General features: G+C 73.5%; 101 protein-coding genes, 4 tRNA genes and 1 pseudogene (2 of these 106 only partly in view). 42 read left to right on the top strand and 64 right to left on the bottom strand.

Translation table 11 applies throughout. From position 1 onward, the window contains the following. Positions 1–477: the 5' end (the start) of a M6 family metalloprotease domain-containing protein gene (locus VM636_RS19610; RefSeq protein ID WP_051821183.1), read on the bottom strand. The gene continues 729 nt to the left of window position 1, outside the view; the window shows 477 of its 1,206 coding nt (coding positions 1–477); it begins with the start codon at positions 475–477; the stop codon falls past the left edge of the window. A 450-nt stretch (positions 478–927) separates the two neighbouring features. Between VM636_RS19610 and VM636_RS19605 the strand changes: the two genes are divergently transcribed. Continuing rightward, on the top strand, positions 928–2,784 hold the full coding sequence (locus VM636_RS19605) for an EAL domain-containing protein (protein WP_338485238.1): 1,857 nt from the start codon (positions 928–930) through the stop codon (positions 2,782–2,784). On the opposite strand, the gene VM636_RS19600 is transcribed toward VM636_RS19605, so the two are convergent. Together VM636_RS19600 and VM636_RS19595 are read right to left on the bottom strand one after the other, a co-directional pair. After that, positions 2,760–3,860: an LLM class flavin-dependent oxidoreductase gene (locus tag VM636_RS19600; RefSeq protein ID WP_053913960.1), complete on the bottom strand. Its 1,101-nt coding sequence runs from the start codon at positions 3,858–3,860 to the stop codon at positions 2,760–2,762. The genes VM636_RS19605 and VM636_RS19600 overlap by 25 nt on opposite strands. 746 nt (positions 3,861–4,606) lie before the next feature. Next, a complete protein-coding gene (locus tag VM636_RS19595; protein WP_338485237.1) occupies positions 4,607–5,338 on the bottom strand; it encodes a decarboxylase in 732 nt (243 codons plus the stop codon). Between the two features lie 534 nt (positions 5,339–5,872). Here VM636_RS19595 and VM636_RS19590 point away from each other — a divergent pair. From VM636_RS19590 to VM636_RS19560, 7 genes are all read left to right on the top strand, one after another. After that, positions 5,873–7,312 carry an amidase gene (locus VM636_RS19590; RefSeq protein WP_338485236.1) on the top strand — a complete coding sequence of 480 codons (1,440 nt, stop codon included), beginning with the start codon at positions 5,873–5,875 and terminating at the stop codon, positions 7,310–7,312. Between the two features lie 440 nt (positions 7,313–7,752). Then, positions 7,753–8,673 (top strand): ectoine/hydroxyectoine ABC transporter substrate-binding protein EhuB, encoded by a 921-nt coding sequence (gene ehuB / locus VM636_RS19585; RefSeq protein WP_078855697.1) that lies wholly within the window; start codon positions 7,753–7,755, stop codon positions 8,671–8,673. Continuing rightward, complete coding sequence (gene ehuC, locus VM636_RS19580) at positions 8,670–9,374, top strand: ectoine/hydroxyectoine ABC transporter permease subunit EhuC (RefSeq protein WP_030418371.1); 705 nt, start codon at positions 8,670–8,672, stop codon at positions 9,372–9,374. The genes ehuB and ehuC overlap by 4 nt, the downstream gene beginning before the upstream one ends. Beyond that, positions 9,371–10,021 carry an ectoine/hydroxyectoine ABC transporter permease subunit EhuD gene (gene ehuD, locus VM636_RS19575; protein WP_030418372.1) on the top strand — a complete coding sequence of 217 codons (651 nt, stop codon included), beginning with the start codon at positions 9,371–9,373 and terminating at the stop codon, positions 10,019–10,021. The genes ehuC and ehuD overlap by 4 nt, the downstream gene beginning before the upstream one ends. Further along, entirely contained in the window at positions 10,011–10,796 is a 786-nt protein-coding gene (gene ehuA / locus VM636_RS19570) for an ectoine/hydroxyectoine ABC transporter ATP-binding protein EhuA (RefSeq protein WP_030418373.1), read from the top strand. Before ehuD ends, ehuA begins: the two co-directional genes overlap by 11 nt. A 198-nt stretch (positions 10,797–10,994) precedes the next feature. Further along, complete coding sequence (locus tag VM636_RS19565; protein ID WP_338485235.1) at positions 10,995–11,840, top strand: IclR family transcriptional regulator C-terminal domain-containing protein; 846 nt, start codon at positions 10,995–10,997, stop codon at positions 11,838–11,840. Between the two features lie 43 nt (positions 11,841–11,883). Further along, a tRNA-Lys gene (locus VM636_RS19560) sits at positions 11,884–11,957 on the top strand. 52 nt (positions 11,958–12,009) lie between these two features. Here VM636_RS19560 and VM636_RS19555 read toward each other — a convergent pair. The 3 genes from VM636_RS19555 to VM636_RS19545 all read right to left on the bottom strand — a co-directional run bounded on the left by VM636_RS19555 (position 12,010) and on the right by VM636_RS19545 (position 15,337). Beyond that, a complete protein-coding gene (locus tag VM636_RS19555) occupies positions 12,010–12,615 on the bottom strand; it encodes a lytic polysaccharide monooxygenase (RefSeq protein ID WP_030418377.1) in 606 nt (201 codons plus the stop codon). A gap of 219 nt (positions 12,616–12,834) precedes the next feature. Next, a complete protein-coding gene (locus VM636_RS19550; protein ID WP_338485234.1) occupies positions 12,835–13,995 on the bottom strand; it encodes an SPFH domain-containing protein in 1,161 nt (386 codons plus the stop codon). A 73-nt stretch (positions 13,996–14,068) separates the two neighbouring features. Next, the gene (locus tag VM636_RS19545) at positions 14,069–15,337 is read right to left on the bottom strand and encodes a peptidoglycan-binding protein (RefSeq protein ID WP_030418379.1); all 1,269 of its coding nucleotides are present in this window, start codon (positions 15,335–15,337) and stop codon (positions 14,069–14,071) included. 205 nt (positions 15,338–15,542) lie between these two features. On the opposite strand from VM636_RS19545, the gene VM636_RS19540 reads away from it, so the two are divergent. From VM636_RS19540 to VM636_RS19530, 3 genes are all read left to right on the top strand, one after another. After that, a tRNA-Lys gene (locus VM636_RS19540) sits at positions 15,543–15,616 on the top strand. A gap of 338 nt (positions 15,617–15,954) precedes the next feature. Beyond that, the gene (locus VM636_RS19535) at positions 15,955–17,916 is read left to right on the top strand and encodes a cellulose synthase catalytic subunit (RefSeq protein WP_030418380.1); all 1,962 of its coding nucleotides are present in this window, start codon (positions 15,955–15,957) and stop codon (positions 17,914–17,916) included. Beyond that, positions 17,913–19,850: a kelch motif-containing protein gene (locus tag VM636_RS19530; RefSeq protein ID WP_030418381.1), complete on the top strand. Its 1,938-nt coding sequence runs from the start codon at positions 17,913–17,915 to the stop codon at positions 19,848–19,850. Before VM636_RS19535 ends, VM636_RS19530 begins: the two co-directional genes overlap by 4 nt. 224 nt (positions 19,851–20,074) lie before the next feature. On the opposite strand, the gene VM636_RS19525 is transcribed toward VM636_RS19530, so the two are convergent. From VM636_RS19525 to VM636_RS19500, 6 genes are all read right to left on the bottom strand, one after another. Then, on the bottom strand, positions 20,075–21,109 hold the full coding sequence (locus tag VM636_RS19525; RefSeq protein ID WP_053913955.1) for a glycoside hydrolase family 6 protein: 1,035 nt from the start codon (positions 21,107–21,109) through the stop codon (positions 20,075–20,077). A gap of 74 nt (positions 21,110–21,183) precedes the next feature. Then, positions 21,184–21,906, bottom strand: coding sequence for a class F sortase (locus VM636_RS19520; RefSeq protein ID WP_051821177.1), 723 nt, complete (start codon positions 21,904–21,906; stop codon positions 21,184–21,186). Further along, complete coding sequence (locus VM636_RS19515) at positions 21,903–22,454, bottom strand: hypothetical protein (protein ID WP_030418384.1); 552 nt, start codon at positions 22,452–22,454, stop codon at positions 21,903–21,905. Before VM636_RS19515 ends, VM636_RS19520 begins: the two co-directional genes overlap by 4 nt. A 119-nt stretch (positions 22,455–22,573) precedes the next feature. Next, the gene (locus VM636_RS19510; protein WP_030418385.1) at positions 22,574–23,353 is read right to left on the bottom strand and encodes an HAD-IIA family hydrolase; all 780 of its coding nucleotides are present in this window, start codon (positions 23,351–23,353) and stop codon (positions 22,574–22,576) included. Positions 23,354–23,584: 231 nt separating this feature from the next. Further along, positions 23,585–24,400, bottom strand: a complete 816-nt coding sequence (locus tag VM636_RS19505; RefSeq protein WP_338485233.1) for a hypothetical protein — start codon at positions 24,398–24,400, stop codon at positions 23,585–23,587. Between the two features lie 518 nt (positions 24,401–24,918). Next, positions 24,919–26,115 (bottom strand): ROK family transcriptional regulator, encoded by a 1,197-nt coding sequence (locus tag VM636_RS19500; RefSeq protein WP_338486411.1) that lies wholly within the window; start codon positions 26,113–26,115, stop codon positions 24,919–24,921. Positions 26,116–26,521: 406 nt separating this feature from the next. Between VM636_RS19500 and VM636_RS19495 the strand changes: the two genes are divergently transcribed. The 3 genes from VM636_RS19495 (at position 26,522) to VM636_RS19485 (ending at position 29,061) form a co-directional block, all read left to right on the top strand. Further along, complete coding sequence (locus tag VM636_RS19495) at positions 26,522–27,601, top strand: Gfo/Idh/MocA family oxidoreductase (RefSeq protein ID WP_338485232.1); 1,080 nt, start codon at positions 26,522–26,524, stop codon at positions 27,599–27,601. Beyond that, complete coding sequence (locus tag VM636_RS19490; RefSeq protein ID WP_030418389.1) at positions 27,598–28,077, top strand: heme-degrading domain-containing protein; 480 nt, start codon at positions 27,598–27,600, stop codon at positions 28,075–28,077. The genes VM636_RS19495 and VM636_RS19490 overlap by 4 nt, the downstream gene beginning before the upstream one ends. 111 nt (positions 28,078–28,188) lie before the next feature. Continuing rightward, positions 28,189–29,061 carry an LLM class F420-dependent oxidoreductase gene (locus VM636_RS19485; RefSeq protein ID WP_338485231.1) on the top strand — a complete coding sequence of 291 codons (873 nt, stop codon included), beginning with the start codon at positions 28,189–28,191 and terminating at the stop codon, positions 29,059–29,061. Positions 29,062–29,190: 129 nt separating this feature from the next. Here VM636_RS19485 and VM636_RS19480 read toward each other — a convergent pair whose 3' ends face one another. The 3 genes from VM636_RS19480 to VM636_RS19470 form a co-directional block, all read right to left on the bottom strand. Then, positions 29,191–30,048 carry a fumarylacetoacetate hydrolase family protein gene (locus tag VM636_RS19480; protein WP_338485230.1) on the bottom strand — a complete coding sequence of 286 codons (858 nt, stop codon included), beginning with the start codon at positions 30,046–30,048 and terminating at the stop codon, positions 29,191–29,193. Between the two features lie 207 nt (positions 30,049–30,255). After that, positions 30,256–30,966: a YidC/Oxa1 family membrane protein insertase gene (locus VM636_RS19475; RefSeq protein WP_338485229.1), complete on the bottom strand. Its 711-nt coding sequence runs from the start codon at positions 30,964–30,966 to the stop codon at positions 30,256–30,258. Between the two features lie 101 nt (positions 30,967–31,067). After that, the gene (locus VM636_RS19470) at positions 31,068–31,379 is read right to left on the bottom strand and encodes a DUF6412 domain-containing protein (protein ID WP_030418393.1); all 312 of its coding nucleotides are present in this window, start codon (positions 31,377–31,379) and stop codon (positions 31,068–31,070) included. A gap of 218 nt (positions 31,380–31,597) precedes the next feature. Between VM636_RS19470 and VM636_RS19465 the strand changes: the two genes are divergently transcribed. The 5 genes from VM636_RS19465 to VM636_RS19445 all read left to right on the top strand — a co-directional run bounded on the left by VM636_RS19465 (position 31,598) and on the right by VM636_RS19445 (position 37,369). Next, positions 31,598–32,614 (top strand): hypothetical protein, encoded by a 1,017-nt coding sequence (locus tag VM636_RS19465; protein WP_338485228.1) that lies wholly within the window; start codon positions 31,598–31,600, stop codon positions 32,612–32,614. Between the two features lie 52 nt (positions 32,615–32,666). Further along, complete coding sequence (locus VM636_RS19460; protein WP_199825495.1) at positions 32,667–33,140, top strand: very short patch repair endonuclease; 474 nt, start codon at positions 32,667–32,669, stop codon at positions 33,138–33,140. Positions 33,141–33,318: 178 nt separating this feature from the next. Next, entirely contained in the window at positions 33,319–35,433 is a 2,115-nt protein-coding gene (locus VM636_RS19455) for a helix-turn-helix transcriptional regulator (protein WP_053913952.1), read from the top strand. Next, positions 35,430–36,407: a hypothetical protein gene (locus VM636_RS19450; protein ID WP_053913951.1), complete on the top strand. Its 978-nt coding sequence runs from the start codon at positions 35,430–35,432 to the stop codon at positions 36,405–36,407. Before VM636_RS19455 ends, VM636_RS19450 begins: the two co-directional genes overlap by 4 nt. Next, entirely contained in the window at positions 36,407–37,369 is a 963-nt protein-coding gene (locus VM636_RS19445; protein ID WP_037857346.1) for a DUF6339 family protein, read from the top strand. Before VM636_RS19450 ends, VM636_RS19445 begins: the two co-directional genes overlap by 1 nt. Positions 37,370–37,382: 13 nt before the next feature. Here the strand turns inward: VM636_RS19445 and VM636_RS19440 are convergent, their stop codons facing one another. The 5 genes from VM636_RS19440 to VM636_RS19420 all read right to left on the bottom strand — a co-directional run bounded on the left by VM636_RS19440 (position 37,383) and on the right by VM636_RS19420 (position 45,369). Further along, positions 37,383–38,609 carry a DNA cytosine methyltransferase gene (locus VM636_RS19440; RefSeq protein WP_107091376.1) on the bottom strand — a complete coding sequence of 409 codons (1,227 nt, stop codon included), beginning with the start codon at positions 38,607–38,609 and terminating at the stop codon, positions 37,383–37,385. Between the two features lie 70 nt (positions 38,610–38,679). Next, complete coding sequence (locus tag VM636_RS19435; RefSeq protein WP_338485227.1) at positions 38,680–39,717, bottom strand: DNA cytosine methyltransferase; 1,038 nt, start codon at positions 39,715–39,717, stop codon at positions 38,680–38,682. A gap of 73 nt (positions 39,718–39,790) precedes the next feature. Next, positions 39,791–42,763, bottom strand: coding sequence for a Z1 domain-containing protein (locus tag VM636_RS19430; RefSeq protein WP_338485226.1), 2,973 nt, complete (start codon positions 42,761–42,763; stop codon positions 39,791–39,793). A 45-nt stretch (positions 42,764–42,808) separates the two neighbouring features. Further along, entirely contained in the window at positions 42,809–43,840 is a 1,032-nt protein-coding gene (locus VM636_RS19425) for a PD-(D/E)XK motif protein (protein WP_158786371.1), read from the bottom strand. Next, positions 43,840–45,369 (bottom strand): ATP-binding protein, encoded by a 1,530-nt coding sequence (locus VM636_RS19420; protein ID WP_030418403.1) that lies wholly within the window; start codon positions 45,367–45,369, stop codon positions 43,840–43,842. The genes VM636_RS19425 and VM636_RS19420 overlap by 1 nt, the downstream gene beginning before the upstream one ends. A 151-nt stretch (positions 45,370–45,520) precedes the next feature. Between VM636_RS19420 and VM636_RS19415 the strand changes: the two genes are divergently transcribed. Beyond that, positions 45,521–46,183 carry an HAD family hydrolase gene (locus VM636_RS19415; RefSeq protein WP_338485225.1) on the top strand — a complete coding sequence of 221 codons (663 nt, stop codon included), beginning with the start codon at positions 45,521–45,523 and terminating at the stop codon, positions 46,181–46,183. A 436-nt stretch (positions 46,184–46,619) separates the two neighbouring features. Here VM636_RS19415 and VM636_RS19410 read toward each other — a convergent pair whose 3' ends face one another. From VM636_RS19410 to VM636_RS19395, 4 genes and pseudogenes are all read right to left on the bottom strand, one after another. After that, positions 46,620–47,090: a carboxymuconolactone decarboxylase family protein gene (locus tag VM636_RS19410; protein ID WP_030418405.1), complete on the bottom strand. Its 471-nt coding sequence runs from the start codon at positions 47,088–47,090 to the stop codon at positions 46,620–46,622. A 144-nt stretch (positions 47,091–47,234) separates the two neighbouring features. Next, positions 47,235–47,444 (bottom strand): annotated as a pseudogene (locus VM636_RS19405) (hypothetical protein); the annotation flags it as partial. Positions 47,445–47,644: 200 nt separating this feature from the next. Further along, positions 47,645–48,019, bottom strand: coding sequence for a VOC family protein (locus tag VM636_RS19400; protein WP_338485224.1), 375 nt, complete (start codon positions 48,017–48,019; stop codon positions 47,645–47,647). A gap of 256 nt (positions 48,020–48,275) precedes the next feature. Continuing rightward, positions 48,276–49,538, bottom strand: a complete 1,263-nt coding sequence (locus tag VM636_RS19395; RefSeq protein ID WP_030418407.1) for a DUF445 domain-containing protein — start codon at positions 49,536–49,538, stop codon at positions 48,276–48,278. Between the two features lie 456 nt (positions 49,539–49,994). Between VM636_RS19395 and VM636_RS19390 the strand changes: the two genes are divergently transcribed. Then, entirely contained in the window at positions 49,995–51,362 is a 1,368-nt protein-coding gene (locus tag VM636_RS19390; protein ID WP_030418408.1) for an SGNH/GDSL hydrolase family protein, read from the top strand. 173 nt (positions 51,363–51,535) lie between these two features. Here VM636_RS19390 and VM636_RS19385 read toward each other — a convergent pair whose 3' ends face one another. The 4 genes from VM636_RS19385 to VM636_RS19370 form a co-directional block, all read right to left on the bottom strand. Then, positions 51,536–52,324, bottom strand: coding sequence for a DUF1707 domain-containing protein (locus VM636_RS19385; protein ID WP_030418409.1), 789 nt, complete (start codon positions 52,322–52,324; stop codon positions 51,536–51,538). 33 nt (positions 52,325–52,357) lie between these two features. Beyond that, positions 52,358–53,416, bottom strand: a complete 1,059-nt coding sequence (locus tag VM636_RS19380; protein ID WP_234340434.1) for an ABC transporter ATP-binding protein — start codon at positions 53,414–53,416, stop codon at positions 52,358–52,360. Positions 53,417–53,418: 2 nt separating this feature from the next. Beyond that, positions 53,419–54,210, bottom strand: coding sequence for an ABC transporter permease (locus VM636_RS19375; RefSeq protein WP_030418411.1), 792 nt, complete (start codon positions 54,208–54,210; stop codon positions 53,419–53,421). A gap of 145 nt (positions 54,211–54,355) precedes the next feature. After that, complete coding sequence (locus VM636_RS19370; RefSeq protein ID WP_338485223.1) at positions 54,356–55,162, bottom strand: ABC-2 family transporter protein; 807 nt, start codon at positions 55,160–55,162, stop codon at positions 54,356–54,358. Positions 55,163–55,961: 799 nt separating this feature from the next. Here VM636_RS19370 and VM636_RS19365 point away from each other — a divergent pair. Further along, a complete protein-coding gene (locus VM636_RS19365) occupies positions 55,962–58,700 on the top strand; it encodes a transglycosylase domain-containing protein (protein WP_338486408.1) in 2,739 nt (912 codons plus the stop codon). 92 nt (positions 58,701–58,792) lie between these two features. On the opposite strand, the gene VM636_RS19360 is transcribed toward VM636_RS19365, so the two are convergent. Both VM636_RS19360 and VM636_RS19355 read right to left on the bottom strand, forming a co-directional pair. Further along, positions 58,793–59,149, bottom strand: a complete 357-nt coding sequence (locus VM636_RS19360; RefSeq protein WP_030418414.1) for a co-chaperone GroES — start codon at positions 59,147–59,149, stop codon at positions 58,793–58,795. Between the two features lie 65 nt (positions 59,150–59,214). Next, the gene (locus VM636_RS19355) at positions 59,215–59,547 is read right to left on the bottom strand and encodes a DUF3618 domain-containing protein (protein ID WP_030418415.1); all 333 of its coding nucleotides are present in this window, start codon (positions 59,545–59,547) and stop codon (positions 59,215–59,217) included. A 138-nt stretch (positions 59,548–59,685) separates the two neighbouring features. Here VM636_RS19355 and bcp point away from each other — a divergent pair, with 138 nt between their 5' ends. Both bcp and VM636_RS19345 read left to right on the top strand, forming a co-directional pair. Beyond that, entirely contained in the window at positions 59,686–60,153 is a 468-nt protein-coding gene (gene bcp / locus VM636_RS19350; RefSeq protein WP_338485222.1) for a thioredoxin-dependent thiol peroxidase, read from the top strand. A 42-nt stretch (positions 60,154–60,195) separates the two neighbouring features. Continuing rightward, positions 60,196–60,282: transfer RNA gene (locus VM636_RS19345), tRNA-Leu, on the top strand. Positions 60,283–60,289: 7 nt separating this feature from the next. Here VM636_RS19345 and rdgB read toward each other — a convergent pair. The 4 genes from rdgB to VM636_RS19325 all read right to left on the bottom strand — a co-directional run bounded on the left by rdgB (position 60,290) and on the right by VM636_RS19325 (position 62,656). Then, the gene (gene rdgB, locus VM636_RS19340; RefSeq protein WP_338485221.1) at positions 60,290–60,892 is read right to left on the bottom strand and encodes an RdgB/HAM1 family non-canonical purine NTP pyrophosphatase; all 603 of its coding nucleotides are present in this window, start codon (positions 60,890–60,892) and stop codon (positions 60,290–60,292) included. A gap of 138 nt (positions 60,893–61,030) precedes the next feature. Continuing rightward, entirely contained in the window at positions 61,031–61,435 is a 405-nt protein-coding gene (locus tag VM636_RS19335) for a hypothetical protein (RefSeq protein ID WP_030418418.1), read from the bottom strand. Positions 61,436–61,609: 174 nt separating this feature from the next. Then, positions 61,610–62,347 carry a ribonuclease PH gene (gene rph / locus VM636_RS19330; protein ID WP_030418419.1) on the bottom strand — a complete coding sequence of 246 codons (738 nt, stop codon included), beginning with the start codon at positions 62,345–62,347 and terminating at the stop codon, positions 61,610–61,612. A 75-nt stretch (positions 62,348–62,422) separates the two neighbouring features. Then, positions 62,423–62,656 (bottom strand): PTS glucose/sucrose transporter subunit IIB, encoded by a 234-nt coding sequence (locus VM636_RS19325; protein WP_030418420.1) that lies wholly within the window; start codon positions 62,654–62,656, stop codon positions 62,423–62,425. Positions 62,657–63,218: 562 nt separating this feature from the next. Here VM636_RS19325 and VM636_RS19320 point away from each other — a divergent pair. After that, positions 63,219–64,484 carry a PTS transporter subunit EIIC gene (locus tag VM636_RS19320; protein WP_030418421.1) on the top strand — a complete coding sequence of 422 codons (1,266 nt, stop codon included), beginning with the start codon at positions 63,219–63,221 and terminating at the stop codon, positions 64,482–64,484. Positions 64,485–64,588: 104 nt separating this feature from the next. Here VM636_RS19320 and VM636_RS19315 read toward each other — a convergent pair whose 3' ends face one another. Then, positions 64,589–65,341, bottom strand: a complete 753-nt coding sequence (locus tag VM636_RS19315) for an MBL fold metallo-hydrolase (RefSeq protein ID WP_030418422.1) — start codon at positions 65,339–65,341, stop codon at positions 64,589–64,591. A gap of 206 nt (positions 65,342–65,547) precedes the next feature. On the opposite strand from VM636_RS19315, the gene VM636_RS19310 reads away from it, so the two are divergent. Next, complete coding sequence (locus tag VM636_RS19310; RefSeq protein ID WP_053913944.1) at positions 65,548–66,012, top strand: type II toxin-antitoxin system PemK/MazF family toxin; 465 nt, start codon at positions 65,548–65,550, stop codon at positions 66,010–66,012. 63 nt (positions 66,013–66,075) lie between these two features. Here VM636_RS19310 and VM636_RS19305 read toward each other — a convergent pair whose 3' ends face one another. The 7 genes from VM636_RS19305 to clpS form a co-directional block, all read right to left on the bottom strand. Further along, a complete protein-coding gene (locus tag VM636_RS19305; protein WP_030418424.1) occupies positions 66,076–67,026 on the bottom strand; it encodes a cysteine synthase in 951 nt (316 codons plus the stop codon). A 5-nt stretch (positions 67,027–67,031) separates the two neighbouring features. Continuing rightward, entirely contained in the window at positions 67,032–67,310 is a 279-nt protein-coding gene (locus VM636_RS19300; protein WP_030418425.1) for a MoaD/ThiS family protein, read from the bottom strand. 125 nt (positions 67,311–67,435) lie between these two features. Next, positions 67,436–67,531, bottom strand: a complete 96-nt coding sequence (locus VM636_RS19295; protein ID WP_324616640.1) for a putative leader peptide — start codon at positions 67,529–67,531, stop codon at positions 67,436–67,438. Between the two features lie 125 nt (positions 67,532–67,656). Next, positions 67,657–68,079, bottom strand: a complete 423-nt coding sequence (locus VM636_RS19290) for a M67 family metallopeptidase (RefSeq protein WP_030418426.1) — start codon at positions 68,077–68,079, stop codon at positions 67,657–67,659. A gap of 144 nt (positions 68,080–68,223) precedes the next feature. After that, on the bottom strand, positions 68,224–69,651 hold the full coding sequence (locus VM636_RS19285) for an amino acid permease (protein WP_030418427.1): 1,428 nt from the start codon (positions 69,649–69,651) through the stop codon (positions 68,224–68,226). A 338-nt stretch (positions 69,652–69,989) separates the two neighbouring features. After that, complete coding sequence (locus VM636_RS19280) at positions 69,990–70,598, bottom strand: DUF2017 domain-containing protein (protein WP_338485218.1); 609 nt, start codon at positions 70,596–70,598, stop codon at positions 69,990–69,992. Between the two features lie 41 nt (positions 70,599–70,639). Further along, the gene (gene clpS / locus VM636_RS19275; RefSeq protein WP_030418429.1) at positions 70,640–70,957 is read right to left on the bottom strand and encodes an ATP-dependent Clp protease adapter ClpS; all 318 of its coding nucleotides are present in this window, start codon (positions 70,955–70,957) and stop codon (positions 70,640–70,642) included. 175 nt (positions 70,958–71,132) lie between these two features. Here clpS and VM636_RS19270 point away from each other — a divergent pair, with 175 nt between their 5' ends. After that, positions 71,133–72,479, top strand: coding sequence for a nicotinate phosphoribosyltransferase (locus VM636_RS19270; RefSeq protein ID WP_030418430.1), 1,347 nt, complete (start codon positions 71,133–71,135; stop codon positions 72,477–72,479). Between the two features lie 79 nt (positions 72,480–72,558). Then, positions 72,559–73,146, top strand: a complete 588-nt coding sequence (locus tag VM636_RS19265) for a nicotinamidase (protein ID WP_030418431.1) — start codon at positions 72,559–72,561, stop codon at positions 73,144–73,146. A 187-nt stretch (positions 73,147–73,333) separates the two neighbouring features. Here VM636_RS19265 and VM636_RS19260 read toward each other — a convergent pair whose 3' ends face one another. Together VM636_RS19260 and VM636_RS19255 are read right to left on the bottom strand one after the other, a co-directional pair. After that, positions 73,334–73,675, bottom strand: coding sequence for a hypothetical protein (locus VM636_RS19260; protein ID WP_030418432.1), 342 nt, complete (start codon positions 73,673–73,675; stop codon positions 73,334–73,336). Between the two features lie 133 nt (positions 73,676–73,808). Continuing rightward, entirely contained in the window at positions 73,809–76,178 is a 2,370-nt protein-coding gene (locus VM636_RS19255; RefSeq protein ID WP_338485217.1) for an immune inhibitor A domain-containing protein, read from the bottom strand. A gap of 404 nt (positions 76,179–76,582) precedes the next feature. On the opposite strand from VM636_RS19255, the gene VM636_RS19250 reads away from it, so the two are divergent. Further along, positions 76,583–76,861, top strand: coding sequence for a hypothetical protein (locus tag VM636_RS19250; RefSeq protein WP_199809330.1), 279 nt, complete (start codon positions 76,583–76,585; stop codon positions 76,859–76,861). Positions 76,862–76,921: 60 nt separating this feature from the next. On the opposite strand, the gene VM636_RS19245 is transcribed toward VM636_RS19250, so the two are convergent. Further along, positions 76,922–77,671, bottom strand: a complete 750-nt coding sequence (locus VM636_RS19245; protein WP_053913941.1) for an RDD family protein — start codon at positions 77,669–77,671, stop codon at positions 76,922–76,924. A gap of 302 nt (positions 77,672–77,973) precedes the next feature. Here VM636_RS19245 and VM636_RS19240 point away from each other — a divergent pair, with 302 nt between their 5' ends. After that, the gene (locus VM636_RS19240; RefSeq protein WP_338485215.1) at positions 77,974–78,981 is read left to right on the top strand and encodes a hypothetical protein; all 1,008 of its coding nucleotides are present in this window, start codon (positions 77,974–77,976) and stop codon (positions 78,979–78,981) included. 118 nt (positions 78,982–79,099) lie between these two features. Here VM636_RS19240 and VM636_RS19235 read toward each other — a convergent pair whose 3' ends face one another. After that, positions 79,100–80,692 (bottom strand): RDD family protein, encoded by a 1,593-nt coding sequence (locus tag VM636_RS19235; protein WP_338485213.1) that lies wholly within the window; start codon positions 80,690–80,692, stop codon positions 79,100–79,102. Between the two features lie 284 nt (positions 80,693–80,976). Between VM636_RS19235 and VM636_RS19230 the strand changes: the two genes are divergently transcribed. Further along, positions 80,977–81,390 carry an SsgA family sporulation/cell division regulator gene (locus VM636_RS19230; protein WP_030418438.1) on the top strand — a complete coding sequence of 138 codons (414 nt, stop codon included), beginning with the start codon at positions 80,977–80,979 and terminating at the stop codon, positions 81,388–81,390. A 28-nt stretch (positions 81,391–81,418) separates the two neighbouring features. Here the strand turns inward: VM636_RS19230 and VM636_RS19225 are convergent, their stop codons facing one another. Further along, entirely contained in the window at positions 81,419–82,831 is a 1,413-nt protein-coding gene (locus VM636_RS19225) for an FAD-linked oxidase C-terminal domain-containing protein (RefSeq protein WP_030418439.1), read from the bottom strand. Between the two features lie 92 nt (positions 82,832–82,923). Here VM636_RS19225 and VM636_RS19220 point away from each other — a divergent pair, with 92 nt between their 5' ends. After that, positions 82,924–84,348 (top strand): tetratricopeptide repeat protein, encoded by a 1,425-nt coding sequence (locus tag VM636_RS19220; RefSeq protein ID WP_030418440.1) that lies wholly within the window; start codon positions 82,924–82,926, stop codon positions 84,346–84,348. An 80-nt stretch (positions 84,349–84,428) separates the two neighbouring features. Here the strand turns inward: VM636_RS19220 and hppD are convergent, their stop codons facing one another. Beyond that, the gene (hppD, locus tag VM636_RS19215; RefSeq protein ID WP_030418441.1) at positions 84,429–85,574 is read right to left on the bottom strand and encodes a 4-hydroxyphenylpyruvate dioxygenase; all 1,146 of its coding nucleotides are present in this window, start codon (positions 85,572–85,574) and stop codon (positions 84,429–84,431) included. A gap of 122 nt (positions 85,575–85,696) precedes the next feature. Here hppD and VM636_RS19210 point away from each other — a divergent pair, with 122 nt between their 5' ends. From VM636_RS19210 to VM636_RS19190, 5 genes are read left to right on the top strand one after another with little or no spacing between them, the layout of a single operon-like run. Further along, a complete protein-coding gene (locus VM636_RS19210; RefSeq protein WP_030418442.1) occupies positions 85,697–86,179 on the top strand; it encodes an Lrp/AsnC family transcriptional regulator in 483 nt (160 codons plus the stop codon). A gap of 48 nt (positions 86,180–86,227) precedes the next feature. Beyond that, on the top strand, positions 86,228–86,875 hold the full coding sequence (locus VM636_RS19205) for an ABC transporter permease (protein WP_030418443.1): 648 nt from the start codon (positions 86,228–86,230) through the stop codon (positions 86,873–86,875). Then, a complete protein-coding gene (locus VM636_RS19200; RefSeq protein ID WP_030418444.1) occupies positions 86,868–88,127 on the top strand; it encodes a betaine/proline/choline family ABC transporter ATP-binding protein in 1,260 nt (419 codons plus the stop codon). Before VM636_RS19205 ends, VM636_RS19200 begins: the two co-directional genes overlap by 8 nt. Beyond that, positions 88,124–89,008 carry an ABC transporter permease gene (locus VM636_RS19195; RefSeq protein WP_338485212.1) on the top strand — a complete coding sequence of 295 codons (885 nt, stop codon included), beginning with the start codon at positions 88,124–88,126 and terminating at the stop codon, positions 89,006–89,008. The genes VM636_RS19200 and VM636_RS19195 overlap by 4 nt, the downstream gene beginning before the upstream one ends. Next, on the top strand, positions 89,005–89,970 hold the full coding sequence (locus VM636_RS19190; RefSeq protein WP_030418446.1) for a glycine betaine ABC transporter substrate-binding protein: 966 nt from the start codon (positions 89,005–89,007) through the stop codon (positions 89,968–89,970). The genes VM636_RS19195 and VM636_RS19190 overlap by 4 nt, the downstream gene beginning before the upstream one ends. 29 nt (positions 89,971–89,999) lie before the next feature. Here VM636_RS19190 and VM636_RS19185 read toward each other — a convergent pair whose 3' ends face one another. The 4 genes from VM636_RS19185 to VM636_RS19170 form a co-directional block, all read right to left on the bottom strand. Continuing rightward, positions 90,000–90,791, bottom strand: a complete 792-nt coding sequence (locus VM636_RS19185; protein ID WP_030418447.1) for a S16 family serine protease — start codon at positions 90,789–90,791, stop codon at positions 90,000–90,002. 51 nt (positions 90,792–90,842) lie between these two features. Then, complete coding sequence (locus tag VM636_RS19180; RefSeq protein ID WP_030418448.1) at positions 90,843–91,493, bottom strand: helix-turn-helix domain-containing protein; 651 nt, start codon at positions 91,491–91,493, stop codon at positions 90,843–90,845. A gap of 303 nt (positions 91,494–91,796) precedes the next feature. After that, complete coding sequence (locus VM636_RS19175; protein ID WP_338485211.1) at positions 91,797–93,593, bottom strand: DEAD/DEAH box helicase; 1,797 nt, start codon at positions 93,591–93,593, stop codon at positions 91,797–91,799. Between the two features lie 142 nt (positions 93,594–93,735). Beyond that, complete coding sequence (locus VM636_RS19170) at positions 93,736–95,265, bottom strand: MFS transporter (protein WP_338485210.1); 1,530 nt, start codon at positions 95,263–95,265, stop codon at positions 93,736–93,738. A 197-nt stretch (positions 95,266–95,462) separates the two neighbouring features. Between VM636_RS19170 and VM636_RS19165 the strand changes: the two genes are divergently transcribed. Further along, a tRNA-Cys gene (locus tag VM636_RS19165) sits at positions 95,463–95,534 on the top strand. A 248-nt stretch (positions 95,535–95,782) separates the two neighbouring features. Here the strand turns inward: VM636_RS19165 and VM636_RS19160 are convergent. Both VM636_RS19160 and VM636_RS19155 read right to left on the bottom strand, forming a co-directional pair. Then, a complete protein-coding gene (locus VM636_RS19160; RefSeq protein ID WP_199825494.1) occupies positions 95,783–96,508 on the bottom strand; it encodes a 5-formyltetrahydrofolate cyclo-ligase in 726 nt (241 codons plus the stop codon). 17 nt (positions 96,509–96,525) lie between these two features. After that, on the bottom strand, positions 96,526–97,692 hold the full coding sequence (locus tag VM636_RS19155) for a helix-turn-helix transcriptional regulator (protein ID WP_053913935.1): 1,167 nt from the start codon (positions 97,690–97,692) through the stop codon (positions 96,526–96,528). Between the two features lie 225 nt (positions 97,693–97,917). On the opposite strand from VM636_RS19155, the gene VM636_RS19150 reads away from it, so the two are divergent. From VM636_RS19150 to VM636_RS19140, 3 genes are read left to right on the top strand one after another with little or no spacing between them, the layout of a single operon-like run. Beyond that, the gene (locus VM636_RS19150) at positions 97,918–98,241 is read left to right on the top strand and encodes a hypothetical protein (protein WP_338485209.1); all 324 of its coding nucleotides are present in this window, start codon (positions 97,918–97,920) and stop codon (positions 98,239–98,241) included. Further along, on the top strand, positions 98,238–98,609 hold the full coding sequence (locus tag VM636_RS19145; protein WP_053913933.1) for a hypothetical protein: 372 nt from the start codon (positions 98,238–98,240) through the stop codon (positions 98,607–98,609). The genes VM636_RS19150 and VM636_RS19145 overlap by 4 nt, the downstream gene beginning before the upstream one ends. Continuing rightward, a complete protein-coding gene (locus VM636_RS19140) occupies positions 98,606–99,187 on the top strand; it encodes an ATP-binding protein (protein ID WP_234340433.1) in 582 nt (193 codons plus the stop codon). Before VM636_RS19145 ends, VM636_RS19140 begins: the two co-directional genes overlap by 4 nt. Here the strand turns inward: VM636_RS19140 and VM636_RS19135 are convergent. The 10 genes from VM636_RS19135 to VM636_RS19090 all read right to left on the bottom strand — a co-directional run bounded on the left by VM636_RS19135 (position 99,147) and on the right by VM636_RS19090 (position 111,866). After that, entirely contained in the window at positions 99,147–100,178 is a 1,032-nt protein-coding gene (locus VM636_RS19135) for an SUKH-4 family immunity protein (protein WP_338485208.1), read from the bottom strand. The two genes, VM636_RS19140 and VM636_RS19135, sit on opposite strands and share 41 nt — an antisense overlap. 92 nt (positions 100,179–100,270) lie before the next feature. Beyond that, positions 100,271–102,574 carry a molybdopterin cofactor-binding domain-containing protein gene (locus VM636_RS19130; RefSeq protein WP_030418452.1) on the bottom strand — a complete coding sequence of 768 codons (2,304 nt, stop codon included), beginning with the start codon at positions 102,572–102,574 and terminating at the stop codon, positions 100,271–100,273. Beyond that, positions 102,571–104,823 carry a 2Fe-2S iron-sulfur cluster-binding protein gene (locus VM636_RS19125; RefSeq protein WP_338485207.1) on the bottom strand — a complete coding sequence of 751 codons (2,253 nt, stop codon included), beginning with the start codon at positions 104,821–104,823 and terminating at the stop codon, positions 102,571–102,573. Before VM636_RS19125 ends, VM636_RS19130 begins: the two co-directional genes overlap by 4 nt. Then, positions 104,820–105,713, bottom strand: a complete 894-nt coding sequence (locus tag VM636_RS19120; protein ID WP_030418454.1) for an FAD binding domain-containing protein — start codon at positions 105,711–105,713, stop codon at positions 104,820–104,822. The genes VM636_RS19125 and VM636_RS19120 overlap by 4 nt, the downstream gene beginning before the upstream one ends. A 274-nt stretch (positions 105,714–105,987) precedes the next feature. Next, positions 105,988–107,595: a beta-N-acetylhexosaminidase gene (locus VM636_RS19115; RefSeq protein ID WP_051821186.1), complete on the bottom strand. Its 1,608-nt coding sequence runs from the start codon at positions 107,593–107,595 to the stop codon at positions 105,988–105,990. A 31-nt stretch (positions 107,596–107,626) separates the two neighbouring features. Then, a complete protein-coding gene (locus tag VM636_RS19110) occupies positions 107,627–108,472 on the bottom strand; it encodes a carbohydrate ABC transporter permease (protein WP_030418456.1) in 846 nt (281 codons plus the stop codon). Continuing rightward, positions 108,469–109,431 carry a sugar ABC transporter permease gene (locus tag VM636_RS19105; protein ID WP_030418457.1) on the bottom strand — a complete coding sequence of 321 codons (963 nt, stop codon included), beginning with the start codon at positions 109,429–109,431 and terminating at the stop codon, positions 108,469–108,471. Before VM636_RS19105 ends, VM636_RS19110 begins: the two co-directional genes overlap by 4 nt. After that, a complete protein-coding gene (locus VM636_RS19100) occupies positions 109,428–110,738 on the bottom strand; it encodes an extracellular solute-binding protein (RefSeq protein WP_053913928.1) in 1,311 nt (436 codons plus the stop codon). Before VM636_RS19100 ends, VM636_RS19105 begins: the two co-directional genes overlap by 4 nt. Before the next feature lie 223 nt (positions 110,739–110,961). Then, entirely contained in the window at positions 110,962–111,249 is a 288-nt protein-coding gene (locus VM636_RS19095) for a DUF3039 domain-containing protein (RefSeq protein ID WP_030418459.1), read from the bottom strand. A gap of 44 nt (positions 111,250–111,293) precedes the next feature. After that, on the bottom strand, positions 111,294–111,866 hold the full coding sequence (locus tag VM636_RS19090) for a YqgE/AlgH family protein (protein ID WP_030418460.1): 573 nt from the start codon (positions 111,864–111,866) through the stop codon (positions 111,294–111,296). A gap of 229 nt (positions 111,867–112,095) precedes the next feature. Between VM636_RS19090 and murA the strand changes: the two genes are divergently transcribed. Beyond that, positions 112,096–112,236, top strand: the beginning of a protein-coding gene (gene murA / locus VM636_RS19085) for a UDP-N-acetylglucosamine 1-carboxyvinyltransferase (protein WP_030418461.1). It continues 1,206 nt past the right edge of the window; 141 of the gene's 1,347 nt are visible here — the first part of the coding sequence; the start codon lies at positions 112,096–112,098; its stop codon lies off the right edge, out of view.

The raw sequence follows: 112,236 nt of genomic DNA, 5'->3' as shown, positions 1-112,236 counted from the left end.
GGAGTCGACGCCGGGCGCGTCCGGGTCGGCGACGAGGTAGACGACGTCGTAGCGGGAGAAGTCGACGTGCGGATCGGCGGCGGCCAGCGCGTCGCGCAGGTAGGCGGCCCGGTGCGCCGGGTCCCAGTCGCGCTTCAGCTCGTAGGACACGGAGGTGCGCGGCATGGGCACCCACCGGCGCAGGGGGTGCGGGCGCAGGGTGAACTTGCCGTACGAGGCGCGCTGGAAGAAGCGGGTGGTGGCCGGGAAGTGGTCGGCGGCCAGCTCGTCCGGGGAGGTCTTCGGGCGGGCGTCCGGGAAGGACAGGAACACCATCACCGCGTCCAGTTCGCGCACCGGCCGCGGGTAGGCCGCGTTCCAGGTGTCCAGGCCCTCCGAGTGGTGGGCGGCGGTGCGGGGCAGCGCGCAGGGGTCCGGCGAGAACGGTTCGGCGACCGAGGGGGCGGTGACCAGGGAGGTCGCGGCGAGGGCGGACATCGTGGTGCACAGCGCGGCCGGGCCGAGCAGCCGGGGCCGCCCGGCCCGCTCCCCCGGACAGCCGGCGCCGGGCCTTCCGAGGGACCGGCGGGGCAGTCGCCTCAGGGGGAACGGGCGCGGCACGGGGACCTCCGGGGCGGTTCACGGGATACCGCACCCAGCTTGTGCCGGTTCGCCGGGGTGCGCCTCGTTCACCTGCACCGGACGAGTGAGCATCCCCACACTCGCCGCCGCGCCCGGCGTACGACCCCCGCGCACTCACGGAACGTCACAACCGATCGGGGGCGTGAACAACCTGGCCAGGTGTGAGCAGAAACGATCCGCTCCCTGGGGCGGCGGGCCCTGTACCCGGTACGGCGGCTGGAAGGGCCCGGAGTCAGCCTCTATGATCGGCACACTTACCTGCACAGAAAGAGACGGACCGGTATCGAGGCACTGCGGGAGCGAGCGGTGAGCGGAACCTCCGAAGGGCCGGCGCCCGCGGCAGACCCCGGCCGGCCGGCCGTCACGGACCGTGGTCCCGGACCGGCCACGACCCCGGCCCATCCGGCCTACCGTTCGGCGTTCGGCGCGGCGCCGCTCGCCATGGCCGTGGTCGACGCCCAGGGGCTGGTCGTCAGCGCCAACGACACCCTGGGCACCCTGCTCGGCACCGACCCGGCCGAGCTGACCGGCAGCGTGGCCGCCGACCTCGTCGACCTCGCCGCGGACGCCAGCACCTGGCACGCCTACCGCGAGGTGCTCCAGGGCAGGCAGCCCCGGATGCGCTGCACCCGGCACCTCAAGCGGGCCGACGGCCACACCCTGTGGGCGCAGGTCACCGTGGCGCCGCTGGCCCCGGACGCGCCCGGCCTGCTGCTGTCCGTCGCGGACGTCAGCGTCCGGCGTGAACTCCAGGCGCGGCTGCGTCACTTGCAGATGCACGACCCGGTGACCCGGCTGCCCAACCGCGCCCTGTTCTTCGACCGGCTGACGGCCGCGCTCGACGCCGACGCCCACGAGCACGGCGGCACCGGCCGGATCGGCCTGTGCTACCTGGACCTGGACGGCTTCAAGGCCGTCAACGACACCCTCGGCCACCGGGTCGGCGACCGGCTGCTGGCCGCCGTCGCCGAACGGCTGACGCGTTGCGCGGAGAACGCGGGCCCCGCCGCACGGGCCGGCACCCCGCTCGTGGCGCGGCTCGGCGGCGACGAGTTCGCGCTGCTGGTGGAGGACTCCACCGGCACCGACCAGCTCGCGGACCTCGCCGAGTCGGTGCTGGCCGCGCTCCAGGAGCCGTTCGAGCTGTGCGACCGGCGACTGTCGGTCACCGCCTCGGCGGGCGTCGTCGAACGCCACACCGCCGGGACCACGCCGACCGCGCTGATGCAGGCCGCCGACACCACCCTGTACTGGGCCAAGGCCGACGGGCGGGCCCGCTGGACCCTCTTCGACCCCGAGCGCAACGCCAGCCGCATGACCCGTCAGGCCCTCGCCGCCACCCTCCGGCCGGCCATCGACCGGGGCGAGTTCGCGCTGGAGTACCAGCCGCTGGTGGGCATGGCGGACGGCCGGGTGCGGGGTGTCGAGGCGCTGATCCGCTGGAACCACCCGCAGTTCGGGGTCCTCGCGCCGAATCGGTTCATCGCACTGGCGGAGGAGGACGGTTCGATCGTGCCGCTCGGCCGGTGGATCCTGCGCACGGCCTGCCGCCAGGCCCGCCGCTGGCAGCTCGACCACCCCGACGAGCCTCCGGTCTTCGTCAGCGTCAACGTGGCGGTCCGCCAGGTCTGGGACTCCGATCTGGTCGCGGACGTGGCGCGGACGCTGGAGGAGACCGGGCTCGCCCCGCACCTGCTGCAACTGGAGCTGACCGAGTCCGCGGTGATGGGCTCGGCCGGGCGCCCGCTCCAGGTCCTGCGGGCCCTCAGCGACATGGGCGTGCACATCGCCATCGACGACTTCGGCACCGGCTACTCGAACCTCGCCTACCTGAGCCGGCTGCCGGTGTCGGTGCTGAAGCTGGACGGCTCCTTCGTCCGCGGCTTCCAGTACGCGGGCCAGGAGCCGCCGGCCGGCGCGGCGGCGGCGAACCCGGCCGACGAGGTCATCGTCGAGGCGATGGTGCAACTCGCCCACCGGCTCGGGCTCACCGTCACCGCCGAGTGCGTGGAGACCTCGGACCAGGCCGACCGGCTGCGCCGCATCGGCTGCGACACCGGGCAGGGCTGGCTCTACTCGCGGCCGGTCGCACCGGACCGCATCCCGGCCCTGCTCGGCGCGGCGGGCGCCCTCGGGATTCAGGCCCGCGCGGGCAAACCGTAGGCGTCCGCGACCAGTTCGTAGGAGCGCAGCCGCACCTCGGGGCTGTGGGCGTTGGCGGTGAGCATCAACTCGTCGGCGCCGGTGCGCTGCTGGAGGTCGTCGAGGCCGGCGCGGACCGCGTCGGGGGTGCCGTGGATCACGTCGGCGTTCCAGGAGTCGACGAACTCCCGCTCCATCGGCGAGAAGTCGTACGCCTCGGCCTCCTCCGGCGTGGGCACGAGGCCGGGCCGGCCGGTGCGCAGCCGCACCATGTTGAGCGCGGCGGCCAGCACCTGGCGGCGGGCCTCCCGCTCGTCGTCGGCCGCGAGCGCGGAGACGCCGATGAGGGCGTAGGGGGCGTCGAGGACCTCGCTGGGCCGGAAGGTCTCCCGGTACAGGTCGAGCGCGGGGATGGTGTTGCGGGCGGAGAAGTGGTGCGCGAAGGCGAAGGGCAGGCCGAGTTCGGCGGCGAGCCGGGCGCTGAAGCCGGAGGAGCCCAGCAGCCAGATCGGCGGCCGGTGCGGGGACTGCACCCCGCCGGGCGAGGTGCCCTGGACCGGGCCCGGCACCGCGTGGATGCGGGCGTAGGGGTGGCCGTCGGGGAAGTCGTCGTCCAGGAACCGGGTCAGCTCGGCGAGTTGGCGCGGGAACTCGTCGGCGCCCTCGTGGAGCCGGTCGCTGCGGCGCAGGGCCGCGGCGGTGGCGCCGTCGGTGCCCGGGGCCCGGCCGAGGCCGAGGTCGACGCGGCCCGGCGCCATCGCCTCCAGCGTCCCGAACTGCTCGGCGATCACCAGCGGGGCGTGGTTGGGCAGCATGACGCCGCCCGAGCCGAGCCGGACGCGGTCGGTGTGGGCGGCGAGGTGGGCGAGGATCACGGCCGGGGAGGACGAGGCGACGCCGGGCATGGAGTGGTGCTCGGCGACCCAGTACCGGTGGTACCCGCGGGCCTCGGCGAGCCGGGCGATGTCCACGCTGGTGCGCAGCGCGTCCGTGGCGGTGCGGCCGGCTCCGACGGTCACCAGGTCCAGCACGGAGAGGGGGACGGGCGCGGTGCCGTGGGCGGTGCCCCGGATCTCCTCTGCGGCGTCTGCGGCCATGGTGCGGTGCCTCCTGGGTCGGGCTCGGGTCGGGCGTGCCGACGGCTCTCGGGCCGCGCCGGCCACCTCGGGTCCGCGGCGCGTGCCGGTGCGCGCGGGGGAAGTACCGCGCTCGGGTGCCAACCGGGTCCGGACACCGGTTATTCCGGCACCCCCGGGCCGCGAGACGGCAGGGGGCACCTCGCGGAGGGCGCGGGCGGGCGCGGACGAGGCGCCTACGGCGGGGCCGCCCTCCGCCCCCGCCCAGGGGACGGGACCGCGCCCGACTCGGCGCCGGTGGCGAGGACGGCGCCGTTCCGGTGGTGGCGCGGACGGGGGCGTCCGCCCGCGCCGCGGGCGGTGCCGCCGTTCCGGGAGGCGTAGCCGGTGGGGGCGGCGGCCGACGCCTCGGGCATCGACGGCACCCTGCCGGTGGCGGCGGCCAGGGTGGCCGGCGCGGCCTGGAGTCGCCGTGGACCTCGTCGTCTGCTCCTCGCGTCCCCCTTCTGGTGGGGTCTCGTCGGGCGGTGGGGTGGTTGCCGGGTGGCGCGCCCGCGCCGGGGCCGCGCGGGCCGGAAAGGGCGATATGGCGCGCGCATGACAATAACCGGGAGGGGAAGCGTTTTCTCCGCGTGAGTGCGGGCGCCCCCGTGAGGGCGACACGGCTTCGAGGCGTACGAGGTACGGAACAGCGTGCGCGTACCTGAACGGCGGCAGGCTGGCCGAGCCGACCGCCCCTCCGGAGCGCCGGGTCCCGCCCGGCCCGGTCAGACCTGGACGATGGGCTCCCGGGTGAAGAGGGCGCCCAGCTCGGGGGCGTTCAGCCGCCGGTCGGCCAGGCGCAGCGCCTCCCAGACGGTGACCTGGTTGGCGGTGAGGACCGGTTTGCCCAGGTGTTTCTCCAGCGCGGGCAGGTGGGCCACCGTGAGCAGGGCGTTGTCCGGCACGAGCACGGCCTCCGCGTCCGGATGGTCGGCGCCGCGGACCAGGGTCAGCAGTTCGCCCTCGCCCCAGGCGGCGGTCTCCGCCGCGCCGGCCCCGGCGCCGGTGACGGACACGACCTCCGCGCCCGCGGACCGCAGGAACTCCGCGAAGAGCGCGGCCATGTCGTCCGGATAGGTCGCCCCGACCGCCAGGCGCCGTACGCCCATCTCCCTGGCCGCGTGCACGAAGGCGAAGGACGTGGAGGAGGCGGGCATGCCGGCCATCCGGGCCAGGGTGCGGATCTGCACCCTGGCGCCGTCCCGGCCGTGCAGGAAGCCGCCGCTGGTGGAGGCCCACACGAGCGCGTCGGCACCGGCGAGCCGCAGCTCCGCCACGTCGGCCTCCAGCCGCGCCGGGGTGCCCATGGCGCGCAGGGGGTCCGCGCCGAGGGCGTCGTCCCCGGCGGTCTCGGTGTTCACCAGGTCGACCCGGACGTTGCTGCCGAGCAACTGCTCGATGCGTGGATAGTCGTCCTCTCCGGAGTGGCCCGGGTAGAGGATCCCCAGTGCTGTCATGTCCGCCCTTCCCGCTCGCGCTGCGTACGGCCGGCTCCGTCCGGTTCCGGCCGCGTGGTGCCGGGACCCGCCACGGCCCCACGGCACGGGTACCCCGTAGGCGCGGGGCCGCTCCCCTCGGTCACCGGGTTGGCCGAGGACGGCGCTTCCGCCGGACCCGGGCCGGCCGGCACCGGGGGCCCGGGACCGCCTGCCCCCGGGCCGCCACGGGGCGCGGCGCCCCGCCGGGGCCGGTGCGCCCGTGGGCGGCGCACCCGGCCCCCAGCCGCCGCGCCGCCCCGCAACCGGCCCCGCCCCTCCCCCTGTTGACGAAGGTCGGCCGGGGTGCGAGCGTGGTCGAAACCGCACGTCAGACGCCGGTGTCCCGGAAGAACGCCTGTCGATGTCCGCTCCCGCGCCGCCCGCCCTCCTCGACGGCCTCGGGGGCGCCGTGCGCCGCGTTCCCCCCATTCCGGGCGGCGGGTCGTCCGTCGTCCGACGTGGCCGACAGGAAGCACGGGTACGTACCCGGACGCCGAGTCCCAGGGAGGGTGCATGACCGACCTCACCGAGCTGACCGCCGTGCGGCTCGCCGACGGCTACCGCACGGGCGTTCTCGGTCCCGTGGAGGTGACCCGGGCCGTGCTGGAGCGGTCCCGGCGGGTCCGGCCGGAGGGGGACGCCGACGGCGGCCCGACCGGCGAGGAGGCCGTGGCGCGGGCCCGGGAGTCGCAGGAGCGGTGGCGGCGCGGGGAGCCGCGCGGGCCGCTGGACGGGGTCCCGGTCACCGTCGGGGACGCGCTGCCGGTGCGCGGCCGGCCCGCGCCGCGCGGCCCGCGTTCCCTGGCGCCCGAGGGGCCCTGGGACGAGGACGCGCCGGCCGTGGCGCGGCTGCGCGAGCAGGGCGCCGTCCTGGTCTGCGGGACGACGGCCTCGGAGTACGGGGGGAAGGCGGTGCCGGACGCGTCGCCGGCCGGCGGCGCGCGCAATCCGTACGACGCCTCGCGCACGGCGGGCGGGCCGGCCGGGGACGCGGCGGCGGCCGTGGCGCTCGGGGCGGGACCGCTCGCGCTGACCGCGGACGCCGGGGGCGGGGTGCGGGTGCCGGCCGCCTTCTGCGGGGTGCTCGGCACGAAGCCGACGCACGGCAGGGTGCCGCCGTACCCGGCGAGCCCCTTCGGCTCGCTCGCGCACGTGGGCACGCTGGCCCGGGACGCGGCGGACGCGGCGCTGCTCCTCGACGTCGTCGGCGTGCCGGACGCGTGGGACGGCTCGGCGCCGGGCCCGGCGCCGGGGTCGTTCGCGGGGGCCCTGGCGGAGGGGGTACGGGGGCTGCGGGTGGCGTACTCGCCGACGCTGGGCGGGCAGGTGGCGGTGGACCCGGCGGTGGCGACGGCGGTGCGGCGGGCGGTGGAGGGGCTGGCGGGGCTCGGCGCCTGGGTGGTGGAGACGGACCCCGACTTCGCGGACCCGGTGGCGGCGTTCGAGACGCTGTGGTCGTGCGGGGCGGCGCGGGCGGCGCAGCGCCTCGGGGCGGCACGGCGGGAGGAGCTGGATCCGGCGTTGCGGGAGCTGTGCCGGCAGGGCGCGGCGCGCTCGGCGCTCGACTACCTGGCGGCGGTGGACGCGCAGGCGGAACTGGGCCGCCGGATGGGCCTGTTCCACGAGACGTACGACCTGCTGGTGACGCCGACGGTGCCCGTCACGGCGTTCGAGGCGGGGGCGCGGGCGCCGCGCGGTCCGGGCCGGCGGGGGTGGACGGGGTGGACGCCGTTCACGTACCCGTTCGACCTGACCGGCCAGCCGGCCGTCACCGTCCCGGTCGGCACGGACGGGGCCGGCCTCCCGGTGGGGCTGCAACTCGTCGCGGCCCGCCATCACGACGCCCTCCCCCTCCGGGCCGCCCACGTGCTCCACGAGGCGGGCCTGGCCGGAACCCCGCCCCTGCCGGGCGGGGCGGCGCGGGGCGGGCGGCCCGTCGCGGTGGGCGGCTGAGACCGGCCGCGGCCGTACCGGCCCGCCACCCGGGCCCGCTCCGCCCCCCGGCCGCCCGCCGGGGGCGGTTTCCGGCCGCCCGGAGGGGACCCCCGCGGCCCCGCCCCCCGACCGGCGCCTCCGCACCGCGGGCGGCACGGGCTTCACCGTCGGCGGGCAGGGGCGGGCACGGAGGCACGCTCCGGGACCGGCGTGGGGGCACGGGCCGGCGTGGGGGCACGGGCCGGTGCGCCGGGTCCGGACGGGACGCGCTCCCCCGGACCCGAACCCCGGCCCCGCCCCCCGAACCCCGGCCCACGGCCCCGGGGCCCGGGTGTCCCTCCGGGCGTGTCCCCTGACGGACACCGGAGGCCCGGGGTCCGGGCGATGGCCGGGTGCGGCTCTGTATCGGACGGAAAAAGATCGGCATAACCCCGGGCGCTTCGGGTAGCTGCGCGGCCATGGCTCGACCACTGAGAACCCCTCCATGGGGGATATCCGTTCGAACACCCAGGCCGACACGCCGGTCGCTGCTCGCGGGGGTCGCGGCGCTCGGCGCGCTCGGGGCGGCGGGCTGCTCGCGGGTGGCCACCGCCTCCGGTGTGCGGGGCGGCGACCTGCTGGACCGGCTCCGGGCCCAGGGCGTCGTCCGGCTCGGCATCGCCGGCGAGATCCCGTTCGGGTACATCGACCGGGACGGTGAGCTGACCGGCGAGGCACCCGAACTCGCCAAGGCCGTCTTCAAGCGGCTCGGCGTCGACCGCGTGCAGCCGGTGCCGACGGAGTTCGGCTCGCTCATCCCGGGGCTGGCCTCACAGCAGTTCGACGTCGTGGCCGCCGGGATGTACATCAACGAGGACCGGTGCCGCCAGGTCATCTTCGCCGACCCCGACTACCAGATGCTCGACTCCTTCATCGTGCGCAAGGGCAACCCGCTCGGGCTGCGCGACTACCGGGACGTCGTGGCGAAGAAGGCCCGGTTCGCCACCGGCACCGGGTACGCGGAGATCCAGTACGCGGTGGACGCCGGGTACAAGGAGAGCGACATCCTGATCGTCCCCGACCAGGTGGCCGGGTTGAACGCGGTCGAGGCCGGGCGGGTGGACGTCTTCGCGGGGACCGCGCTGACCACCCGCGAGGTGGTCAAGAAGTCGGCCAAGGCCGAGGTGACCGAGGCGTTCGCGCCGCTGGTCGACGGCAAGCCGCACGTCGACGGCGGCGGCTTCGCCTTCCGGCCGACCGAGACCAACCTGCGCGACGCCTTCAACGTCGAGCTGCGCAAGCTCAAGAAGAGCGGGGAACTCCTCCGCATCCTGCGGCCCTTCGGTTTCACCGAGAACGAGATGACCGATCTGACCGCGAAGGAGCTGTGCGGCGGATGACCTCGGGACTGTGGGAACTCGTACTGCGGGGCGTCTGGGTCACGGTCCAGCTCCTCGTCTTCAGCGCCCTGCTGGCGACGGCGGTCGCCTTCGTGGCCGGTGTGGCGCGCACCCACCGGCTGTGGATCGTCCGCTTCCTGTCGGGCCTCTACACGGAGATCTTCCGCGGCACCTCCGCACTGGTGATGATCTTCTGGGTGTTCTTCGTGCTGCCGCCCGCCTTCGGCTGGCAGCTCGTGCCGATGTGGGCGGGCACGCTCGCGCTGGGGCTGACCTACGGGGCGTACGGCTCCGAGATCGTGCGCGGCGCGCTCGGCGCGGTCGACCCGGCACAGCGGGAGGGCGGCATCGCGCTCAGCTTCACGCCCTGGCAGCGGATGCGGCTGATCCTGCTGCCGCAGGCGGTGCCGGAGATGATCCCGCCCTTCTCCAACCTCCTGGTCGAACTGCTCAAGGGCACCGCCCTGGTGTCCGTCATGGGCATGGGCGACCTGGCGTTCAGCGGGAACCTGGTGCGGCTGGCGCTCCAGGAGAGCGCGGAGATCTACACGTACATCCTGCTGCTGTACTTCGTGATCGCCTTCCTGCTGACCCGGATGATGCGCGGCCTGGAGAAGAAGCTGAAGGCGGGCGTCGGGAAGGCGGCGCCACGGCGTGAGGCCGTCGCCGCCGAGCCGGCCGGAGCCGGGGGTGTGCGATGACCTGGGACTGGACCGCGGTGTCCGACTTCATGCCGCACATGTGGGACGGGCTGCTGGTCACCCTGCAGATCCTGGTCCTCGGCTCGGTGATCTCGTTCGCGCTGGGCCTGGTGTGGGCGCTGCTGATGCGGGTGCCGTCGCGCTGGGTGACCTGGCCGGTCGGCGTGGTCACCGAGTTCGTGCGGAACACACCGCTGCTGGTGCAGCTCTTCTTCCTGTTCTACGTGCTGCCGGAGTGGGGCCTGACCTTCTCCGCGCTGACCACCGGCGTGGTCGGCATCGGCCTGCACTACTCGACGTACACGATGCAGGTCTACCGGGCCGGCATCGAGGCGGTGCCGGCGGGCCAGTGGGAGGCCGCGACGGCGTTGAACCTGCCGTTGCGGCGGACCTGGACCGCGGTGATCCTGCCGCAGGCCGTCCGCCGCGTGGTGCCCGCCCTCGGCAACTACGTGATCTCGATGCTGAAGGACACCCCGCTGCTGATGGCGATCACGGTGCTGGAGATGCTCGGCGAGGCGCGGCTGTTCTCGCAGCAGAACTTCCAGTTCACCGAACCCCTGACGGTGATCGGCGTGGCCTTCGTCATCGTCTCCTACCTGGCCTCCCTTGCCCTGCGAGCCCTGGAGCGACGCCTTGTCCACTGACACCGTGCCCCATCCCGAGAAGAGCCCCGGAAAGCCGGGCGGCGAGCTGATCCGCCTGGAGGGGGTCACCAAGCGCTTCGGCGACAACATCGTCCTGGACCACCTCGACTTCTCGGTGGCGTCCGGCAAGCACGTCACGCTGATCGGTCCGTCCGGATCGGGCAAGACCACGATCCTGCGGCTGCTGATGACCCTGATCAAGCCCGACGCGGGCACGATCGTCGTCGACGGGCAGCACCTCTTCCCCGCGCCCGAGAAGCAGTGCCGGGAGGTGCGCAAGCAGATCGGGATGGTGTTCCAGCAGTTCAACCTGTTCCCGAACATGACCGTGCTGCGCAACATCACCGAGGCCCCGGTCACCGTGCTCGGCCTGTCCCGGGACGAGGCGGTGGAACGGGCCAGGGAACTGCTGGACATGGTGGGCCTCGCCGACAAGTGCGACGCGCACCCGGCGCAGCTCTCCGGCGGCCAGCAGCAGCGGGTGGCGATCGCGCGCGCCCTGGCGATGCGGCCCAAGGTGCTGCTGCTGGACGAGGTGACCTCGGCGCTCGACCCGGAGCTGGTCGCGGGCGTCCTCGACCTGCTGCGGGACATCGCGCGCAGCACGGACATCACCATGCTCTGCGTGACCCACGAGATGAACTTCGCGCGGGACATCTCCGACCAGGTGCTGATGTTCGACTCGGGGCGGGTCATCGAGGCCGGCGCCCCCGAGAAGATCTTCAGCGAGCCGGAGCACGACCGGACCCGGGAATTCCTCAGCGCGGTCCTGTGACCGTGCGGAGTCCGCGCCCCAACGTCCGAGGCCGGGACGTTGGGGCGTTCCCCTGGCATATGCCAGGGGCCGGTGCCCCAGGCCGGAGCGCCGGCGATCTCGCCGAGAGGCCCGCGCGGCGGCGGGGCCGACGGTTATCGTGAAGGGCACGAGCCGTCCGGATCAGGGCCCATCGAGCGCGCGCAGGGGGAGACCACCGTGGCGCTGCAGCACAAGCCGACCGCGCCGCACCATCCGACCCAGGACGCCCTGCGCGCCCTGGAGACCGTGGCGCGGTACCCCGCCGGGATCAGCGAGACGGACCTCGCCCGGCACAGCGGCCTCGGCCGGGAGCGGCTGGCCCCGCTGCTGCGCATGCTGCGCCAGGAGGGCTACGTGGAGCGGGGCGCCGACGGCGCGTACGTCACCGGCGAGGCGCTGACCCGCCCGGACTCGGCGCACGGGCGGGAGCAGGCGGTGCGCGAACGGCTCCAGCGCACCCTGGACCGGCTGCGGGACACGGTCGGCGCGGCCGTCTACATGAGCCGGTACGTGGACGGGGAGGTCCGCGTCGTCCACTGCGCGGACAGTCCGGCGGCGCCCCGCGTGAACGAGTGGGTGGACTTCCGCCGCTCGGCGCACGCCACCGCGCTCGGCAAGAGCCTGCTGACCCAGCTGGACCCCGCGGGCCGCCGTGACCACCTGGCCCGGCACAGGGCGGCCCGGCTGACCTCGCGCACCATCACCAGCGACCGGCTGCTGCTCTCCCGGCTGGAGTCGCAGCCGGCCGGCATGCCGGTCCTCGACCTCCAGGAGTACGCGGTCGGCACGGTCTGCGCGGCGGTCCCGATCCCGGCCGGTTCGGCCGCGGGCAGTCTGGCGCTGTCGCTGCCGGTCGAGCACGCCCACCGGCTGCGGCGGGCCGCGGACACGCTGAACCGCGGCGCGACGCCGGTGCTGCTCTCGCTGGCGATCCAGGACCTGCCCGCCGATTCCCGGCCGGCCCGCCCCGCGCGTCCCGGCCGGGGCGCGGGCGGTCGGAGCACGCCCGGAGAGCAGGTATGATTTTCCTCGTCGCCGACCGCCCCAGGCGGACGGCGGGAGTCATGCGCCGCTAGCTCAGTTGGTTAGAGCAGCTGACTCTTAATCAGCGGGTCCGGGGTTCGAGTCCCTGGCGGCGCACAACAGAAGGAGCCCCTCGCCCCGCGAGGGGCTCCTTCGCGTTCCGCGCCGGTCAGAAGGTGACGTCCGAGCAGGCGTAGAAGGCGTTGTTCGTGTCGGCGACCGTCCACACCGCGAGGATCACGTGGTGGCCGCTCAGCCCGGACGGCAGGGTGCCGCTGTGGGAGAGCGTGGCCGGCGGACGCTGGTTGTTGTAGGGCACCGTCAGGAACGGCGTGAGGTTGAGGTCGGCGCGGGTCAGGTTGCGGTTCTGGTCCCAGCCCGGCTTCGTGACGTAGTACTTGAAGTCGGTCGTGGAGTGCATGGCGGTGAACTGCCAGCGGAAGGTGTAGCTCTGGCCGCCGTTGACCTTGGTGGTGGGCCAGTTCTGGCCGTTCGGGGTCTTCGGGCGGTCGAGTTGCGCGAACTGGCCGTTGTTGGCCGAACAGAGCTGGCCGTCGGCCGGACCCGAGGAGGGGAAGCCCTTCGGGCCCTCGACGCTCTGCGGCTCCCACTGGATGTTGCCGCAGTTGGAGACCGACCCGTTCTGGCAGAGCTTCTGGCGGCTGACCGGCAGGTCGGTGTAGCCGTGACCGCTGGCGCCACCGGAGGAGAGCACCAGGGCTCCGGCGGTCGCCATGCCGACCGAGGCGGCGTACAACTTGGTCCTTGTGCGCATACTGCTGCTCCTGTGACGTGGGGGAGAATCAGTGAGCCGTGCAGGTCTAGACCAAGTCCCAGATTATTGCTCAGCGTTGAACATGTCCATACCAATCCGGGAACCCGCACCGGCCCGCTCCCCCGCCGGCCCCGCACGGCCCCACACCGCCCCGGCCCGGCCCCACACGGACCCCGCACCGGCCCGGCGCCGGGCTCCCCGGCCCCGGGTACGGCGGGTCTAGGCGCCCGTGTCGCCCCGCCCGGCGCAGAACGCCACCGTGAGGTCCCGGACCAGCGCCTTGCGTTCGTAGTCGTCCAGGTCGACGAGTCCGCGCACGGTCAGCCGGGTCACCGTGTCCTCCACCGAGTCCACGACCGAGTCGAGCGCGTCGGCCCGCTCCCGGGCCTCCAGCGCGGCGATCCGCCGGCGGTTCATCGCCGCCGCCACCTCGGGGGCGTACTCCACCCGCAGCGGCCGCACCGCGAACACCTCCAGCCCCACCGGTGCCGCGTCCGCCGCCACCATCCGGGTCAGCGCCTCCCCCGCCCCGTCCGCCGAGGCCCGCGCCCCGCCGGGCGGCTCCACCGGCACCCGGGCCAGGGCCGCCTCCACGCACTGGCGCAGGTACGCCTCGTGGTCCTCGATCGCCAGCGTGGCCCGCGCGGTGTCCCGCACCCGCCACACCACCAGCGTCACCACCCGCAGCGCGACCCCGTTGCCGTCCGCCGCGGGCATCGGCTCGCCCCGCCAGTGCCGCAGCCGCACGTCGACCCGGCGGCGCAGCAGCAGCGGGTTGACCCACATCAGGCCGGTGCGCCGCACGCTCCCCCGGTAGCGGCCGAACAGGCCGAGCACCCAGGCCGAGCCGGTACGGCCCCGGGCCAGCCCGCCGAACCCGAACAGGCCGAGGGTGCCGGCCGCCGCGTACGCCGCCCAGGCGACCGGGCCGAGCCCCCCGGCGGCCGGGGCGGGCGGCAGCGCGAGCGACTGGAGGACGAGCGGCGGCACGAGCCCCGCCCACCAGGACGTGGCCGCGCAGCCGGCCAGCCCGAGCGCCCCGGCGGCCACGCCCGCCGCGCCGGGCAGCACCCGGGCCGGACGCTCCGTCAGCTCCGGGTCGACCGGCGGCACCGGCCGGGGCACGGCGGGACCGGGCCGCCGCACCCGGGGCTGCTCCCCGGTGCCCTGCCGGCGGGCGACGACCGCGGGCCGCAGCGGGACCGGCGCCGGTCCCGACTCGTCGCGGAAGAGCAGGTGGACGGGGATCTCCGTGGTGGCCTCGCTGTGGATGAGCCGGGTGTGCCGGGCCGCGCCCTCCGCGGCGCCGGACCCGGGGACGGGTTCCGGGGAGGCCGCGGGCGCGGCCGTGGACGAGGGTGTGGACGAGGTCGTACTCATGCGTGCTCCAGCCTCCGCGCCAGATGCGCCATGAACGGGTGGTCGTGGCCCCGGAGCCGCCCGGGGCGGGCGGTCAGGAGAAGAGGCGCCGCCAGGTCTCGGGGCCGGGGTAGCCGTCCGCCGCGCCGCCCCGCCAGCCCTGGGCCCGCTGGAACGCCTCGACGTTGCGCCGGTCCGCCTCGGTCCAGCGCGGCCCCGGTCCGGTCGTGTAATGGGCGCCGTGGCCCTTGGCGACGAGCCGTTCGCCGAGCTGGGTGACGTAGGCGTTGACCGCGCCCGGCCGGAAGGCGCCGCGGCCCGGGAAGCCGGGCACCCCGTGCGAGGCGGGCGGGGCGATGTCCTTGCCCTTGCCGCCGGCCAGCAGTCGCCAGGTGGTGGGGCCGGGGAGCCCGTCGGCGTCCTTGCCACGCCAGCCCTGGGCGCGCTGGAACGCCTCGGTCGCCCGGCGGTCCGCCTCCGTCCAGCGCGGCCCGGGGCCCGAGGTGTAGAAGTGCCCGCCGCCCCGGGCGACGAGCATGGTGCCGAGCCGGGTGACGTGCGCGTTGACCGCGCCGGGGCCGAAGGCGCCGGTGCCCGGGAAGCCGCTCGCCGAGGGGGCGCCGGCGGCACCCGTGGTGACCCCCTTGTAGCGGTAGGGCACGTACTGCGCGGAGTTGCTCCAGTAGGCGTAGGGCGTGGTGCGGGCCAGGGTGGAGGGCTTGGTCTGCTCGTAGGCGAGGTAGGTGGTGCGGGAGGAGTCGGTCCAGCCGCCGAAGATCGTGACGTGGGAGCCGTTCGTGGGATTGGCCGCATTGTGGAAGAGGAGTATGTCGCCCGGCTGGAGTTCCGCCTTGGTGATGCGGACGCCGTACTGCGCGAGGCTTCCCGTCCATTCGTTCCCGGGCAGGTTCCAGGCCATCGACACATAACCCGAGCAGTCCTGCCGATAACCGTCGGACCAATACGCCGAAAGGCTGTACGGAACCTTCGCGGTGACCCATTTCCGGGCCCGGTCGATGATCTCCGAGCGGGTGATGGCGGGCAGGGCCGGCGCCGCGGTCGGGGTCGCCGTCTTGCCCACGTTCCCGTACAGGGGGCCCGGCTCCCCCTGCGGGCTGTCCCCCTCCTCCGCTGCGGGAACGCCGGGGAAGTGGGCCGCGTGGGCGGTGGTCGGGACGGTCACCCCCGCTCCGGCGCCGAGTGCGGCGGTGGTGGCGGTGGCCACGATCACGGCCCGGTGCGACGCCGGATGGGCCAGTCCCCTGCCGGCCCGGGAATGCGGGAGGACGCGGTGCCAGAGGCGGCACCCCGGGCAGTCGCAATCGCTCGCGGGATCGATGTCCTCGAATACCGGAGTCGCCATGCGATTCCCCTCACACTCACGATGGAACGTTCCGCGGCGGTACATGTCGTTAGTTTCTCAACTGTCTTCTCCACTCGCATGTTGACGGTCCGAACGATGGAATGCTCTGCCGAATGGAGGACCCCTGGCGGGTGAGCGGGGACCGCCCCCGGCGCGGTGGTCGGGAGCACGCCCCGGCGTCCGGTAGAGTGGGCGCGGTCAGCAGGCGCCGCTAGCTCAGTTGGTTAGAGCAGCTGACTCTTAATCAGCGGGTCCGGGGTTCGAGTCCCTGGCGGCGCACCGACACCGGAAGGCCCTCCGTTCCCACGGGGGGCCTTCCGCGTCCCCGCGTCCCGGAGTGCCGGGACCCTCTTGCGATCATGACGAACGCCGTAGAACCCTGGTCCGGCTGGGCGCCGGGCCGGCAGCCCGCGGACCCGGGGGAGGGTCCGTGCGCGGCCGGATGCCGAGGGGGGCATCATGCAACCGGGAATCGCCGTCCCATGTCTCTATAAGGTGTGGGGATGCCGTGGTGACAGCAGCCCACCATTGACACGTCTGTGACGGCGGAGGGGGACCCCTCACAGACGAAGGAAGCGACGAAACACGCGCTGACCCGCGTGTGGGGGGATGACTCAATGACGTCGACGCCGACGGGCGCCGGGCGGGACGACGACCCGTCCCGGACCACCCAGCTCAGGGTGGTCTCGCACCGCAGCGGCAACACGGGGGCCTTCCGCCGGATAAAGAAGACCCTGCCGCGCTACGACTACGAGCACTACAGCCGGCTCGCCGGCCCCCTCACCCAGCCCGATCCCGGCCGGCCCTACCGGGTCCAGTACCGCTCGCTGCTCTCCCAGGAGCCGCACCGCGTCCGGGTCGCGCTGATGCTGGCCGCGGCGCCGCTGCTCTCGGTGGTGCTGCTGGTGTGGCTGCTGCGCCCCGAGCACTGGACCGAGCGCGACTACCCGGCCTTCGACTGGCTGCCCGCGCTCGACGTGGTGATGCTCGTGGCGATCGGCCTCATCGAGCTGTTCCGCTGCCTGAACGTCCTCTCCAACGCCCACGCCACCCTGGTCGCCCGCGACCCGGTCCCCGTGGTGCCCGAGACCGGCACCCGCGTGGCCTTCCTCACCTCCTTCGTGCCCGGCAAGGAGCCGCTGGAGATGGTGACGAAGACCCTGGAGGCGGCCGTCAGGATCCGCCACCGCGGCCTGATGCACGTCTGGCTCCTGGACGAGGGCGACGATCCGGAGGTGAAGGCGGTCTGCGCGCGCCTGGGCGTGCACCACTTCTCCCGCAAAGGGGTCGCCCGCTGGAACCGGCCCAAGGGACCGCACCGCGCCAAGACCAAGCACGGCAACTACAACGCGTGGCTGGAGGCGCACGGCGACGACTACGACTTCTTCGCCTCGGTCGACACCGACCACGTGCCGCTGCCCAACTACCTGGAGCGGATGCTCGGCTTCTTCCGCGACCCGGACGTCGGCTTCGTCATCGGCCCCCAGGTGTACGGGAACTACGACAACCCCATCACCAAGGCCGCCGAGTCGCAGCAGTTCCTCTTCCACGCGCTCATCCAGCGGGCCGGCAACCGCTACGGGTCGCCCATGTTCGTCGGCACCTCCAACGCGGTGCGCATCACGGCGCTGAAGCAGATCGGCGGCCTGTACGACTCGATCACCGAGGACATGGCCACCGGCTTCGAGATCCACCGCCACAAGAACCCGGCCACCGGACGCCGCTGGCGCTCGGTCTACACGCCGGACGTGCTCGCGGTCGGCGAGGGCCCGAACGCCTGGACGGACTTCTTCACCCAGCAGATGCGCTGGTCGCGCGGGACCTACGAGACGATCCTCACGCAGTACTGGAAGGGCTGGTACTCCCTGCCTCCGGGCAAGCTCTTCAACTACACCATGATGATCATCTTCTACCCGATGTCGGCGCTCAACTGGATCCTGGCCGCGCTGAGCTGCGCCCTCTTCCTGGGCCTGGGCGCCTCGGGCGTCAACATCGACCCGGTGGTCTGGCTGATGCTCTACGGCAACGCCTCCGCCCTCCAGATCGGGCTCTACGTCTGGAACCGCCGCCACAACGTCTCCCCGCACGAACCCGAGGGCTCCGGCGGCGTGGCCGGCATGGTCATGTCGGCGCTGTCGGCGCCGCTGTACGCGAAGGCGCTCATCGACTCCGCGCTGCGCCGCAAGAGCAAGTTCGTGGTCACGCCCAAGGGCGACTCGGCCAGCCCGGACACGCTCTTCGGGACCTTCCGGTACCACTGGTACTTCATCGTGATCTTCGGTGCCTCGATCGCCGCCGGCTTCGTCTTCGGGCACTCGCACCCCGCCATGATCGTCTGGGCGTGCTTCGCGCTGCTGATCACCGCCTCGCCGATCTTCGCCTGGCGGCACTCGCTGCGGGAGGCGAGGAAGAAGCCCGTCGCGGCGGCTCCCGCGGAGCCGCGCACCCAGCCCGTGGACACGGCGCCCGCGGGACCGCCGTACCCGTCGCAGCAGCAGCCGTCGTGGGGTGCGCCCGACGGCACCGATGAACAGACCATGCAGATCGCCCTTGGTGGACTTGGGGGACGTAAGGAATGAAGGACCGTGCCGGCCGCCGCCGGGCCCGTCGCTTCGCGATAGGCACCGCGGTGGTAGTCGCGCTGGCCGGGATGAACGGGCCGTGGCTCTACCGCTTCGGGACCGAGAAATACCACCAGTACGCAATCAACAAGCCGGAGTACAAGGCCGAGAACGGCAAGTGGGAGATCGTCGAGTTTCCCGAGGAGTACCGGCAGAACACCATCCACGCGGCGCTGCTGCACACCGGCAAGGTGCTGCTCGTCGCCGGATCGGGCAACAACAAGAAGAACTTCGACGCGAAGCAGTACGACACGCGCATCTGGGACCCGGTCGAGGGGACCATCAAGAAGGTGCCGACGCCGTCCGACCTCTTCTGCACCGGCCACACCCAGCTCGCCAACGGCAACCTGCTGATCGCGGGCGGCACCAAACGCTACGAGAAGCTGAAGGGCGACGTCACCAAGGCCGGCGGCCTGATGATCGTCCACAACGAGAACCCCGACAAGCCGATGACGCTGCCCGCGGGCACCCGCTTCACCGGCAAGGGCAGCGGCAAGACCTTCGTCTCCAAGGACCCCGTGCTGGTGCCGCGCGCCGAGAAGGTCTTCGACCCGGCCACCGGCGCCTTCCTCCGCAACGACCCCGGCTACGGCCGGGTCTACGTCGAGGCGGACAAGAGCGGTTCCCAGTACGAGACCGGCACCGAGGACAACTACCGCATCCACGGGCTGTCGGGCGAGGACGAGCGCAACACGTACGGCATCGCGCAGAAGCTCGCCCTCGACAAGAAGGACTTCCAGGGCATCCGGGACGCCTTCGAGTTCGACCCGGTCGCCGAGAAGTACATCAAGGTCGACCCGATGCTGGAGGCCCGCTGGTACCCGACGCTCACCACCCTGAGCGACGGGAAGATCCTCAGCGTCTCCGGCCTCGACGACATCGGCCAGATCGTCCCGGGCAAGAACGAGATCTACGACCCGAAGACCCGCAAGTGGACCTACACCGACAAGGTCCGCCAGTTCCCCACCTACCCGGCGCTGTTCCTCAAGCAGGACGGCAAGATCTTCTACTCGGGTTCGAACGCCGGGTACGGGCCGGACGACGTGGGCCGCGACCCGGGCATCTGGGACGTGGAGAGCAACACGTTCACCGAGATCCCCGGGCTGAGCGACGCCGACATGCTGGAGACCTCCGGCACGGTGCTGCTCCCGCCCGCGCAGGACGAGAAGTACATGGTGATCGGCGGCGGCGGGGTCGGCGAGTCCAAGCTCGCCAGCAACAAGACCCGCCTGGTCGACCTGAAGGCGGACGCGCCGAGGTTCGTGGACGGGCCGACGATGGAGAAGGGCACGCGCTACCCGCAGGCCTCGCTCCTGCCCGACGACACCGTGATGGTCTCCGGCGGCTCGGAGGACTACCGGGGCCGCAGCGACTCCAACATCCTCCAGGCGCGGATCTACGACACGGCGAGCAACACCTTCCAGCGGGTCGCCGACCCGCTGGTGGGCCGCAACTACCACGCCGGGTCGATCCTGCTGCCCGACGGCCGGCTGATGTTCTTCGGCTCCGACTCGCTCTACGGCGACAAGGCCAACACCAAGCCGGGCACCTTCGAGCAGCGCATCGAGATCTACACGCCGCCCTACCTGTACCGCGACTCGCGGCCCGACCTGTCGGGCGGTCCGCAGACCATCGAACGCGGCGCGTCGGGCACGTTCACCTCGCGGGCCGCGGCCTCGGTGAAGAAGATGCGGCTGATCCGGCCGAGCGCGTCGACACACGTCACGGACGTCGACCAGCGGTCCATCGCGGTGGACTTCGAGGTCTCGGGCGACCAGGTGACCGTGACCGTGCCACAGGGCAAGAACCTGGTCCAGTCGGGCTGGTACATGCTCTTCGCCGTCGACGACCAGGGCACGCCGAGCAAGGCGCAGTGGGTCAAGGTGCCCTGACCCGGCACCGGCACCGGGCCGGCACCACGGGCACACCGGGGGCGCCCTCCGTCGCGGAGGGCGCCCTTCGCCGTGGCCGGGGGCCGCCCGTCCGAGCGCGGGAGGCGTTCGGCCACGGGCGGCGGCTTCCGTCCGCGGGCGGGCCGGCCGCGCGGGGACGGGCCGGGCCCGCGCGGCGGGACAGCCGGAGGCGCGGAGCAGGTCAGCCGGGCCCGCGGGGCGGGTCAGCCGGAGGCGCGGGCCAGGTCGAGCGCGTACTCGGGCCACCAGCGGCCGGCCCGGGGGCCGCCCTTGCACTCGCCGTCCGACTCGCCGGGCCGCTTGATCCACAGGTAGGCGTCGACCAGCGGGTCGGCCGTCTCGGTCGTCGGCGTCTCGCCGAGGGCGCGGCCGGGCGGGTTGCACCAGCGTTCGCCGGGATCGCCTCCGGTGTAGGGGCCGTTGCCGTTGCGGCTGGTGTCGATGACGAAGTGCTTGCCGCCCACCTTGGCGGAGAGCCGCTTGCCGTAGGCGAGGGAGTCCTCGGTGGAGTAGAAGTTGGAGACGTTGACCGCGAAGCCGTCGGCCTGTTCGACGCCGGCCCAGGTCAGCGGCTCGTGGATCTGGTCGGGGTCGCCCCAGCCGGCGTTGCCCGCGTCCAGGTAGACCGCGGTGTCCTTCAGCGCGGCGAGCGTGGCGACGGCGCCCTTGAGCAGGTCGTAGCGCTCCTCGTGGAACTCCTCCGGGGTGCAGCCGTCGACCAGGTGCAGCACCGCGTCCGGTTCCAGGATGACCGTGGCGGGCCGGTCGCCGATGCCCTCCGCCACGGCGGCGACGAAGGCGCGGTAGGCGTCGCCGTCGGCGGCGCCGCCCTGGGAGTACTGGCCGCAGTCGCGGTGCGGGACGTTGTAGAGGACGAGCAGCGCGGTGCGGCCGGCCTTCGCCGCGGCCTCGGTGAAGGCGCGGGCCTGCTCCCGCGGGTTCTCCGGGCTGATCCACTCGGCGGCGGGGTAGGCGGCGATCTTGCGGATCTGCGCGGCCTGGTCCTTCTTGCCGTCGCGGGCGAGGGCGGCGGCCTCGTGGGCCGCGGTGCCCTCCGGGTTGACCCAGAACGGGCCTTCCGCGGCGGGCCGTTGGGTGATGCCGGTGCCGCCGCCGTCCTTCGCGTCGTCCTTCGCGTCCTTCGTGCCGGAGCATCCGGCGAGCAGCAGTGCCGCCCCCAGCGTTGCCGCGGAGATCCGCCGTGCGGACGTCCTCCCGGCTCGCCTGCCGCCGTCCATCCCACCCCCACCTGACCGCCTGTGCGAACGCCCAATCCTGACACACGGGGCCGGGCGGACGGGGGCGGAGCGGGTCAGGCGCGGGCGCCGGCCGGGGTGCCGGGCCCGGTGTCCCCGGCGGGCCCGGCCTCGGTGCCCGTGAGGTAGGCGGAGACGACCACGTTGGCCGAGTAGCCGCCGGTGGCCGGGTCGAAGGTGCCGCCGCAGGTGATCAGCCGGAGTTCGGCGCGGCCCGTGGCGCGCGGGCCGTACGCCTGGCGGGCGTCGAAGCCGTCGCGGTCCAGGACCCGGATGTCGTCGACGGTGAAGCGGGCGGTCGCGCCGTCCGCGCGGACCACCCGGATCGTCTCGCCGGGCTCCATGGTGCTGAGTTCGTAGAAGACGGCGGGCCGGGTGTCGGTGTCGACGTGGCCGACGAGCAGGGCGGCGCCGGCGGCGCCGGGCGTCGTGCCGTCCGCGTACCAGCCGACGGTGTCCGCGTCGGCGAAGGAGGGTGCCTCGATGGCGCCGTCGCCGTCGAGGCCGGCGGGCACGACGGGCGCCCGCAGGCCGAGGCCGGGGATGTCGACCCGCTCGGGCGGGGCGTCGCCGAGCGGCCGGTGGGCCGGGGGCAGCCGTACGCCGGGGGGCCGGCCGGCCGCCGCCATGTCGCCGGTGGCGGGCCGGGCCGCCGCGCCGGCCGGGTCGGACTCGCGGCCCCACAGCCACAGGGCGAGCAGGAGCACCGCCCAGGCCACGCCGGTCACCAGCCGGCCGGAGCCGGTCCGGGCCCCGGCGGGCGGGGAGACGTCGGTCATGGCCGGCGCGCCTCCCGCGTCCGGCGCCGCCGGACGCCGCCGAGGGCGACGGCCACCGCCGCGACGCCCGCGAGGGCGAACCCGGTCACCGCGTGCCCGGTGCCGGGGGCGTCGGCGCGGGCGTCGTCGCCCGAGGCCAGCCGCGCGGTGCCGCCGCCGCCCGCGTGCACCGGCGCGACCGGGGTGGCCGGGGCGTCGGGCCGGCCGGTGCCGTGGCGTTCGCCGACGGTGAGGGTGCCCTCACGGGCCCGGTCGCCGCAGGTGACACGGACGGCGTAGACGCCGGCGGTGACGGAGGCGCGGACCCGGCTGGAGCCGGTCAGCGTGCCCTGCGAGCCGGAGACGGAGAGCCGTACGTCGGATTCGAAGGCGGCCGACACGGCGACCGCCGTGCGTTCGGTGCAGTCGGTCACGCGGAGCGTGACGTCGGAGCCGGGGGCGGGCGCGGCCGGGTCGACCGCGACGCCGCCGTCCGCCGCGTACGCCTGCGGGGTGAGCGCGGCGGCCAGGAACACCGCGGCACAGAGAGTGACTTTGCGTGAACCCATCGTGCACCTCCAGTTACCTGGAGAGTCCCCCGCGGGCCGGGCCCCCGCACGCCGGTGCGGGGGCCCGCTGCGCCGGTCGGGTGACCGACGCCGGGCCCCGCGTCCGGGGCCCGGGACGGTCAGACCCGGTCGACCAGGTCGGCGATGGAGTCGACGACCTCGGAGGGACGGAAGGGGAAGTCCTCGACCTGTTCGGGCCGGGTCAGGCCGGTGAGCACCAGGAAGGTGCGCATCCCGGCCTCCATGCCGGCCAGCACGTCGGTGTCCATGCGGTCGCCGATCATCGCGCTGGACTCGGAGTGGGCGCCGATCGCGTTGAGCCCGGTGCGCATCATCAGCGGGTTGGGCTTGCCGGCGAAGTACGGCTGCTTGCCGGTGGCCTTGGTGATCAGCGCGGCCACCGCGCCGGTCGCCGGAAGCGGCCCCTCGGCGGAGGGGCCGGTCTCGTCGGGGTTGGTGCAGATGAAGCGGGCGCCGGCCTCGATCAGCCGGACCGCCTTGGTCATCGCCTCGAAGGAGTAGGTGCGGGTCTCGCCGAGGACCACGTAGTCCGGTTCGTGGTCGGTGAGGATGTAGCCGATGTCGTGCAGGGCGGTGGTCAGACCCGCCTCGCCGATGACGTAGGCGGAGCCGCCCGGCCGCTGGTCGTCCAGGAACTTGGCGGTGGCCAGCGCCGAGGTCCAGATGGCCTCGACGGGCACGTCCAGACCCATGCGGCGCAGCCGGGCGTGCAGGTCGCGCGGCGTGTAGATGGAGTTGTTGGTGAGCACCAGGAACGGCTTGCCCGACTCGCGCAGCCGCTTGACGAAGGCGTCGGCGCCGGGGATCGGTACGCCCTCGTGGATGAGCACCCCGTCCATGTCGGTGAGCCAGGACTCGATGGGCCTGCGGTCTGCCATGCGCGGGTTCTCCTGCCGTACGCGGTCCAGCGGTGACCTCCAGCCTAGACACTCACCCGATCTTGGGGAATGGTCGGCTTCCGGCGGCTTCCTTCCAGCCGTCCGCATACGCGGTGGGTTTGCCGCCGATGTCCACCCGGCCGAGCCGGAGGACCTCCCTGCCCGCCGTGCGCCGGCGCGGCGCGACCGCGTCGGCGGTCGGGGGCGTCGGCGGGTCGGGGGCGTCGGCGGTCAGTGGCGTCGGTGGGTCAGGAGGAGGGCCGTGCCGCCGGCGGCGAGGAGCAGGGCGGTGACCGCCAGGGCCGCGTTGAGGCGGCCCCGTCCGGTGCCGGCGAGCTGGTCGGCGAAGGGGAAGGCGCCGCGCCGCCCGTCCGGGGTGGAGGCGACCGAGGGGGCGACGGGGCCGGCGCCCCGGCCGGTGCCGCCCTCGCCGGAACCGATGCGGAAGCGGTAGTCGTCCGACTGGCCGACCCACTCCCCGTCGTCGCCCCGGCGCTGGACGACGGCCGCGGTGGCCGTGACGTCGCCCGGCGCGGTGTGGGCGGCGAACGCGAGGCGCACGGTGACGGTGAGGGTCTCGCCGGGCCGGACGGTGAAGCCCCGGAAGGGGGCGGCGGGGGCGGTGCCGCCGGGAGCGGGAGAGGGTTCCTCACCGAAGGGGGCGACCAGTTCGTCCCGGTCGGTGTGCTCGAAGGCGACGGGGTACGTACGGCCCTCGTCGTCGAACTCCAGGTGCGGCTGCGTGGGCGCGAGGTCGTGCCGCTCGTCGACGAGTAAGAGGACGGGGTGGACGCCCTCGCAGGCGCGGGAGGTCGTGTTGGTGAGGTCCAGGTACCAGGTGCCGGGGCCGCCGCCGGGCTCGTAGTCGTCGGGGCCGCCGTGGATGCGGGTGGTGAGGGGGAACTCGTGGCCGTCCTCGGCCGCGGCGCAGGCGGGCAGCGGGGCGCGCGGTTCCGCGGCGGCGGGGGTGGGCGCGGGGGCCGCGGCGGCGGCCAGCAGGGCGGCTGCCGCCGTCAGGGAGGCGGAGGCGGGCGCAAACGGTCGCATAGGCACATGAGCGTGTCGGAGGGTCCGGCCACAGGGCACCGCCGTCCGAGCGCGTCCGCCCGAACGGCCGCACACCCCCGCACGCCTGGCCCACCACCGCCTGGGACATCCGGGCTACACGGGGCGCGCCCGCAGGCGGGCGGTGCACGCGGGCCGCACTCGTACGCGACCGGCGCCGAGCCCGGCTCGGGGTACGCGGGGGCGGGCGGGCCCCGCCACACGGAAGGCCGGGGTGAGGGTGCCTGGGCCGGGTGGTGGCGGGCGTTCCCTCGCGGAAGGCCCGGGTACCGACCGGGGCCGAGCCCGGCCAGGGCGCACCGGGCGGGCCCCACCGCACGGAAGGCCGGGGTTGAGGGTGCCTGGGCGCCCGGTGACGGCGGGCGCTCCCGCGTAGAGGGGGCGGCGGAGTGCCGGGGACCGGCACCGTACCGGCCGTCGCACCGGGCCGGGGCCCGCGACCGCGTCCGTAGCGTCTGTGGCCCGTCCGGCGCGCGGCGACGTCCCGCCGTGGCGGGTGGTCAGGCGTCGTCGCGGCCGAAGAGGGGGGCCAGGTGGAGCTGGGCCGCGCCCTCGGCGACCACACGGGCCCCGCCGGGGGCGATCCGGACCGGGACGGCGGCGTCACGCCCGCCCGCGCGCCGGGCGCGGGCGTCGAGGACGGCGCCGACCCCCTCGGTGAACGCGCCGGGCGCGGTGGCGACGGTCCGGCCGCCGAGGAGGACGAGGTCGATGTCGAGGAGTCCGGCGAGGTTGGCCGCGCCGGTGCCCAGCACGCGGGCCGCCTCGGCGAGGTCGCCGCGCGCGACGGCGGCCAGGCACAGTGCCTCGACGCAGCCCCGGGCGCCGCAGGTGCAGGGCGGTCCGTCGAGTTGGACGACCTGGTGCCCGAACTCGCCGGCCCCGGTCCGGGGTCCCCGGTGCACGCTGCCGCCGATCACCAGCCCCGCGCCGAGTCCCGTGGCGAGGTGCAGGTACGCGAAGGAGCCGCGCTCCCCGCCCACCGCGAGCGCGAGCGCCGCCGCGTTGGTGTCCTTGTCGACGACGACGGGCACGCCGAGCCGCCGGGCGAGCGCGTCCCGCAGCGGGAAGCCGTCCCACTCCGGGAAGCCGGTCACCCTGCGCAGGACGCCCCTCACGTGGTCGAGGGGACCGGGCAGCGCGACCCCGAGCCCGAGGAGCGTCGGCGGCCAGGCGGGCTCCCCGGGACCCGCGCCGCCCCCGCCGCCCCCTCTCCACCCGGTGTCCCCCGGGCGACCCGGACGCGGTCGCCCTCGCGGCGGGGCTCCCGCCGGTGCCCGTGCGAACAGTTCGGTCGCGGCCCGGACGACGCCGCCGAGCACGGCCTCCGCCCCCGCGCCGAGGTCCAGCGGTGCGCGGTGTTCCGCCAGGACGGCGCCCGTCAGGTCGGCCAGCACCGCGCGCAGTTCGTCGCGGTCCAGGTGGACGCCGAGGGCGTGTCCGGCCTCCGGCACGAGCCGCAGCACGGTGCGGGGTTTGCCGCCGGTGGAGGCGCGGCGCCCGGCCTCGGCGGCGAGCCCGTCCTCCCGCAGCCGTGCGGTGATCTTGCTGACCGCCTGGGGGGTGAGCCCGGTCCGCTCGGCGAGTTCGAGCCGGCTGATGCCCTCCTCGCCGGCGGTGCGCAGCAGATCGAGCACGAGGGCGGCGTTGTGGCTGCGCAGCGCGAGCAGGTTGGCCCCGCCGGGCGCGTTCCGCAGCCCGCCCGGCGCGCTCCGCGAGCCGCCGCCGCTCCCCCCGCCGCCGTACCCGCCGTACGCCCCCGTACCCCCGGCCCGCGCGCCTCCGGCGCCGCTCGACGCGCCCGGCACCCCGCCGTCCCCCGCGTCCGCACCCGGCGACACGCCGACGCCCCGCGCGCCGCGCCCGCCGACCGACACGCCGGACGACACGCCGGGCCGGGCCCCGCCACCCCGCGACACGCCGCCGCTCGCGGCACCGTTCCCGTGCGCGGCACCGGCGTGTCGCGCGCGGTCGCCCGCCGTGCCCGCCGGCTCGTCGCGGGGAGCGCCGTCCGCCCTGCCGTCCCTACCGTCGTTCGCCCTGTCCACGTCGCCATTGTCCCCGGCGCTTGCACTATGGCAACACCGTTGCGAAAGTAGCCGTATGACTGCTACTCCCCCCGGCACCCCCGTGCGCGTCGGCCTCATCGGCTACGGGCTCGCGGGCTCCGTCTTCCACGCCCCGCTGATCGCCGCCACCGAGGGCCTCGTCCTGGACACGGTCGCCACCTCGCACCCGGAACGGCAGGCGCGGGCCCGCGCCGCCTTCCCGGAGGCACGCACCGTCGCCGGCCCGGAGCAGCTCCTCGACCGGGCCGGCGACCTGGACCTCGTCGTGATCGCGTCCCCGAACAAGACGCACGTACCGCTCGCCACGGCCGCCTTGGAGGCGGGTCTGCCGGTCGTCGTGGACAAGCCGGTCGCGGGCACGGCGGCCGAGGCGCGCGAGCTGGCCGCCCTCGCCGAGGAGCGCGGCCTGCTGCTCTCCGTCTTCCAGAACCGCCGCTGGGACAACGACTTCCGCACCCTGCGCAAGCTGCTCGCCGAGGGCGCCCTCGGCGACGTGTGGCGCTTCGAGTCCCGCTTCGAGCGCTGGCGGCCCAAGCCCAAGGGCGGCTGGCGCGAGTCCGGCGACCCCGCCGAGATCGGCGGCCTCCTGTACGACCTGGGCAGTCACGTCGTCGACCAGGCCCTCGTGCTGTTCGGCCCGGTGAGCGCCGTGTACGCCGAGGCGGTCGTCCGGCGCGCGGGCGCGGAGGCGGACGACGACACGTTCATCGCCCTCACCCACGCCGGCGGCGTCCGCTCCCACCTGTACGTCTCCGCCACCACCGCCCAGCTCGGCCCGCGCTTTCGCGTGCTGGGCTCGCGGGCCGGGTACGTCAAGTACGGCCTCGACCCGCAGGAGGCGGCGCTGCGCGAGGGCGCGCGGCCCGGCCCCGGCTGGGGCGAGGAGGACGAGTCGCTGTGGGGCCGCGTCGGCTCCGGCCAGTCCCCGGTGACCGGCGGCGGACGCGTGGAGCCCACCCTTCCCGGTGACTACCCCGCCTACTACGCCGCGGTGGCGAAGGCGCTGCGCGAGGACGGCCCGAACCCGGTCGGCGCCCGGGAGGCCGCCGCCGCCCTGGACGTGCTGGAGGCCGCCCGCCGCTCTGCCCGCGACGGGGTGGTGGTGTCGCTGTGACCCGCGAACGGCCCTCCGTGCCCACCGTCGAGGAGCTGGAGGAACAGGAACGCCGCCTGGTCCTTCGCCGGTTCACCGAGGACGACGCCTGGGCGCTCGGCTCGCTGCTGGTCGGCATGGCCCGCGAGCGGCACGCCCCGGTCGCCGTCGACATCCACCGCGCCGGGCGCCAGCTCTTCCGCGCGGCACTGCCCGGCTCGGCCCCGGACAACGACGCCTGGATCGACCGCAAGCGCCGGGTGGTGGAACGGTACGGCTGCGCGTCGTACCTGGTGGGGGCGCGGTTCCGGGCCAAGGGCACCACGTTCGAGGAGTCCTCCCGGCTGGACCCGGACACCTACGCGGCGCACGGCGGCTCCTTCCCGATCACCGTGGCGGGGGTGGGCGTGATCGGCGCGGTGACCGTCTCGGGACTTCCGCAGGCCGAGGACCACCTGCTGGTGGTGGAGGCGCTGCGGCGGTTCCTCGCCGGCTGACGAAGGGCCCTGCCCCGGACGGCGGTACGCGGGAACCGGCGGCGTTTCCCTCCGGTCGGCACGCGGCACAGACGACGTGACGGTCGGTGCCCACCGGAGGGATCGGAAGAGATGAGCGACACGAGGAGCGCGCTGAGGAAATCCGTCGGACGCTACGGCGTCTGGAGCACCGGACTGCGCTCCGAGGACCCCGCGGGACGCGCCCGACGGGCGGAGGCGGCGGCCGAGCTGGAACGGCTCGGGTTCGGCGCGCTGTGGCTCGGCGGCAACAGCGCCGCCCGGCACGCCGCCCCGCTGATCGAGGCGACCTCGCGGATCGTGGTCGGCACGAGCATCCAGAGCGTCTGGGAGCACACGGCCGCCGAGGCCGCCGCCGGCTTCGCGGAGCTGGAGGTGGCGCACCCCGGGCGCTTCGTGCTGGGGCTCGGGGTGAGCCACGGTCCGCGCGTCGCGGGGTACCGGCGTCCGTACGCGGCGATGACCGGGTACCTCGACCACCTGGACCGGGCGGGGCTGCGGGCGGACCACCGGGTGCTGGCGGCGCTGGGCCCGAGGATGCTGGAGCTGGCCCGGGACCGGGCGGGGGGCGCAATCCCGTACCTGGTCACGCCGGAGCACACGGCGCGGGCCCGCGAGACGCTGGGCGAGGGGCCGCTGCTGGCCCCGGAGTTCAAGGTGGTCCTCGACGCGGACCCGGCGAGCGCCCGGACGACGGCCCGCGCCTGCCTCGCCCGCTATCTCGAACTGCCCAACTACACCCGGAACTTCCTGCGCCTCGGCTTCACGGAGGAGGACGTCGCGGGCGGGGGCAGCGACCGCCTGGTCGACGCTCTGTTCGCCTGGGGGGACGAGGACACGATCCGCCGCCGGATCACCGCCTTCCACGAGGCCGGCGCCGACCACGTGGCCCTCCAGGTGGTCCAGCCCGCCCCCGACGCCCTCCCCCGCCCCGCCTGGCAGACCCTCGCCGCCCTCCTCGCCTGACGGCCGCCAATCCCCGGAAGGCGCGGGGCACCAGCGGGGCGCCAGGCGACGAGCCCCGCCCGCACCCGCCCGCGATCCCGCCGCCGGCGGAGCGCAGCCGCCGCGCGGGGCTCCTCCGCCGAGCGGCCGCTACGCGGGGCGCATCTCCTGCCGCTGCCTCCCCACCCCCTCGATCTCCAGCTCGACCACATCCCCCGCCCGCAGATACGGCTTCGGCTCGGGCTGCCCCATCGCCACCCCCGCCGGGGTCCCGGTGTTGACGACGTCACCGGGGTACAGCGTCATGAACCGGCTGAGGGAGCGGACGACTTCGCCGACCGGGAAGATCTGGTCGGCGGTCGTGCCGTCCTGCCGCAGCACCCCGTTCACCCACAGCCGCAGCGGCAGCCGCTGCGGGTCGGGCACCTCGTCGGCGGTGACCAGCCAGGGCCCGAGCGGGTTGAACGTCTCGCAGTTCTTGCCCTTGTCCCAGGTGCCGCCCCGCTCCATCTGGAACTCCCGCTCCGACACGTCGTGCGCGACGGCGTACCCGGCGACGCACGCCAGCCCTTCCCGCGCCGACTCCAGGTACCGCGCCGTACGCCCGATGACGACCGCCAGTTCCACCTCCCAGTCGGTCTTCACCGAGCCGCGCGGCACGAGCACCGGGTCGTACGGGCCGACCACCGTGTCCGGCGCCTTGAGGAAGACGACCGGCTCGGCGGGCGTCGCGGCCCCGGTCTCGCGGGCGTGGTCGTGGTAGTTGAGCCCGATGCAGACGACCTTGCCGATGCGCGCCACCGGCGGCCCGACGCGCAGCCCGGCCGGATCGAGGACGGGCAGCCGGCCGGCGTCGGCGGCGGCCCGTACGCGGTCGAGCGCGGCGGTGTCGGCGAGCAGCGCGCCGTCGATGTCGGGCACGAGGCCCGACAGGTCGCGCAGGGCCCCGTCGGCGTCGCGCAGTGCCGGACGCTCCGCTCCCGCCGTACCGACTCGCAGCAGCTTCATGATCCACAGCTCCCTGGGTAGGGGGTGCCCGCCCGGGGACGCGGCCGGGTGCGGCCGTGCGCGCGGCCCTGGAGGACCGGCCGATCCTCCAGGGCCCGCGGCGGCTCCGCAAGACCGCGTTCACCCAGCGGACGGCGATCACCGGGGTGGGGCGTGGCGTGCCGGCGGGGGCGCCTGCCCCGTACCGGCCGCGTGCCGGAAGGCCGCTCACCGGTGCAGGACGGCCCGTTCGACGGTGCTCCACGCCGTGCTGGTGACGACGTACAGGGCAGCGGCGAGCGGCACCACGGCGACGGTGACGAGCGTGAGATACGGCGTGAACGACGCCACCCTGGCGACCGCGCCCAGCCCCGGCACCCGCTCCCCCTCGTCCGCGAGCGGCGCCGGCCGGTCCGCCGCCGCGCGCCGGGCGAGCCGGTGGCCGAAGGCGGCGACGACCGCCACGACGGCCAGCAGCACCCCGTACACCAGGACGGCACCGGGGCCCGCGCCGCCGGAGAGGGCGTCGGCGAGACGGCCGCCGAGCGGGGCGTCGACGAGCCGGTGGCCGAGGAGGCCGTTGGGCCGGCCGCCGACGGAGGTGCTGGAGAAGAGGTGGTAGAGCAGGAAGAAGGCGGGGAGCTGGAAGAGGCTCGGCAGGCAGCCGGAGAGCGGGGAGACCTTCTCCGCTGCGTGGAGTTCCATGACGGCCCGCCGGAACCGCTCCGGGTCCTTCCCGTGCCTGCGGCGCAGTTGGGCGATCCGCGGGGCCAGCGCGGTGCGCGCCTTCTGGCCGCGGGCGGCGGCGCGGGACAGCGGGTGGACGAGGAGGCGTACCAGGGCGGTGAACAGGACGATGGCGGCGGCCGCGGCGGACGCGCCGAACAGCGGCTGGAGCAGGTCGGCGAGGCGGCCGACCAGATCGGCGAAAACGGACATGAGCGGGTGAGCCCTCCGGGGGTCTCGTCGTGCCGGGTGGAAAGAGGCGGCATGACGACCCGCGCGGGGCGGGACCTCACCTGACGTGAGGGAGAGACGCCCTACGCGGCGGTCGCCGGGAGGGCACGCCCGGGTGCCCGGGGCCGTCGGCGGCCCGGGGCGTCGGGATCGCGCTGGGGCAGGAAGGCCGTACGGCGGTCCCGGTCGCGGAGGGCGGTGCGCACCCGGGTGGGGGCCACGACGGGCGCGCGGCGGGCGGCGGCGAGGGCACACGCGGCGAGCGCGGCACCGGCCGCCGCGGTGGCGGCGAGTCCGACGGCGAGGGAGAGCGGACCGGCGTCGACGAGGGCGACGGGCAGCAGCACGAAGAGCAGCGCGAGCAGGGGCCGCGGAAGCGACCGTACCCGGTTCACCCGCACCCCTCCTTCCGGCGTCGCCGTCCCGGCCGGCACCCCGGACCGCACCGGCCCGGCGGAGCACGGAACCGTTCCTCCGACCCATCCGCTCGTCCCCCAGTTATACAGGGCCCGGCGCGGGAGGCGCCCCGGCCTTCCCCCCCCGCCCCCCTCCCACCGGGGCCGGCCCCGGGGACACCTGCCCTCCGTCACCCGGCGGCAGTACGGTGTCCCCCATGCGCCCCGACACGCCTGCCGCACACGTCGACCACGCCGCCGAGGCCGCCCGTCTGGAGCGGACCGCCGGCCTGTACCCCGAGGACGCCGAGGCGCTGCTGCTGCGCGCCGCCGCCCACCGGGAACTGGGCGGCGACCGCCCCGCCGCCACCGCGCTCTACGACCGCCTGCTCTCCTCGCCGGACGGCGCCGAGAACCCGTCCCTGGTCCGCGCGCTGAAGGCGGCGAACCTGTGGGAGTACGGCCACGAGGCGGAGGCCAGGGCGATCATCGACGGCGTCCGCACGGCGTCGCCGGCCGATCCGGCGCCCTGGGTGGTGGTGGCCGAGTCGCTGGAGACCCACGACGAGCTGGAAGCGGCGCACGAGACGCTGACCGAGGGCGCCCGCCGCGTCCTGACCGGCGTGGCGGAACCGCCCCACGCGGCCCGCCCGCTCCTCGTCGCCCGGCACCGGGTGCGGCGCATGCTGGGCGCCGCGCACGACGACTGGGACCGGCTGGCGGACACCCTGCACTCCCTGCCGGTCACCCTGGACGAACTGCACGACCCGAAGCGCGTGTGGTCGCTGGGCTCGGAGGAGCCGGCCGAACTGGAGGCCGAGCTGTCCCGGCTCCGCGCCGAACTGGGCGCCTACCGGGCGGCGCTGTCCCGCCCCTTCCCGGTGGCGATGCTCCACTGGCCCGCCGGCGAGCTGGCCGAACTGACCGGGGCGTACCCGTCGCTGGCCGCCGAGTACCCCTCCCGCGAGGAGCACCTCGCCTCGATAGAGACGGCCCTGCGCGACCTCGCCGCCTCCGGCACCCCCAACCTCGGCGTCGTCCACGGCACGGTCCCCTCGTACGAGGCGTTCGCCGCCTCCGAGGCCGCCTCCCCCGCCGACGCCTCCCTCCTCCCCCAGTACGCCACCACCCTCGCCGCCCGAGGCCACGCCGTGCCCTGGCCACCCCAGCGCGGCACCCCCTGCTGGTGCGGCACCACCCGCGCGTACGAGGGGTGTCACGGGGTCGAGGGATGAGACACGGCGAACCTGCGGTCCCCGTCGGGGGATCGGGGTCCGGTGGAGGGTGGTGCGGACGGTGAGGACCACCGCGCGGACCCGGGCGCGGATGAGCAGGCAGAAGAGCCGTGACACGGAGGTCGAACTCACCCTGCGGCGGGCGCTGCACGCGGCGGGACTGCGCTACCGGGTCCATCGACGGCCGCTGCCGGGCGTGCGGCGGGAGGCGGACGTGCTGTTCAGTCCCGCCAAGGTCGCCGTCTTCGTGGACGGTTGCTTCTGGCACGGGTGCCCGACACACGCGACCTGGCCGAAGAACAACGCGGAGTTCTGGCGCACGAAGATCGAGGGGAACCGGCGCCGCGACCGCGACACCGACGAACGACTGGCGGCCGCCGGCTGGTTGGCGGTACGCGTGTGGGAGCACGAGGACCCGATCCAGGCCGCCGATCGGGTGAGGGAGATCGTGACGGAGCGCCGCGCGGAGCGCGAACTCGCCAGGGCGAACCGCCGTTCCGGGGCCGCCGCCTCCCCGCCGGCGTGACCCTCGACAGGGCCGGTCGGGCCCTGCCGGCGGACGACACACCGCCACCGCCGACCGTGACCCACGTCTCCTCGTCAAACCTCCTTTCACTCGGCGTCCACCGTCAAACGTGTTTGTTAGGTTGGGCCTCCACGTCACCGGCCGTACGGAGGCCGGCAGGGGGAGGGGAACGTCCACGATGCTCGAACCGTCGCGGCGGGGGACCGACGGCGAGGCCTTCGGTCCCTGGTTGAAGCGCCAGTTGCGCCGAGCCGACATGTCCCAGGCCGATCTGGCGCTGCGGCTCGGCAAGACCCGGGCCGCCGTCTCCGCCTGGGTCAACGACCGCGCCGAACCACGGGAGGAGACCAAGGCGCTGATCGCCGACATCCTCGGCACCGACCTGGCCTCCGTCGTGACCCGCACCGTGGACGTCCCCGTCGAGCGACCGGTGCGCTGGCACCACCGCCCGGCCCACGCCGACGGCGGTCGGGAGTACGGGAACGCGGCGGCGTTCGCCTTCGACGCGGACCTGTCGGTGCTGGCGCGCGAGGCGACACAGAACTCTCTGGACGAGCGCCACGACCCGCGCACCCCCGTGCGGGTCCACTACACGCTGCACGAACTCGACGGAGCCCCTCTCGACGCCTTCCTCGCGGCTCTGCGCTGGGACGCCCTCCTGCCCCACTACGAGGAGGCGGCGAAGGGAGACCGGAAGGTCTCGCGCAGTCTGCGCTCCGCCCTGGACGACCTGAGCCGGGAACGCAGGCTGCGCGTCCTGCGCGTCGACGACCACAACGCGGCCGGTCTCACCGGCGCGGAATACGGCGACGGCAGGTTCGCGGCGGTGGTCCGGCGCCAACTCGACAGCCACAAGGTGGCCGCCGGACGCGCGGGCGGGTCCTACGGGCTGGGCAAGGCCACCCTCTGGGCGACCAGTCGCCTCGGGCTCGTACTCGTCAACTCCACGCTGTCCGAACCCCACGAGGGCCGCACCGAGGGCCGCGTCATCGGACGCGTGGACCTGCCGTGGCACGAGGTCGACGGCGTGGCGTACGCCGGCCCGGCCTGGCTCGGGGAACCCGACACCGACCCGGAACACCGAGGGGTCTCCCGCTCCTGGTGGGCCGACGCCGACACCCTGCGCTCCCTGCACCTCGAACGCACCGGGGACAGCCCCGGCACGTCCTTCCTCATCGTCGGGGCCCACGACGCCTCCGGCGACACCGAGTCGCTCCAGGACATGCACGACAAAATCGTGCGGTCCCTGGCGAACGACTTCTGGGCGGCCATGATCGGCGGACGGTCCGCCGCCCCCCTGCTGGACGCCCGGGTCACCACGCTGCGCAACGGCGAGGTCTACCTGCCGGAACAACAGGTGGACCCGCACCACCACCATCCGGCCCTCTCCCGCGCCCTCCAGGCGTACCTGGACGGCGACACCGTCGAGGAGCTGACCACCGCCGGGCAGGTGGTACGGGCCGACGTGCCGCTGATCGTCACGCCCCTGAAGGACATCGGGCGCTCCCGGGACAAGGGCCGCGAGCATCTGGCGACGCTGCTGCTCACCCCCGCCGACGAGAACGACACCCATGTGAACCGGGTGGTGTGCATGCGCGGCAGCCGCATGACCATCACCGAGCTGCGGCCACGCGACCTGCCGCTGGGCACCCCCTCGTTCCAGGCCGTCCTCCTCGCCGGGTACGCGACCGGGCGCGACGGCGAGGACGTGGCTCTCGCCGAGGCGTTCCTGCGTGCCTCCGAACCACCGGAGCACGACCGTTGGGACCGGACGGAGGAGTTGACCACGACGTACCAACGGGGCGCCCCGACCCGGCTGAAGGAGTTCCGCGCGGCGATCGACAGGACCGTCCGCGACCTGGTCGGCAGGCGGGAGATCGCGCGGACGGGCGGACCGGCCGTCCTGCGCGAGTTGTTGCGGCTGGATTCCCCGGGGCAGGGCGGGGCGCGACGGACCCAGTCGTTCCCGACCGTCCGGAACGTGGACGCGCGGGTCGACGACCGCGGGGCGTGGCACGTCACCGTGCACCTGCGCCTGCCGGAGGCCGACGACCCGTGGGTGCTGGCGCCGGTCGCCAAGTTCGACGTGCGCTCCGGCGGCCGTCCGGCCGTCGAGTGGGAGATGCTGGTCGGCTCGGAGACCTGCCGCGCCGAGAACGGCACGATCGTCGTCGAACCCGGCGTGCGCGCGGCCGTCTTCAGCGCCGTGACCGACCCGACCACGCACCCCGTACGAGCCGGCTACGCCCGTCTGACGGTGGACGTGCCCAAGGCCCGCGGAGGTGCGGCGTGAAGCCCGTGTTCCCCTACCCCACCCTCGTGGGCGACGTGGTGTGCGACGTCGTGTCGGTCTCGGTCGACGGCAAACCGCTGCCCTACACCAAGGTGTCCCCCGCCGAACGGGTGGTCGCCCTGCACGAGACCGGGCGGGCCGACTGGCAGGAGGCCGTCCTCGGCCTGCGCGCGAGGCTGCCCGACGACGAACTGCGGGAAGGGCCGTGGGAGGACGTCGTGTGCCTCGCGGTGCTCACCGAGAAGGCGACCAACGCGCGCACCACGGCCCGGCTGCGCCGGGAGGCCGACGGTTCCCACACCGGCTCGATCGTCCTCGCGCACGCCTGCCACCTGCGCCGGGCGACACTGTCGCTGGCGATCGTCGCCACCGTCGACGGCGTGCCCGGTCGGTTGGTGGCGACGGACGAACGGGACTGGTACGTGGACCTCCGGGAGGCCGCCCCCGTGAGGCAGCGGGACATCGAGATCGTCCAGGCCGACTTCCGCGACGGACCGCAGGAGTGGCTGCGCCCCTACAAGGACTCCCCGTGGATCGTCGAGACCTCGGGGGACATGCCGGTCGTCTACCTCAACACGGCGGCCGTCGAGGGACTGATGGAGGTGCTCTCCGGTCGGGGCGGCTCCCCCGCGGAGAGGACCCTGCGGGAGATGACGGCGTCCCACATCGCGCACGACGCCTGGACCGCGATGTTCCACACCGCCGTCAACGACCTGGACGTGGACGAGGACGGCACCCCGGTCATGCCCACCGGCTGGCGCGAGTCCGTGCTGCGGGCGATGCTGCCGGACGTCCTGCCGGGACGGCAGCCGACGGACGCGCTGTACGAGATCGACGAACGACGCGCGAAGGGTTTCGGCTGGTCCGAGTTGCAGACCGGCATCCAGTACGCGGCGGGCCGGCGCGCGCGGGTCGCCCGGAAGTTGACCACCGCGGTACGCGCCGTCGACGGCGCGGAGAGGATCACCGACTGATGCCCCGCCACCTCGGTTTCGACGTACCGCCCACACTGGCGCTGTTGCCCGACGCGGCGGTGGCGAAGTACCTGGGCCGGGGCCTGCAGTCCGGCCAGGAGGGCCCGCCCCAGGTCGCCCTCCGCAAGGCGAGCGTGCCCCTTCCCGATGCCGCGGCGGTCCGGTGGCGCACCGAACCGGTCCGCGAACTGTTGGAGGAGGCGACGCACCGCTTCGCGGAGGACCGGACGGCCGCCGACGGCTGGCTCGCCCCGCGGTTGCACGCCACGCTGCGCATGACACGCGCCGAGGCGGGCGACGGCCGACTGTGGAACCACCTGGCGGTCGTCGTCGCCCCCGACTACGTGGTCTGGCGTCACAAGGGCGCCGACATCGCGCAGGCCTCCCGGTTCGCCGGCCCCCACTACACGCAGTGCTTCTCCCGGCTCTGGTGGGCCGCCGAACTCTTCCGCGACGGACCCGACTACCGGCCCGTCGAGATCGCCTGCCGGGTGCAGGACGTGCTCAACACCACGCTGCGCCTGGACGTCGTCGACCACCGCCCCACGGCGCACGCCCTGCTGTCCGTGTTCGACTCCCTGTTCTCCTCCGGGGTCGCACGACCGGGCGATCACGTCAACGCACTGTCCGCCGCGGTCAACGCCGCCGGCAGCACCCTCGTCTACGACGTCCTGGCACCGGACGGGCCACCGCTCCTCGACGAACTCCAGGCCTGGATCGCGGAGGCGGAACACGCGCCGCCCGTTCCGTGGAACCGGCTTCCGGAGGGCCCCGACGACGGTCGTGTCCCCGCGGCCTCCGTCCGGGCGCTGCTCCCCCTCTTCGAGAGGTTGCGCGTCGAGGCCCCCCTGCGTCGCCGGGGCGCCGGCGCGGGGTCGACCGCGGAGTCCGCGCGGGAACCGACCGTGCCCGCGCCACGAGGGGTGAGCCTGGACAAGGACCTTCCGCCCCACACCGTGTGAGGCGGCTCGCGGATCAGCCGAGGTGCCCGGTGAGGACCTTCTCCTCGCGGGCGGCCGGCACCGGGGCCGTCTCCCCGGGCTTCCAGCACAGCAGGCGCTCGCGCAGTCGCGCGCCCGGCACCTCGAAGCCGAGGGCGGCGCTCAGGACGTGCGCGCCGAACCACGGGGGCACCGCGTTGCCGATCTGCTGCGCCGGGTCGCTTCCCCGCCAGGGGTAGCGGTAGGGGAAGCTCTGGAGGACGCCCGCCTCCTCGTTGCGGAGTCGGTCCAGGTCGATCTCGGGCGTGCCCGTGCTGACGATCCGGTTGCGCTTCCACTTGCCGGTGATGGTCGCGGACGGCTCGTTCGAGTCACGGCGCCCTCTCGCCTTCGGATCGCCGCCGGACCCGTAGTTGGAGACGACTCGGAAGGGCAGGTCGCGGCGTGTCGCCTCCGCCACGTGTCCGTAGACCTCCCGCAGCGCGTCGGCCATGGAGATCCACGGCGCGCGCACGCCTTCGAGGGGGAGTTCCGCGGGGCGGACGCCCTTGCGGTACTGCTGGTGGGTCGGTGCCGGCTCGGCGGCCGACCGGTCGCCGAGCCGCGCCACCAGCACGGCCCGCCGGCGCGTCTGGGGCACGCCGTACTGTTCCGTGTGGAAGACGCGGGCCCAGGTGCTGTAGCCGACGGCACGCAGGACCTTCTCGTACTCGTGCCACACCTGGAGAACCGACGGGACCTGCTCCAGCACGATCACGTCGAAGGGCCGGGGCTCGTCGCCGCCGTGGCGCGGGCGCAGCATCGCCTCCAACACCCACCGCAGTGGTTGGAGGACCAACCCGGTGCGCTCGTCCTCCAGTTCGTCCAGCTCGCGCTGGATGTCCTCCCAGGTCTCCCCCCGCAGGCCCGCCTTCTCACGGTCGTACCAGTCGTGCATGCGGTGGATGAAGCGGGTCACGAGGTCGAGGGCCTTGCGGCCGGTCCCGCTCCCGGCGATGGAGAACGTCTGGCAGGGCGGTCCGCCGGCGAGCACGTTGCAGTCCGCGAACCGGCGGTCACCCGGCCCGAAGAGACGTACGTCACCGTGTTGCGTGCGCAGACCGGCGGCCTGCCGGGTGCTCACCGCGTCGTCGTCCCACTCGATGCCGATCGAGGGCACGTCCAGAATCTCGGCCGCCAGGTCCAGCCCACCGGGTCCGGCGAAGAGGTCCACCATACGGAATCGTTCGCAGGGGGACCGGTCGGACGGCGTGGGGCTCATGGGGCGCAAGTCTAACGATCGCGGACCCGACGGTTCGCCTCCCGGGGGATGTCTCGTGATCACCTTCCGATCACAGGTCGTGCTCCGGGGCCGTCGCCGGGGCCCGCAGGGCGGAGGCGATCGCTTCGCCCAGGGCGCGTGCGAGCGGAGGGGGCGTGGCGTTGCCCACCTGACGGTGGCGGGCGGTCTTGCGGCCCGCGATGCGCCAGGACGGCGGAAAACCCTGCAACGCGGCGACCTGCTCGACGGTGAGCGGCACCATCCCGTCGCGTCCCGCCGCGGGGTTCCACACGAAGTCGGCGTCAGGTACGTCGTCGGCCACCGTGCCTCCGTCGACCCCGATCCGTGCCCAGCTCCTCTTGGCGCCGGTGGGACCGAGGTCGGCTCCCCCTCGTTCCCAGGAACCGCCCACGATGGTCGGGGCGGTCACGTCCGCCTGGTCCGCCCACGCGGCGGCGCCGGTCCACCCGCGGGCCGCCATCGAGTCGCGCAGGGTCCGTCCGACGCTCGGCCGTGGGCCGACGTGCGGTTTCGGCCAGGCGAACCGGTCGATCAGGTCCCCTTTGAAGGCGACGAGCAGACCGACCTCCCGGCTCTGCGGAACACCGTGGTCCCTGGCGTTCAGCACGTGCCACCGATGCCGGTAGCCCAGGTGCTCCAACTCGCCGGCCACCTCGGCGCGGACTTCCTCGTACTCGCTCCTGGTGACCAGATCCGACACGTTCTCCAGGAGGAGCGCGCGGGGTTGCACGCCGTAGACCAGATCGACGGCCGCCGCCAGCACGGAGAGTTCCGGGTCGTCGCCGCGTGTGCGGACCGCGGCGGCCGGGGACTTCACCCGGGGCAGGCCGCCGGCCAGCAGGTCGACGTCGTACACCTGCGGTTCCGCGGCCGGGTCGAAGTCCAGGAGGTCCGTCTCCCGGACATCCCACCTCGGGCGGTTGAGTCGCAGCGTCTCGCAGGCGACCGGCCGGTTGTCGAGGAGGAGCACCGGATCGAATCCGGCCTCCTCCAGCCCCGACGCCAATCCTCCGGCACCGGCGCACACCTCGAACGAGGTGAGCCGTGACCGCGCCCCGCCCTCGCCGATTCCCCCGTTGTGCGACACGTTCCCCCACTCGTGCGAACCTCACCGAACGGGCAGCGTAACGGCCGGACGGACGCCCCGTCCGGCGGTCACCTCATCGGGTGTCGATGATCGGCGTTCCCTCCTTGGAGGAGTCGAACGTGGTGAAGTGCAACACCTTCCCGTCGGCCCGGCGGGCGGTGGACGGGGCCACGAAGGAGAAGGCCGTCACGATCTTCTCGGGTGCGAGGCGACCGTCGGCCGCGATCTCGGACCGGTGCCTGGGCTCGACGAGGGGGTAGAGGATCACCACACCTCGGCGGGGAGCCACCAGGCCCTCGGTCACCGGGTCCCCCGAGTCGGCCAGGGCGCCCGCGATGCGCAGGGCCGAGCCGCGGTGCTTGGGCTCGCTGATGGCACCGAAGAGCGGGTGCCTGCGTCGGTCCCGCCCGAACCAGGCGAGGTCGCGCCCGGAACCGCCGAGCTTCAGACGGGCTCCGCGCTTGGCGTGCTGCGGCGCGAGGACCAGCCAGTCGTCGACCAGCGGGGTGGCCGCCTCGGTGATCTCGGTGAGGTAGGCGAGGTGGGGTGCGAACTGGGAGGGCGCGCCCCACCGGGTGTCCCGCGCCAGGGCGAGGAAGTCGGCGGGCGCGAGCCGGCCGACGAAGGCGTCGAAGCGGTGGGTGACGGCCGGCCGTTCGCCGTCGGCGGGGAAGTGACAGGAGAACGACGTGAGGTCCGCGGGCAGCGCGTCGAACACCGGGGCCCACAGGTGGGTGTTGTGCCGGAGATCCGCGGCCTTGGTCGGATAGGCCGTGGGCTCCTGCCACTGCCCGGACGAATCGACGGAGACCAGACGGGCGTTGTACATCTTGTTGGGGCTGGTGGGCTTCAGCCAGGGCAGGTGCTGCGAGACGAGCGGGGGGACCCGGTCGGGAGTGACCTGCGGTCGCCCGTCGATCACCGTGGCGTACTGCCGCAGTTCCGTGCGGAAGTTCTCCTCGTCGAGGCAGATGGCGCCGAAGGCGGCGTACAGGTCGATCTCCTTGGCGCCCACGGTCTCGGCCCGTCCGAGGAAGAGGCGCACCAGGTCGCGGTATCCCTCGCGGAAGCCGAACCAACGTCCCATCTGCATCAGGGTGGAGGCGTTCCCGGCGCGGCGACGGAAGTAGGAGACGGTCAGCCCCTCCACGGTGAACCCCCGGGCCAGCTTCTGCCCGCCGATGAGGATCTTCCAGATCGACCGCTTGTCGAAGTCGGCCTGGCCCGTCTCGATGTCCTTGTCGCCGTTGACGACGATGATCGGCTTGTCGTCGCCGCCGATGCGGGTGACGGCCGGTCCGACGTACGCGGCCAACTCCTCGTACGAGGACGGGACGCCGTGCCCGCCGGCGCGTACCTCCGACACGGGGGCGACGTCCGTCTCGAACAGCGTCCGCAGCCGCTCGTGGCCGGACGGCCCCATGTACCCGGCGTTCCACCACAACCGCGTGACCTGCCCGAGCAGTTCGCGGTGCACGTCGGTGCGCACGGACTCGTGGATCAGCATGGTGTGATGCTGGAAGTACCTGTCCCCCAGCCCGCCCCGGTCCTCGCGGTACAGCTTCATGGCCGCCGTCAGCACGAACATGTCCATGGCGCTCTGGAGGCAGGCGTCGTCGCCGTCGCCCTCCACCAGGATGTCCCGTACGTGGGCCCGTTCGTTGGAGTTGGCGAAGGTGCGTTCCTCCTCGGGGACGGGGGAGTCCAGGTCGTGGAAGTCACGCGCTCCCATGTACCCCTCGGGCCGGGGCAGGGAGACGATGAAGTCCTTGGGGAAGATGTCCTCGCTGTCACTGGGGTCGACGAAGACGTTGGCGAACGGGGTGGCGGTGTAGCCGACGTACTGGGCGCGCGGCAGCATGCGGAGCAGTTCGGAGATCTTCTGGTTGATCGCGGTGCGGTCGGCGTCCGTCTTGGTGGGGTTGGACGTGTTGACGGACGCCTCGTCGGACTCGTCGTCCACGATCAGGACGGGAATCTCGGAGAGCGGCGTCTTGATCTTGCGAAGGTCCTGGACGAGCTTCGTCAGCACGCCCTTGTTCTTCTTGACGACCATGAGACGGGCGCTCGACCGGTGCAGGTTGCGCGGGTCGTGGAGGGGGAGCGCGGGCTCCTGCTTCTCGAACTCCAGGGCCGTGATGCCCTGGAGCAGGCTCTGGTAGTCGTCGTCCCGGGTGGTGAGCCGGACGATGTCGAAGCCGCCGAGGACGGAGGGGAGGTCACCGAAGGAGACGAACCTCCCCTGGCTCCAGGCAGGGTCGTCGGCGTAGTCGGACTCGAACTCGCTCGCGCCGCGCAGGATGTTCTCGCGTCCGACGAGTTCCATGTCCAGGCGTCTCTGGGTCTGTGCCCGCAACATGTTGAGCGTGCCGCCGAGGACGATGACCAGTCGGTACCCCGCGTCCACGGCCTTGGCGATGACACCGGCGAAGTTGGCGGTCTTCCCCGACTGCACGTACCCGACCACGAGCCCCTTCGACTGGTAGGCGGTCGGCTGCGTCGGGTCGGCCAGCCGTTCGACGACCGCGTCGGAGGCCGCGTCGAGACTCGCCACCGCCTCCGGGGTCCAGCCCTTGCCCTCCAGGCAGGAGCGGTACGACTCCCAGTACCAGGGGCGACCCCGCTCCGCCCCGGGCGTGTACCAGGGGGTGAACTCGTCCGTGATCACGACGGGCGCCTCGACGCGGGAGACCGGCACCAGGGTGTCCAGCAGCTTCCGCGTCCGCTCCGAGAGGTCGAGGAGGCCGTAGACGTCACCGCGGCGGTCCGCGGTGCGCTCCGGCGCCCGGGACCAGGCGGGATCCTTCACGAAGTCCCACTCGGTGAGCCTGCGGCGCCACGCCTCGACCAGGGGATCGGTCGCTCCGGAGCCTTCGAGCGCGTCGGTGAACGCCTCTTCCGTCGCCAGGTCGTGCGCCCGCTCCGGCAGGTCCTCGGCCTGGTAGCGCAGCGCGCGCAGCAGCTTCTTGGGGCGGCTGGTGCGCATGTCCGAGAGGGCGGCGGTGTGCAACCGCAGGAGCAGGTCGTCGGGGGAACCGGTGGTCATGGTCTTCCTCGGGGCCGAAAGGGTGGCGATGTCGGGTCGGGGCGGTCAGGGCAGGGTCAGGTCGCGGAGGTCGCCGACCGGTGGGGGCGCGGCCGTCGGCGGCAGGCCGGTCACGTCGACGACGTAGGAGACCCGCTCGACGCGACCGCGCGCCTTCTCCGGCAGGTCGTCCGCGGTGAGTCGGGGCATCGCGGGGGCCGCCAGCACCAGCGGGCCGTCCCGAGGGGTCCAGCGCTCGTCGTCGGGCTGTTCGGGCTGCCACCCCGACGCGGCGAGGAGTCGGTCCAGTCGGTGGCCCAGGGCGATGTTCTCGGCGGCGACGTCGTCGCGCGTGGTCGTGACCGACTCCCGCAGGGTGCGTCCCCCGGTGCCGCCCCGGGTCAGGCGCAGGGAGGCGAACCACAGCGAACGCCCCGGAGCGGCGGAGAGTTGGCCCAGCCCGTGGATGGTGTGTCGCCGCGATTCCGACGCGGTCGTCTTCACCTCCAGGTCCATGTCGCGGAGGGCGAAGTCGTGTTCCTCCCCGCTCGGTCCGACCCACGCGTCGAGGGCCGCGCGCCAGCCGACGGATCGGGCGAGCCGGGTGAGCACCGCCAGTTCGCCGTGGAGGCCGAGTCGTCGCTCCGTGGACATGCGGGGCGACCTGCCGAGCAGGGCACTCCATCCGTGCACGGTCTCGTCGAAGGCCCGGCTCAAGGACCCGCCCTCGACGACGAGACGGCCGGCGACGGCCAGGAGCAGGTCGTGGAAGTCGCGTAGGAGCCCGAGGTCGGGAGTGGTGAGTCGGGCGAAACGCCGCTCGCGCCACATCACCTGGTCGACGCGTACGGCGGGCAGCGTCGAGCGCGGGAGGCGGTGCCGCTCGCCGAGTTCCACGTGCAGGGCGATACCTCGACCGGCGTCCTCGATCTCGTAGGAGACCAGGGGTTCCCCGGGAGCGGACAGCCGGTAGCCGGTGGCGAGGCCACTTCCGAGGTAGTGCTCGACCGTGCTCCACGGCAGCTCGACCGGGACACGGCCGCCGGGTTCGGTGGTCGCGTCCGCCGCGGAGCCGCCGTCCACCGTGTCGGCCGCCATCAGTCGGCCATCCGGTCGAGTTCGGCGCGGGCCGCGGCCACGAGCACGGACTGCCACAGCTCGATGTTGTCCTTGAGGCGGCTGCCCATGCGCTCGCGTTGGAAGGCGTCCTGCATGAGGAGGTACATGAGGGTCTTGACCACGGGGGCGTCGTTGAGGGCGCCGGTGCGCCCGCCGAGCAGGGCGGCGCGGTAGTGCTGGTTGAGCAGGACCAGGTGCGCCTCCTGGTCGATCTCGAAGAACTTGTCGTTGGGCAGCTTGTGCCAACGGAAGTGCACGGGCTCGTCGTGGGTGAGCACCGGCAGTTCCTCCTCGATCACGTGACGGACCTGAGGATCGATGCCCCGCCCCGGCGGGAGCGCGGGTCTGCGGGTGACGCCGGCCCGTTTGCGGGCCTCCCGGTACACGCGCTCGGCGTTCGCCAGGTAGTCGGTGAAGGCACGGCCCCCGGGGTCCTCGGCCGAGTCGAGTGATCCGACGAACTCGGGCGACGCCTGCACGCCGTCCTTCTTCACCGTCAGCCGGAACACCCTCGCGTCGGGGTCGTCCGGCAGGTCCACCGCCACGCGGGCGAGGGCCAGGTGCTGTTCGGGTTGGCGGTAGTTGTTCCACCCGCCGGCCTGCACGAGGCGGTCGTTGCGGTAGAAGTAGAAACCCTCCCGCTCCGCCACCGCGCCGAATGCCTTGTACTCGTCGAGCGAGGACTGGGGCGGCCATATGTGGGCGTTCAGGGTGAGCGGGCCCAGCGTGGGCAGTCGCGCGGTGAAGGCGCTGGGGTACGTCGGATCGCCGGGGACGGGGTAACCGAACGGGTCCAGGGGCTCCACTCCGTAGTTCGCGTACTCGATGCCGGTGCGGACGTCCTGGACCGAGACGGTGATGTGGAAGTCCTCGCGCGCCAGGAAGCGGTGGAGGTGCAGTCCCAGATGGAGGCCCAGGCGGTTCACCGTCCGGTGGAGGTAACGATCCGTCTGGCCGCCGCCCCCGTGTCTCGGGAAGTCCTTGACGCCGTCCCACCGGACGATCGTGCCCTGGAAGTGGATGGGGCGCCCCTGGTAGAAGTCCACGAAGTCCTGGGCGTAGGTCGGGTCGATGATGTCGCACTCGAACCCCTGCTTGGCGTGCTCCATCAGCCATCGCCGTCCCACGGGCCGGCTCCGCTTGGTTCGGCTCACCACGGTCACGGAGTCGGCGTGGCTGAGCGAGGCGGACTTGAGGCCGGTGCCGAACATGCCGAGCGACCCGGCGCCGTAACCGCGCCGACCACCGACGGTCATGGCCACGTCGAGTTCGTCCTCGTTCATGCCCTTGCCGTCGTCCACGATCACCAGACTGACGAGTTCCTCGGCGTCACGCAGGAAGTGGACGAGGACGTTCCGGGATCCGGCGTCGATGGAGTTGTCGACCAGGTCGGCGATGGCGGCCTCGAAGCCGTAGCCCTGGCTGCTGAGGGCCTCCATGTACCGCCCATCCGGAGGCAGCCGCTTGCTGCCGGCGGTCGGGACCTCGAACTGCCACTCGCTGACCATGTCCTGCCTTCTCGATGAGACGTCCGCTTTGTGAGAGATGCAAACCTCATCATGATGCGACGCCACGACGACCGTAGTCGACAGTTCCGACAGGGGTCCTCGGTGCTCCCGAGAGGCCCCGGCCCCGGGCCCCTCCCGGTAACCTGCCCGCGTGATTCGCGCGGTGGTCTTCGATGTCGGTGAGTGCCTCGTGGACGAGACCCGGGAGTACGGAACGTGGGCCGACTGGCTCGGCGTGCCACGGCACACCTTCCACTCCGTCTTCGGCGCGGTGATCGCGCAGGGGCGCGACTACCGGGATGCCTTCCAGGAGTTCCGCCCCGGGTTCGACCTCCACGCCGAGCGCGAGAAGAGGGTGGCCGCGGGCCAGGCCGAGACCTTCGGGGAGGAGGACCTGTACGACGACGTCCGGCCCACCCTCCGGCGGCTCCGCGCGGACGGGCTGTGGCTCGGGATCGCCGGCAACCAGACCGTGCGCGCCGGACGCATCCTGCGGGAACTGTTCGCCGAGGACGTCGATCTGATCGGCACGTCCGACGACTGGGGCACCGCCAAGCCGGATCCCCTGTTCTTCACGCGGGTCGCCGACGCCACGCCCTTCGAGACCGGGGAGATCCTCTACGTCGGCGACCGCTGCGACAACGACGTCCGGCCGGCCCGGCGGTCCGGCATGGCCACCGCGCTCGTGCGCCGTGGCCCTTGGGCCACGATCCAGTGGAACGGCGCCGACGCCAGGGAGTTGCCCACCTTCCGTATCGGGAGCCTGGCCGAGCTTCCCGATGCCATAGCCGGATTCAACGGCTCAGCGCGCTGACCGTCGGTGACAGTGAGACCGAGGGTGGCGCGGGGTTGTCCGCGTACCCCGGTGACGTCCCGCTTCAGGACGCGGTCCTCGGCTGTGGGGCGCGCCCCCTCGGCTCGTCGGGGAAGCGGACCCGCTGCCGAAGGGAGATGCCCCGGGAGAGCCGCTGGTCCCTGGGCCGGCCGTTGTTCCCGGTTCCCCGAGTGGTGCCGGTGCCCGTGGCCTGGGTGTCATGCCACGGCCGGGCACCGGCCGTGAGCGGAGTCAACGGCACCGCGCGCTGCGTCTCCTGGCGAAGGAGGACGTGACGGGCCCCGACGCCCGGCGCACCACGTTCGGCTTCGTCCCGCCGGAAGGCGGGCTGGAAGACCTCACCGGCGCGCTACAGGCACACATCGGCGAGATCGACGAGGTGGCTGCCTGAAGCGCGACGGCGCTTCGCGGAGCGTCAGCCGAACATGCCCGGTTCGTAGGCGCCGGCCGGCTGGCGGGTGAGGATGTTGAGGCGGTTGTAGGCGTTGATCACGGCGATGATGGAGACGAGGGCCGCGAGCTGTTCCTCGTCGTAGTGCCTGGCGGCCTCCGCCCAGACCTCGTCGCAGACGCCGGTGCCGTCGGCGACGCGGGTGCCCTGCTCGGCGAGTTCGAGGGCGGCGCGCTCGGCGTCGGTGAAGACCGTGGCCTCCCGCCAGGCCGCGACGAGGTTCAGGCGCAGCGAGGTCTCCCCCGCCTTCGCGGCGTCCTTGGTGTGCATGTCGAGGCAGAAGCCGCAGCCGTTGATCTGGCTGGCGCGGATCTTCACGAGTTCCTGTGTGGCGGCCGGGAGCGTCGAGTCACCGATGACCTTGCTCGCCGAGTTGAGGTGTCGCAGGACCTTGCCCGCGAGCGGGGTGCCGAACAGGTCGAGACGGGCGTCCATCGTGGCGTCCTCCGTGGGTGTCGCTGGTGCGCCGTTGCGCGTTGCCTCCTGACGACGGAACACCGCTTCCGGATGTGACACACCGACCGCGACCGAGGGTGTGACCTGCGCCTCACTCGTTCGGGTGAGTGGGGTGGCTCTTTGTCACCGCCGGCCGCCGGCCTCCCGGCGGTGCACCTCGACGGCGGCGTACCGCTCCGCCGTCAGGAGCCCGCGCGCCGCCCGCGCGTCCGGTGCCCGTACGAGCGCCGCCGTGCCGAGCCAGGCGTCCCCGGCGTCGGACAGCAGCGGCCCGTACGCGATGAGGTCGTCGCGGCCGGGCGGTTCCAGGTCGGCGGGGCTGCCGGAGCCCAGGGTCTTTCGTCTGGATCAGGCCGGATCAGGGAGGGGGGTCCGGTGCCGTGCGTCGCGAGGCGGAGGAGGGCGGCAGGGCGGAGCCCTGACCCCCTGGGCGGTCGCCGGCCGGCGGGCCTGAGCCCACCGCGCCCCGCGGGCCCGGACACCGCGGTCCGCCGCGCCCTGAGCGCACCCGTCCCGGGGGCCGCACCGACGGGTCAGCCCCCGGTCCCGCCCGCCCCGTGGGTGAGGACGTTCACCACCCGCCCGTTCGGGTCCCGGACGAAGAAGCGCCGTACGCCCCACTCCTCGTCCCGGATGTCCCGGACGATCTCGGCGCCCGCCGCGGCCAGGCGGGCGTACACCCCGTCGACGTCCGCCACCTCGACGCTGAGGTCGGGGACGACCGGCGCGCCGGGGTCCTCGGTGAGGAAGCTGATCTGGGCGGTGGGGTTGGACGGGGAGGCCAGGGTCGTCACCCAGCCCAGGTGCATGACCTCCTCGAAGCCCAGGAGGCCGTAGAAGTCCCGGTTGGCGTCCAGGTGCTCCCCGGACACGACCGGGATGTCGGGGACGATCCTGCGGACGGTCATCGTGCGCCTCCTCACGGCCGGCCCACCCGGCCTCACACCCTCGCGTTGCCCGCTCCCGGCGTCTGCTCACCCCCGGCGTCCCCGTCCGCCCCGGACGCCCTCCCAGGGCGGCCGGTCCAGCCGCGCCGGCACGGCGGTGGTGACGGTCCCGAGGGGGCGCGGGCACCGGGCCGACGACTGCGCCGGCATGGCTCCCTCGCCGTCGCGCCCCTCCCCCGCGCGGACACCCCGCACCGGGGAGGGGCCCGATCCGGGGCTACGCACCCAATATGCGGGAGAGCGTGTAGATCAGCAGCCCGGCGAGCGAGCCGACCACGGTGCCGTTGATGCGGATGAACTGGAGGTCGCGGCCGATGTGCGCCTCGATCTTCCGGGTGGTGTGCTCGGCGTCCCAGCCGGCCACGGTGTCGGTGATCAGGGACGTGATCTCGCGGCGGTAGGTGGTGACGACGTACACCGCCGCGCCCTCCACCCACTGGTCCACCTTCCCCTGCACCCGGGCGTCGGAGGCCATCCGGGCGCCCAGCGACAGCAGCGCGGCGCGGACCCGCGTGCGCAGTTCGCTGCGCTCGTCCTCCGCGGCCGACACGATCATGGAACGTACGGCCGTCCAGGCGGAGGCGATCAGGTCCTGGACCTCGTCGCGGGCGAGCACCTCGGCTTTCAGCCGCTCCACCCGCGCCCGGGTCTCGGTGTCGGACTGGAGGTCGGAGGCGAAGTCGGTGAGGAAGCGGTCGAGGGCGCCGCGCGCCGGGTGGGCGGGCATGTCACGCATCTCGGTGACGAAGCGCAGCAGCTCGCGGTAGACGCGTTCGCCCACCTTGCGGTCGACGAAGCGCGGGGTCCAGCCGGGGGCGCCGCCCTGGACGGCGTTCATCACGGACTCACCGTGCAGCACCAGCCAGTCGTGGGCGCGGGTGACGACCAGGTCGACGGCGCGGGTGTGGCCGCCGTCGGCCACGATCCGGTCCAGCATCTTGCCGAGGCCGGGGCCGATCTCCCGCGCGCCCGCCCGCCGGGTGACGGCCTCGCCGACCACCGCCTGGACGTCGGAGTCGCGCAGCACGGTCAGGGCGCCGCGCAGGGCGGCGGACAGCTCGGCGGTGACGCGGTCGGCGTGTTCGGGCACGGCGAGCCAGGCGCCGAGGCGGCTGCCGATGCCGACCGCGCGCAGCCGCCGTCGCACCACGTCCTCGGAGAGGAAGTTCTCGCCGACGAACTCCCCCAGCGAGACGCCGAGCTGGTCCTTCTTGTGCGGGATGATCGCCGTGTGCGGGATGGGCAGGCCGAGCGGCCGACGGAAGAGGGCGGTGACCGCGAACCAGTCGGCCAGCGCGCCGACCATGCCGGCCTCGGCGGCGGCGGAGACGTACCCCGCCCAGGGGCCGGCGCCCTGGTGAGAGGCCCATTCGGCGAGGACGTAGACGAGGGCGACGAAGAGCAGCAGGCCGGTGGCGGTGATCTTCATCCGGCGCACGCCGCGGCGCTTCTCCTCGTCGGCCGCGCTGAAGACGGCCATCGAGCGGTGGCGGGGGGCACCGCCGGAGGGGGCGGGGTCGGAGGCGGAGCCCGGGGCGGGGCTCGCGGTGGGGTCCGCGACGGCGCCCCCCTCCGTCCCGTCGGTACCGGCGGCCCCGGTGGTCCCACCGGCCCCGCCCGCCCCGCGCCCTTCCGCCCCGCGCCCTTCCGCCCCGCGCTCTTCCGGGCCGCGCCCTTCCGGGCCGCGCCCGTCGGAGGCGCCCGTGTCCTCCGCAGGCCGCGCCTTCGCCCGTTCCATCCGCTCCACCCGTCGCCGGTCCGTCACCTCACCATTGTCCCTTCCTGACCGGCGGACGGAACGGATCATCCGTTCCCGGCGTCTGAGGGAGGGGAGAAGGCCCGGGGTCCCCGCGCCCTCCACCCGGCCCATGCCCCATCATGGGCACATCGGACCGGAGCCTCGGTGCTCCCCCTCGCCCGAGGAGAACAACACAGCATGACCCGGGGTCGTGACCGGGGTGCGAGCGTCAGCCCCACCCAACACCGTGCCCTGCTGGCCGCGATCGTCGCTCTGATCGTCGCCATCTCCGCCGCGATCTACGCCACCACCTCCTCCGGCGGTGGCGCGCAGAGCCGCGCCGCACAGCCCGCGGGCAGCCGCCTGCCCCACAACGAAGCCGCGCCCGCGTCCACCGGCACCTGGGTCGGCGCCTGGTCCGCCTCCCCCGCGGCGGCGGAACCGGGCACGGAGACGACCGGACTGGCGGGCCGTTCGGTCCGCAACGTCGTCCACGTCTCCGTCGGCGGCACCGCCGCCCGCATCACCCTCTCCAACCTCTACGGCCAGTCCCCGCTGACCGTCTCGCACGCCTCGCTCGCCCTGGCCGCGGGCCCCGGCACGGCCGCGGCGGCCCCGGGCAGCATGCGCCGGCTCACCTTCGGCGGCAGCGCCCGCGTCGTCGTCCCGCCGGGCGGCGAGGTGATGAGCGACGCGGCCCGCGTCCCCGTCCCCTACGGCGCGGACGTGCTGGTCACGCTCTTCTCCGACGGTACGTCGGGCCCGGTGACGTACCACCCCTTCGCCCGGCAGACCAGCTACCTGGCCGACGGCGACCACACCGAGGACCCGACGGCAGCGCCGTACGGCCAGCAGACGCCGTACTGGCGCTACCTGACCGCGCTGGACGTGCTGAGCAACGAGGCCGTGGGGACGGTCGTCGCCTTCGGCGACTCGATCACCGACGGGTACGCGTCCACGGTGGACGCCAACCACCGCTGGCCCGACCACCTCGCGCAGCGGCTGCGCACGGCGGCCGAGGCCGGTGCCGACGTGCCCCGCTACAGCGTCGTCAACCAGGGGATCAGCGGGAACCGCGTACTGACCAGCCGGTCCGGGCGGCCCGCCGACAACCCGAGCGGGGTCAGCCGCTTCCCCCGGGACGTCCTCGGCCGCACCAACGTCAAGGCCGTCGTCATCGCCCTCGGCGTCAACGACATCCTCAACAGCCCCGAGCTGGCCGACCGGGACGGCGTCCTCGAAGGGCTCCGGACCATGGTGGACCTGGCGCACGCCCGGGGACTGAAGGTCGTCGGCGCGACGGTGACGCCGTTCGGCGGGCACGGCGGGTACACCGCCGCCCGCGAGACCATGCGGCAGGAGATCAACGCGCGGATCCGCTCCGGGAAGGTCTTCGACGAGGTGGTCGACTTCGACAAGGCGCTGCGCGACCCGTACGACCCGCGCCGGCTGCGGGCCGACTACGACTGCGGCGACCACCTGCACCCCAACGACCGGGGCTACGAGCGGATGGCCGAGGTGCTCGACCTGCGCAGCCTGAAGGGGGCGGCCCCGGCCCGCCTCTGAGCGGGTCCGGGAAGCGGGAAGTCCGCCTCCGAGCGGGGGCCGGCGCGGTCCGGGGCACACCCGCGGCACGCTCCCGGCCTCCGCCGCGGCGCCCCGCGTCACGGCACCCCGGCTCACGGCACCCCGGCTCACGGCATCGCGGCGCCCCGGACAGGCTCCCCGGGCGCCCGACGTCAGTCCTCGCGCCGCTCCCGCTCCGTCTCCCGCGACCCCTGCCCGTCCTTGCCGAACGGGTCGGACCGCTCCCCCCGGCCCTCCAGCATCCCGCGCCCGGAGCCCCCCTCCAGGTCCCGGTCGCCGCGCGCCCTCTTCTCCCGGCGGCGCTCCTCCTTCAGCCGCTGCTTCTCGGCCCGCGGCAGCTTGCGCACCACCCCGACCCCGCCCCAGAAGGCGAAGCCCTTCACGATCACGCGCGGCGCGCCCGGGTCCCCGGCGACCCCGTCCTCGCGCTGGTCGAAGCCGCCCATGACGCCGAAACCGTTCACCGAGACCTCGACGCCGGGCGGCACGATCACGTTGACGCCGCCCATGACCGTCACGCAGGTGATGACGACCTCGCGCTCGGCGAAGTCCGCGTCCCGCAGGTCGACCTCGCCGCCGCCCAGCAGGGCGTAGCAGGTGAAGCGCTTGGGAACCGTCCAGCGCCCCCGGCGCTGGAAACCGGAGAGCAGGGCCACGGCCCAGGACGAGGAGCCCTCACCGCCGGTGATCCGGCTCGCCCAGCCCTCGGCGCGGGCCGGTGCCTCGGAGCGCGGCGCGGCGCTCGCGACGGTCGCGCCGGTCGGCAGGTCACGGGTGATCGGCGTCAACTCGCCGTAGGTACGCGCCCGGTAGGTCGCGTCCAGCCGTTCCTCGAACTCCGCCATGTCCAGGCGGCCCTCGGCGAGGGCGTCCCGCAGGACCTCGGCGACTCGTTCACGGTCGGCGTCGGATGCGCGCAGCTCCGGTACGTCGTCGGTCATGGACAGCAGCCTACGAGTTCGGCGCCCCGGGCACTACGCGCTCGTCCGTTCCGCGTAGATCTTGGCGATGACGGATTCGATGTCGGGCTCGCGCACGGACAGGTCGACCAGCGGATGGCCGGCCGCGACCCGGGCGACGAGGTCGGCGGCCGACTCCGACGCCGGGAACGCCACCCACTGGCGGGGCCCCTCGACGCGGACGACGCGGGCGGGTTCGGGCACGTCGATGGGCGGCAGTTCGCGTTCCAGGTCCACCACGAGGGTCCGTTCGCTCTCGCCCGCCTGGTGCAGGCCGTCGAGGGGTCCGTCGTACATCAGGCGGCCGTGGTCGATGACCATCACGCGGGAGCAGACCCGCTCGATGTCCTGGAGGTCGTGGGTGGTCAGCAGCACCGTCGTGCCCCGCTCGGCGTTCAACTCCCGCAGGAACTCCCGCACCCGGGCCTTGGAGACCACGTCGAGGCCGATCGTCGGCTCGTCCAGGTACAGCACGTCCGGATCGTGCAGCAGGGCCGCCGCGATGTCGCCGCGCATCCGCTGGCCCAGCGAGAGCTGCCGTACCGGCACGTCCAACAGGGCGCCGAGCTGGAGGAGTTCGACACAGCGGTCGAGGTTCTCCCGGTAACGGGCGTCGGGGATGCGGTACATGCGGTGCGCCAGCCGGTAGGAGTCGATCAGCGGCAGGTCCCACCAGAGCGTCGTCCGCTGTCCGAAGACCACGCCGATGCGGTGCGCGAGCCGGGTGCGTTCCCGGGACGGGTCGATGCCGGCCACCCGCAGCCGGCCGCCGCTCGGGGTGAGGATGCCGGTGAGCATCTTGATCGTCGTCGACTTGCCGGCGCCGTTGGGGCCGATGTAGCCGACCATCTCGCCGCGCGCCACCGTGAACGACAGCCCGTCCACCGCCCGCACCTGCCGCCGCTCGCGCCGGAACAGGCCGGTCCTGCGGCGCACCTCGAAGACCTTCTCGACCCCGTCCAGCTCGATGAAGCCGCCGCCGGAAGCGGTGGCCCCCGCGGCGGCCCGGCCCCCCTCGCCGGCCCGGGTGTTCCCGGCGTTCCCGGCGTTCCCGGTGTGTGTCGCGTGCGGCATCGTCAGCTCCCTGTGCTGCGGTAGGAACGAAGGCCCGCCCGCCAGGCGAGGCCGGCCGCCGCACCGCAGGCGACGGCCACCAGCGGCGGCGTGAACGCCGTCCACCCGGGCAGGTCCAGCGGGTACGGCCGCCCCAGGACGTGGCTCGCGGGCAGCCAGTTGACGAAGGCCAGCGGCACCACGAAGGTCACCCCGCGCACCAGCTCCCGCGCGAACACGGTGGGCGGGTACTGGAGCAGCGTCGTCCCCCCGTAGGTGAAGGCGTTCGCCACCTCGGAGGCGTCCTGCGCAACGAACTGGAAGGCCGCCGCCGCCACGAACACCGCGGCGAAGATCCCCGCGCCGCTGACCAGCATCAGCGGCAGCAGCGCCAGCTTGGCCGGCGTCCACGCCACGTCGACGGCGGTCAGCGCCCAGCCGAGCACCAGCCCGCCCTGGAGCACGCGGCCCAGCCGGCGCGGCGCGAAGCGGTCCGCGGCGACCTGCGCGAGCACCGGCGCCGGACGCACCAGCAACGTGTCCAGCGTGCCGTCGCGCACCCGCCGGCCGAGCCGGTCCATCGACCCGATCGCCAGGTCGGCGAGGCCGAAGGAGACGCCGGAGAGCCCGTAGAGGAACGCGATCTCGGGCAGGGCGTAGCCGCCGAGGGCGTCGATGCGGGAGAACATCAGCAGGATCGCCACGAAGTCCAGCGCGGTCATGGCGAAGTTGCCGAAGGCGGTCAGCGCGAAGGAGGCCCGGTAGGTCATCGTGGAGCGGAGCCACATGCCGGCGATCAGCCGGTAGGCGCGCAGTCCCTCGGCGACCCGGCCCCACCCGGTGTCCCCGCGGCGGGCGGCCCCGCCGGTCCCCCCGCCCGCCCGGCCGCCCGCACGGGGCCCGTCGGTCCCCTCCGTGCCGTCGGCCGGGTGCCCGCCCGGCTCCCGGGCCACGTCCGTCTCAGCCACCCTGGACCACCACCCGCCGGGTCGCCGCCGACTGCACCAGCCGGCCCAGCGCCAGCAGCGCCACCGCCCAGCCCGCCTGGAAGGCGAAGGTCGCCAGTGGGTCGGCCTCGCCCAGCAGCACGTCCGCCGGCGCCTGGAGCAGGGACGCCCAGGGCAGGGCCCGGACCACCTCGCCGAGCGTGCCCGGGAAGACGTTCAGCGGCAGCGTCATCCCCGAGCAGAAGAACCCCACGAGCCATCCCATCTGCGTCACCCCCGTCCCGTCCAGCAGCCAGAAGGCGGAGAGCGCCACCAGGTACCGGATCGCGAAGCTCACCAGCATCGCCAGCGCCACCGCCACCAGGAAGGCCACCCAGGTGGACGGCTCCCTCGGCAGCGAGGCCGGAAAGACCAGCGCCCCGAACACGAACGGCACCACGCCGCGCCCGAGCAACTGGAACACCGCCCGGCCGCCGTCGGCCGCCAGCCACCAGAGCTGGAGGTCGACGGGACGGTACAGGTCGACGGCGACATCACCCGTACGGATGCGCTCCATCAGCTCGTCCTCGATGCCTCCGCCCCCGATCGCCAGGGTGGCCAGCAGTGCCTGGCCGAGCCACACATAGGTGACGGCCTGGGCCTGGTCGTACCCTCCGAGCTGCGGTTTCTCGTCCCACAGCGCCAGATAGGCGTACACCAGGACGAGTCCGAAGACGGTGTTCGTGAAGACTCCGGCGGCGGTGGCGACCCGGTACGTCGCGTACCGTCGGAATCCCCCCGCCGCGACGGCCGTGTACAACCGCCACGAGCCCACGTCCATCGCCCTTCCCGCTCCGCCGTACCGAACCGGAGGAGCCTAATGGGCCGGTGAGCGACCGTGCCACGGAATTTCCCGGGGCCCGGGCCGGTACAGAATGCTCCGGGGCGGCATTGAGTTTCACGGGTGTGCCGCCGACCGGGAACGGAATGCCCGGTGCGAGAGTCTTCACCACAGGGCGCAGAAGCGTACGAGGCCGTACGGGACCAGACCGTACGACGCGAAACAGGAGTCCGTGCACGAGATGAGCGACGAGCCGCAGCCGCAGCAGCCGAAGAAGGGCTCGGCACCCGAGGGGCCGCCGGCGGCCGGTGACCCGGGAGCCCGGGGCGAGGACACCCGGGGCACGGACGCCGGGAACGAGGCGACCCGGGACGGGGACGCCCGCGACGGGGGCGACCGGCCCCGGGGCGGGGACGCCGGCGGCCCGCGGGCACCGGGCCGGGACGACCGGGGCTCCGGGCCCCGGGACCCGGAGCCGGCCCCGCGCGCGGAGGACGAGTCGGCGCGGGCCGGACAGGGCGGCGGTCAGGCCGCCCCGGCGGACCGGGCCGCGCGGCCGGCGCGGGGCCGGGACGAGGGCACCCGCGACGAGGCCCCCCGGGGCCAGGGCCCGAGGGACGAGAGCCCGAGGAGCGAGACACCCCGGGGCGAGACCCCGAAGAGCGAGACACCCCGGGGCGAGACCCCGAAGAGCGAGACACCCCGGGGCGAGACCCCGAAGAGCGAGACACCCCGGGGCGAGACCCCGAAGAGCGAGACACCCCGGAGTCAGGCGCCGAAGGGCGGGACCACCCGGGGCATGGGCACCCGGGGCGAGCACCCCGAGGGCGGCGGTCCCCGGGGCGACGGCGCCCCGGGCGAGGCATCCCGGTCCACGACGCGCGACGCCGCGCCGGGCCGGACCCCGGACGCCCCCGGCACCGGCCCCGGCCGGCCGGAGAGCCGGCGGCCCTCCGGCCCCCGGGCCCCGGAGAACCGGCCCCCCTCGGCCCCCGGCCGCCCGGACGCCCGGGACCACGCCGCCCCCGCACCGCCGCCCCCGGGCCCCGGCCCCCGGCGTCCGGAGGGCGAGACCCCCCGCCCCGAGCAGCCCCGCGCCCCCCACGGCCAGGGCCCGCAGGGCCAGGCCCCCCACGGCCGGCCCCCGCACGAGCAGACCGCCGCGGCGTCCGCGCAGGCCGCCGCGCGGACGGACGGCGGCCCCGAGGGCCCGGACGGCGGGCCGAAGGGGAAGAAGGGCAAGAAGGCGAAGCGGCCCAAGCGCACCGGCTGGCGCCGGCTGATCCCGACCTGGCGCATGGTGCTCGGCACGGCCGTTCTCGTCGTCCTGCTGATGGTCGGCGGCTTCTTCGTCGGCTACTCGATGGTCCACATCCCGTCCGCCAACGCGCTCGCCACCGCGCAGAGCAACGTCTACCTGTACTCCGACGGCAGTGTCCTGGCCCGCGACGGCGAGATCAACCGCGAGAGCGTCTCCCTCGCCCAGATCTCCAAGGAGGCGCAGCACGCCGTCCTCGCCGCCGAGGACCGCGACTTCTACACCGAGTCCGCGGTCGACCCCCAGGCGATGATCCGCGCCGGCTGGAAGACGGCCACCGGCAAGGGCAAGCAGTCCGGCTCCACCATCACCCAGCAGTACGTCAAGAACTACTACCTGGCCCAGGAACAGACCGTCACCCGCAAGGTGAAGGAGTTCTTCATCGCGATCAAGCTGGACCGCGAGAAGAGCAAGGACGAGATCCTGGAGGGCTACCTCAACACCAGCTTCTTCGGCCGGGGCGCCTACGGCATCCAGTCCGCCGCCCAGGCGTACTACGGCGTCGACGCCAAGGACCTCACCGCCCCCCAGGGCGCCTACCTCGCCTCGCTGCTCAACGCGCCCAGCGCGTACGACGTCGTCGCCCACCCGGAGAACAAGCCCGCCGCCGAGGCCCGCTGGAACTACGTCCTGGACGGCATGGTCAAGATGGGCTGGCTCGACCGGGCCGAGCGGGACGCCAGCGCCTTCCCCGTGCCGAAGGAGACCACCGTCTCCACCGGCATGTCCGGGCAGCGCGGTTACGTGGTGCGCATCGTCCGCGACTACCTGATCTCCCACAAGATCGTCACCGAGGAGGAGCTGGACCGCGGCGGCTACCGCATCACCACCACGCTCCACAAGAAGAAGCAGGACGCCTTCGTCAAGGCCGTCGACGACCGGCTGATGTCCAAACTGGACGAGAACCGCAAGGTCGACGGATACGTGCGCGCCGGCGGCGCCGCCATCGACCCGAAGACCGGCAAGGTCGTCGCCATGTACAACGGCATCGACTACGTGAAGCAGTACACGCCGAACGCCACCCGCCGCGACTTCCAGGTCGGTTCCACCTTCAAGCCCTTCGTGTTCACCTCGGCCGTGGAGAACCGCTCCGAGACCCAGGACGGCCGCGCGATCGGCCCGAACACCAAGTACGACGGCACCAGCGAACGCCCCGTCCAGGGCTGGCCGAGCGCGTACGCCCCGGAGAACGAGGACCACCGCGACTACGGCGACATCACCGTCACCGAGGCCACCGACAAGTCCGTGAACGCGGTCTACGCGCAGATGGCCGTCGACGTCGGGCCGAAGAAGGTCCGCGACACCGCCGTCGACCTCGGCCTGGCCGCCGACACCCCGGAGATGCCGGAGGGCCCGGCCCTCGCGCTCGGCACCGCCACCGCCAGCCCGCTGGACATGGCGCAGGCTTACGCCACGCTCGCCAACCACGGCCGGCACGGCACGTACGTGCTGGTCGAGAAGGTCGTCAAGGACGGCAAGCACGAGCTGACGCTGCCGGAGCGCGGCGAGCGCCAGGCCGTCAGCCGCGAGGCCGCCGACACCACCACGTCCATCCTGCGCAGCGTCGTCCAGAACGGCACCGCCACCGCCGCCCAGGCCGCCGGCCGGCCCGCGGCCGGCAAGACCGGCACCGCGGAGGAGGACAAGGCCGCCTGGTTCGCGGGCTACACCCCCGACCTGGCCACCGTCGTCGCCGTCATGGGCCAGGACCCCGAGACCGCGCAGCACAAGCCGCTGTACGGCGTCATGGGCCTGAGCCGCGTCAACGGCGGCGGGCCGCCCGCCGAGATCTGGGCCCAGTTCACCCGCGAGGCGCTGAAGGGCACCCCGGTCAGCGACTTCGACCTGCGGGTCCGCGAGGGCAGCGGTCCCACCGAACTGCCCTCCTCCGAGGCGTCCGGCGACGAGGACGGCGGCACCGACAGCAGCGCCACGCCCGGGGACGACCCCACCGGCGGCACGGACCCCGGCACCGAGACCCCGGGCGCCGACGGCGGCACCAGCACCGAACCGGGCGACGGCACCACGGACGGCGCCGGGCCCGGCGGACCCGGCGGCGCCACCACCGAGCCCGGTCCCACCGGCGGGGCCGAGACCGGCGGCGAGACCGGCGGCGAGGGCGCCACGGACGGGGCCGGCAGCGGCGGGGCCGACGGGGGCGGCGGCACCGACCCGGGCACCGGGCCCGGCGGGGTCGTCTTCCCGCCCCGGCGCCAGTGACGGCGCGGGCCCGGCGGCAGGACAGGTGAAAGGGCCGGTGACCTCGGGTCACCGGCCCTTTCACGTCGCCCGGCCCGCGCGGGGGCCGGGGCTCACAGGTACAGCCCGGTCGAGTCCTCCGAGCCCTCGAAGCGGTCCGCGGCCACGGCGTGCAGATCGCGTTCGCGCATGAGCACGTACGCCGTGCCCCGCACCTCGACCTCCGCACGGTCCTCGGGGTCGTACAGGACCCGGTCGCCCGGCTCGACGGTCCGGACGTTCTGTCCCACCGCGACGACCTCGGCCCAGGCCAGTCGCCGGCCCACCGCCGCCGTGGCGGGAATCAGGATGCCGCCCCCCGAACGCCGCTCGCCCTCACCGGTGTCCTGCCGCACGAGTACGCGGTCGTGCAGCATCCGGATGGGCAGCTTGTCGTCGTGGGGGCTGTGCTCGTTTCTGTTGGCGCTCACGCCTCGAACCTACCTGCCCCGGGCCGGTCCGCGAGCGGCCGGGTGGGCCGTCGCGGAACGCCCGCTCACCGCCCGCGCCGCCGCGAGCCGCCGAGGGCCAGCAGCCCGACCACGCCGACGACCACGAGGGCGACCGGGACGACGCGCTCCAGCCGGGGGGCGCCCTCCTCGTCGACGAACCGCGCCTTCACGCCGCTCACCGCGCGATTGACCCCGACGTAGGCCCGGCCGAGCGTGTGGTCGACGCTGGAGGCCACCCGGGCCTTGGCATCCCCGACGATCGTCTTCGGGTGCACCCGCATCCCGAGCTCGTCGAGCGTCTCGGCCAGCACCTCGCGGCGGCGCTTGATGTCCGCCTCGATCTGCGCCGGGGTTCTGATGTCCGACGTGTCCGCCACCGTACGGCCTCCGAAGTCGCTTGACGCTGTTCCGCACAGTTTGTCAGCTCCGGGCCGCCGCGCACGGTCAGGACCCCCGGTTACGCTCGATCCCGGTACCCGATCCACGCATGGACTACGCACGAGGAGCCCGAACCGATGACCGAACGCCTCACCCCCGGAGACGTGGCCCCCGCCTTCACCCTGCCGGACGCCGACGGCAACGAGGTCTCGCTCGCCGACCACAAGGGCCGCAAGGTCATCGTCTACTTCTACCCGGCGGCCCTCACCCCGGGCTGCACCAAGCAGGCCTGCGACTTCACCGACAACCTGGAGCTGCTCGCCGGCGCCGGGTACGACGTGATCGGCATCTCCCCGGACAAGCCGGAGAAGCTGGCCAGGTTCCGCGACACCGAGTCGCTCGAGGTCACCCTGCTCGCCGACCCCGAGAAGAAGGTCCTGGAGGCCTACGCGGCCTTCGGCGAGAAGAAGAACTACGGCCGCACCTACCAGGGCGTCATCCGCTCCACGATCGTCGTCGACGAGGACGGCAAGGTCGAGCGCGCCCTCTACAACGTCCGCGCCACCGGCCACGTGGCCAAGATCATCAAGGACTTGGGGATCTGACGGCGCTGCCCGACCAGTACCATGGCCGGGCAGCAGCGCCGGGCGGCCGTGGTGGAATGGGCAGTCACGCTGGGTTTAGGTCCCAGTGGGAGAAATCCCGTGAGGGTTCGAGTCCCTCCGGCCGCACCAGGGCGGGTCAGCCGAGCAGGTCCCGCAGTGCGGGGACCAGCGCACGGAAGGCCCTGCCGCGGTGGCTGATCGCGTTCTTCTCGGCGGCGGTCAGTTCCGCGCAGGTACGCGTCTCGCCGTCGGGCTGGAGCACCGGGTCGTAGCCGAAGCCGCCGGTGCCCGCGGGGGCGTGGCGCAGGGTGCCGGTGAGCCGGCCCTCGACGACGCGTTCGGTGCCGTCGGGCAGGGCGAGGGCCGCGGCGCAGGCGAAGTGGGCCGCGCGGTGTTCGTCGGCGATGTCGCGGAGCTGGGCGAGGAGCAGGTCGAGGTTGGCCCGGTCGTCGCCGTGGCGGCCGGCCCAGCGGGCGGAGAAGATGCCGGGGGCGCCGCCGAGGACGTCGACGCAGAGGCCGGAGTCGTCGGCGACGGCGGGCAGCCCGGTGGCGCGGGCGAGGGCGTGGGCCTTCAGCAGGGCGTTCTCCGCGAAGGTGACGCCGGTCTCCTTGACGTCGGGGACGTCGGGGTAGGCGTCCGAGCCGACGAGCTCGTGGGGCAGTCCGGCGTCGGCGAGGATGGCCTTCAGCTCGGTGAGCTTTCCGGCGTTGCGGGTGGCGAGGATCAAGCGGGTCATGGGGTTCAGTATCGCGGGTGCGCGGCGGCCTCCCGCGCCGCCCCGGCGTCCGCCCACGCTCCCCGCATCCGGCGCCGGGCCCGTGCCCGCGGCGGCTCCGCCGTACCCTCGCCGGGACCCGGGCCCGTTCCGCCGGCGCTACGGCGTGCAGACCTTGGTGAGTTCGCCGGCCGCGGCGGTGACCGGGGTGAGGTCGGGCGCGGTGTCGCCCTTCTCCACGGCGGCGCGGACGGTGCCGACCGCCGCCTCCAGGTCGCCGACGGCCCGGCCGACGTCGGTGTTCCCGGCGTGCTCGGTGTCGTCGCCGATCTCGCCGAGGTCGCGCTCGATGGCGCCGAGGGCGGTGTCGAGCCGGTCCGGGTCCTCGGAGGCGGTCTCGACGGCCTGCTGGAGTTCGGTGACGCCGTCGGCGAGGGCGTCGGCGGTCTGGACGCAGTCGACGGCCCGGCCGACGGCGTCGCAGCCGGCCGTCAGGCCGGCCGTGAGCAGGGCCGCCACGGCGGCGAGGGTCGTACGGCGCGGGCGGCGGCGGATCGCGGCCATGGGTCTCGGTCCTCCCCTGGGGACGGGCCGGGCGGCCCGGGTGCGGCGCCGGGCGCGCGGAGCCGGCCGTGCGCCCGTACCGGCCAAGACGCGGCGGGGGGCGGGGCAGTTGCCTGCCCGCGGTCCTTCCTCCCGGCGCGTCCCCCGCCTCCTCGTCAGGGACCGCTCAGACGCTCACCGTTCGAGGGTGGTGGCGAGCGCGGCCCGCTGCAGCTCGGTGAGTTCGGCGCAGCCGGCGGTGGCGAGGCCGAGCAGGGCGTCGAGTTCGTCGCGGGCGAAGGGCTCGGCCTCGGCGGTGCCCTGGACCTCGACGAAGCGTCCGTCGCCGGTGCAGACGACGTTCATGTCGGTGTCGGCGCGCACGTCCTCCTCGTAGCAGAGGTCGAGGAGGGGGACGCCGGCCACGATGCCGACGGAGACGGCGGAGACGGTGCCGGTGAGCGGCTTACGGGCAGGCTTGATCAGCTTGCGGTCCTGGGCCCAGGCGACGGCGTCGGCGAGGGCGACGTAGGCGCCCGTGATGGCCGCGGTGCGGGTGCCGCCGTCGGCCTGGAGGACGTCGCAGTCGAGGACGACCGTGTTCTCGCCGAGGGCCTTGTAGTCGATGACGGCGCGCAGGGAGCGGCCGACGAGGCGGCTGATCTCGTGGGTGCGTCCGCCGATGCGGCCCTTGACGGACTCGCGGTCGCCGCGGGTGTTGGTGGCGCGGGGCAGCATGGCGTACTCGGCGGTGACCCAGCCTTCACCGCTGCCCTTGCGCCAGCGCGGGACGCCTTCGGTGACGGAGGCGTTGCAGAGGACCTTGGTGTCGCCGAAGGAGACGAGGACGGAGCCTTCGGCGTGCTTGCTCCAGCCGCGTTCGATGGTGACGGGGCGGAGCTGCTGGGGGGTGCGGCCGTCGATGCGTGACATGCGGTGAGCCTAGCGTCCGCCTGCGGGGGGCCTTCCCGTGGCCGGGCGGACCCCCGCGGGCGGTGCGCCGAAACGTCACATCATGTCTTCGATCTCCGCGGCGATGGGGTCCGCGTCGGTGCCGATGACGACCTGGACGGCGGTGCCCATGCGGACCACGCCGTGGGCGCCGGCGGCCTTGAGGGCGGTCTCGTCGACGAGGTCGGGGTCGTTGACCTCGGTGCGGAGTCGGGTGATGCAGCCTTCGATCTCGTCGATGTTGTCGATGCCGCCGAGCCCGGCGACGATCTTCTCAGCCTTGCTGGCCATGTTCCTTCTCCCTGATCCGAAACCGCTTTGTCGCAGTAACCCACAGTCGGCCCCTCCGCGCGAACGGTCATGCGGCGGGGTACCGGATGACGACGTCACGACGGCGGACCGTCCCTCGCCTGGTCTACACCACCCTGTGGACGGTCGCCAAACGCCCGGTCCGCCGGGGGCGTCGCGGCGACCGGGCGCGCGGGCGCGGGAGTCGGCGCCGTCGCGCGGGAGTCGGCGCCGTCGCGCGGGGGCGGGGCTTTCGGCCCGGCGCGGGGGGCTTTCGGCAGGGGCCCGAAAGGGGGAAAGGCGCGTAACCTGTGTACGGGCCTTACGGACAGCGTTGTCCGGGGGCCTTCGACGCGCCCCGCACCCAGCCCGCCGCGCGGTGCCGCACCCGCGTGTGCGCAGGCCAGGGCGGATACGGCGCGTAGCCCCGCGGTCGCTCGATCGTGGGTTCCTCATGCGGCCCCCATCGTGCTACAACAGGTCTACACCACTTAGTGGTGTAGACCAGAGACGCCGCCGTCCCCCTGCGTTGCCGTGCGGCGCCCTGCCCCACCTGGAGGTTGTAGTGACCACGGCCAGCGCCGCATCCGCGGCCGACAAGAAGAAGGGCGCCGGCGTGATGTCGGTGTTGCAGCGCATCGGCCGCAGCCTCATGCTGCCGGTGGCCGTGCTGCCCGCCGCGGCCCTGCTGGTGCGCCTCGGCAACGACGACATGCTCGGCCGCCCCGAGTTCCCCGGCTTCCTGACGAAGATCGCCGGGTTCATGGCGGCCGGCGGCAACGCCATCCTCGACAACATGCCGCTGCTGTTCGCGGTGGGCATCGCCATCGGCTTCGCCAAGAAGGCGGACGGCTCGACGGCGCTCGCGGCGGTCGTGGGCTACCTGGTCTTCAAGAACGTCCTCGGCACCTTCACCGACAAGAACCTGCCGCAGGTGGCGGAGGTCGTCGACGGCAAGGTCGTCATGACCGACGCGCCGGTCGACGCCAAGGTGCTCGGCGGTGTCGTCATGGGCATCGTGGTCGCCCTGCTCTACCAGCGCTTCTACCGGACCAAGCTGCCGGACTGGGCGGGCTTCTTCGGCGGGCGCCGGCTGGTGCCGATCCTGTCGGCCTTCGCGGGCCTGCTCCTCGGCATCGTCTTCGGTTACATCTGGCCGGTCCTCGGCACGGGCCTGCACAACTTCGGCGAGTGGCTGGTCGGCTCGGGCGCGGTGGGCGCCGGCATCTTCGGTGTCGCCAACCGCGCGCTGATCCCGATCGGCATGCACCACCTGCTGAACTCCTTCCCCTGGTTCCAGGCGGGCGACTACGAGGGCAAGAGCGGCGACATCGCCCGCTTCCTGGCCGGCGACCCGACCGCGGGCCAGTTCATGACCGGCTTCTTCCCGATCATGATGTTCGCGCTGCCGGCCGCGTGCCTGGCGATCGTGCACTGCGCGCGGCCCGAGCGCCGCAAGGTCGTCGGCGGCATGATGTTCTCGCTGGCGCTGACGTCCTTCGTCACCGGTGTCACCGAGCCGATCGAGTTCACGTTCATGTTCATCGCCCCGGTGCTGTACGCGATCCACGCGGTGCTCACCGGTGTCTCGATGGCACTGACCTGGGCGTTCGGCATGAAGGACGGCTTCGGCTTCTCGGCCGGCGCGGTCGACTACTTCCTGAACCTGGGCATCGCGACCAACCCGTGGGGGCTGGCGCTGGTGGGCCTGTGCTTCGCGGGCGTCTACTACGTGGTCTTCCGGTTCGCCATCACCAAGTTCAACCTGCCGACCCCCGGCCGTGAGACGGACGAGGAGCTGGCCGAGCTGCAGAAGGCCGAGGCCAAGTAGCGCGTACGCCGACGAGGAGGGGCCCGGCCGGGTGACGGCCGGGCCCCTCCTCTCGTGTGCGGTGCGGGTGCGGGCGCGGTGCGCGGGGCGGCGCTGCGCAGGGGTCAGACCCGGTAGACGGCGCCGGGGGCCGCGAGTTCCACCGGGCCGTCGAAGACCGCCCGCGCGTCCTCCAGGTTGATCCGGGGGTCGGTCCACGGGGGGATGTGGGTGAGGATCAGCCGCCGGGCGCCGGCCCTGGCGGCGGTCTCACCCGCCTCGCGGCCGTTGAGGTGGAGGTCGGGGATGTCTTCCTTGCCGTGCGTGAAGGCGGCCTCGCACAGGAAGAGGTCGCTGTCGCGGGCGAGTTCGTCCAGCGCGGCGCTGACCCCCGTGTCACCGGAGTACGTCAGCGACCGGCCGCCGTGCTCCAGGCGGATGCCGTACGCCTCCACCGGGTGGGCGACGCGCTCGGTGTGCACGGTGAACGGGCCGATCTCGAAGGTGCCCGGCTTGACCGTGTGGAAGTCGAAGACCTCGCTCATCGACGAGGCCGAGGGCGTGTCCGCGTACGCGGTGGTGAGCCGGTGCTCGGTGCCTTCGGGTCCGTGGACGGGGAGGGGGTCGCAGGGCCCTCCGTCGAACCGGTAGTAGCGCGCCACGAAGTAGGCGCACATGTCGATGCAGTGGTCGGCGTGCAGATGGCTCAGGAAGATCGCGTCGAGGTCGTAGAGACCGCAGTGGCGCTGGAGCTCGCCCAGGGCGCCGTTGCCCATGTCGAGCAGCAGCCGGAAGCCGTCGGCCTCGACGAGGTAGCTCGAACAGGCCGATTCCGCGGACGGGAACGACCCCGAGCAGCCGACGACGGTGAGCTTCATGAAGCAGAAACCTCCGCTGGCGGATGTGGAGAGACGGGGGGTCGTGCGGTGCGTCGAGCGTAAGGCGCAAAACGTCCGGTCGCTCCTCCGCCCGGGTGGGTTGTGGGCGAACTCACCTGGGGTGTCACCGGTTCGGCTGGAACCAGGGCGCCCGGGACCCGTGAGGGGGCGCGCGGGTGCCGCGGGCGCCGGTAACGTCGCGGGGTATGGACAGGTCCTGGTGGCTCGCGGTGGTCGCGGTGGTCCTGCTCGCCTTCGTCGCCACGCTGGTCGACGGCTGGGGCCGGGGCGGGCGGCCCGGCGGGACGCGGCGCCCTCCGCGGCGCCCGCGGGGTCCGCGGCGGGCGGCGCGGCGGGAGGCCCGGCCGCGGCCGGCGGAGATCTGGTGGGCGCGGGTGCCCTTCGAGGACACCCGGGCGGCGAAGGACCGGCCGTGCCTGGTGATCGCGGTGCGCGGACGGCGGGTGCTGGTCGCCAAGATCACCAGTCGGGACCGGTCGGGCCGGGCCGGGGTGATCGCGCTGCCGCCGGGCTCGGTCGGGGACGCGCGGGGGCGGGCGAGCTTCCTGGAGACGGACGAGCTGCGGGAGGTGGGGCTGGGCGGCTTCCGGCGGCGGGTGGGTGTGCTGGACCCGGCCCTGTGGGACCGGGTCCGTCACCTCGCGCGCTGAGCCGCCCCGGCGGGCGCGCGGGCCGGGGCCGCCGGACGCGCGCCCGGGGGCCGGGCCGGTGGCTCAGGCCCAGAGCTGGCCCTGGAGCGCCTCGATGGCCTCCTCGGTGGTGGCCGCGGTGTAGACGCCGGTGGAGAGGTACTTCCAGCCGCCGTCGGCGACGACGAAGACGATGTCGGCGCGCTCGCCCGCCTTGACCGCCTTCTTCCCCACGCCGATCGCGGCGTGCAGGGCGGCGCCGGTGGAGACGCCCGCGAAGATGCCCTCCTGCTGGAGGAGTTCGCGGGTGCGGGTGACCGCGTCGGCCGAGCCCACCGAGAAGCGGGTGGTGAGCACGGAGGCGTCGTACAGCTCGGGGACGAAGCCCTCGTCGAGGTTGCGCAGCCCGTAGACGAGGTCGTCGTAGCGCGGCTCGGCGGCGACGATCCGCACGTCCGGCCGGTGTTCGCGCAGGTAGCGGCCGACGCCCATGAGGGTGCCCGTGGTGCCGAGCCCGGCCACGAAGTGGGTGACGGAGGGCAGGTCGGCGAGGATCTCCGGGCCGGTGGTGGCGTAGTGGGCGCCCGCGTTGCCGGGGTTGCCGTACTGGTAGAGCATCACCCAGTCCGGGTGCTCGGCGGCGAGTTCCTTGGCGACCCGCACCGCGGTGTTGGAGCCGCCCGCGGCCGGCGAGGAGATGATCTCCGCGCCCCACATGCCGAGCAGGTCACGGCGTTCCTGCGAGGTGTTCTCGGGCATCACGCACACGATGCGGTAGCCCTTGAGCTTCGCGGCCATGGCGAGCGAGATGCCGGTGTTGCCGCTGGTCGGTTCGAGGATGGTGCAGCCGGGGGTGAGCCGGCCCTCCTTCTCCGCCTGCTCGATCATGTACAGGGCCGGGCGGTCCTTGATCGAGCCGGTCGGGTTGCGGTCCTCCAGCTTGGCCCAGATGCGGACGTCGTCCGACGGCGACAGCCGCGGCAGGCGCACCAGAGGGGTGTTGCCCACCGCGGCCAGCGGGGAGTCGTACCGCATCCCGATCAGGCCATGCCGCCGGCGACCGCCGGCAGGATCGTGAGGGAGTCGCCGTCGGCGAGCTTGGTCTCGATGCCGTCGAGGAAGCGGACGTCCTCGTCGTTGAGGTAGACGTTGACGAAACGGCGGAGCTGCCCGTCGTCCACGATGCGGGCCTGGATGCCGGCGTGGCGGGTCTCCAGGTCGGCGAGGAGTTCGGCGAGGGTGTTCCCGGTGCCCTCCACCGCCTTCTGACCGTCGGTGTACTGGCGGAGGATGGTGGGGATGCGGACCTCGATGGCCATGGCTGAGGGCTCCTGTCGGAAGGTGTCGTAGGTGCGGTGGGTGCGCGCGGCGGCGGTCCCCGGGGGCTGTTTCGGCCGCGCCGGCGGGCCGCCTCGGCACCGGGCCGTACGGCGGCGGCGGAAGATCAACAGATGGCGCTGTTCAGCCTGCACAGATCGACGTGCAGCCGCGCCACGAGCAGGGTGCTCGTCGCCGTTTCGCTCACGTCGGGAAGAACCATGGGTTCATCGTATCGATTCCCGGTCCGGATCCCGGAATGTGATCTCATGCCTCGGACGCCGCTCATCCGGACTGCGAGACGGTGTCCGGGGCGGCGCTGCCGGGCGCGGCGGCGTACGGCGCGGGTCAGTACGCCTCCACCACCTGGACCTCCTCCTCGGTGATCTCGCCGTCGAGGATGCGGAAGGAGCGGAACTGGAAGTCGCCGGCGCCGTCGGCGTCCGCGGTGGAGACCAGGACGTAGTGGGCACCGGGCTCGTTGGCGTAGGTGACGTCGGTGCGGGAGGGGTACGCCTCGGTCGCGGTGTGGGAGTGGTAGATGATCACCGGCTCCTCGTCGCGGTCGTCCATCTCGCGGTAGAGCTTGAGCAGGTCCTGCGAGTCGAACTCGTAGAACGTGGGCGAGCGGGCCGCGTTGAGCATCGGGACGAAGCGCTCGGGGCGGCCCTCGCCCACCGGACCGGCCACCACGCCGCACGCCTCGTCCGGGTGGTCCCGGCGGGCGTGGGCGACGATCTGGTCGTACAGGGCCTGGGTGAGGGTCAGCATGCGGCCAGCATAAGCAGAGGGCCGCCGCGTACCGAGGGGTGGTACGCGACGGCCCACATGCCGGACGCCGTGAGCGGCGACCGCGCTGGAGCGCCACGAGCGCTCCGTGCGGCCCGGTGTCCGGGGCGCGCGGGTGCGCGCCGGTCAGCCGACCTTCTCCAGCTCCGGCTCGCCGTACCGCTCGGTGATCCGCGGGTTGCGGCCCTTGAGTACGACCCAGCCGATCCAGAGGGCGGCGGCCCAGACGGCCATCACGTAGAGACAGACGCGGGCGTCGGCGTCGTACGCGATCAGGCCGGTGACGAAGAGGAGGAAGAAGATGGCGATGTACGAGCAGACCGAGCCGCCGGGCGCCGGGAAGGACGAGGCGGGCAGCCGGCCCGCGACGACCCCGCGGCGGTAGCGCACGTGACTGATGAGGATCATCAGCCAGGTCCAGATGCCGGCCGCGGTGGCGATGGAGGTGACGTAGCCGAACGCCTTCTCCGGGACGACGTAGTTGAGGACCACGCCGACGCCCATGAAGAGGACGGAGACCGTGATGCCGAACGCCGGTGTCTTGGAGGAGGACAGCCGGCGGAAGACGCCGGGGGCCTCGCCGTTGTCCGCGAGGGTGCGCAGCATCCGGCCGGTGGAGTACATGCCGGAGTTGCAGGAGGAGAGCGCGGCGGTCAGCACGACGAAGTTGACGATGCCGGCGCCGGCCGGGATGCCGATCTTGGCGAAGGCGGCGACGAAGGGGCTCACCCCGGGCGCGAACTCGGTCCACTTGACCACGCACAGGATGACCGTGAGGGCGCCGACGTAGAAGAGGGCGATGCGCCAGGGCAGGGTGTTGATGGCCTTGGGGAGGGTCTTCTCCGGGTCGGCCGACTCGCCGGCCGTGACGCCGACCAGCTCGACGGCGAGGTAGGCGAACATGACGCCCTGGAGGGTCATCAGCGAGGAGCCGACGCCCTTGGGGAAGAAGCCGTCGAAGGCCCAGAGGTTGGAGACCGCGGCGGTGTCGCCGGCCTGGCTGAAGCCGAAGGTGAGCACGCCGAGACCGATGACGATCATGCCGATGATCGCGGTGACCTTGACCATCGAGAACCAGAACTCGATCTCGCCGAAGAGCTTGACCGAGATCAGGTTGGCCCCGAAGAGCACGACGAGGAAGACCAGCGCCGAGACCCACTGCGGGATGCTCGGGAACCAGTAGTGGATGTAGATGGCGGCGGCGGTCAGCTCCGCCATGCCGGTGACCACCCACATCAGCCAGTAGGTCCAGCCGGTGAAGTAGCCGAAGAACGGGCCGAGGAACTCGCGTGAGTACTCGGCGAAGGAGCCCGAGACGGGACGGTAGAGCAGGAGCTCGCCGAGCGCCCGCATGATGAAGAAGATGATCACGCCCGCGAGGGCGTACATGACGATGAGGCTGGGGCCGGCCTTGGCGATGTTGGCCCCGGCTCCCAGGAAGAGGCCGACGCCGATGGCGCCGCCGATGGCGATCATCTGGACCTGGCGGCTGCCGAGCCCTCGCTCGTACCCCTCTTCGGGGGCCTGCTCCCTGTCGACCTGCGCTGAGGTCATGTGTGGTGCGCCTTTCTCCATGCCGACCCGGGCCCTGTCGGCCGCGGATCGGGTCTCGATCCCCCCGGATGATGGAGCGGAGCGGGCCTCACTTCCCGCTCGTGCCTGGCCGGCGGTCGCCGGCTCGGTGGCGCACCCGGCCGAACATTCGGGTGGTGTTCGCCGGGCGGTCGTGAAGATGTACCACGCTGACAGCGCTGATCACAGGGCTTACGTGGGGCAGGTCACACCAACAGAGCGGACAAAGGAGACGCGGGCGCCCCGAAAAGGGCGGCCCATTGACGCGATCGTTATCCGGATTTGAGGCTCGCCTGAGCGGACGGCCAAAGGGGGCCGAATCAGGGCATAAGAGTGGAGACGAGGGTCTCCTGGAGCCCTCCGAGCCAGAGGTAGGCCATCACCATCGGCTTGCGCGGGTCCTCGTCGGGGAGCCGGAAGAGGAGTTCGCTGTCGTCCTCGTCGGTGATCTCCAGCCGGGAGCCGATCGCCAGGCGCAGGTCGTTGAGCGCGCTCAGCCACTGCCGGGACTCCTCCGGCGACAGCTTCAGCACCGCCCCGCCCTCCCCCGCCGACGCCGAGGAGAGGGCGTCCAGGGTGCGGATCACGGCGAGGGCGTTCTCGCGCTTGCCGGCCCGCAGGTCGTTCTCGGTGTACCGGCGGAACTCGGCGGAGTGAGCCCGCTGCTCCTCGGCCTCCGCGGCCCGCGGGGTACCCCCGGGGTCGCCGTAGGCGTCCGGGAACAGGCGCCGCAGGACCGGGTCGGTGGGCGGTTCGCTCGGGCCCTCGGCGAACAGTTCCGCGAGCGGGTCGCCGGAGACGTGCTCGGCGGGACCGGGCCCGATCAGCTCCAGGAGCTGGACGGCCAGCGACCGGATGATGGAGATCTCGACGTCGTCGAGGGCGACGGCGGCACCGCCGCCGGGGAGCGGTTCGAATTGTCCGGGCATGGAGACGATTCAGCTACTTCCGTCCTGCGGGCGGGCGTGGGTCATTTCCGGTCCTGCTGGAGGGTGGCCCACAGACCGTAGCCGTGCATGGCCTGGACATCCCGTTCCATCTCCTCGCGCGTACCACTGGACACGACCGCCCGGCCCTTGTGGTGCACGTCGAGCATGAGCTTGGTGGCCTTGTCCTTGGGATAGCCGAAGTACGACTGGAAGACGTACGTCACGTAGCTCATGAGGTTGACGGGGTCGTTGTGGACGATCGTCACCCACGGCACGTCGGGCTCGGGTACGGCGGACACCTCTTCCGCCGGCTCGGTCTTCTCGATCTCGATGGGTGCGGCTGCCGTCACAAGGCCCATGCTGCCACCACAGGGGGGTACTCGCACAAACGCGCCGCGGGGGCGGACCCGGAACCCAAAATCGTCAGATTGACGAGATGGGGGTAGCATCCAACGTCATGCTGTACGTGCCGGGGCGGAACCCGGCTCCCCGGCCGCTGCCGGGGCACCCGCGAGTCATGGCGAGGAGAGCTTTGTGGACGTAGCGGACCTGGGGCTGCCGGTGGACGTCCCCTCGACGGCGCTCTTCACGGACCAGTACGAGCTGACCATGCTCCAGGCGGCGCTGCGGGCGGGCACCGCCGGGCGCCGGAGCGTGTTCGAGGTGTTCACCCGCCGCCTGCCCGACGGGCGCCGCTACGGCGTCGTCGCGGGTACCGGGCGGATGCTCGACGCCGTGGAGAACTTCCGTTTCGACGCGGACGTCCTGCGCTTCCTGCGGGAGAGGGACATCGTTGACGAAACGACTCTGCAGTGGCTGGCCGGCTACCGCTTCACCGGCGACATCTGGGGCTACCCCGAGGGCGAGGTCTACTTCCCCGGCTCCCCGCTGCTGCGGGTGGAGGGCACCTTCGCGGAGTGCGTGCTGCTGGAGACGGTGATCCTGTCGATCCTCAACCACGACTCGGCGATCGCCGCCGCGGCCTCCCGCATGTCCGCCGCCGCCGGGGACCGCCCGCTGATCGAGATGGGCGCCCGCCGCACCCACGAGCTGGCCGCCGTGGCCGCCGCCCGCGCCGCCTACGTCGGCGGTTTCGCCACCACCTCCGACCTGGCCGCCGGCTTCCGCTACAACATCCCCACCGTCGGCACCTCCGCCCACGCCTTCACCCTGCTCCACGACAGCGAGCGCGACGCGTTCCGCGCCCAGGTGGACTCGCTGGGCCGGGGCACCACCCTGCTCGTGGACACCTACGACGTCGCCGAGGCGGTCCGCGCGGCCGTGGAGATCGCCGGGCCCGAGCTGGGCGCCGTGCGCATCGACTCCGGCGACCTGCTGCTGGTCGCCCACCGGGTCCGCCGGCAACTGGACGAGCTGGGCGCCACCGGCACGCGGATCGTCGTCACCTCGGACCTGGACGAGTACGCCATCGCCTCGCTCGCCGCGGCGCCCGTGGACGCCTACGGTGTCGGCACCCAGCTCGTGACCGGCTCCGGGCACCCGACCGCCTCCATGGTCTACAAGCTGGTCGCCCGCGCCGAGTCCGACGACGAGGCCGCGCCGCTGGTGCCGGTGGCCAAGAGGTCGACCGGCGGCAAGACCTCCATCGGCGGCCGCAAGTGGGCCGCGCGCCGGCTGGACGCCTCCGGGACCGCCGAGGCCGAGGTGATCGGCACCGGGCCGGTCCCCGCCGACCTGGCCGGCCGGCAGCTCCTGGTCCAGCTCGTCAAGGGCGGCGAGACCGTCGCCCGCGAACCGCTCGACGCCGCCCGGGACCGGCACACCGCCGCCCGGGCCGGCCTGCCGCTCTCCGCCGTCCAGCTCTCCCGGGGAGAGCCCGTCATCCCCACCGAATACGTCCACACGGCCTCGGTCGGCTGACCCGGCGCGGCGGGAGACCGCCCACCGCGAACGCCGTCCGGCCCCGTCCCCTTTCCGACCCACACGAAGGACACCGAGCATGCGCCGCGCCCTGATCGTCGTAGACGTACAGAACGACTTCTGCGAGGGAGGAAGCCTCGCCGTGACCGGCGGCGGTGACGTGGCCGCCGCCATCACCGAACTGATCGGGCAGGCCCCGGCCGGATACCGGCACGTCGTCGCCACCCGTGACCACCACATAGCCCCCGGCGACCACTTCGCCGACCGGCCCGACTACGTCCGCACCTGGCCGCCGCACTGCGTCGCCGGCACCGAGGGCGCCGGGTTCCACCCGAACTTCGCGCCCGCCCTCGCCTCCGGCGCCGTCGACGCCGTCTTCGACAAGGGCGCCTTCTCCGCCGCCTACAGCGGCTTCGAGGGCACCGACGAGAACGGCACCCCGCTCGCCGACTGGCTGCGGGAGCGGGAGATAGACGAGGTCGACGTGGTGGGCATAGCGACCGACCACTGCGTCCGCGCCACCGCCCTGGACGCCGCCCGCGAGGGCTTCCGCACGCACGTGCTGCTCGACCTGACCGCGGGGGTGGCGCCGGCCACCACCGAGCGGGCCCTCGCGGAGCTGCGGGAGGCCGGCGTCGAACTGACCGGGAGGCCGGTCGTGGCGTAGGCGGTCCCCGCCGGGGGCGACGGCCGCGCGGGGGCGCGTGCCGGTGACCGGGGCCCGCGCGGGGCGCCGGGGCCGCCGGGCGGGTCCGACGTCACCGCGGGCCCGCCGGCGGGCCGCCGGGGGACCGGGCGGGTGTGGCCGCCGGGGGCTCAGGAGCGGGTGGGCCCGGGGTGCGGGCCGCCGGGGCTCAGGTGCGGGCCACCGGGCGGCCGAGGAGGGCGCGGATCGGGCGCCACAGCTCCTGGGCCAGGTCCGGGCCGCCGGTGCCGCCCGTCGGGGCCGTGCGCCATATCAGGCCGTCCGGATGGTGGAGGACGGCGGTGATCTCGTCGAGGGTGGGCGGGGCCGCGTTGCCCCGCAGGTAGACCGCGCGCAGCCCCAGGTTGCGCAGCCTGGTCAGGGCGCGCGGCCGGTTCTGGGCGTGGACCAGTACGCGGACGCTGCCCGGCGTCCCGGCGGCGGGGCTGGGCAGGTTCAGCGCCACCACCACGGTGCCGTTCGGCAGCTTGCAGAAGCCTCCTGCGGACATGCGCTCATCCCCCCGCGTCGGCCGGTGCCGGGACCGGTGTCAATAAGAGAACCACACAGGCACCTAAACACGGATCGGCGGCGGCCCGCCAGGGGACCGCCGCCGATCATGCTCTGACCTGGGAGGACGTGAGCTACTTCACCGCCGGACCGACTTCCAGCTCGATCGTGGAGCCGTTGCCGGCCTCCTTGGTGATCTTGATCTTGGTGTTGGTGTCAGTGATCTTGACACCGCCGGTCGGGTTGGCCGGGTCGTAGTAGTCGTTCGTGTGGTCGTTGAAGACCGGCACGCCCGGCTTGCCCGGCACGCGGGTCTTGACGTCCGCCTTGTGCAGCGTGATCGCGTCCGTCCGGAAGGTGCTGAACGGCGAGTCGTAGGACTGCATGCGGTTGCGCATCAGCGTGCCGTCGGACCAGCGCAGGGCCTGCGGGTGCGAGTCGACCGGCAGGATCAGGCCGGTGCCCGGGTGGACGCTGGTGTTGTTGTCCTTCTGGGAGGTGTCCCACTTCCAGATCAACAGGCCGTTCTGGTACGGGTAGTGCTCCACCCAGTCCGGCCGCGAGGCGAAGCCGAAGTTGTACGGGCCGACCTTCAGGGTCTTGTCGTACGACACGTACTGCCGGTTCTCGGCGACGTAGTACTGCGCGTAGTCCTTGGTGAAGGAGGCGCCGACTCGGGTGAAGCCGTTGGCGGTCCAGGCGGCGTCCGCGGTCTCGGCGTCGTCGGAGAAGAGGACGGCCCCGTCGGCGGTGACGGTGATCCGGTCGGCGGTGAAGCCCTTCTGGGCCACGCCGCCGTCGGTCTGGTAGCGGAAGCGCAGGTCGACGGTGCGGCCGGCGTAGGCGTCCAGCGGGTAGACCAGGGTGCCGTAGGCGTCGGCGGTGCCGGTCAGGCCGGGCTTGTCACTGCCGTCACGCGGCAGCGGGCTGCCGTCGAAGGTGCCGTCCAGGGCGGTCCAGTTGGCGCCGCCGTCGGTCGAGACCTCGGTGTAGAGGAAGTCGTACTCGGCCTCGATGTCGTACCAGGCGTCCAGGGTGAGCGAGGCACTCCGCTTCCCGGTGAGGTCGACCGTGCGGGTCAGGGTGTTCTTGAGGTTGTCGGCGCTGCCGCTCCACCACTGCGTCTCGCCCTGCGCGGGCGGCACGATCTCGGTGGTGACGGCCTTCTTCGGGAGCTGGACCACCAGGCCCTGCTTGTGCTTGGTGTTGTACTCCGCCAGGCCCAGCTTGTGCCAGGAGTTGATCCCGGCCTTGGCCGTGTCGTAGTTCAGCCAGCCGAGCTGGAGCTTGTCCCAGGCGGTCATGTCGCCGGGCAGGTCGCCGATCTCCTTGCGGCCGGTGCCGAGCCAGGAGCCGGAGGACATCAGGGTCCAGAAGCCGGTGGAGTTGTCGCCGCCGGCGGTGTCGTAGAGGTCGGGCAGACCGAGGTCGTGGCCGTACTCGTGGGCGAAGACGCCCAGTCCGCCGTTCTCCGGCTGGATGGTGTAGTCGCCGACCCAGATGCCGGTGGAGCCGATCTGCGCGCCGCCGAGCTTGTTGCCCTCGGGGCCGGTGGCGCCGGCGTCGGTGCCGAAGGCGTACCAGCGGTGGGCCCAGATCGCGTCGGTGCCCTGGGCGCCGCCGCCGGCGGACTCGTCCTCGCCCGCGTGCACGATCTGGAAGTGGTCGATGTAGCCGTCGGGCTCGTTGAAGTCGCCGTCGCCGTCGTGGTCGTAGCGGTCCCACTGGTCGTACTGGGCGACGTCGGCCTTGATCTGGGCGTCGGTGCGGCCCTTGGCCTTCTGGTCGGCGACCCAGGCGTCGAGGCCGTCGCTGACGATGTTCCACACGCTGGAGCAGGTGGAGGCGCCGCAGGCGTTGTTGCCGTACCGGGCCTCGTTGTAGGGCACCTTGACCCAGTCGGAGACCACGCCGTCGACGGAGTAGCGGCCGGAGGACTGCTTCTCGTAGTACTTCTTGACCGACTCGGTGTTCTTGCCGGTGCCGAAGTACAGGTCCTCGAAGTGCTCGCGGTTGTAGTCCGCCTGCCAGGCCGTGGAGTTGTCCTTGCGGCGGTCGGGCTCGGCGATCTCGTTGTGCAGCGGGCCGGGCGTGCCGCCGTAGCGGCTGTCCACCTGGTCGCCGAACTCGACCAGGATGGTGAAGATCTTGTCGGTCTTCTCCCGGCCCAGCTCGACGTACTTGGTGTCGCCCTTCTTGCCCTTGCCCTTGCCGTTGCCCTTGAGCTGGACGACCTTCGAGCCGTCGCGGTCCTTGACCGAGGCGCGGCCGGACAGGACCTGGTCCAGGGCCTCCTGGCGCTGGGCCTCCTGGGTGCGGCTGAGCGGGCCGTCGAGGTTGTGCTCGTCCATGCCCTCGGCCGGGTGCGGGTCGTTGCCCTCCGAGGCCGCCGGGCGGACCGGTGCGTCCGCCTGGGCCGCGGTCGCCGCGGACATGGTGGCCGCGGCGGCGGCCAGTGCGACGACGGTGGCCGCCGTCCTGAACGTCCAGGGTCTACTGGTCACTTGATTTCCTCCCCCGCGTCCACGCGCGCGGAAGAAAAAGGACAAGGACATGGCAGGTCCGCGCACCCGTGATCAACGCGTGTAGTCAAGTGCCGTTATTTGACTAGAGGTTCGGAGGAAAAGACAGATCTTGACTTGGGCATATCAACTGCATTATGTGAGCGGGTGTTCGCTCAGCGGACACCTGGTCACCCCTGGCGGGCGCGCGATACCGTCCGGTTGCCGAACGCCATGACTCCGTGCGCCCCCCGTGCATCTGCCCCGCCCCGCGGGCCGCGCTTACTGTGAGAGGCACTCGGGCACACAGCCCGTGAGAGTCGCCCGGCACGGCGCCCCGAACCGGCGCGGCGCCGGGCCGACAGCCGGTCCCGACCCCCAGATCGCCTTCCGAGGACACGATGGCCATGCCCCGTCCGACTCCCGCACAGTTCGTCTACGGTTCGTGCACGGTGGTCTTCTCGACCTTCGCCATGCTGCTGCTGTCGCAGACGCGTTCGGGCCCCGGCGTCGCGGTCGTCGCCGTCGCGGCGCTCGCGCTCGGCGTGCTGGTCGCCGTGACGGCCCCGTCGCCCCGCAGGCGTCCGGCCGCCGCGCCGTCCGCGACGGCCGGACGTCCGCTCCCGGTGCCGCCGCCGCGGCTCTCCGCGCCGGCCGCCGAGCCGGTGCGCGGACGCGCCGCCTGACCCGCCGCCGCGGGTCCGCGGCACGCCCTCCCGGCGCACCGCGGACCCGCGCCCGGCACGTCAACGGGCGCTGACCACCACCGTCTTGGCCGCCTTGTCGTGCAGGCCCTGCTTGTAGGGCTTGTCGAAGAAGCTCCAGCCGCCCGCGATGATCGTCCACACGCAGGCGCAGCAGAAGGCGAACGGGAGCCAGAGCACCGCGGCCCGGATCAGCGAGGTCTGCACGGAGGGCGTGGCGCCGTCGTCCAGGTTGGCCACCCGCAGGCCGAACCACTTCTTTCCGAGCGTCTGGCCCCGGGTCGCGGTCATGTAGGTGTCGTAGCCGATGTAGAGCACGGCGGCGATCACGGACTGCCCGAAGGACCTGCCCGCGTCGAGCTGGTCGCCGTTGACGCGGAACTCGGCGACGTTGAACGCCCAGCTCAGCAGCCAGACCACGAGGCCCACCAGGATCATGTCGATGATCCGGGCGAGCGTGCGGCGCCCGCTGTCGGCCAGCGGGGGCATGCCGGCGAGCGGGCCGCCGGGCCCGCCCCCGCCCCCGTACGGATCACCGCCGTAGGGGCCGCCGGGGTACTGCCCGCCCCCGCCGTAGGGGCCGCCCGTGGGCGGGGGCTGTCCGCCGCCGTAGGGACTCCCGCCCCAGGGCGGCGGCTCTCCGCCGCCCGACGACGGCGGCGTGTCGTACGGCGAGCCCGCGCCGCCCGCGCCCTGGCCCGGTTCCGGGCCGGGTCCGGACGGGGGGCGCTTGCGGAACGGGTCGTCCTCCGGCGGCTGCCCGCCGGAGCCGTAGGGCGGTTCGCTGCTCATGGCCCGAGTCGACCCCGAAACCCCCCACCCCCGCATCCGGCGAGCGGCCGTCCGGATGACTCCGGCCCGCCCCCGGCGGACGCCCGGCCCCACGCTCCCCCGCCGGCCGCGCACCGCGCGGCCGAGGGCGACGCCGCCGGGCACGCCGGCCGGACCGGGCCCGCCGACGGGGCCAACGCGCCCGGCACCGGCCTCTGTTCGGGGCGGGTACCGGCCAGGGAAGGGCCGGAAACCGCCGCGTCACGCGCGGTCTTCCTGGGGAGGTACGAGCAGCCGAACACACAGAGCGACGAGGGGGTCACGTGCGGTGGAGACATGCTTTCGATGACGCGAGGAGATATCTGGAGGCGACGAGGGAGCAACTCGACTCTCCTGCCGTCGGGCTCACCAGGCTGGACGAGAACGTCACACGGAGCCGCCTGGAGGTGCTGGAACGCATCGACCAGGGCATCGCCGGCTCACGCGAGGAGTACCGGACGGCGGGCCGGCGTCAGGACCGGGTGATCGGCGGCCTCGACGAGATGCGAAACGAGCTTCTCCGGCTGCGCGAAGCCGTCGAGGCCCTCGGCACCGGCGCGGCGGCCGAACAGGGGGACGCTCCCGTGCGCGGCAGCACACCGGAGGAGCCCGCGCCGGGGGCCGGGTCCGGCGAGGAACCGGGACACGTACCCGCCGGACCCACCGAGGCGCCTCCGCCCGCCCCGTCCGACACCGACTCCCAGGGGGGAACCATGCAGAACGGCGACCAGCGGCCCGGGAACGGGGACCGCGACCACGGCCGGGACCGGGACCGGTACGGGGACCACGGCCAGGGCCGGGACGGGGACCACGACCAGGGCCAGGACCACGGCCTCAGGGAGGCCATCGAGGCCGCCTACCGGGGCGTGGACGGTCCCGCCGCGCCGGACGCCCGCCGCGGATCGGCCGGTCGGGACGACGACCCGCGGATCGCCCACGGTGTCCTGCTGCTCAAGGCCGCCGGCGTGGCCGCCGCCGAACTGGTCGTCCACCGCGACACCTGGGAATGGCTCGTCGGCCGGGCCGTCGGGCACGCCCACTTCCGCATCCCGCCCTCGGTCGAGGACATCGGGGGAGGCCGCGTCCACACCGTCCTGTCCGGACGCACCCTCATCGCCCTGCTGATCGAACTGTGGGACACCCGGGGCGCCACCACGCCCCTGGACGGCGACTGGGCGATGGCCACGACCGCCTACTGCCGCATCGCGGCCCAGCTCGCCGAGGTGGCGTGCCACGGCGCGACCGTCCGCATCGTCCTGGACGACGGTCTTCCCGGGGAGACCGACGACTGACCGGCCCCCGGGCCGCCCGCGCCGGTGCCGGCCCCGAGGGGGTGGGGCGTCCTCGCGCCACCCCCCGGGGCCGGACCGGCCGCCCGGACATCAGGCCCCGGGCGGCGGCGCCGCGGGGTCAGCCGGCGACGAAGGTGTGGGCCGCCTTGTCGTGCCAGCACTGGTGCCAGGGGCGGTCGAAGAGGCACCAGGCCACACCGACGACGCCGATCACCAGGAGGCCGGGGACGCTGTAGACGAGCCAGCGGCGCAGGGCGGCGCCGAAGGACGGGGGCTCGTGCGCCTCGATGTCCCGCACCTCCACGCCGAGCAGCCGTTTGCCCAGGGTGCGGCCCCACTTGGCGGTGGGCAGGACCTCGTAGGCGACGCCGAAGAGCAGCAGGACGGCCAGGACGATGCCGAGGTAGGGGCCGGTGGTGCCGTCGATCAGCCAGACGGTGACCGTCTCCCCGGAGAGCCGGGCCTCCTCGATCTTGGCCTGGAGGTGGTCGGCCGCCCGGGTGCCGAGGGGGACGGCGGCCGCGGCGGTGACGCCCGCGAGGACCACGGTGTCGACCAGCCGGGCGGCGAGCCGCTTGCCGAGGGGCGCGGGGCGGGCCGCCGCCTGCCGCCGGGCGGCGGCCTGGAACACGTCGTCGACCGGGGGCTTCCAGGGCGCGACCGGCGGCTGTTCGTCGCCGCCGGTCGCGGCGAGCCGGTGCACCTGCTGGGCCCAGGACGGCTGGCCGCCGCCGGGTCCGGCCGCCAGCGGCGCCGCCGGGGCGACCGGCGGGAAGGGGACGGCGGGCTGCTGCGGGGCCTCGGCGGGCCCGGGGCTCGCCGGCTGCCGGGGAAGAGCCGGTCCCGCCCCCTGCGGGCCGGACGGCCCGGACGCCGGCGACGGGGCGGGCGACGGGGCCGCGGGGGCGGCCGGGGCCGGCGCTCCGGCCCGTGCCGCGCCCGCGCGGGCGGCGGCGGCCTTCCCGGCGCCGGGACCGGGGCCCGGCCGGGGCCCCGGCTCCCCCGCCGTGCGCGGCGGTACGGGACGGAAGGTCATGGTGCCCTCGTCGGCGGGCCCTTCGGCGGCCGTCGGCGCCGGCCGTGCCGCGGTCCCGGGCCCCGCGCCCGGACGGCGGAAGACGAAGGTGTCGCCGGGCGCGGAGGCGGCGGGCGCCTCGGCGGGCGCGGGAGCGCCGGCCGTGCCCGTGCCGCCGCCCCGCGCGCCGTCCGTGCCGTCCGTGCCGACGGCGGACGAGGCGGACGAGGCGGGCGAGGCGGGCGAGGCGGCCGCGGGCGACGGCGCGGCCGGGTGCGGGACCGGGGCCGGGGAGTGCGGCACCCTCGGGTCCACCCGCGGGTCGGCGTCCTGCACGGCGCCCTGGTCCGGGCCCGGCGGGCTGGGCCAGGCGACCTCGGGGGCTCCGGTGCCGGCCGGCTGCGCGTCGGCGCCCCACGCGGCGGCCGGTTCCGGGCGGCTGCCGTGCTGGGACGCGGCGGCCGGGGGCGGCTCCTGGAGCGGGTCCTCGTCGAAGAAGTGCGGGCCGGTCTCCTCCACGGAGGGCAGCGCGCCGGGCGGCGGGGCGAGCGACTCGCCGTCCCGGGGAGCCGGCCGGCTGGTGCCCGCCACCCAGGAGGCGCCGTTCCAGTACCGGACGTATCCGGGGATGGAGGGGTCCGGGTAATACCCCTCGCGGGGCCTGTCGTCGCCGGGTGCCGGGGTTGGGGCGCTCATGTCCGTCGTCCCGTATCTGCTCGGGGATGGTTGGGGGGAGTGTCCACATCTACCAGACGGGAACACGCCATACCGCCCGTCCGGCCGGACGGGCCCCTTTCGGGCAACGCCTGTGCCCGGACCTTCACATGGCGGGCGTGCCCCTCGGGGGCCCACCGGACGGAGGTCCGGAAAAAACTTTCGCGAACTCGCGTAATGCTCACGCCCCCGCCTCCTCTCCCTCGTACGGGGACGCTCACCGCGGCCCCCGCGAAACCGTACGAGAACCGAGGAAGGACACCGCCATGCACCCCATCGTGGTCGAACGCGAACTGGAGATGCGGCTCATCCTGTCGCCCGAGCGGGGACTCGCGGTCCCCGCCCTGCTCGCCTACCACTCCGACGACCCCTACGCGGTCCACGTCACCTTCCACATCGACTCGGGCCACCCCGTGCACTGGACGTTCGCCCGCGATCTGCTGGTCGAGGGCGTCTTCCGGCCGGGCGGGCAGGGGGACGTGCGGGTGTGGCCGTCGAAGGCCGAGGGCCGCAGCGTCGTGCTGATCGCGCTGAGCAGCCCCGACGGCGACGCCCTGCTGGAGGCGCCCGCCGCACAGGTGTCGGCGTGGCTGGAGCGGACGCTGCGGGCGGTGCCGCCGGGGTCGGAGGGCGAACAGCTCGGCATCGACGACGGAATCGCCGAGCTGCTCGCCCGGTGACGGTGCGAGGGGCGCGCGGGACGGCCGGTCAGAACACCTTGCCCGGGTTGAGGATGCCGAGCGGGTCGAAGGTCTTCTTCACGGCCCGCTGCATCTCCAGCCCGACGGGGCCGATCTCGCGCGCCAGCCACTCCTTCTTCAGTACCCCCACGCCGTGCTCGCCGGTGATCGTGCCGCCGAGCTCCAGCCCGAGGGCCATGATCTCGTCGAAGGACTCCCGGGCCCGCCGGGACTCGTCGGGGTCCCGGGCGTCGAAGCAGACCGTGGGGTGGGTGTTGCCGTCACCGGCGTGGGCGCAGACGCCGATGGTCAGGCGGTACTTCGCGGCGATCCGCTCGATGCCCTCCAGCATCGCGCCGAGCCGGGAGCGGGGCACGCACACGTCGTCGATCATCGTGGTGCCCTTGACGGCCTCCAGGGCGGTGAGGGACAGGCGCCGCGCCTGGAGCAGCAGGTCGGACTCGGCGGCGTCCTCGGCGGGGACCACCTGCGTGGCGCCGGCCGCCTCGCACAGCGCGCCGACCGCGGCGAGGTCGGCGGCCGGGTCGGCGGTGTCGAAGGCGGCGAGCAGCAGGGCCTCGGTGGTCTCCGGGAGCCCCATGCGGGCCAGGTCGTTGACGGCCTCGACGGTCGTACGGTCCATCAGCTCCAGGAGGGACGGCACGTGCCCGCCCTCCATGATCCGGCACACCGCGTCGCAGGCGTCGGCGGCGGAGGCGAACTCGGCGGCCAGCACGAGGGGTGCGGGCGGCTTCGGCCGCAGCGCCAGGACGGCGCGGACGACGACGCCGAGGGAGCCCTCGGAGCCGACGAACAGGCGCGTGAGGTCGTATCCGGCGACGCCCTTGGCGGTGCGGCGGCCGGTGGACATCAGACGGCCGTCGGCGAGCACCACGTCGAGGCCGAGGACGTACTCGGCGGTGACGCCGTACTTGACGCAGCACAGGCCGCCGGAGGCGGTGCCGATGTTCCCGCCGATGGTGCAGGTCTCCCAACTGGAGGGGTCCGGCGGGTAGAAAAGGCCGTGTTCCTCCACCGCGCGGGAGAGGACGGCGTTGACGACGCCCGGTTCGACGACGGCGATCCGGTCGACGGGGTCGATCTCCAGGATGCGGTCCATCCTGGTCAGGGAGAGCACGACGCAGCCGTCGGTGGCGTTGGCGGCGCCGGACAGTCCGGTGCGGGCGCCCTGCGGGACGACCGGGACGCGCAGGTCGGTGGCGGTGCGCAGGACGTGCTGGACTTCCTCCACGGTGCGCGGCAGGACGACGGCGGCCGGGGTGCCGGCCGGGCAGAAGCTCGCCATGTCGTGGGCGTAGGAGGCGGTGACGTCGGGGTCGGTGAGCACGGAGTCGGGGGGCAGGACGCCCAGCAGGCGGCCGACGAGGGTGCCGGCGGCGCCGTCTTCGTCGCGTGGCGCTTCGATGCGGCTCATGATCACAGCGTGGCAGCCGGGGCCATCGGTGTGAACCCCGTGGACGGCACCTGTCACCTGCCCGGGTGTGCTTGTCGTACGGGCGCACAGTGGGCGCCATGGACCACGACACGTCGAGCGCCCCGGGCCGCCGTCCCCGGCGCCGGGCCGGCCGTGCGCGCCGGGTGCTGATCGTCTGCGTCGCCGGCGGTGCCGTGCTCGGCGGGGCGCTGGTGCTGGTGGCGGACCGGGACGGGGGCGCTCCCCCGCCGGTGCCGGGTCCCGCGGCGGCGGCGCGCGGGGCGGTCGCGGCGGGCGCGCCGGCGGCCCTGTCCGGTCTGGCGGCGCTGATCGGCGACGGGGAGGCGCGGGTGCGGGAGCGCCCGGGGGACGGGGAGGCGTGGGCGGTGCTGGGCGCGGCCTACGTGGAGCGGGGCCGGCGCACGGCGGACGCCGCCGACTGGCCGCGGGCCGAGAGGGCGCTGCGCACGGCGCTGGAGACGGGGGCGGCGCGCGATCCGGGGGCGCTGGAGTCGCTGGCGGCGCTGGCGGTGGCGCGGCGGGACTTCGCCGAGGCGCGGACGTGGGGCGAGCGCGCGGCGGGGCGGGGGCCGAAGCGGTGGACGGCGCAGGCGGTGCTGATCGACGCGTACACCGGGCTCGGCGACCACGAGGCGGCGGGGAAGGCGCTCGACCGGATGCTGGAGCTGCGGCCGGGGCTGCCCGCGGTGCGGGCGCGGGCGGCGGCCGTCTACCGGGACCGGGGCTGGCGGGAGGACGCGGAGGCGCAGGTCGCGGACGCGGCGGCGGCCGCCGGGACGCCGGCCGAGCGGGCCGCGTACCTGGAGCAGGCGGGCCGGCTGGCCTTCGAGCGGGGCGACCGGGAGAAGGCGCTGCGCTACGCCCGGGAGGCGCTGCGCGCCGGCCCGGACCGGGCGCAGGCGCGGGCGGGCGAGGCGCGGGCGCTGGCGGCGCTGGGCCGGACCGAGGAGGCGGTGTCGGCGTACCGGGCGGCGTACGCGGCGCGGCCGGACGCGGAGTACGCGCGGGAACTGGGCGAGTTGTTCGCGTCGCTGGGGCGGGGGCGGGAGGCCGCGGAGCAGGGGGAGCGGGTGCGGGAGCGGGTGCGGCAGGCCGAGGCCGCCGGGGCGGACGGGTCGCTGGTGCTGGGCCTGGCCGAGGCGGACCACGGGGACGCGGAGGCGGCGGTGGAGCGGCTGCGGGCGGAGTGGGGGCGGCAGCCGTCGACGGAGGTGGCGGACGCGCTGGGCTGGGCGCTGCACCGGGCCGGGCGGGACGAGGAGGCTCTCGGGTTCGCGGTGACGGCGACGGACGGCACCCGGGGCGGCGGGGTGCGCAGCGCGCTGTACGCCTTCCACCGGGGCATGGTGGAACGGGAGTTGGGCCTCGTAGGTCCGGCGCGGCGGCGTCTGGAGGAGGCGCTGCGGATCAACCCGTACTTCTCGCCGCTGCACGCCCCGGCGGCGCGGGAGGCGCTGGACGGGCTGGGCGGGCCCCCGTTGGGGAGCCCGCCGCCCCTCTAGGGTCTTTCGTTGCGTCCGGCCGGGCCCCGCGAGCCCGGGGTGATCCGAACGAGAGGCCCTGGGCGCGTGGCGCCCCGGTCTCAGAGGTTGCCGCGCTTCTCCTGCTCGCGCTCGATCGCCTCGAAGAGGGCCTTGAAGTTGCCCTTGCCGAAGCCCATCGAGCCGTGGCGCTCGATGATCTCGAAGAAGACGGTCGGACGGTCCTGGACCGGCTTGGTGAAGATCTGGAGCAGGTAGCCGTCCTCGTCGCGGTCGGCGAGGATCTTCAGCTCGCGCAGGGTGTCGACGGGCACGCGGGTGTCGCCGACCCATTCGCCGAGGGTTTCGTAGTAGGAGTCCGGGGCGTCGAGGAACTGGACGCCGGCCGCCTTCATCTGGCGCACGGTCTCCACGATGTCGTTGGTGGCCAGCGCGATGTGCTGGACGCCGGCGCCGCCGTAGAACTCCAGGTACTCGTCGATCTGGGACTTCTTCTTGGCGACGGCGGGCTCGTTGATCGGGAACTTGACCTTGAGGGTGCCGTCGGCGACGACCTTGGACATGAGGGCGCTGTACTCGGTGGCGATGTCGTCGCCCACGAACTCCTTCATGTTCGTGAAGCCCATGACCTTGTTGTAGAAGCCGACCCACTCGTTCATGCGGCCGAGTTCGACGTTGCCGACGCAGTGGTCGATCGCCTGGAAGGTGCGGCGGGCGGGCGGCTCGACGATGGGCTGGGCGGCGGTGTAGCCGGGCAGGTAGGGCCCGTCGTAGCCGGTGCGCTCGACCAGGGTGTGCCGGGTCTTGCCGTAGGTGGCGATGGCGGCGAGGACGACGGTGCCGTGTTCGTCCTTCACCTCGTGCGGCTCGGCGAGGGAGCGGGCGCCGTGGGCGACGGCGTAGGCGTGGGCGGCGCGCGCGTCGGGGACCTCGATGGCGAGGTCGACGACGCCGTCGCCGTGTTCGGCCACGTGCTCGGCCAGGAAGCGGCCCCGCTCGGTGGAGGGTTTGATGACGGAGGTGAAGACGAAGCGCGCGGAGCCGTTCTCCAGCACGTAGCTCGCGGTCTCGCGGCTGCCGTTCTCCGGTCCGGAGTAGGCGACCAGCTGCATGCCGAAGGCGGTGGAGTAGTAGTGCGCGGCCTGCTTGGCATTGCCCACGGCGAAGACGACCGCGTCCATTCCCTTGACCGGGAAGGGGTCGGCCTGCCGTGCGGTGTCGGGAGAGTGGTGTGTGGTCTGCGTCATAGTCGCAGAATCCCCCGCGTCTGCAAGGTGCGCAATAGTTCGCGCGTTCACTGGGCAGTCTGACCAGTACCCCGTCGGTGGGGGCGGGCGATCTGTACAGGATGACCAGCCGGAGGGGTGCGATGGGGATCGATCGTCTGGACGGACGGATCATCGGGCTGCTGGCCCGGGAGCCGCGGATCGGGGTGCTGGAGATGTCCCGCCGCCTGGGGGTGGCGCGGGGCACGGCGCAGGCGCGGCTGGACCGGCTTCAGTCGAATGGAGTCATCCGCGGTTTCGGTCCGGAGGTCGATCCCGCGGCGCTCGGCTATCCGGTGACGGCCTTCGCCACGCTGGAGATCCGCCAGGGCCAAGGGCCCGACGTGCGGGCGCACTTGGCGAACGTCCCGGAGGTGCTGGAGCTGCACACGACCACCGGTACGGGGGACATGTTGTGCCGCCTGGTGGCCCGTTCCAATGCCGATCTTCAGCGGGTGATCGACCGGGTCGTCGGTTTTGATGGCATCGTCCGGGCCGCCACGGCGATCGTGATGGAAAACCCGGTTCCGCTGCGGATCATCCCGCTGGTGGAACAGGCGGCCGGAAACGAGGGTAGACGCGAGTGAACCGGCCGGCCGCTCGGGGAGCCGGCCCAGCCGAGAGGAGGGGGGGACGTGAACTTCTGGGAGTTCCTGGGCAACCGCCATCAACAGTTGCTCACCGACGCCTACCAGCACGCCAGCGCCGTCTTCCAGTGCATGGTGGCGGCCACCGTGCTGGGAGTGCTGATCGGGGTGGTCACCTACCGCAGCGACTGGGCGGGGAATCTGGCCACCACGGTCACCTCCGGCATCCTGACCATCCCCTCGCTGGCCATGATCGGCCTGCTGATCCCGGTGGTCGGGCTCGGCGTCCCGCCGACGGTGACGGCGCTGACCCTGTACGGGCTGCTGCCGATCGTGCGGAACGCCATCGTGGGACTGCGCGGGGTCGACCCCGCGCTGGTGGACGCGGCCAAGGGCATCGGCATGTCGCGGGCGGCCCGGCTGCTGCGGGTGGAGCTCCCGCTGGCCTGGCCGCCGATCCTGACCGGGATCAGGGTCTCGACGCAGATGCTGATGGGCATCGCCGCGATCGCCGCGTTCGCCTCCGGTCCCGGGCTGGGCAACGAGATCTTCCGCGGGATCGCCTCGTTGGGCAGCAAGAACGCGCTCAACCAGGTACTCGCCGGCACGCTGGGAATCATCATCCTGGCGCTCTTGTTCGACGCCGCCTACGTCCTGCTGGGGCGGCTGACCATCTCCAGGGGGATCCGTGCCTGAGACGACGCCGGGCGCCACGACGGGCGCGACCATCGAGTTGGAGGGCCTGACCAAGCGGTACCCGGGCAATCCGCAGCCGGCCGTGGAGAACGTGTCCATGGAGATCCGGGCCGGCGAGACCGTGATCTTCGTGGGGCCCTCGGGCTGCGGGAAGTCCACCACGCTGAAGATGATCAACCGGCTGATCGAGCCGAGCGGCGGACGCATCCGCATCGACGGCGAGGACGTCACCGACATCGACCCGGTCCGGCTGCGCCGCAAGGTCGGCTACGCGATCCAGTCCTCGGGTCTCTTCCCGCACATGACGGTCGCCCAGAACATCGCGCTGGTGCCGAAGATGATCGGCTGGTCGAAGACGCGCGTCCGCGCGCGGGTGGAGGAGATGCTCGACCTGGTCGGCCTGGACGCCGGCGAGTTCCAGGGCCGCTATCCGCGTCAGCTCTCCGGCGGCCAGCAGCAGCGGGTGGGCGTGGCGCGGGCGCTGGCCGCCGATCCGCCGGTGCTGCTGATGGACGAGCCGTTCGGCGCGGTCGACCCGATCACCCGGGACCACCTCCAGGACGAGCTGATCCGGCTCCAGCACGAACTGCACAAGACGATCGTCTTCGTCACCCACGACTTCGACGAGGCGATCAAGCTGGGGGACCGGATCGCCGTGCTGCGCGAGCGGTCGCACATCGCCCAGTTCGACACGCCCGAGGCGATCCTGACCAACCCGGCGGACGACTTCGTCTCCGGGTTCGTCGGCGCCGGGGCGGCGCTGAAGCGGCTGAACCTGACCCGGGTGCGGGACGTGGAGATCACCGACTACCCGACGGTGACGGTGGACGACCCGCTCCAGCACATCTTCGGGCTGCTGCGGGCGGGCGGCACCAACGAGATCCTGCTGCTGGACCGGCGCGGGCGGCCCTACAAGTGGCTGCGGCGCGGCGACCTGATGCGGGCCAAGGGCTCCCTCGCGCGGGCCGGGACGCTGGTCAACGACACGGTGACCCGGGACGCGACGCTGCGGGACGCGCTGGAGGCGGTGCTCACCGACAACGCGGGGCGGGTCGCGGTCACCGGGCGGCGCGGCGAGTACACCGGCGTCGTCGACATGGAGACCCTGATGAACTCGGTGCACGAACTGCTGGAGGAGGACCGGCTGGACGCGTTGGAGCACCGGCACGAACTGGAGGAGGCGCGGGCCGGACAGACCCACTCCGAGCAGGAGGGCGTCGGCGGACCGGGCGGGGAGGCGGCGAAGGCGTGAGCACCTCCCCCGGCCGGTACCCCGCCGGCGACCACGGCCCCCGGCAGCCCGGTTTCCCCGACGACCACGACGACCACGACGACCACGCGCACGAACCGGACGACGACGGGCGGGAGCCCGGACCGCCGCCACGGGCCCCCGCGGCCCGGCTCACCTGGCAGCGGCTGACGGTCCTGCCGGTGGCGCTGATCGTGGTGCTGCTGGCGACCTGGCTCTGGTTCCGCCAGGCCGACCTGGACCAGCTCAGCCGCAACGCGCTCTCCGACGGCCAGGTCACCAAGGCGCTGTGGCAGCACGTGCAGCTCACGGTGATCTCCACCTTCTTCGTGCTGATCATCGCCATCCCGCTCGGCATCCTGCTGACCCGCAAGGCGTTCCGCAGGGCGACACCGGTGGCGATGGCGTTCGCCAACATGGGCCAGGCGACACCCGCCATCGGCCTGCTGGCGCTGCTGGTGATCTGGCTGGGCATCGGCCGCCGCTCGGCCCTGATCGGCATCATCATCTACGCGGTCCTGCCGGTGCTGTCGAACACCATCGCGGGACTGCGGGCCAACGACCCGACGCTGCTGGAGGCGGCCCGCGGCATCGGGATGTCGCCGCTCGGCGTGCTGACGCGCGTGGAGCTGCCGCTGGCGGTGCCGCTGATCCTGGCGGGCGTGCGCACGGCCCTGGTGCTGAACGTGGGCACCGCGACGCTGGCCACCTTCGGCGGCGGCGGCGGACTCGGCGTGCTCATCACCACCGGCATCACCAGTCAGCGGATGCCGGTACTGGTGCTGGGCTCGGTGCTGACGGTGGCGCTGGCGCTGCTGGTGGACTGGCTGGCCTCGCTGGCCGAGGTCCTGATGCGGCCCCGCGGCCTGGAGGTGGGGACATGAGAAGGCGTACGTGCCTGCTGCTGGCGGCGGTCCTCGTGGCCGCCTCCGGCTGCGGCCTGACCAGCGGATCGCCGATGGTCGACAACGTGGGGCCGGGCACGGTCGGCCAGGGCCGGCCGCTGGAGGGGGCCGACCTCACGGTCGTCTCCAAGGAGTTCACCGAGCAGCTCGTCCTCGGCGCCATCATGGGCATCGCCTTCCAGGCGGCCGGCGCGCAGGTGCTCGACCGCACCGGCATCCAGGGCTCGGTCGGCACCCGCGCCGCCGTGGAGAACGGCGACGCCGACGCCACGTACGAGTACACGGGCACCGCCTGGATCACCTACCTCGGCCACAGCCACCCGATCCCCGACCCCGGGCAGCAGTGGAAGGCGGTCCACGACGCCGACCTGAAGCACGGCCTGACCTGGCTGCCGCCGTCGAAGCTCAACAACACCTACGCCCTGGCCATGAACCAGGCCAACCACCGCAGGTACGGGACGAACACCCTCTCGCAGGTGGCCGAGCTGGCCGCGTCCGACCCGGGGGCGGTGACGCTGTGCGTGGAGGGCGAGTTCGCCAACCGGGCGGACGGCCTGCCCGGCATGGAGAAGAGGTACGGGATGCGCGTCCCGGCCGGCAACGTCACGCAGATGGACACCGGCATCATCTACACGCAGACCGCGAAGGGCGCCTGCACCTACGGCGAGGTGTTCACCACCGACGGGCGGATCAAGTCGATGAACCTGGTGGTGATGGAGGACGACAAGAAGTTCTTCCCGAACTACAACGCGGCGCCGGTGATCCGGACCTCGACGCTGAAGAGGTGGCCGGCCATCGCCGACGTGCTGGCGCCGGTCACCAAGGCGCTGGACAACGACGTGGCGCAGACGCTGAACGCGAAGGTCGACGTGGACGGCCAGGACCCGCACCAGGTGGCGCTGGACTGGATGAAGGAGAAGGGCTTCGTGAAGGAGAAGTAGGCGGGGCGGCGGGGCCCCCGGCCCCGCCGTCAGCAGGCGGGGACGTCGCCCTTGCCGGTGGCCAGGGCGCGCAGGGCGTCGACGGCGCCCTCCAGCGTGGCGACCGGGACCAGCCGCAGGCCCTTCGGCAGCTCCGCCCGCGCGTCCGCGCACTCGGCCTTCGGCACCAGGAAGACGGTGGCGCCGTCCCGGCGGGCGGCCTGCGTCTTCAACGGCACCCCGCCCACCGCGCCGACCGCGCCGCGGTCGGTGATGGTGCCGGTGCCGGCGACGACCCGGCCGCCGGTGAGGTCGCCGCCGCTGCCGTCGCCGTCCAGCTTGTCGACGATGCCGAGGGCGAACATCAGCCCGGCGCTGGGGCCGCCGACGTCGGCGAGCCGCAGGGTGACGTCGATGCCCTGGCCGTCGCGGCCCAGGTAGCCGAGGGCGGCGGTGGTCGCCGCGTCCTGGGACCGCGCCATCTGGCGTTCGTTGTACCGCTCGATCTCGCGGACGTTCCCGCCGCTCGGGTAGACCGCGTCGCGCGGCATGACCGCCCTGTCGGTGTCGAACCAGCCGCCGATCACCTCGCCGAGCCGGATGTCGGCGTCGGGCCCGGTCGCCTCGATCGTCGTCATCCGCAACTGGCCCTCGGTGGTCCGTGTCGGTGCTCCGGAGACGGTGATGACCGGGGTGCCCTTGTTCTCGCCCAGCACGTCGGCCGTCAGTCCGGGCCGGGCCACGGAGAACGGCAGCGGCGCGGAGACCGCGGTGGCCAGCAGGGCCGCGACGGGCAGGGCGCAGACGGCCAGGGCACGGGGACGCGTGAGACGTGAGAGCACGGGGTCAATCTAACGCGCCCCGCCCGGCGGCCGGGCGGGCGCCCGCACCGCTCAGCGCAGCGCCTCCGCGACCTCCCGGGCCGCGTCCATCACCCGGACGCCGACCCGTTCGGGCACCACGTCGGAGAGCATGACCACCCCGACGCTGCCCTCCACCCCGCTCACCCCTATCAGCGGCGCGGCGGCACCGCACGCGCCGGCCTCCAGTTCGCCCTGGGTCAGGGTGAAGCCGGGGTCGTCGTGATCGGCGGCCCGGTACCGGCGGGCGGCGAGGATCGCCTTGCCCGCGGCGCCCCGCTCCAGCGGGTGGCGGAACCCGGCCCGGTAGGCCACGTGGTAGTCGGTCCAGGTCGGCTCGACCACCGCCACGGCCAGCGCCTCCGCGCCGTCCACCAGCGTCAGGTGGGCGGTGGCCCCGATGTCCTCGGCCAGCGACCGCAGCGCCGGCATCGCCGCCTCGCGCACCAGCGGGTGCACCTGACGGCCCAGGCCGAGCACCCCGAGTCCCACCCGGGCGCGTCCGCCGAGGTCGCGGCGGACGAGGGCGTGCTGTTCCAGCGTGGCGAGCAACCGGTACACCACGGTCCGGTTCACCCCCAGCCGGTGGGACAGCTCGGTGACGGTCAGTCCGTGGTCCGTGTCGGCCAGCAGCTTGAGGACCCGCAGTCCCCTGTCGAGCGTCTGGGAGGTCTCCGCGGTCACGACGCCCACTCCTTCGTGGTGAGGTCGGCGGCCCCCTCGCGGCATGTGCGTCACCGAGTCCCGTCGGCGACGCGCTTCAGAGAGGCCGCCGGTCGGCTGACGGCCCGGCCTTGTGCCCGGACCCAGTCGCTTCACGGCTGCGCTCCGCGGCAGCGCTGCCACGGGGCGTGTGCGTAGCGGGACAGTAGCGACCCAGGTCCGCTCAGCGGAAGGCTCCGTCCAGAATCCGGTCAGTCACCTGGGCGAACCCTCCGCGATTGTCCCGGTACGCACCGCGTCCGCGGGCCTCACCCGTCACGCGGGTCACTTCATCCGGGTCGCCCACTCCCGCACCTTGTCGATGCGCTGACGCAGCTGCCCGGCGGTGGCCTCGGCGCTCGGCGGGCCTCCGCACACCCGGCGCAGCTCGGTGTGGACGACGCCGTGCGGCTTGCCGCTCTGGTGGACGTAGGCGCCGACGATGGTGTTGAGCTGCCGGCGCAGCTCCATCAGCTCCTTGTGCGAGACGACCGGACGCCGCTCGGCCGGCAGTTCGAGCAGGTCGGCCTCCTCGTCGGGCCGCTTGCGGCTGTGCGCGATCTGCCGGGCCTGCCGCTTCTGCAGCAGGAGCTGGACCTGGTCGGGTTCGAGCAGCCCCGGGATGCCGAGGTAGTCCTGCTCCTCCTCGCTGCCGGGGTGGGCCTGCATGCCGAACTCGGCCCCGTTGTACATGACCCGGTCGAAGACGGCGTCGGACTCCAGCGCCTCGAAGGGCAGCATGTCCTGCTCGCCGGTGTCCTCGTCCTGCTCCCGGTTCGCCTCCTCCATCTCCTTCTCGGACTCGGCGTACGGGTCGTCCTCGCCGCCCCTCTTGGGCTTGTCGAGGACATGGTCGCGCTCGCGCTCCATCTCGTTGGCGAAGGTGAGCAGGTCGGGCACGGTCGGCAGGAACACCGAGGCGGTCTCGCCGCGTCGCCGGGAGCGGACGAAGCGGCCGACGGCCTGGGCGAAGAACAGCGGCGTGGAGATGGTGGTGGCGTACACCCCGACCGCCAGCCGCGGCACGTCGACACCCTCGGACACCATGCGGACGGCGACCATCCACCGGTCGGTGCCCTGGCTGAACGTGTCGATGTTCTTGGACGCGCCCGTGTCGTCGGAGAGGACCAGGGTGGCCTTGTCCCCGGTGATCTCCCGGATCAGCTTGGCGTAGGCGCGGGCCGACTCCTGGTCGGCGGCGATGACCAGCGCCCCCGCGTCCGGGATGGCCTTGCGCACCTCGGTCAGCCGCTGGTCGGCGGCGCGCAGCACGGCCGGCATCCACTCGCCGCGCGGGTCGAGCGCGGTGCGCCACGCCTGGCTGATCGCGTCCTTGGTCATCGGCTCGCCGAGCCGGGCGGCGATCTCGTCGCCCGCCTTGGTGCGCCAGCGCATGTTGCCGCTGTAGCTCATGAAGATGACCGGCCGCACGACGCCGTCGGCGAGCGCGGACCCGTACCCGTAGGTGTAGTCGGCGGCCGAGCGGCGGATGCCGTCGTCGCCCTCCTCGTACGTGACGAACGGGATCGGGTTGGTGTCGGAGCGGAACGGGGTGCCGGTCAGCGCGAGCCGCCGGGTGGCCGGCTCGAACGCCTCCAGACACGCCTCGCCCCAGGACTTGGAGTCGCCGGCGTGGTGGATCTCGTCGAGGATGACGAGGGTCTTGCGCTGCTCGGAGCGGTTGCGGTGCAGCATCGGGCGGACGCCGACGCCCGCGTAGGTGACGGCGACGCCGTGGTACTCGCGGCCGAGCGGGCCCGAGCTGTACTCCGGGTCCAGCTTGATCCCTATCCGGGACGCGGCGTCCGCCCACTGCTTCTTCAGGTGCTCGGTCGGCGCGACGACGGTCACCTGCTGCACGACGTGGTGGTGGAGCAGCCAGGACGCGAGCGTCAGGGCGAAGGTGGTCTTGCCCGCCCCGGGGGTGGCGACCGCCAGGAAGTCCCGGGGCTGCTCCTGGACGTACTTCTCCATCGCCCCCTGCTGCCAGGCCCGCAGCTTGCCGGCGGTGCCCCAGGGGGCACGGCCCGGGAAGGCCGGGGAGAGGTGGTGGGAGGCGCTGGGGCTGGCGGTGGTAGTCACGGTCTCCGAGGGGGGTAGGACGGCGGCCACGTATGACGACCGGGCCACCCTATCCGCGCCCCGCGCCGGACCGGGCCAGGACCACGCCCCGCCGGCCCGGGGTGGGACCGACGTCACAGCCGGCGCGGGCGCGCCCCGCGGCTCACCGCTCGCGCAGCCGGGTCGCCACCCAGGCCCCGGCCAGGGCCACCGCGGCCATGGGCAGGAACACCGCGGCGAACGCGGCCGGGTGGGAACCGGTGACGTCGGCCGCGGCATGGGTGACGGTGCCCCCGCCGAGGGCGGCGAAGGCGGCCCCGCCCGCGGCGAGCAGGATCACGTTGGACAGGCCGTCGGAGATCTGGAGGGCGGCGGAGTTCGCGCCGGCCTCCTCGGGGGCGGAGAGCCGCAGCAGGAGCACGCTGGTGGAGGAGATCACCAGCCCCATGCCGAAGCAGCCGAAGCCCCAGGCGACGGCCACGATCCAGGCCGGCACGGCGGGGATCAGCACGCTCGGCGCGACGGCGATGGAGGCGGCCACCAGCAGCATGCCGAAGGACATGAGCCGCTCGCGGCGCTCCTCCATGCCGGGCCGGGACTGGAGCCAGGAGCCGAAGGCCCAGGTCGCGCCGCCGGCCGCGAGGGAGAGCCCGGCGAGCGTGGGGCTCAGTCCCCGCTGGGTGACCAGCATCAGCGGGACGAAGGACTCGGCGGCGATGAAGGAACCGGCGGCCACCCCGCGCAGCAGCACCACGGAGGGCAGTCCGCGCGCCGCCCGCCAGGTGCCCTGGGGGAGCAGCCCGAGGACCGCCGGGACCAGCAGGGCGACGCCGGCCGCGCCGGCCGGCAGGGAGATCCAGCGCAGGTCCTGGGCGGCGTACTGGAGGAGCCCGGCGCCGAGGGAGATGGCGAGGGCGAGGCGGATGCGGCGGCCGTCGAAGGAGGCCGGCGCCGTCCCGCGCTCCCCGGGCTCCCCCACCGAGCCGGAGGCGCGGCGGCGTATCTGGGGCAGCGCGAGGGCCAGCGGGAAGACCACGAGCGCCGGGATGCCGAGGAAGACCCAGCGCCAGCCCAGGTGCTCGGTCACCGCGCCGGAGGCGAGCGGTCCGACGACCGAGGGCACGACCCAGCCCGCCGCGAACGCGGCCATGATCGCCGGGCGCAGCCGTTCCGGGTAGGCGCGGCCGACGACCACGTAGAGGGCGACGATGACCAGCCCGCCGCCGAGGCCCTGCACGGCCCGGCCGAGGATGAACGGCCACATCGCGCCGGCCGTTCCGGAAAGCACCAGTCCGGCCGCGAAGGAGCCGATCCCCACCGTCAGCGGCGCCAGCGGGCCCCGCCGGTCCGACCACTGGCCGGAGAGGACCATCCCGAACAGGCTGGTCGTGAAGTACCCCGAGAAGGCGAACGCGTACAGCGAGACGCCGTCCAGTTCGCGGGCGGCGACGGGCATGGCGGTGCCGACCGCCGTCGCCTCGAAGGCGATCAGGACGACGACGGAGACGATGCCGATGCTCAGCGCCCGGTAGGCGCGGCTCAGCACGGTCTCGCCGTCCGGCGGGGACATGGCGGCCCCGGCGGGATCGGCGGGGCCCGGGTGGCCCAGGGCATCCGCGGGCGCGGGGGCGGCGGGGACGGCGGGGACGGCGGGGACGGCGACATCGGTGTCGCGCGGCTCGGGGACGGTCATGACCGCCAGAGTAAGGGGCGCACCGCGCGGTGACTCCTGTCGGGAGGCGGTACGGTCGCCCGACCTTGGTCGTACGTCCCCGGGCCCAAGCTCCCCGCCGCCCGTGAACGCCGTATGGCAGTCGTGTTGCGCCGCCCCGGTCTGCCTTGAGCGCGCCCTCGGCCCCGGCCTACGGTCGGGTCACCGCACGAGAGCGCGGCCGTGTACCCGAGCGGCTCAGGGACTCGCCTGCAAAGCGAGCGACACGGGTTCGAATCCCGTCACGGCCTCTTATACGCAGCATGAGCTGCGTAAACGCGGAACAGCCAGTGCCTCCCGGCTCTGTGGCTCCTGTCGTCACGAAGCCGGGTAAGCCGCTTGCCGCCCTGGCTCCTCGAACCGCGTCAGCCATGGTCCATGGCTGACGCGGTACAGAGCTGGGTTACTCGGGCCTGTGGAACATGACCGGGAGACGCGCGCAACAGGCCGGGTACGACGCAGCCGAAGTGTGCTTCGGGCCAGAGGCTGTTCGAGGCCCTTACGCGCGTCCCTGGCGTTCCCGTTGGGTGAGCACGGGGATGGCTGCGATCTTGTCGGTGGTCAGATCGTCCCAGACGATGCCGCGCGGACGCCTGCGGTTGGGGCAGGGGATCACCTCGTCGGGAGTGACGATGCAGTCCACGCTGAAGTCGTGCTCCGTCTCGGGGATGTCCTCCTCGACCACCTGGAGCGGGTGAACCGGCGCGACGATCACCGTCCGATCCGTCACCAAGCCCGCCTCGATCAAGAGGGCGACCTCCAGGTCGGAGTACCCAGCACCCTTGCCGATGCGCGCGCCGGAGCGGTTCACGGCGACACTGCCGCACACCACGACGTCGACAGGTTCCATCGACTCGACCCCGATCCGGCGGGCGATCCGAGCCGCGCCCTTCTTCTCGGCGGCCTCCTCGGGAGGAAGCCCGAGGTTCTCCGGATCGAGCAGGTAGAAGGGTTGCGGTGATGCCATGCGCGGGACGGCCATGTAGAGACGCTTACCGTCCTTGAGCGCACGGACCCTGACGGCAAGCTGCGCCCAGTCGGGGTTGGCCTTCACGGTGGTGGCGCGGCGCCAGAAGTCCTGACCTGCCAGCATCTCGGCAGTGTCTTCGGCGCCGTGGAAGCCGGGGATCTTCCCGTAGGAGTCATCCGGTGCGCCGCCGCCGTCGATGAGACGGCGCCACACCTTCTCGCGCAGCTCTTGCTTCGCCTGGCCGATGTCGATCACGCCCACCCCGCCCTTACTCAGATCGCTGCCATCAGAGCAAGCAGCCGGTCGTTGATGTCTTGTGCCCACGGTTCCCGCCGCCACTGCCGCAGTTCACGCCCAGCAGAGAACGCCAGGTTGAGACCGCCCCCACCGCGCGTCAGCTCCACCGCGTCAATGGTGCGGTGCATCACGGATGCCGCCTCGTCCAGCTTGCCTTGCCGGAGGAGCGCCAGTGTCAGGTTGCCGAGCGCGATGGCCTGGGACTTCTTCTTGTTCGCCAGCGCTCCCGTGGCCATACGGAGGATCGGCTCAGCGCGTTCGGGGAGACCGAGGAACAGATAGCAGCTTCCGGCCAGCCGGTTGTACTCGTTGGGCGTGTAGTACGCCGCGGCCACATCATCGGGATGAATGCGAGCGAACTGGTCCTCGGCCTTCTTCAGCGCTGCTTCACACTCGCTGGTCGCGCCGGTCATGGCGTGCCCCTCGGCAACGTGAAGCAGGCTCAAACCCGTGAGCGAGGGGCTGGCCGGCTTGGCGACTTCGGCTGCCCGCTGCGCGAGCATGACCCCACGCGTCGGGTCCTTCTCGCCGTAGAGCGCTACGTACGACATGCGGAGCGTCGCGTATGCCTCCGTGGACGGATCATGCCCATGCCGGGCCGCCTCGACTGATTCCTGGAAGTAGCCCAGCGGCGCTTGGTGGTCTCGCCGTTGGCTGACGTCCCACACCAGTTGGCCCATCAGGGTTGCCGAGTCGGCCTCGACCTCATAAAGCGCCCGACGCACACGCGGGTTGGTGGCGTTCTCCCGGAGGGACTTCACCTGACCGTGCACCTGTCCCGCTGGGCCCAGCAGTCCGGTGGACGATGCCTCGTCGTAGGACTCGTCCAGTTGCCGCAGTCGCTCGTGCAGGTAGGCCACGACCATCAAGTCGGCGGAAGCCGGATTTTGGAGCGCATACGTCATGCGTTCATTCGGCTGCGCTTGAAGCACGGTGACATCGGCAAGAGCTTCTTGCAGTTGTTCTGACGTTACTTTGAGCGCGCGTGCCAACTTAGGACGTAGGTACGCTTGCGGCTCCGTCTCGCCGCTTTCCCAGCGACCCACGGTGGACCGCTCGACGCCGAGATGTTCGGCTAATCCCTCTTGAGTGAATCCGGCGGCCTTACGGTGCTGCACCAGGCGTATGCGCTTGACCGGCATCGCCCATCCCCCTCCGGCTGACATTGGGCAGGCCAACACCATAGGACTTACGGGCACGTTCGTGCAGGCCAGGCATCCAAGTGCAGCACAGATGCGGCATTCGTGCATCACTCCTGCTGTGGGTTTTTGCACGTCACAGGGCTTATCTGGCTCATCGGGCGACCGGTTGTGGTTGACGTACGAGCCCGCTACCGGTTGCCCGTTCCAGTCGGCCAGGAGGAACGGATGCGACCCACCATGTATGGCTACATGCGCCTTGCTGTGAACGGTGACGGCGCCGACGAATCAAACGCAACCGAACGGGAACTTGCGGCACACGCTCATCGTGAGGGTTTCGCTTTGCGGCGGCTGTTCATCGAGCGGCTGAATGACGACGAGTCGGCCCTGTTTTCGTTGTCCGAGGCGATCAAGGGCAGCGGCGTGAAGCACGTGATCGTGCCGTCACTTTGGCACTTCGCCCGGCTGCCGGGTCTCCAGCTTGCCATGCGTGAGCACATCGAGCAGGAACTCGGCGTGAAGCTGTGGGTCGTCCAAGGGGTGGCCCGATGACCAGGGTGAAACCGACTGCCTACGGCTACATTCGCGCGCTGCCTGATCTGTCGGTGCATACCGTCGAGCGCCTTCGGAGTGACCTGTCAGCCTTTGCCGGCCGGGATCACTTCGCTCTTGAAAAGGTGTTCGTAGAGCATCGCCGGCAGCAGTCGGCCGCCTGGGACGCCCTCGTCATGTTTTGCACCGAGCATGGCGTGCGCAATGTGGTCGTGCCGGATTACCGGCACCTGCACTCCATGCCGGAACTGGCCCGCCTGATGCGCGCCGTCATCGAGGACGCCTTAGCGGGCCGAGTGTGGTTCGCTCGGACTGACGCGACGGGACTCGTACATCAGTCGTACCTCTCGCACGGGGTGTGCTGGTGAACGAGACGTCCACGCCTCACCTGTACTACGCGACCAATCTGCGCCTGGCCGCGGTCTCCTCAGCGGTCAGTTGCTCGCGTATGTTCATCCGGCAGACGCTCCAGCGCTGGAAGGTGCCGGACTGCATCGACGTTGCCGAGTTGGTGGTGAGCGAACTCGTCACCAACGCGGTCGAGGCAACCGGCATCACCGAGCCGCAGCCGAGGTGGACGGCGATCACGGCGGCGCACGTCATCGGGGTACAACTTCGGATCACCGACGCCCGGCTGTACATCGAGGTCTGGGATCGCAGCACTGATGCTCCTGTGAGGAAGAAGCCGGACGACGACGCCGAGGGTGGACGCGGTCTGCTGCTCATCGAGGCCATCACCGAACGGTGGGACGTCTACCGTCCGAACGTCGGCGGCAAGGTCGTCTGGGCTGAGATGCCACTCAGTGAGCCTCCGAAGCCGCCATGCGTTCCCGGCCTGCCGGCTCGGGTGCCAGGCGAGACCAGGCCGCGGGCCGGCCGGATGGAAAGGGTCGCCACCACCGCCCTCATGCAACGCGTCCTTGATGGACTTCGCCAACTCGTCTGATCCTGACGCCGTAAGGACAAGTCCCGGTCGTCGTGGAAGACCGCGTTGGGGATGCGGGGCGGCAGGTCGGAGGGGGGGTGCGGGGTGGTGTCCATCGCCGGCTCGCCGGGCCCGGCGGGGCGGGCGTCGTTCCGCGGGGACCCGGGACGCGAGGGCGGGTTTCGCGGCTGGGGGCCGCCGCCGGGGCTTCTGTGCGGGCCGGGTTCCGGTAGCCGTCCGCCCGGAGGGGCTCCGCCTTCCCCGGGCCGGTCCGCGACCGGTGGGTGAGCCAGAGGGTGAGGGCGAGGGTGGAGAGGTCCGTGGTGAGGGGGCGGGCGGCGGTCGTCGTGAGGTGGAGGACCGTGCCTGTCGTGCCGTCGAGGAGCAGCCGGCCGTCGTCCGGCAGGCGGCCGAGGTGGATCAGGTGGTCCGTGCCCGGTATCGGCGGGGTGTCCGGGGCGTCGGCGTAGGCGTCCGGGTCGTCGGTGAGGGCGTGGAGTTCCGCCAGGGTCGGCAGCGGCACGTCCGTGTCGAGGCGGAACCCCGGTCCGTCCTCGGGCAGGCCCACCTCGCGCAGGAAACGGCGGCTCGGCTCGTGGGTGAGCCCGGCCGGGAAGTCCACGTCCTCGAAGCGGACGATCCGCCCGGCGCCGAAGCCCTCCGCGAGGAGCCGGGCGGGCAGGTCCAGGGCGAGGCCGCCGGGGCGGACCGGACCGTGCGCCGCGCAGGCCGGCCGGAGCAGCGACGCCACCGCGCGCAGCGCCCGCGGATCGTCGCCCAGCAGCGCGGCCGCCCACCGGGGCGTCGCGGCGGGCCCCCGGGCACCGGCGCGCAGGGCGGCCAGCGCGTCGGCCACCGCCGCGCAACCGGCCAGGGAGCGCGGCACAGGGGCGGGGCGGCGCCGCGCGGGCCGGTGCGCGGCGTACGGATCGGGGCGGTGCCCGGCCGCTGACGGATCGGTGTCGTACCCCGTCCGGTACGGATCGGGGCGGTACCCGGTCGGTGTGCTCATGCGTCCCCCGCGCGTCTGGTCCCGGCGGGCACGACCGCCCCACCGACCGCCACACTAGGGCGTCCCACCGACAACGCCCCCGCCGCGCGGGATCAGCCCGTGACCACCGCGGCCTGGGGGCGGATCGGCAGCCGGTTGACCGGGCGGCCGGTGGCCGCGCGCACCGCCGAGGCGATGGCCGCCGGGGACGCCACCACGGGCACCGCGCTGACCGCCTTGGCGCCGAAGGGGGCGACGACGTCCCGCTCCTCGACCAGCTTGACGATGCGGATGTCCGGGGTGTCCAGGGCGGTCGGCAGGGCGTAGCCGGTGAGGTCGGGGTGGCGGACCAGCCCGCGCGGGGTGCGGAGGTTCTCGGTGAGCGCGATGCCCACGCCCTGGGTGACGCCCGCCTCGATGCGGGCGGCGAGCTGCGCCGGGTTGAGCACCCGGCCCACGTCCTGGGCGACGGCCAGTTCCACCACGCGCACGGAGCCGATCTCGATGTCGACGTCGACGACCGCGCGGATCGCGCAGAACGCCATGCCGACGAAGGCGTCGCCCTGCCCGGCGGCGTCGAGGGGCTCCGTGGGGTGCGGGCGGCACTGCGCGGTGGCCCACAGTTCCTTGCCGTCCATCGCCTCGGTGACGGTGGTCGACAGCACCCCGTCGTACGAGGTGATCTTGCCGTCGGTGATCTGGAGCAGCTCGGTGGACATGCCGAACTTGTGGGCGAGCGGCTGGAGGAGCTGGGTGCGGACCATCTTCGCGGCCCGCTCGACCGCGCCGCCCGACACCCAGGTGTGCCGGCCCCGGCAGCCCGCGCCGGCCGTCGGCTGGTCGGTGTCGACCGGGGCGACGCGCACGTCGTCGATGCCGAGGGTCTCCTGCACGATCTGCCGGGCGAGGGTGGTGAAGCCCTGGCCGGTCTCGACGGCCGCGCACAGCACGGTCGCGGACCCGCCCTGGACCCGGACGGTGGCCGTGGACACCTCGTCGGCGCCCTCCGCGCCGAGCATGTGCACCATGCCGATGCCGTAGCCCACGCCGCGCCGCACCGCGCCCGGTTCGCCCGCGCCCTCGGGGCCGCCGGGCAGCAGCCACTCGTCCTCGGGGGTGTCCTTGGGCAGCGGCGGCAGCGGGAACTCCCGTACCGCCTCCAGGAGTTCGGCGACGGGGGCCGGGCAGGTGACGGTCTGGCCGGTGGGCAGCACGTCGCCGGTGGCGAGCACGTTGCGCAGCCGGACCTCGGCGGGTTCGAGGCCGAGCTTCTTGGCGATCTTGTCCATCTGCGCCTCGTAGGCGGCGCAGACCTGCATCGCGCCCTCGCCGCGCACATGGCCCGACGGCGGGTTGTTGGTGCGCACCGCCCAGCCCTCGATGAAGGCGTTCGGCACCACGTAGGGGCCGCAGGCGAAGGCGACGGCGGCGGCGAGCGCGTCGGAGGAGGTGTCGGCGTAGGCGCCCGCGTCGAGCAGGATCTGTGCCTCGACCTTCACCACCCGGCCCTCGCCGTCCGCGTGGTGGCGGTAGCGCAGCAGGGTGGGGTGGCGGTGGGCGTGGCCGAGGAAGGACTCCTCGCGCGTGGCGGTGAGCTTGACCGGGCAGCCGGTCTTGAGGGCGAGCAGGCCCAGCGGGAGCTGGAAGCCCTGGTCCTCGCGGTCGGCGGTGGCGCCGGGCACGCCGGTGACGACGATCTTGACGCGCTCGGGTTCCAGCCCGTAGCAGGCGGCGGCGGCGTCGCGGTCGCCGTGCGGGTCGGTGGAGGCCAGGTACAGCTCCACGCCGCCGTCGGGGCGGGGCACGGCGAGGCCGGCCTCGGCGCCGATGGGGGCGGGGTCCTGGCGGCCGATGCGGTAGAGGCCGTCGACGACGATCTCGCCGGCGGCGTCCGGGTCGCCGTGGCGCAGCGGGATGTGCCGGATCAGGTTGCCGTCGGGGTGCAGCGGTTCCGCCTCGAACGCCCGCTCCGGGTCGGTCACCGGGTCGAGCACCTCGTACTCGACGATGACGGCGGCGGCGGCCATCCGGGCGGTGTCCGGGTGGTCGGCGGCGACGGCGGCGAGGGGTTCGCCGTGGTGGCGTACGACCTCGGAGGCGAAGAGCGGCCGGTCGGCCCGGCCGCGGCCGTGCAGCGGGGTGCCAGGCACGTCCTCGTGGGTGATCACCGCGCGGACGCCGGGCATCTCGCGCGCGTGGCTGGTGTCGATGGAGACGATGCGCGCGTGCGGGTGCGGGGAGCGCAGGACGGCCGCCCACAGCAGCCCCTCGGCCCACAGGTCGGCGGCGTAGGGGAAGGTGCCCTCGGTCTTGGCGCGGGCGTCGGCGGGCTGCAGGGACGCGCCGAGGCCGAGCGGGGGCGCGTCGGGGTCGGTCTGCGCCGCGCCGGCCTCCGCGGCGGCGGTCTCGTCGCTCACGCCTGGCCTCCGTCCTGACCGTGGGGCGGCTGGTCGTAGGGCTGGTCGTACGGGGGCCGGCCCTCGGGCGGCCGGTGGTCGTGCGGGGGGCCCCCGTGCGGGTCGGGGGCGGCGGCCCGGGACGCCGGGTCGAAGGCGGAGGGGCCGGCACCGCCCGCGCCGGGCCCGGCCTGGTGCGGGATGCGGGCCTCGTCCTCGCCGGGGCCGGCGTCCTCCTCCCCCTCGGTCCCGGCGTCGGCGGCGCGTTCGGCGACGACCTCGCGGACCGCCTCCAGGACGCCCCGGTAGCCGGAGCAGCGGCACAGGTTGCCGCAGAGGGCCTGGCGGGTCTCCAGCTCGGTCGGGGCCGGGTTGCCCTCCAGGAGGTTGTGCACGGTCATCGCCATGCCGGGCACGCAGAAGCCGCACTGCACCGCGCCGCACCGGGCGAGGGCCCGCTGGACGTCGGAGGGCCGGCCGTCGGTGGCCAGCCCCTCGACGGTGCGCACCTCGCTGCCGGCGGCGGTGACGGCCGGGACGAGGCAGGAGGCGACGAGGCGGCCGTCGACCTGCACGTTGCAGGCGCCGCACTCGCCCTGGGAGCAGCCGTCCTTGGCGCCCGCGAGGCCGAGGCGTTCGCGCAGCACGTACAGGAGCGACTCGCCGATCCAGGCGTCGGTGACGGGCCGGTCGGCGCCGTTGACGCGGAGCACGTAGGAGGCGAGGGGGTGTTCGTCGTGGGCGCCGAGCGAGGCTCCCCGGCCCGTGGCCGCGGGGTCGGCGGCGGGGTCGGCGACGGGCTCGGGCAGCGGGGCGGAGCCGGTCCCGGGGGGTGCCTCCCCGTCGGACGCCGGGTCCGGCACCGGGGCCTGGGCGGGGTCCGGCACGGGGGCCTGGGCGGCCTCCGGCCCCTGGGTGGCCTCGGAGTGCCCCGCGGGGGCCACGGAGGGCTCCACGGGGCCTTCAGGGGCCTCCTGGGGCCCTTCCGGCCCAGGCGCCTCGCCCGCCTCGACGACCTCCTCGGCCTCGACGGACCCAGGAGTCGCCTCGGCCTCGCCGGCGCCAGCCGCACCAGCCGCACCAGCCGCACCAGCCGCACCAGCCGCACCAGCCGCACCAGCATGATCGTCAGGTTGGGCGGGGGCGCTGCTCTCGGCCGTCTCACCGGTCGCGCCGAACGCTCCGGCCTCGGCAGACGCCGAGGCGCCGGCAGCACCGCCGGCATCGGCGGACCCACCGGGCTCAGCAGCACTGCCGACCCCGCCGGTCACGCCGGACGCACTGGCCCCACCAGCTCCGGCACCCTCCGTCGCCCCGTGGACCCCACCGGCCTCGGCGGGCGCGGGGGCCTCCCCGCCCGCGAGTGCCTCGCCGCGCCCGTCGGTCCGGGGACCGGCGTCCGGCAGCCCACCGGGGCGTTCCCGCCCCTGCTCTCCCCACGGCTGTCCGGCCGGCTGGGGCGCCCAGGGCGCGGCGGCGCCGCCCGGGAGCGTGGCCGGCGGAGCGGCGCCGCCGGCCCACTGGCCTGCCAGCGACGACGTGGTGAACTCGCCCGAGTCGTCGGGGAGTTCGCCCTCGGCCAGCGGGATGGACCACTGCCCGGACGGGCCGGGCCCGGCGGGACCGCGTCCGGCGGTGTCGGGGCCGGCGGCGCCGGGGCCCGGGGCGGGCGCGGGCGCCTCGCCACCCAGGTCCCACTGACCGGAGGCGTCCGGGTGGTACGCGAACCGGTCGTCGTGCCCGCCGTCCGCCGGCCGCTGCCCCGGCTGTCCGGCCTGGCCACCGTGGGCCTCCGGGCCGGGCCGCCCGTACGGGTCCTGCGCCGGGTAACCGTCCGGCCCGCCGTGGCCCTGGTAGGGCACCTGGCCGGAGTAGGCGTCCGGTTCGGCCGGGGCCGCGTACGACCCGCTCCCGTACCCCTGCCCGGCGTACTCCTGTCCCGCGTACCCCTGCCCGGGGAAGCGCTGCGCCGCCGGTCCCCCGGCGTCCGGGGCCTGCTGCCACCGGGTGCCGTCGGGCGGCGTCGCCCAGGCGGTGGCCGCCGGGTCGGTGCCGGCGGTGCTCGCGGGCGTGACGGTGATCTGCGGCGGCACGTAGCCGTGGCCCGGCGCGGCGAGCGGGCTGTCGGCGGAGGCGAGCAGCGCGTCGACGCCCCCCTCGGGGAGCTTCACGAAGGCGGTGGCACCGTCGTCGTACTCGCCCTGGGGCAGCGGGTCCCAACGCCCGCCGCCGCGGGGCGCGGCGCCCTCTCCCTGCTGGTCGTCGGTCACGACAGCGCCCTCCCCAGTGCTCGTCGGGCCAGCGCGGCGACGGTGCGCCGCAGGTGCAGTACGGCGGGCGGGAGCTGCTGCGCGGAGCCGTCCTCGGCCGGCGTGGCGTCCGGGATGCAGGCGGCGGCGACGTACTCGCCGAAGGCGCTCAGGGCCTCCGGGACGATCGCGCGGCCGTTGTCCCAGTCGATGAGCCGGGCGACCCACTCCTCGGCGTCCAGGGGGCGCAGGGGCATCGGCGCGATGGCGCCGACCGCGCAGCGCACGCCGCGCCGGGCCGGGTCGAGGACCAGGGCCACCGAGGCCAGCGCGCGCCCCGGACCGGTCCGGCCGGTGGCCTTCAGGAAGACCTGGGGGGCGTGCAGCAGCGGCACGCGCACGTGGCCGATCAGTTCGCCCGCGCGCAGCATCTCCATGCCGGCCAGCAGGTGTGAGACCGGCATCTCCCGGCGGGCCCCGGACGGGCCCGCGATGATCAGGGTCGCCTCCAGCGCGGCCAGGACCGGCAGCGCGTCGCCGGTCGGGGCGGCGGAGGCGATGTTGCCGCCCAGGGTGCCCGCGTTGCGGATCTGCGGCGGGCCGGCGGCGCGGGCGGCGGCGGCCAGCGCCGGGATGAGGGCGGCGAAGTCGGGGCGGCCCATGCGGGCGTGGGTGAGTCCCGCGCCGAGCAGGGCGTGCCCGTCCTGGTACTGCCAGCCCCGGATCTCGCTGATGCGGCCGAGTCCGACCAGCGCGGCGGGCCGCAGCTGGCCGGAGTTCACGGACGTCATCAGGTCGGTGCCGCCCGCCACCGGCACCGCGGCGGGCGTGGCGGTGAGCACCGCCACGGCCTCGTCCAGTGTCGTGGGCAGCGTGACGGCCTGCGCCGCCTGCGGTGCGTGCGTGGTCAACCCGACTGCCCCTTCCCGCTGTCCCACTGGTCCCGCCCGTGTCGCCGTACGGTACGTGCTGACAGGGCCGACGTGGCAACTCTGGCACATCTTTGCAGGGCCCGAACGCAGGGGTCCGCTAGGCGGCATTCGCCCACCTGGCCAGGGAGATGGCCAGGTTTCACACGGGACCTCCGGTGATCGGCGTTGCGTGCGAGTTGCCACTCTTGAGTGGTGTTTGGGGGCGTTTTCCGTACGTGTCCGGCGGTGCGCCCTACTTTTTCGGGGGCGCGCCCTACTTGTTCGGGGGCGCGCCCTCGACCGGGCGGCCGAGCACCCCGGGCCGGCGTTCCCAGGGCAGCGGGCCGCCGGGCCGCCGGTAGGCGACGCCGAGGGCGTCCAGGCGCCGGTAGTGCTCGGCCATGCGCTCCTCGAAGCCGGCGAAGTCCCGGTCGGCGGGGGCCGGCAGGGCACTCCAGGCGACCTCGGCGAAGGCGGCGAGCCGCGGGAAGACCTGGTAGTCCACGCGGGCCTGGTTCTCCATCACCTCGGTCCACACGTTGGCCTGGGTGCCGAGCACGCGCGCGGCCTCCGCCTCGGTCAGCGCGGGCGGAACCGGCTCGAACCGGTAGACGTCCTCCAGAGTGCGCACGTACCCGATCGGAACCGGCTCGTCCGGGCCGCCGTGCTGCCGGTGGTCCAGGTAGACCTGCTGCTCGGGGCACATGACGACGTCGTGTCCGGCGCGTGCGGCGGCGATCCCGCCCGCGTAGCCGCGCCAGGAGGAGACGGCCGCGCCCTCGGCCAGGCCGCCCTCCAGGATCTCGTCCCAGCCGATGAGCCGGCGCCCGCGTTCGGTGAGCCAGCGGTCGAAGTGCCGGATGAACCAGGACTGGAGTCCGTCCTCGCCGTCGACCCCGAGTTCCGCGATACGGGCCTGTGCCGCGGGCGACGCGCGCCACTGTTCCTTGGGGCATTCGTCGCCGCCCACGTGGACGAACTCGGAGGGGAAAAGGCCGAGCAGTTCCTCGAAGACGCCCTCGTAGAAGCGCAGGGTGTTCTCGGAGGGGGCGAGGACGTTCGGGGAGACGCCCCAGGTGTCCCAGACGCCGAGGGCCGCGGTGTCGACGACGTCGGTGTTGCCGAGTTCCGGATAGGCGGCGATGGCGGCCTGCGAGTGGCCGGGCACGTCGATTTCCGGGACGACGGTGATGTGGCGCTCGGCGGCGTAGGCGACGATCTCACGGATGTCGTCCTGGGTGTAGTGGCCGCCGTGGGGCTTGTCCTCCCACAGCGGGGAGGCCCGGTGGCCGTATTTGGTGCGGGGCCGCCAGGCGCCGGTGGCGGTGAGTTCGGGATAGCGCAGGATCTCGATTCGCCAGCCCTGGTCGTCCGTCAGGTGGAAGTGCAGGACGTTGAGTTTGTGCGCGGCCATCAGGTCGAGGTAGCGCAGTACGCCGTCCTTGGGCATGAAGTGCCGGGCGACGTCGAGCATGAGGCCGCGCCAGCGGAAGCGGGGCGCGTCCCGCACGGTCAGGTGCGGCACCCGGTGTTCGGCGCCGGGCCTGAGCGGTGCCCGGCGGAAGGCGTCCGGGCCGATGAGCTGGCGCAGGGTCTGCGCGCCCCAGAAGACGCCCGCCGCGTCGCCGCCGGCGATCTCGACGCCGTCGGCGCCGGAGGTGAGCCGGTACTCCTCCGGCCCGAGCGTGTCGTCGACGCGCAGCCGCAGGCCGGCCGGGGCGCCGGGCGGGGCGGTGGGCAGGGTGAGGCCGAGGGCGGGGCCGAGGACGGCGCGCAGCCAGCGCTCGGTGGTCCCGGTGCCGGGGCCGCCCGCCAGGGTGGTCTCGGGGGTCAGGGCGACGGCGCCCTGACCGGGGCCGTCGAGGGTCAGCGGGGCCGGGATCGGGCCCGTCGTCGGGGTCGTGTCGGTCACGTCAGTCCTTTACCGCTCCGCCGAGGCCGGAGACGAGTCGTCGTTGTACGAGTACGAAAAAGACCAGCACCGGGATCGTCATCACCGTGGAGGCGGCCATCACGCCGCCCCAGTCGGGATCGTCCGGTTTGTAGAAGACCAGCAGGGCCATGGGCAGCGTCGACTGCGAGGTGTCGCTGATGATGAACGACTTGGCGAAGAGGAAGTCGTTCCAGGCCGAGATGAAGGAGAACACGCTGGTGGCCACGAGCCCCGGGAAGACGAGGGGGAAAAGTATCTGCCACAGAAAGCGCGTACGGCTCGCTCCGTCGACGTGGGCGGCCTCCTCCAGGGCTTCCGGCACGGCTTTCACGAAGCCCCGCAGCATCCAGATCGCGAAGGGCAGCGAGAAGGCGAGGTGGGGCAGGATCAGCGCGCCCAGTGTGTTGAGTTGGCCGAAGTCCCGCATGAGGAAGAAGAGCGGGATGGTGAGCGCTTCCACCGGCACCATCTGGGCCACCAGGAACATGATCAGAAGGGTGGTCCGGAATCGGAAGCGGAACCGTGTGACGGCGGTCGCGGCGAGGAACGCGATCAGCGCCGAGGCGACGACGACGGCGCCCGCCACGAGCAGGCTGTTGAGGAAATAGCGGCCGAATTCCTGTTGCCCGAAGACGCGTCGGAAGGAATCCAGCGTGGGTGAAAGCGTCCACGGCCGCGGCCGGTCGGAGGCGATCTCGCCGGCCGGTTTGAAGGCGCTGAGCACCATCCAGTAGAGCGGGAAGGCGACCAGGGCCGCGATCAGCAGCGCCGACGCCTCGGCCGCCAGCCGCCACGGGCGGCGCACCCGCGCGCGTACGAAGTTCACAGCTCCTCCCCCTGGCGGCGCAGCAGCCGCAGGTACACCAGCGTGACGGCGAGCAGGATCAGCAGCATCACCACGCCGATCGCGGCGCCCAGGCTGTACTGCGAGGACGCGAACGCCTTCTGGTAGGCGTAGACGTTCAGGACGAGGTTCTGGCCGGCGATGCCGCCGCCGCCCGTCATGACGTAGATCTGGGTGAAGACCTTGAAGTCCCAGATGACCGACTGGATGGTGACGACCACCAGGATCGGCCGGAGCATCGGGGCGAGCACCGAGCGCCAGACGCGCCAGGGGGAGGCGCCGTCGAGGGCGGCGGCCTCCAGCACCTCGGCGGGGACGGCGCGGATGCCGGCGTAGACGGTGACCATGACGAACGGGAAGGAGCACCAGACCACTTCGAGCAGGACCAGGAGGAAGGCGCTGTAGCGCCCGTACGTCCAGGAGTGGTCGCCGAGGCCGAGCACGCGGTTGACCGGGCCGAAGTCGGCGTCGAACAGGAGCAGCCAGACGGTGGAGCCGGTGACCGCGGGGGTGGCCCAGGCGCCGAGCCCGGCGAGCATCAGCGCGAGCCGGGGCAGGGCGCGGACGCGGGTCAGGAGCACGGCGAGGGCGCAGCCGACGGCGAGGGTGCCGAGGACGCAGGCGGCGGCGAACAGGAGGGTGGCGAGCAGGACCCGCCAGAACTCCTCGTCGCGGAAGAGGGTGGCGTAGTTGCCGAGGCCCTGGAACGTGGTGGGCTCGCCGCCCGAGACCTGGGCCTGGGTGTACTCCAGGAGGGAGATCAGGCCGAGTTGGTAGACGGGGTAGACGAGCAGTCCGCCGAGGACGACGAGGGCGGGCGCGAGGTAGATCCAGGGGGTGGCGCGGCCACCCCGGCGGCGGGGGGTGCCGTGGACCGGGCCGCCGCGGGCCGCCCGCACGGGCGGGCGGCCCGCGGCCACCGGGGTGGCGGGCGCGGTCATCCGACGGAGCCGAACGCGTCGTTCATCTTCCTGGCGGCGTCCTCGGAGGCGGTCGCCACGTCCTTCCGGCCGCTGACGATCTCCTGGTACATGGTGGGCAGCACGAGCGAGGCGTCGATCTGCGCCCAGGCCGGCGAGGCGGGCACGAACTCGGTGCCGGCGGCGAGGGTCTGGACGAAGGGCTTCACGAACGGCTCCCGTTCGGCGGCCTGCTGACGTACGTCGGTGAAGGTGGGCAGGAAGCCCATCGCGTCGAAGAGTTCGCCCTGGGTCTTCTTGGCGGCGAGCCGCTTCATCAGGTCGACGGCGAGGGTGCGGTGGGAGGTGCCCTTCAGGACGCCGATGTTGTTGCCGCCGGCGAAGGCGGGGGCGATGGTGCCGGCCTTGGCGCCGGGCAGCGGGACGACGGCGTACTTGCCCTTGACCGAGCCGGACTCCACGGCCTGGTGGCTGAAGTCGCCGGCGATCGCCATGGCGGCCTTGCCGGAGGCGAAGGCCGTGACGGTGTCGTTGCCGCCCATGCCGGCGCACTTGGACGCGGGGCAGTTGTCGTCGCCGAAGAGGGAGGTGTACGCCTCGATGCCCTTGCGGGCGGCGGGGGTGTCGAGGCCGGAGGCGTAGGAGCCGTCCTTGCCGGTGGCCAGGGCGCCGCCGTGCGCCCACAGGAAGGGCAGGGCCCCGTAGGTGTAGGCGCCGCCGACGGCGATGCCGTACATGCCGGGACGGGCGGCCGTGATCTCGCGGGCGGTGTCGGCGAGTTCGCCGAGGGTGGCCGGCGGCTTCAGCCCGAGGTCGTCGAAGACGTCGGTGCGGTAGTAGAGGGCCCGGACGCCGACGAAGTAGGGGGCCCCGTAGACCTTTCCGTCCACGGTGACCGACTGGCGGGCGGTCGGGTCGGCGTCCTTGGCCTCGTCCCAGGCGTCGAAGTCGGCGGTGACGTCGGCGAGTCCGCCGTCCTTCACGTACCCGGCGGTGTCCGTGTTGCCGAACTCGATGACGTCGGGGGCGCTCTTCGGGTCGTTGAAGGCGGCCTTGATGCGTTCGGCGCGGGTCTCGACGGGGATGTACTCGACGGTGACGTCCGCGTCCTCGTGGTCCTTGCGGAACCCGGCCAGGACGGAGTCGACGACCTTCTCCTTGGGCCGGTTGTTGACCTCCTGGAAGAGCCACACCCGCAGGGTTCCGGACTTCTCGTCGGCGCCCGAGGCGGAACCGCCCGAGGTCTGGGGGGCACAGGCGGTGGCGGTGAGGGCGGCGCCGGCCAGGAAGACGGCGAGCCGGGCCGGGAGTCTTGCGGGGAGCTTCATCGAGCCATCCTCCGAAGGAGCGTTGCAACATGCGCAATGACGGTTTTGCTCTGCACAACTCCCACGGAGGCTAGGTACTCCGGGATCACCCCCACAAGAGGTCTCAACCACTCTGTGACCGCCGGTTGCGCCCTGCGCAACGCGGAACGGCACGAAGGCCCCCGGAGCACGCCGTGAACGCGCTCCGGGGGCCTTCGGGAGACCGGCCCGCGGGAGGGGACCGCTACTTCTTGCCGTCGCCGCCCTTGCCCTGGTCGCCGCCGCCGCTCATGGACTCGTAGATCTCCTTGCACATGGGGCAGACCGGATACTTCTTCGGGTCGCGGCCCGGTACCCAGACCTTGCCGCACAGCGCCACGACGGGAGTGCCGTCGAGGGCACTCGCCATGATCTTGTCCTTCTGGACGTAGTGGGCGAAGCGCTCGTGATCGCCGTCGCCGTGGGACACCTGCGGCGTCGGCTCTACGAGGGTCCCCGTACCAGTCCCGCGCTCGGGCTCGAGAGTGCTCATAGGTGCCAGGGTACTGAAAGCCGGGGTATCCGAGCTCACACGCGTCAGTTGAGCGAGGGGTCGTCCGGGTACGTGGCCACCATGGCCAGCTCGCTGCGCTGCCGGCGCAGCACCGCGCGCCACAGCCGCTCCGGGAGGGGCGAGGAGACGTCGCCGGGTTCGGACTCGACGACGTACCAGGCGCCCTCCGTCAGCTCCTCCTCCAACTGGCCCGGACCCCAGCCCGCGTACCCGGCGAAGATCCGCAGGGAGCCGACCGCGGGGGCCAGCAGTTCCGGCGGGGCCTCCAGGTCCACCAGCCCGATCGCGCCGTGCACCCGGCGCCAGCCCAGCGGGGCCTCCGACTCGCCGCAGCCGCCGGGGACGACCGCGACGCCGAGGGCCGAGTCCAGCGAGACGGGCCCGCCCTGGAAGACGACCCCGGGCTCGCCGGCCAGCCGCGCCCAGCCGTCCAGGATGTCGTCCACGCCGACCGGGGTGGGCCGGTTGAGGACGACGCCGAGGGAACCCTCCTCGTCGTGGTCGAGGAGGAGCACCACCGCACGCTCGAAGTTCGGGTCCGCCAGGGCGGGGGTCGCCACGAGCAGCCGCCCCGTGAGCGAGGACACCTCGGTCATGCCAGACATGATCCCGCATGTTCCCGCTCCGTGGGGAGGCAATCGGGGGCACGGGGGTGAACACGCCCCGGCAACGCGCGCTCGCCGTGACCCGGCGTGCCCGCCGGGCGACGGCTCGTGTTGTGACAGATCCATGACCGCGCGGACCCCCCACGGGCATGCTCCCCGGCTCCCGGGGGCGACTACCCTTTCCTTTCTGGCCCTGCCCCCTCCACGGAACGCGAGATCCATGACCGTCAACGGCGCTGATGACGTACTGCTTGTCCACGGTGGAAACCCGCTGACGGGCGAGATCCGGGTCCGCGGTGCGAAGAACCTCGTGCCGAAGGCCATGGTCGCCGCCCTGCTGGGCAGTGCGCCGAGCCGGCTG

Origin of the sequence: Streptomyces sp. SCSIO 75703 (assembly GCF_036607905.1) — a bacterium.
In the GTDB taxonomy this organism is placed as follows: Bacteria; Actinomycetota; Actinomycetes; order Streptomycetales; family Streptomycetaceae; genus Streptomyces.
The sequence above is the reverse complement of the archived record's forward strand: the minus strand, read 5'-3'. Positions and strand labels throughout refer to the sequence as shown.

Bases quoted from the DNA above. Each gene is read 5' to 3' on its own strand.
- VM636_RS19600 (WP_053913960.1), bottom strand. From the start codon at position 3,860: ATGGCCGCAGACGCCGCAGAGGAGATCCGGGGCACCGCCCACGGCACC.
- VM636_RS19595 (WP_338485237.1), bottom strand. From the start codon at position 5,338: ATGACAGCACTGGGGATCCTCTACCCGGGCCACTCCGGAGAGGACGAC.
- VM636_RS19590 (WP_338485236.1), top strand. From the start codon at position 5,873: ATGACCGACCTCACCGAGCTGACCGCCGTGCGGCTCGCCGACGGCTAC.
- ehuB (WP_078855697.1), top strand. From the start codon at position 7,753: ATGGCTCGACCACTGAGAACCCCTCCATGGGGGATATCCGTTCGAACA.
- ehuC (WP_030418371.1), top strand. From the start codon at position 8,670: ATGACCTCGGGACTGTGGGAACTCGTACTGCGGGGCGTCTGGGTCACG.
- ehuD (WP_030418372.1), top strand. From the start codon at position 9,371: ATGACCTGGGACTGGACCGCGGTGTCCGACTTCATGCCGCACATGTGG.
- VM636_RS19555 (WP_030418377.1), bottom strand. From the start codon at position 12,615: ATGCGCACAAGGACCAAGTTGTACGCCGCCTCGGTCGGCATGGCGACC.
- VM636_RS19550 (WP_338485234.1), bottom strand. From the start codon at position 13,995: ATGAGTACGACCTCGTCCACACCCTCGTCCACGGCCGCGCCCGCGGCC.
- VM636_RS19545 (WP_030418379.1), bottom strand. From the start codon at position 15,337: ATGGCGACTCCGGTATTCGAGGACATCGATCCCGCGAGCGATTGCGAC.
- VM636_RS19535 (WP_030418380.1), top strand. From the start codon at position 15,955: ATGACGTCGACGCCGACGGGCGCCGGGCGGGACGACGACCCGTCCCGG.
- VM636_RS19530 (WP_030418381.1), top strand. From the start codon at position 17,913: ATGAAGGACCGTGCCGGCCGCCGCCGGGCCCGTCGCTTCGCGATAGGC.
- VM636_RS19525 (WP_053913955.1), bottom strand. From the start codon at position 21,109: ATGGACGGCGGCAGGCGAGCCGGGAGGACGTCCGCACGGCGGATCTCC.
- VM636_RS19520 (WP_051821177.1), bottom strand. From the start codon at position 21,906: ATGACCGACGTCTCCCCGCCCGCCGGGGCCCGGACCGGCTCCGGCCGG.
- VM636_RS19515 (WP_030418384.1), bottom strand. From the start codon at position 22,454: ATGGGTTCACGCAAAGTCACTCTCTGTGCCGCGGTGTTCCTGGCCGCC.
- VM636_RS19510 (WP_030418385.1), bottom strand. From the start codon at position 23,353: ATGGCAGACCGCAGGCCCATCGAGTCCTGGCTCACCGACATGGACGGG.
- VM636_RS19505 (WP_338485233.1), bottom strand. From the start codon at position 24,400: ATGCGACCGTTTGCGCCCGCCTCCGCCTCCCTGACGGCGGCAGCCGCC.
- VM636_RS19495 (WP_338485232.1), top strand. From the start codon at position 26,522: ATGACTGCTACTCCCCCCGGCACCCCCGTGCGCGTCGGCCTCATCGGC.
- VM636_RS19485 (WP_338485231.1), top strand. From the start codon at position 28,189: ATGAGCGACACGAGGAGCGCGCTGAGGAAATCCGTCGGACGCTACGGC.
- VM636_RS19480 (WP_338485230.1), bottom strand. From the start codon at position 30,048: ATGAAGCTGCTGCGAGTCGGTACGGCGGGAGCGGAGCGTCCGGCACTG.
- VM636_RS19475 (WP_338485229.1), bottom strand. From the start codon at position 30,966: ATGTCCGTTTTCGCCGATCTGGTCGGCCGCCTCGCCGACCTGCTCCAG.
- VM636_RS19465 (WP_338485228.1), top strand. From the start codon at position 31,598: ATGCGCCCCGACACGCCTGCCGCACACGTCGACCACGCCGCCGAGGCC.
- VM636_RS19455 (WP_053913952.1), top strand. From the start codon at position 33,319: ATGCTCGAACCGTCGCGGCGGGGGACCGACGGCGAGGCCTTCGGTCCC.
- VM636_RS19445 (WP_037857346.1), top strand. From the start codon at position 36,407: ATGCCCCGCCACCTCGGTTTCGACGTACCGCCCACACTGGCGCTGTTG.
- VM636_RS19440 (WP_107091376.1), bottom strand. From the start codon at position 38,609: ATGAGCCCCACGCCGTCCGACCGGTCCCCCTGCGAACGATTCCGTATG.
- VM636_RS19430 (WP_338485226.1), bottom strand. From the start codon at position 42,763: ATGACCACCGGTTCCCCCGACGACCTGCTCCTGCGGTTGCACACCGCC.
- VM636_RS19425 (WP_158786371.1), bottom strand. From the start codon at position 43,840: ATGGCGGCCGACACGGTGGACGGCGGCTCCGCGGCGGACGCGACCACC.
- VM636_RS19420 (WP_030418403.1), bottom strand. From the start codon at position 45,369: ATGGTCAGCGAGTGGCAGTTCGAGGTCCCGACCGCCGGCAGCAAGCGG.
- VM636_RS19410 (WP_030418405.1), bottom strand. From the start codon at position 47,090: ATGGACGCCCGTCTCGACCTGTTCGGCACCCCGCTCGCGGGCAAGGTC.
- VM636_RS19400 (WP_338485224.1), bottom strand. From the start codon at position 48,019: ATGACCGTCCGCAGGATCGTCCCCGACATCCCGGTCGTGTCCGGGGAG.
- VM636_RS19395 (WP_030418407.1), bottom strand. From the start codon at position 49,538: ATGGCCGTCTTCAGCGCGGCCGACGAGGAGAAGCGCCGCGGCGTGCGC.
- VM636_RS19390 (WP_030418408.1), top strand. From the start codon at position 49,995: ATGACCCGGGGTCGTGACCGGGGTGCGAGCGTCAGCCCCACCCAACAC.
- VM636_RS19385 (WP_030418409.1), bottom strand. From the start codon at position 52,324: ATGACCGACGACGTACCGGAGCTGCGCGCATCCGACGCCGACCGTGAA.
- VM636_RS19380 (WP_234340434.1), bottom strand. From the start codon at position 53,416: ATGCCGCACGCGACACACACCGGGAACGCCGGGAACGCCGGGAACACC.
- VM636_RS19370 (WP_338485223.1), bottom strand. From the start codon at position 55,162: ATGGACGTGGGCTCGTGGCGGTTGTACACGGCCGTCGCGGCGGGGGGA.
- VM636_RS19365 (WP_338486408.1), top strand. From the start codon at position 55,962: ATGGGCACCCGGGGCGAGCACCCCGAGGGCGGCGGTCCCCGGGGCGAC.
- bcp (WP_338485222.1), top strand. From the start codon at position 59,686: ATGACCGAACGCCTCACCCCCGGAGACGTGGCCCCCGCCTTCACCCTG.
- rdgB (WP_338485221.1), bottom strand. From the start codon at position 60,892: ATGACCCGCTTGATCCTCGCCACCCGCAACGCCGGAAAGCTCACCGAG.
- VM636_RS19335 (WP_030418418.1), bottom strand. From the start codon at position 61,435: ATGGCCGCGATCCGCCGCCGCCCGCGCCGTACGACCCTCGCCGCCGTG.
- rph (WP_030418419.1), bottom strand. From the start codon at position 62,347: ATGTCACGCATCGACGGCCGCACCCCCCAGCAGCTCCGCCCCGTCACC.
- VM636_RS19325 (WP_030418420.1), bottom strand. From the start codon at position 62,656: ATGGCCAGCAAGGCTGAGAAGATCGTCGCCGGGCTCGGCGGCATCGAC.
- VM636_RS19315 (WP_030418422.1), bottom strand. From the start codon at position 65,341: ATGAAGCTCACCGTCGTCGGCTGCTCGGGGTCGTTCCCGTCCGCGGAA.
- VM636_RS19310 (WP_053913944.1), top strand. From the start codon at position 65,548: ATGGACAGGTCCTGGTGGCTCGCGGTGGTCGCGGTGGTCCTGCTCGCC.
- VM636_RS19305 (WP_030418424.1), bottom strand. From the start codon at position 67,026: ATGCGGTACGACTCCCCGCTGGCCGCGGTGGGCAACACCCCTCTGGTG.
- VM636_RS19300 (WP_030418425.1), bottom strand. From the start codon at position 67,310: ATGGCCATCGAGGTCCGCATCCCCACCATCCTCCGCCAGTACACCGAC.
- VM636_RS19295 (WP_324616640.1), bottom strand. From the start codon at position 67,531: ATGGTTCTTCCCGACGTGAGCGAAACGGCGACGAGCACCCTGCTCGTG.
- VM636_RS19290 (WP_030418426.1), bottom strand. From the start codon at position 68,079: ATGCTGACCCTCACCCAGGCCCTGTACGACCAGATCGTCGCCCACGCC.
- VM636_RS19285 (WP_030418427.1), bottom strand. From the start codon at position 69,651: ATGACCTCAGCGCAGGTCGACAGGGAGCAGGCCCCCGAAGAGGGGTAC.
- VM636_RS19280 (WP_338485218.1), bottom strand. From the start codon at position 70,598: ATGCCCGGACAATTCGAACCGCTCCCCGGCGGCGGTGCCGCCGTCGCC.
- clpS (WP_030418429.1), bottom strand. From the start codon at position 70,957: ATGGGCCTTGTGACGGCAGCCGCACCCATCGAGATCGAGAAGACCGAG.
- VM636_RS19265 (WP_030418431.1), top strand. From the start codon at position 72,559: ATGCGCCGCGCCCTGATCGTCGTAGACGTACAGAACGACTTCTGCGAG.
- VM636_RS19260 (WP_030418432.1), bottom strand. From the start codon at position 73,675: ATGTCCGCAGGAGGCTTCTGCAAGCTGCCGAACGGCACCGTGGTGGTG.
- VM636_RS19250 (WP_199809330.1), top strand. From the start codon at position 76,583: ATGCCCCGTCCGACTCCCGCACAGTTCGTCTACGGTTCGTGCACGGTG.
- VM636_RS19245 (WP_053913941.1), bottom strand. From the start codon at position 77,671: ATGAGCAGCGAACCGCCCTACGGCTCCGGCGGGCAGCCGCCGGAGGAC.
- VM636_RS19235 (WP_338485213.1), bottom strand. From the start codon at position 80,692: ATGAGCGCCCCAACCCCGGCACCCGGCGACGACAGGCCCCGCGAGGGG.
- VM636_RS19230 (WP_030418438.1), top strand. From the start codon at position 80,977: ATGCACCCCATCGTGGTCGAACGCGAACTGGAGATGCGGCTCATCCTG.
- VM636_RS19220 (WP_030418440.1), top strand. From the start codon at position 82,924: ATGGACCACGACACGTCGAGCGCCCCGGGCCGCCGTCCCCGGCGCCGG.
- hppD (WP_030418441.1), bottom strand. From the start codon at position 85,574: ATGACGCAGACCACACACCACTCTCCCGACACCGCACGGCAGGCCGAC.
- VM636_RS19210 (WP_030418442.1), top strand. From the start codon at position 85,697: ATGGGGATCGATCGTCTGGACGGACGGATCATCGGGCTGCTGGCCCGG.
- VM636_RS19190 (WP_030418446.1), top strand. From the start codon at position 89,005: ATGAGAAGGCGTACGTGCCTGCTGCTGGCGGCGGTCCTCGTGGCCGCC.
- VM636_RS19170 (WP_338485210.1), bottom strand. From the start codon at position 95,265: ATGACCGTCCCCGAGCCGCGCGACACCGATGTCGCCGTCCCCGCCGTC.
- VM636_RS19155 (WP_053913935.1), bottom strand. From the start codon at position 97,692: ATGCCGGTCAAGCGCATACGCCTGGTGCAGCACCGTAAGGCCGCCGGA.
- VM636_RS19150 (WP_338485209.1), top strand. From the start codon at position 97,918: ATGCGACCCACCATGTATGGCTACATGCGCCTTGCTGTGAACGGTGAC.
- VM636_RS19145 (WP_053913933.1), top strand. From the start codon at position 98,238: ATGACCAGGGTGAAACCGACTGCCTACGGCTACATTCGCGCGCTGCCT.
- VM636_RS19135 (WP_338485208.1), bottom strand. From the start codon at position 100,178: ATGAGCACACCGACCGGGTACCGCCCCGATCCGTACCGGACGGGGTAC.
- VM636_RS19105 (WP_030418457.1), bottom strand. From the start codon at position 109,431: ATGACCGCGCCCGCCACCCCGGTGGCCGCGGGCCGCCCGCCCGTGCGG.
- VM636_RS19100 (WP_053913928.1), bottom strand. From the start codon at position 110,738: ATGAAGCTCCCCGCAAGACTCCCGGCCCGGCTCGCCGTCTTCCTGGCC.
- VM636_RS19095 (WP_030418459.1), bottom strand. From the start codon at position 111,249: ATGAGCACTCTCGAGCCCGAGCGCGGGACTGGTACGGGGACCCTCGTA.
- VM636_RS19090 (WP_030418460.1), bottom strand. From the start codon at position 111,866: ATGACCGAGGTGTCCTCGCTCACGGGGCGGCTGCTCGTGGCGACCCCC.